We start from the raw sequence: 114,411 nt of genomic DNA on the forward strand, positions 1-114,411 counted from the left end.
CGTACGCCTTGAACTCGCCGAAGTACTTCGTGATCGCTGCGGTCAGCGACGTCTTGCCATGGTCAACGTGGCCAATCGTGCCAATGTTAACGTGCGGCTTGTTGCGCTCAAATTTGCTCTTTGCCATTTCCGGCTCTCCGTTTTCTATCCCCTACCGGGGAAAACTTTTAACTTCTGTCAGCGTCTGGGTATTCCGGTCACTTCTGACCGGAATACTTCGCCTGGATTTCCTGCGCGACGTTCGACGGAACCGGCGCGTAGTGATCGAAGGTCATCGTGTACTGCGCGCGGCCCTGAGACATGGAGCGCAGGTTGTCGACGTACTTGAACATGTTCGCCAGCGGGACGTTTGCGTTGATCACAACGGCAACGCCACGCGATTCCTGGCCCTGGATCTGGCCACGGCGGGAGTTCAGGTCGCCGATAACGTCGCCGACGTAGTCTTCCGGCGTCACGACTTCGACCTTCATCATCGGCTCGAGAAGCTGTGCACCAGCCTTCTTGGCCGCTTCACGGAAGCAAGCACGCGATGCGATTTCGAAGGCGAGAACCGACGAGTCGACGTCGTGGAATGCACCGTCGATGAGCGTCGCCTTGACGCCGAGCATCGGGAAGCCAGCGAGCGGACCCGAAGACAGAACGCTTTCGATACCCTTCTGAACGCCCGGGATGTATTCCTTCGGAACAGCACCGCCGACGATCTTGGATTCGAAGACGAAATCTTCGCCATCCGGGTTCGGTTCGAACACGAGCTTGACGCGCGCGAACTGACCGGTACCACCGGACTGCTTCTTGTGCGTGTAGTCTTCTTCGTGCTGACGCGTGATGGTTTCGCGGTAGGCAACCTGCGGAGCACCGACGTTGGCTTCAACCTTGAACTCGCGACGCATACGGTCGACGATGATGTCGAGGTGAAGTTCGCCCATGCCAGCGATGATCGTCTGGCCGGATTCCTGGTCGGTCTTGACGCGGAACGACGGGTCTTCAGCTGCCAGGCGGTTGAGCGCGAGGCCCATCTTTTCCTGGTCGCCCTTGGACTTCGGCTCGATCGCGATCTGGATGACCGGCTCGGGGAATTCCATGCGCTCGAGGATAACCGGCTTCAGCGGGTCGCAGAGCGTGTCACCCGTGGTGGTTTCCTTGAGACCGGCCAGAGCAACGATGTCGCCTGCAAAGGCTTCTTCGATGTCTTCACGGCTGTTCGAGTGCATCTGCAGCATGCGGCCGACGCGCTCGCGCTTTTCCTTGACCGTATTCATCACAGACGAGCCCTTTTCGAGCTTGCCCGAGTAGATGCGTGCGAAGGTCAGCGAACCGACGAAGGGGTCGTTCATGATCTTGAACGCGAGCATCGAAAGCGGCTCGGCGTCGTCAGCATGACGTTCGATTTCAGCTTCGGTCTTGGCGTCGATGCCCTTGATCGCCGGAATGTCGAGCGGCGACGGCAGGTAGTCGACAACCGCGTCGAGAAGCGGCTGAACGCCCTTGTTCTTGAACGCGGTACCGCAGAACATCGGGTGGAACTTCACGTCGATGGTGCCGCGGCGAACGAGTTCGCGGATCTTGTCGTTCGAGGGCATGTTGCCTTCGAGGTAGGCTTCCATCGCGGCTTCGTCGATCTCGACAACGGTCTCGATCAGCTTTTCGCGATATTCTTCAGCCTTGTCCTTCATGTCGTCCGGGATCTCGACGACGTCCCACTGGGCGCCGAGCGATTCGTCGCGCCAGACGAGAGCGTTCATCTCGACCAGGTCGATAACACCCTTGAACTCGGTTTCAGCGCCGATCGGCAGCTGCATGACGACGGCAATCGCGCCCAGACGGGTCTTGATCATCTCGACCGAGCGGTAGAAGTCCGCGCCGGTCTTGTCCATCTTGTTGCAGAAGATCATGCGCGGAACGTTGTACTTTTCCGCCTGACGCCAGACGGTTTCCGTCTGCGGCTCAACACCGGCGTTGGCATCGAGAAGCGCGATAGCGCCGTCGAGAACGCGCAGCGAACGCTCGACTTCGATGGTGAAGTCAACGTGGCCGGGGGTGTCGATGATGTTGAAGCGGCGAGCCTTGCCGTCACGACCCTTCCAGAAGGTGGTCGTCGCAGCAGACGTGATCGTGATGCCGCGTTCCTGCTCCTGCTCCATCCAGTCCATGGTAGCGGCGCCGTCATGGACTTCGCCGATCTTGTGGGACTTGCCGGTGTAGTAAAGGATGCGCTCGGTCGTCGTGGTCTTGCCGGCGTCGATGTGCGCCATGATACCGAAGTTACGGTAATCTTCGATTTTGTATTCGCGTGCCATAGTGGACTGCCTCTTGAGACGTTCGCGCCAGAATTACCAGCGATAGTGCGAGAACGCACGGTTGGCATCAGCCATCTTGTGCGTGTCTTCGCGCTTCTTCACGGCGCTACCACGGTTGTTCGCTGCGTCCATGAGTTCGCCGCAGAGGCGATCAACCATGGTCGTTTCGTTGCGCTTGCGTGCAGCCGTGATCAGCCAACGGATGGCGAGAGCCTGACGGCGCTCCGGACGAACGTCGACCGGAACCTGGTAGGTTGCACCACCAACGCGACGCGAACGCACTTCAACGTGCGGCGCGATATTGTCGAGCGCGGAATGGAATACAGCGATCGGCTCCTGCTTCAGCTTGGCCTGAACCGCATCGAACGCACCGTAAACGATGCTTTCAGCGACCGACTTCTTGCCGTGCAGCATGATCGCGTTCATGAACTTCGTGACAACCAGATCACCGAACTTCGGATCCGGGTTGATCTCACGCTTTTCTGCTCTATGACGTCTGGACATACTTCTCGTCTCTTCAAACTATTTAGCGCTCTACCACGCGGAGGACCTCGCGCAGCGCCGGGATTTTCAAAACCGAATTACTTCGGACGCTTCGCACCGTACTTCGAACGGCGCTGCTTGCGGTTCTTGACGCCCTGGGTATCGAGAACACCACGGATGATGTGATAACGAACGCCCGGAAGGTCCTTAACGCGGCCGCCACGGATCATCACGACCGAGTGTTCCTGAAGGTTGTGGCCTTCACCCGGAATGTAGCCGATGACTTCGAAGCCGTTCGTCAGGCGAATCTTGGCAACCTTACGCAGAGCCGAGTTCGGCTTCTTCGGGGTCGTCGTGTAAACGCGGGTGCAAACGCCACGCTTCTGCGGGTTTTCCTGCAGAGCAGGAACCTTGTTGCGCTTTACCTGTGCCTGACGAGGCTTACGGATCAGCTGGTTTACGGTAGGCATATACCCATCCCTTGCAAAATCTTGTCACATTACCCTTGCGGGCGGATCGTTGCCGTCGCCGGCAGTTTCGAACGCCTCATGAAATGCGCAAAACAAGGGCCGATCCGCCTTTTCCGCAGATGGCCCCAAATAAAGCAGAGGACGCACTATCGTGTGCGTCGTGCGTGCAGCATTGTAGTCGTCAGCGTGCGTTTCGAACCTTGTTTGAGGCGAACTTCAGAACGCGACGTTCCGAACCAGCCAGCCTCACATGGGCTCCGATGCGGCGGGGTGTACTGATTTCAAGGCGAACAGTCAAGGGCAATTAAGAAATATTCCCGGGCGCGTTCGCCCGGCATGCCTGAAAAACAAGGCTTTTGCACATGGTTTGGCGCTTGGCGCCCGCCTCATCTGCCCCTCTATGCCCGGAGTGTCTGACGGGATTAAGGAATCGGCAACCACTTTGTGGGGGTTTTCCACCACGATCGACTCGCTCTCCACGGCAAGCGTCCGCGCGGCACTGCATTTCCATCGCGCTGATTCAAAAAGGACGCTAAGGTCGCGCCAAGCCCATTCGAAAGGAAACAAAATGGCCGTCACCCCAGACAACGACAATGCCCCGGACGAGCCGATGGTGTTCATCATCATCGGCAAGGCCTACGAGACCGACGGCGACGAGGACGGCGTGGACATTCACGTGATGCTGAAGGCGCCCGACGACGACACCGCGGTGCGCGAAGCGCTCAACGCGCTCGCCGAAGAAGGTTTTCTGGAGGCCGACCTGGACCAGATCGGCACATTGACCGACGTCCCGAGCGAAGAGCCGCACGCCTCCGCCTATCAGGGCGCACTCGAAGGCGAAGTCGCGATTATCCGCTTCAGCTGACCCGGCAGAGGGGAAATCCGCCGCCTGCTACGAGACATCACACATGAAGAAGCCGCCGGGATTGCTCCCGGCGGCTTCTTTTTTGGGATCAAGAGGGCGAGACCGCCCTCCCCGATTACTCGGCTGCCGCGTTCTCCTTGGCGAGATCGGCGAGCATCGGCGTTGCGACATCCGCACCCGTGCCACGACGACGCTCTTCCAGGATCATTTCGTCGCGCGCGGTTGCGATGCGACGGATCTGGGTCATCGTGCCACCGGTACCGGCCGGGATCAGACGGCCGACGATGACGTTTTCCTTCAGACCCTGCAGGCCGTCGGTCTTGCCGGCGATTGCGGCTTCCGTCAGGACCTTCGTGGTCTCCTGGAACGACGCTGCCGAGATGAACGATGGCGTCTGCAGCGAGGCCTTGGTGATGCCGAGCAGGACCGGATCGCCGTAAGCCGGCTTCTTGCCCTGTTCGATCAGGCCGTCGTTGACGTCTTCGAGCTCGATGCGGTCGACGTTGTCGCCGACGATGTAGGTCGAGTCACCGGCGTCGGTGATTTCAACCTTCTGCAGCATCTGACGGACGATCACCTCGATGTGCTTGTCGTTGATGACAACGCCCTGCAGTCGGTAGACTTCCTGGATTTCGTTGACCAGGTAGGAAGCAAGTGCTTCCACGCCCTTGATCGCCAGGATGTCGTGCGGCGCCGGGTTACCGTCGAGGATGTAGTCGCCCTTTTCGATGTAGTCGCCATCCTGAAGATGGAAGGGCTTGCCCTTCGGGATCAGGTATTCGACCGGCTCGACACCGTCTTCAGCAGGCTCGATCAGAACGCGACGCTTGTTCTTGTAGTCGCGGCCGAAGCGGATCGTACCATCGATCTCAGCGATGATGGCATGGTCCTTCGGACGACGTGCTTCGAACAGTTCGGCAACGCGCGGCAGACCACCGGTGATGTCCTTGGTCTTGGCGCTTTCGAGCGGCGAACGTGCAAGCACGTCACCCTGCGAAACCTTCGTGCCCGGCTCGACCGACAGAATGGCGTCGACCGAAAGCATGAAGCGGGCGTCGCCACCACGCGACAGCTTCATGACTGCGCCGTTCTTGTCCTTGATGACGATCGCCGGCTTCAGGTCGGTACCGCGCGGCGTCGAACGCCAATCGATAACCTGACGCTTGGTGATGCCCGTGGACTCGTCGGTCGCTTCCAGAACCGAGATGCCGTCGACGACGTCTTCGAAGTGAACGGTACCTTCCACTTCCGTCATCATCGGACGGGTGTAGGGGTCCCACTCGGCGAGACGCTGACCGCGCTTCACCTTGTCGCCATCGTCGACGAGGATCTTCGAGCCGTAGGCGACGCGCTGCGAAGAGCGCTCGACGCCACGTTCATCCAGGATCTGGACGGCCATGTTACGACCCATGGCGACGAGAACGCCGTCAGAGTTGCGCAGCATGTTGCGGTTCTTGATCTGAACAGTACCTTCGTAAGACGCTTCCAGGAACGACTGGTCGACCACGGTCGCCGTACCACCCAAGTGGAAGGTACGCATGGTGAGCTGGGTGCCCGGTTCACCGATCGACTGTGCGGCGATAACGCCAACCGCTTCGCCCATGTTGACCGGCGTACCACGTGCCAGGTCGCGGCCGTAGCAGACGCCGCAAACGCCCGTCTGGATTTCGCAGGTCAGCGCAGAGCGGATACGGATCGACTGAATACCAGCCTTTTCGATCTCGATGACATCAGGTTCAAGGATCATCCGGCCGGCATCGACGATGCGAGCGCCCGTGACCGGGTGATCGATGTCGTCCAGAGCCGTACGGCCGAGAATACGAGCGCCAAGCGAAGCCACGACCTGACCGGCATCGACGATCGCCGTCATGGTGAGGCCCTTGTCGGTGCCGCAATCGACGGAGTTGACGATGCAATCCTGCGCCACGTCGACGAGACGACGGGTCAGGTAACCGGAGTTCGCGGTCTTCAAGGCGGTGTCTGCCAGACCCTTACGGGCACCGTGGGTCGAGTTGAAGTACTCGTTAACGGTCAGGCCTTCCTTGAAGTTCGAGATGATCGGCGTCTCGATGATTTCACCCGACGGCTTGGCCATGAGGCCGCGCATGCCGCCCAGCTGGCGCATCTGGTTCGGAGAACCACGAGCACCCGAGTGCGACATCATGTAGATCGAGTTCATCGGCTTCTGGCGACCATTGTCGTCGAACTCGACCGCCTTGATGCGGGCCATCATTTCTTCGGCGACTTTTTCGGTCGCCTTGCCCCAGGCGTCGACAACCTTGTTGTACTTTTCGCCCTGGGTGATGAGGCCGTCGTTGTACTGCTGCTCGTATTCCTTCACGAGCGCTTCAGTGTCGCCGACGATCTTCACCTTGGTGTCCGGAATGACCATGTCGTCCTTGCCGAACGAAATGCCGGCGCGGCAAGCATGGGCGAAGCCGAGCTGCATGATGCGGTCGCAGAAGATGACCGTGTCCTTCTGGCCGCAATGGCGGTAGACCGTGTCGATCATCTTGGAGATGTTCTTCTTGGTCATTTCCTGGTTGCAGGTGTCGAACGGCACGTTGACGTTGCGCGGCAGCAGCTCGCCGATGATCATGCGGCCAGGCGTGGTTTCATAGATCTTCGAAACCGGGTTGCCCTCGGCGTCGACGGTCTTGAAGCGGCCACGGATCTTGGCGTGCAGCGTCACGGCCTTGGTTTCGAGCGCGTGGTGCAGCTCGCCCATGTCCGAGAACGCCATGCCTTCGCCCGGCTCGTTCTGGTTCAGGATCGACAAATAGTAGAGACCGAGAACCATGTCCTGCGACGGAACGATGATCGGTGCGCCGTTTGCCGGGTGCAGGATGTTGTTCGTCGACATCATCAGCACGCGGGCTTCGAGCTGAGCTTCGAGCGACAGCGGCACGTGAACGGCCATCTGGTCACCGTCGAAGTCGGCGTTGAAGGCCGTGCAGACGAGCGGGTGCAGCTGGATCGCCTTGCCTTCGACCAGGGTCGGTTCGAAGGCCTGGATGCCCAGGCGGTGCAGCGTCGGCGCACGGTTCAGGAGAACCGGGTGCTCGCGGATGACCTCGTCGAGGATATCCCAGACTTCCGGCTTTTCCTTTTCGACGAGCTTCTTGGCCTGCTTGACGGTGGACGAGAAGCCCTTGGCGTCAAGACGCGCATAGATGAACGGCTTGAACAGCTCGAGCGCCATCTTCTTCGGCAGGCCGCACTGGTGCAGCTTCAGTTCCGGACCCGTCACGATGACCGAACGGCCGGAATAGTCGACGCGCTTGCCGAGCAGGTTCTGACGGAAGCGGCCCTGCTTGCCCTTTAGCATGTCGGACAGCGACTTCAGCGGACGCTTGTTGGCGCCGGTGATGACGCGGCCACGACGGCCGTTGTCGAACAGCGCATCGACAGATTCCTGCAGCATGCGCTTTTCGTTACGGATGATGATGCCCGGAGCACGCAGTTCGATCAGGCGCTTCAGACGGTTGTTGCGGTTGATGACGCGGCGATAGAGATCGTTCAGATCCGACGTCGCGAAACGGCCGCCGTCGAGCGGCACGAGCGGACGCAGATCCGGCGGGATCACCGGAACGACCTTCATGATCATCCATTCCGGGCGGTTGCCGGAATCCATGAAGTTCTCGACGATCTTCAGCCGCTTCATCAGCTTCTTCTGCTTCAGATCCGAGGTCGTCTCAGCAAGCTCGGCGCGCAGGTCGCCGGCGATCTTTTCCAGGTTCATCGAAGCGAGCATTTCATAGATCGCTTCGGCGCCGATCATGGCGGTGAACTGGTCTTCGCCGAATTCGTCGACGGCGAGCATGTAGTCTTCTTCGCTGAGGAGCTGGTTTTCCTTCAGCGACGTCAGACCCGGCTCGGTGACGATGTAGTTTTCGAAGTAGAGAACGCGCTCGACATCCTTCAGCGTCATGTCGAGCAGCGTCGAAATGCGGCTCGGCAGCGACTTCAGGAACCAGATGTGGGCAACGGGAGCGGCGAGCTCGATGTGGCCCATGCGCTCACGGCGAACGCGCGACAACGTCACTTCGACGCCGCACTTTTCGCAGATGATGCCCTTGTACTTCATGCGCTTGTACTTGCCGCACAGGCACTCGTAGTCCTTGATCGGTCCAAAGATGCGCGCGCAGAACAGACCGTCGCGTTCCGGCTTGAACGTGCGGTAGTTGATCGTCTCCGGCTTCTTGATCTCACCGTAAGACCAGGAAAGAATCTTCTCCGGCGAGGCGATCGAAATCCGGATGGAATCGAAGGTCTGTGCAGGCACCTGCGGATTGAAAAGATTCATGACCTCTTGGTTCATGCCTGTCTCCTTTACGGGCTTTACGCCCTGAGCTTGGCGAGGGTGCCGACAAATCCCGGGCGCCGGCCCCTGCCCCATAAACAGCTAAAACCGCATTGGCTGCGGCTTCGTTCCTGCCGGAGACGTCAGCGTCTTCCGGCGGAAACGGTGCGCGCCGCATGAGCGGCACGCACCTTGGGTCTCTTTACTCGGCTGCGTCGGGCAGTTGCGCCGCGCCAGCCTCGTCGACCTTCGAGTTTTCGAGCTCGACCGAAAGGCCCAGCGAGCGCATTTCCTTGACGAGAACGTTGAAGCTCTCCGGAATGCCCGCTTCGAAGGTATCGTCGCCACGGACGATCGCTTCGTAGACCTTGGTACGACCGGCAACGTCGTCCGACTTGACCGTCAGCATTTCCTGCAGGGTGTAGGCGGCGCCGTACGCTTCGAGCGCCCAGACCTCCATTTCCCCGAAGCGCTGACCGCCGAACTGCGCCTTACCACCGAGCGGCTGCTGGGTGACGAGCGAGTACGGACCGATCGAACGGGCGTGGATCTTGTCGTCGACCAGGTGGTTGAGCTTCAGCATGTAGATGTAGCCCACGGTCACCTGGCGGTCGAACTGATCGCCGGTACGGCCGTCATAGAGCGTCGACTGACCGGTCACCTTCAGACCTGCCTGCTCCAGCATCTCGTTGACGTCGGCTTCGACAGCACCGTCGAAGACCGGCGTTGCGATCGAAACGCCGCGACGGGTCTGCTCGGCCAGGCGCACGATCGACTCGTCGTCGTACTGCTTGATCGGCTCACCCTTCGGGCCCGACCCGATGACGCTGTCGATGGTGTCGCGCAGCGGCTGGATATCGGCACCTGCCTTGTAGGCGTCGAGCATCGCGCCGATCTTCTGACCCATGCCGGCGCAAGCCCAGCCAAGGTGGGTTTCGAGGATCTGGCCGACGTTCATGCGCGAAGGCACGCCGAGCGGGTTCAGAACGACGTCGACATGCGTGCCGTCTTCCAGGAACGGCATGTCTTCGATCGGCACGATACGCGACACGACACCCTTGTTGCCGTGACGGCCGGCCATCTTGTCGCCCGGCTGGATCTTGCGCTTCACAGCGACGAAGACCTTCACCATCTTCATGACGCCCGGAGGCATTTCGTCGCCGCGCTGGACCTTCTCGACCTTGTCCATGAAACGCTGTTCAAGGCGCGACTTGGATTCGTCGTACTGGGCGCGCAGAGCTTCGATCTCGCCCTGAGCCTTTTCGTCTTCGACGGCGAACATCCACCACTGCGAGCGGGGGTATTCGCTGACGACGAGGTTCGAAAGCTCGGTGCCCTTCTTGAAGCCCTTCGGGCCGGCAACGGCCGTGTGACCACGCAGCATGTCGACGAGGCGAGCATAGACGTTACGGTCCAGGATCGCCTGTTCGTCGTCGCGGTCCTTGGCGAGGCGTTCGATTTCCTCGCGCTCGATCGCCATCGCGCGCTCGTCCTTCTCAACGCCGTGGCGGTTGAAGACGCGAACTTCGACGACGGTACCGAAGGTGCCGGGGGGCATGCGCATCGAGGTGTCGCGAACGTCGGAGGCCTTTTCACCGAAGATGGCGCGCAGAAGCTTTTCTTCCGGCGTCATCGGGCTTTCGCCCTTCGGCGTGATCTTGCCGACGAGGATGTCACCCGGCTGAACCTCAGCACCGATATAAACGATACCGGCTTCGTCGAGGTTGCGCAGCGCTTCTTCCGAAACGTTCGGAATGTCGCGGGTGATTTCTTCCGGACCCAGCTTGGTGTCACGCGCCATCACTTCGAATTCTTCGATGTGGATGGAGGTGAACACGTCGTCGCGCACGATCCGCTCGGAGAGCAGGATCGAGTCTTCGTAGTTGTAGCCGTTCCACGGCATGAACGCGACGAGCGCGTTGCGGCCGAGAGCCAGGTCACCGAGATCGGTCGACGGACCGTCAGCGATGATGTCGCCCTTGTTCAGGATGTCACCGACGGTGACCAGCGGGCGCTGGTTGACGCAGGTGTTCTGGTTCGAACGCTGGAACTTCTGCAGACGATAGATATCGACGCCCGACTTCGACGGATCGAGGTCTTCGGTGGCGCGGATAACGATACGGGTCGCGTCAACCTGGTCGACGACACCGCCACGACGGGCGGCAATTGCTGCGCCGGAGTCGCGGGCAACGACCGGCTCCATGCCGGTACCGACGAACGGTGCTTCGGCACGCAGCAGCGGCACGGCCTGACGCTGCATGTTCGAGCCCATCAGTGCGCGGTTGGCGTCGTCGTTCTCAAGGAACGGGATGAGCGCCGCTGCGACCGAAACGAGCTGCTTCGGCGAAACGTCCATCAGGTTGATGTTGTCGCGCGGCGCCAGCATAACTTCGCCGGCGTGACGGCAAACAACGAACTCTTCAGCGAACGAGCCGTCGTTCTCGAGAATCGAGTTCGCCTGGGCGACGTGGTACTTCGCCTCTTCCATTGCGGAGAGATAGACGACGTCGTTCGTCACCTTGCCGTCGACGATCTTGCGGTACGGGCTTTCGATGAAGCCGTACTTGTTGACGCGGGCAAAGGTTGCAAGCGAGTTGATCAGACCGATGTTCGGGCCTTCCGGCGTTTCGATCGGGCAAATACGGCCGTAGTGGGTCGGATGAACGTCGCGGACTTCAAAGCCGGCGCGCTCGCGGGTCAGACCACCCGGGCCAAGAGCCGAAAGACGGCGCTTGTGGGTGATTTCCGAAAGCGGGTTCACCTGGTCCATGAACTGCGACAGCTGCGAGGAGCCGAAGAACTCGCGAACGGCGGCAGCAGCCGGCTTCGCGTTGATCAGGTCCTGCGGCATGACCGTGTCGATTTCGATCGAGGACATACGTTCCTTGATCGCGCGCTCCATACGGAGCAGACCGAGACGGTACTGGTTCTCCATGAGCTCGCCGACCGAACGAACACGGCGGTTGCCGAGGTTGTCGATGTCGTCGATCTCGCCCTTGCCGTCACGCAGCTCGACGAGCATCTTGACCACGGCCAGGATGTCTTCCTTGCGCAGGATGCGCACGGTGTCGGCGACTTCGAGGTCGAGACGCATGTTCATCTTGACGCGGCCGACGGCCGAAAGGTCGTAACGCTCGGCATCGAAGAACAGCGTGTTGAACATGGCTTCCGCGGAATCCATGGTCGGCGGTTCACCCGGACGCATGACGCGGTAGATGTCGAACAGAGCGTCCTGACGGTTCTCGTTCTTGTCGACGGTCAGCGTGTTGCGGATGTAGGCGCCGACATTAATGTGGTCGATGTCGAGAACCGGGATCTCGTCGAAACCGGCCGAGAGGATGACCGGAAGGGTCTTCTCGTCGATCTCGTCGCCGGCTTCGAGGTAGATTTCACCGGTGCTGAAGTTGACGACGTCTTCGGCAAGGTAGTTGCCGTAGAGATCATCATTGGTCGCCTTGAGCGCCTTCAGGCCCTTTTCCTGCAGCTGGCGAAGCAGACGCGGGGTCAGCTTCTTGCCGGATTCGACAACGACTTCGCCGGTGTCGGCGTCGATCATGTCGGCGAGCGTCTTCTGGCCCTTCAGCGCATCCGGCTGGAAAGGCACGCGCCAACCTTCGCCGTCGCGCTGGTAGAGCGACTTCGTGTAGAAGGTGTCGAGGATTTCCTCGCCGTCCATGCCGAGCGCCATCAGCAGCGACGTCACCGGAATCTTGCGGCGGCGGTCGATACGGGCGTGAACGATGTCCTTGGCGTCGAACTCGATATCGAGCCAGGAACCGCGGTAAGGAATGACGCGGGCTGCAAAGAGCAGCTTGCCCGACGAGTGGCTCTTGCCCTTGTCGTGGTCGAAGAACACGCCCGGCGAACGGTGCATCTGCGAAACGATGACGCGCTCGGTGCCGTTGACGATGAACGTACCGTTGTCGGTCATGAGCGGCATGTCGCCCATGTAGACGTTCTGTTCCTTGATGTCCTTGATCGACTTCGCGCCGGTATCCTCGTCGATATCGAACACGATGAGGCGCAGCGTCACCTTGAGCGGCGCTGCGTAGGTCAGATCGCGCTGACGGCATTCCTCGACGTCGAACTTCGGCGGCTCGAATTCGTACGAAACGAATTCAAGCATCGATGCGCCCGAGAAATCCTTGATCGGGAAAACCGACTTGAAAACAGCTTGGAGCCCCTCATCAGGGCGACCGCCCTTGGGCTCTTCAACCATCAGAAACTGGTCGTAGGATGCCTTTTGAACCTCGATGAGGTTCGGCATTTCTGCGACTTCTGGAATTTTACCAAAAAACTTGCGTACGCGCCTGCGACCGTTAAACGAAAGGGTCTGAGCCATCGTCGCTCCTTGTCAATCTTGCATCCGGGCCTGCAACGGACGGGAACCGATGGCCAGTCGACCCCGTCAATCAATGAGTAGTTCAATCTCGTCCAACCAACGAAAAACGCTCAGCGCGGATTGCTGTGCTGCCTTCCGTTCGAGACCATCCTCTTGAAGAACCCATTACCCAAAAGCCGTTTTTCGACAGGCTTTTGGGTAATATGTTCTAAAAACGGTCAAAGAGAGGCGGCCTGAAAAGGCCACCTCCCCTTGCATGTAGCCGAATTACTTGACGTCAACCTTGGCGCCAGCGTCTTCGAGCTTCTTCTTGAGGTCAGCAGCTTCAGCCTTGGAAACTGCTTCCTTAACCGGCTTCGGAGCGCCTTCGACCAGGTCCTTGGCTTCCTTGAGGCCGAGGCCGGTGATGCCGCGAACTTCCTTGATGACGTTGATCTTGTTGGCGCCAGCGTCAACGAGGATAACGTCAAACTCGGTCTTTTCTTCTTCAGCAGCAGCCGGAGCAGCAGCGCCGCCAGCAGCAGCGACAGCTACCGGAGCAGCAGCCGAAACGCCCCACTTCTCTTCGAGCAGCTTGGAAAGCTCAGCAGCTTCCAGAACGGTCAGCGAGGAGAGGTCTTCAACGATCTTTGCGAGATCAGCCATTTTACTTTTCCTTTTGTTCGGTTCGAACTGGTTTTAAATACAACAGCGAAAATCCGCCTTAGGCGGCTTCGTCCTTCTTGGCATAGGCCGAGAACACGCGAGCAAGCTGGCTTGCCGGTGCCTGTACAACCGTTGCGACGCGGGTTGCCGGGGCATTGAGAAGGCCCAGCAGCTTTGCGCGCAGCTCGTCGAGCGAAGGCAGGGTCGCGAGCGACTTGACTGCTTCGGCGTTGAGCGTGGTCGTGCCCATGGCGCCACCGAGAACAACGAGCTTGTCGTTGGTCTTGGCGAAATCCATGACAACCTTAGGAGCCGTGATCGGGTCTTCGCTGTATGCAATCAGCGTCTGACCCTTGAAGAGATTCGTCATCCCTTCCGACTCGGTGCCCTGAAGAGCGATCTTGGCCAGGCGGTTTTTCGCGACTTTGACGGTGCCGCCAGCAGCGCGCATCTTCGAACGGAAGTCGTTCATCTGCGCAACTGTGACACCAGCATAGTGGGCCACGACAACCGAACCGGAAGCCTTGAAGACTTCGTTCAGCTCCGTGACGAATTCGCGTTTTTCCGCTCTTTCCACTGTCTGTCTCCAGTAGACAGGGTTGCAATAATGCAGCCCCATCGGGTTTGCCTTTGTCACCCGAGATCTGCTCGATCCCTGATAACGCTTAAGGATCCTGTCCCTTGGCGTTCCCGGAAGAGCCGGGTCTGACACAAGGCAAGCGAGGTTCGAACCGAATTTCGACGCCTCCGGCGCCATAGTGAAATTCAGATCTTACCCGTCTCATGCAGGCCGAAGTGATTAAGGTATAACCACCCGCAATCTCGGACAGGAGTTCCGGACTTGACGTCCGGATTCCCGGCCCCGAAAGGCCGGGAATTCTGTCTCGGGCCGAAGCCCGAAATTCATTAGGCGACGCTGAGCGTGGCGGGGTCGATCTTGAGACCCGGGCCCATGGTCGACGAAATCGCGACGCGCTTGACGTAGTTGCCCTTGGCGCCGGTCGGCTTCGCCTTGACGACGGCGTCAGCGAAAGCACGGATGTTTTCTTCCAGTGCCTTGGCGTCGAAGGACGCCTTGCCGATGCCAGCATGAACGATACCGGCCTTCTCGACGCGGAATTCAACGGCGCCGCCCTTGGAAGCCTTGACGGCACCAGCGACATCCATCGTAACCGTTCCGACCTTCGGGTTCGGCATCATGCCACGCGGGCCGAGAACCTTACCGAGGCGGCCGACGAGCGGCATCATGTCCGGGGTCGCGATGCAACGATCGAAATCGATCTTGCCGCCCTGGACGATTTCGACGAGCTCTTCTGCGCCAACGACGTCAGCACCAGCAGCCTTGGCTTCATCAGCCTTGGCGCCACGTGCGAAAACGGCGACGCGAACCGAGCGGCCGGTGCCGTTTGGCAGGTTGACAACGCCGCGGACCATCTGGTCAGCGTGGCGCGGGTCAACGCCGAGGTTCATCGCAACTTCGATGGTTTCGTCGAACTTGGCAGTTGCGCGTTCCTTGACCATCGAGACGGCTTCGGTGAGGCCGTAGATCTTCGTCGGGTCAACGCCCTCGCGGGACTTCTGTACTCGCTTTGCAATCTTCGCCATGGTCTTAGCCTACCACTTCCAGGCCCATAGCGCGGGCGGAGCCCTCGATCATGGCCATTGCGCCTTCGATATCGGCAGCATTGAGATCCTTCATCTTGGCTTCGGCGATCGACTTGATCTGAGCCTTGGTGAGCTTGCCGGCCGAACCGCCCTTACCGGGGGTCTTCGAACCGGACTGGATCTTCGCTTCCTTCTTCAGGAAGTAGCTGACCGGCGGCTGCTTCATAACGAAGGTGAAGGACTTGTCCTGGTAATAGGTGATGACGACCGGGATCGGCATACCCTTTTCCATTTCCTGCGTGGCGGCATTGAACGCCTTGCAGAATTCCATGATGTTAATGCCACGCTGACCAAGCGCAGGACCGATCGGCGGGGACGGATTGGCCGACCCAGCCTTCACCTGCAGCTTGAGCTGGCCTGCAACTTTCTTAGCCATTTCTCTCTGCCTTTCTGAAATCCCCTTGCGACGGATCGCACCGAGGATCAATTGCGCCGGTTTCCCGACTTGTGCCGATCACGGGGATCGGCGGCTGCGGTTGCGTGGTACGGAACATCCGACCCGGCTAAGGCCGGCATCCTTCCACGCGCATGCGGATTTCTCCGCCAGAATGGGCCGAAACCCACCCTACCTTTTTAGGCCTTATCAGACCTTCTCGACCTGACCGTATTCCAGCTCGACCGGGGTCGCGCGACCAAAGATCGAAACTTCGACCTTGAGGCGCGAACGCTCTTCGTCGACATCCTGAACGACACCGTTGAACGAAGCGAACGGACCATCCGAAACGCGAACCTGTTCACCGATCTCGAACGAGACCGAAGGCTTCGGACGCTCGACACCATCCTGGACCTGACCGAGGATGCGCTCGGCTTCATGGTCCGGAATCGGAACGGGCTTGCTGTCGGTACCGAGGAAGCCGGTTACCTTCGGCGTGTTCTTGATGAGGTGGAATGCCTCGTCCGTCAGATTGGCGCGAACCAGAACGTAGCCCGGGAAGAACTTGCGCTCGGCATCGACCTTGCGGCCACGACGCACTTCGACAACCTTCTCGGTCGGCACCAGAATCTTCTCGAACAGATGCTCGAGACCCTTCTGCTTGGCCTTTTCCTCGATCGATTCAGCGACCTTCTTTTCGAAGTTCGAATAGGCGTGAACAATGTACCAGCGCGCAGCCATACTAGCCTCCACCCAATCAAGCGCCAACGTTGAGGATGAGGCCGATCGCCCAACCCATCAACTGGTCCGCAGCAAAGAAGAAGGCAGCGGCAAAAAAGACCATGACAAAGACCATCAGCGTCGAGATCATCGTCTCGCGCCGAGAGGGCCAGGTCACTTTCGACGTCTCAGAGCGAACCTGCTGCAGAAACGTTACCGGATTCGTTTTGGATGCCATGTAATGCTCACGCCATTACGGCGCGTAAAGCCGATGATTCAGCCCCACGCACCGCGTGTCTGTTTGGACCCTACATAAAGACCGATTCTGAAAACCACAAGAGCCAATCAGTCTTTTCTGTGAATTTCGTCGATCGGCTAACCGATCCTTAAACTTACTCTGCCGAACCTTCAGCGCTTATGCAAGCCTGGAGAGAATGGCAGGGGCAGAGGGGCTCGAACCCCCGACCTGCGGTTTTGGAGACCGCCGCTCTACCAACTGAGCTATACCCCTATTCGGCTGCGTGCCCGTTCAACAACGTGTCGCCGCCTCAAGTCAGCGGCTTCATATTCAGTTTGCCGGAGGATGACAAGCGCCTTTCACCGAAGAAGCAAAAAAATCCTCATTCAACTGCATCTATCCCCTGCCCTGCCGGTCGGAGCGCCCAACAGTGAAAAGGCAAGTCACTGCCGCGCCACTCAGAAATGGTCGTGGCACGGCCGGCATTCGCTATGCTGCCGGCAGCGCCCTCATCGGAATCGATTCGCATGTCGCGCATCACGCTGGTCGAACATGATCCCCTCTGGCCCTCGCTCTTTGACGAGCAGGCGCGTTTCATCACCGCCCTGCTCTCGCCTTTCGTCCGCGAGATCCATCACATCGGCAGTACGGCGATACCGGGACTGGCTGCGAAGCCGAAAATCGATATCGATGCGGTGATCACGGACCCAGGGGCACTGCCGGAGCTCAGCGCGCGCCTCAGCAAGGCCAGCTACGCCTATCACGGCGATCCGCACGCAAACGGCTTGCGGACGTTTACGGCGGCAACACTCCCCTATGGTACGCGGCTCTATCTCTGCGGAGACGACAACGCCGCTCATGCGGAGCGCATGCTCTTTCGCGATGCGCTCCGGAAGAACCAAGATCTCGCCCGCCGCTACGAGACGCTGAAAAGGCAGCTCGCGAGCAAGGCTGGGGGCGATTGGGATATCTACACCAACGGCAAGCGTGCCTTCATCGAAGCGGTACTGGCGACTTGCTCGACGAAAAAGGCCCCGCCGTCGCCGGCGGGGCCTTCCTACTGAGATTTAATCAGCAGATTACTCAACGATCGAGGCAACGATGCCGGCGCCGTGTGCAAATCGCGCTTGCGCGCCATTTGCACCTTTTTTACTGCAGTCGGCAGCTTACGGCATCGCCTTTCGATCGTTACTCGACGATCGAGGCAACGATGCCGGCGCCGACGGTACGGCCGCCTTCGCGGATCGCGAAGCGCAGCTTTTCTTCCATCGCGATCGGAACGATCAGCTCAACGGCAACCGTGACGTTGTCGCCCGGCATAACCATTTCCGTGCCTTCCGGCAGCGTGACGATGCCCGTCACGTCCGTCGTGCGGAAGTAGAACTGCGGACGGTAGTTGGTGAAGAACGGCGTATGACGGCCGCCTTCTTCCTTCGTCAGGATGTAGGCTTCGGCCATGAACTTCTTGTGCGGCTTGACCGAACCCGGCTTGCACAGGATCTGGCCACGCTCAACGCCGTCACGGTTAACACCACGGATCAGCGCGCCGATGTTGTCGCCGGCCTGGCCCTGGTCGAGCAGCTTGCGGAACATTTCAACGCCCGTAACCGTCGTCTTCGACGTGTCGCGGATGCCGACGATTTCGACTTCTTCGCCAACCTTGACGATGCCGCGCTCAACGCGACCGGTCACAACCGTACCGCGGCCCGAGATCGAGAACACGTCTTCGATCGGCATCAGGAACGGCTGGTCGATCGGACGCTCAGGCGTCGGGATGTAGGCGTCAACGGCAGCCATCAGCTCGCGGATCGCATCTTCGCCGATCTTCTTGTCCGAATCTTCCAGAGCAGCAAGAGCCGAGCCCTTGATGATCGGAATGTCGTCGCCCGGGAATTCGTAGGACGACAGAAGTTCGCGAACTTCCAGTTCGACGAGCTCGAGAAGCTCGGCGTCGTCAACCTGGTCGACCTTGTTGAGGAACACGACGATTGCCGGAACGCCAACCTGACGAGCAAGCAGGATGTGCTCGCGGGTCTGCGGCATCGGGCCGTCAGCAGCCGAGCAAACCAGGATCGCGCCGTCCATCTGCGCTGCACCGGTGATCATGTTCTTGACGTAGTCGGCGTGGCCGGGGCAGTCAACGTGAGCGTAGTGACGGTTCGGCGTCTCATACTCAACGTGGGCCGTCGAAATCGTGATACCACGGGCCTTTTCTTCCGGAGCGGCGTCGATCTGGTCGTACGCCTTGAACTCGCCGAAGTACTTCGTGATCGCTGCGGTCAGCGACGTCTTGCCATGGTCAACGTGGCCAATCGTGCCAATGTTAACGTGCGGCTTGTTGCGCTCAAATTTGCTCTTTGCCATGGGTACGTTTCCTGTGGTCAAGTATGAATAATGATCAGCCGGCAGGGCCGGTTTGTGGAGCCGTTTAAGGGTTTCAGGGGATTTGCGCAAGACTTAATTGCGCGCGCCCGGACCGGCCGCCGACGGCCTCTTCCTGCAGATATATAAGAAGCGCGCAACGCCGGTACAAGATTGGGCATCATCACGCCGCGAATCGCTGCAGCCTCAGAACATTCAAGCGCTTAGCGGCGAATGTTTATTTGCTACATTAATCTGAAAGAAAGGAGGACACCGCTATTGGAGCGGGTAGCGGGAATCGAACCCGCGTATTCAGCTTGGAAGGCTGCTGCTCTACCATTGAGCTATACCCGCGGGCCTTCGATCCAGAAGCAGAATGGTGGAGGGAGTTGGATTTGAACCAACGTAGGCTGAGCCAACGGATTTACAGTCCGTCCCCTTTAACCACTCGGGCATCCCTCCATTATTCTGTCGGGATCTTTCGACCAAGCATTTGAGATCGTGAGACAACCAGCGACTTGTCGGTGCCGCTCTCGATCTGTGGCCGGGTATATGACTGCCTCGTTTCGTCCTGTCAACACGGCTCGGTGCAAAAAATCCGATTTTCTCCACAGCCGCAAAATTACCCCCAGCGCGGAAAACCATTTCGCCGGACAGGCAAGCCCTCTATAAGACGCCAATGAGCAAAGATCGCACCGGCGACAAGAGCGCCAAGGACACCCATTACGCAAACCTGAGGCGCGCGCACCGCGACGCCAAGCGCGAGCGTGGCGAAATTCCAACCCCGAAAGAGGACAGGCGCCGAAAGGCCCCAGCCGATTGGAAAGCGCCGCAGCTCGCCCCTGAGCAAGTGCTGCTTTACGGCCTGCACACGGTTCGCGCCGCGCTGGACAATCCGGCGCGTCAGATCATTGGCCTCAGTGTGACCCAGAACGCCGCCGCAAGGCTGGAACTCGGGGAGCTTTCGGCCCTGCCCTTCCCAGTCGAAACGGTGACGCCACAGGATCTCGACAAGATTCTCGGTCCCGACGCGATCCACCAGGGCGTGATGCTCGAAACGCGCCCGCTGCCGCATCGCCGGCTGGAGGCGCTGCGCGACTGCCCGCTGATCCTCGTGCTCGACCAGGTAACCGATCCGCACAATGTCGGCGCCGTCATGCGCTCGGCCGTGGCTTTCGATGCCGGCGCGCTGATCACCACCATGCGCCACAGCCCGACCGAATCGGGCGTGCTCGCCAAATCGGCCTCCGGCGCGCTGGAAATGATCCCCTATATCCAGATCACCAACCTTGGTGATGCCATCGAGGAGTTGCATCGACTGGGCTTCCAGACGATTGGCCTTGATTCGGAAGGACCGCAGCCGCTGGAAGGAACGTTCAGCGGCGAGAAGATCGCGCTCGTACTCGGCTCCGAGGGCAAGGGGCTCCGGCAGAAGACCCGCTCGATCGTCAACGACCTTGCCCGGCTCGACATGCCTGGCGCGATCAAGTCGCTGAACGTCTCGAACGCAGCGGCGATCGCCATGTATGCGGCCCGCCAGTATCTGAAGCGCTGACATCGCCGGACGCTCCTGGCCGCCTCAGCGTTACGGCGCCGGCGGCCACGTCATCCGCAACGGCTCCAAAGCCGAGGCCTTAACGCGAACTGGCGCCTGTGGATATCTTCGCACCGGTAGGATTGCGGAGCCTGATGCCGTGCGGCTTCGAAAGATCGGGAAAGAGGACGGCAAGCCGCGCCGACCCGTCACAAACCGACGGATTGCTGCGCAATGCGACCGGGCGTGCTCATGCCGGCCGTCGGGCAGCCTTCACGCAATTTCTTCCACGTGGTCACATTGAGGTTCATCTCGCATCGCGCGAGATAGGCGTTGCCATCGACGCGCAGGCAAGCGACCTGCCCAAGCTCATATTTGGAACCGTCTCGGTTTCGACAGGTGCAGCCATGATCCGGCGGCGCAGCCAGCGTGGCTTCGGCAGCGAACAAGAAGGCCACCGCAGCGGCCATGCCCCAAAGGATCGTCCGCCTGTCCATCATGAGGCCATTATAAAGCAGATATCGATATTCGAAAACGGACAATGCCGGCTGCTTGCGCAACCGGCACCGTCCGCACGCGGGGCATACGCCCCTCCCACCGGATCACCTCGGTGATCCGCTGAACTTGATTTTTAGCTCGCCAGGCGAAGCACGTTGCCTTCGGAGATGGTCTTTTCAGCCTCGGCGATCGCAAACTGCTTGGAGTCGGCGCTGAGGTTCAGGCCTTCGGCGCGAACGAACTCGACATCGGTAATGCCAAGGAAGCCGAAGACCGTCTTCAGGTAGGATTCCTGGTGATCCATGACGGTCGCCGGGCCGGCGGAGTAATGGCCGCCACGGGTGGAGGCGACGATGACCTTCTTGCCCTTGGCGAGGCCCTCCGGACCGTTCTCGGTGTAGCGGAAAGTCTTGCCGGAGACGGCGATGCGGTCGATCCAGACCTTCAGCTGGCTCGGAATGCCGAAGTTGTACATCGGCGCGCCGATGATGACGGTGTCGGCGGCCAGGAATTCTTCCAGCATGTCACGGCCGAGCTTGACGTCCGCAGCAAGGCCGGCGTCGACGCCTTCGAGGTCGGCCGGGGCCATGATCTGAGCGCCGGTCAGATGCGGCAGCGAGCTGCCAGCGAGATCGCGGTAGGTCACCTGGGCATCCGGGCGGTCAGCCTTGACCTGGGCGGCAAGGGCGGCCGTCAGACGGCGGGAAACCGAGTGGTCGCCAAGAATACCGGAGTCGATATGAAGAACGTTCATGGGAACACCTTTGTGTTTACGTTGCGGTGATCCACATATGAGGGGAAAACAATGACCCGATAAGCCAGCGGATATTTGACATACTGTTTCCAGACGGAAACAATCATATGCATCATCCGCACTTCGGAGACAGGACAATGCAGGATCTGAACGACCTCGGGCTTTTTGCCGCCGTCGTGCGAAACAACGGCTTCAGTGCCGCGGCACGGGACCTCAATATACCCAAATCCAAGCTCAGCAAACATGTGGCCCGCCTGGAGGAGCAGCTCGGCGTGCGGCTGCTTGAGCGCTCGACCCGCAAGCTGCGTGTCACTGACATCGGCCGGGTGTTCTACGAGCATTGCCAGAGCCTTCTCGACGGGGTGGCTGCCGCCGAAGCGGAGATCGCCGCCGTGCGCGCCGAACCCTCGGGCACGGTCCGGCTCGCCTGCCCGCTCGGTTTCACCCCCATGCTTGCCGATATCCTGCCAGCGTTTCACCGCCGCTACCCCGGCGTCCGGTTGCTGATTACAGCCACCAACCGTCGCATCGACCTGATCGAAGAGCGGGTCGACGTGGCGCTGCGCGCCCGCGGTCAGCTCGATACGGACAACCAGCTGATCATCCGCAAGTTCGGCGAGGTGCGCGAGCGGCTTGCCGCCAGCCCCACCTTCCTTGCCCGCTCGGGCGAGATCACCATCGAGAACCTCAGCCAGCAGGCGACGCTCTCGATGAACGAACAGCACCCGACCGACGTCTGGCGGTTGGTTTCGATCGACGGCAACACGACGGAAATCACCCACCGCCCGATCATCGGCTGCAGCGACTTCCTGATTCTCGAACGCGCCGCGATCGAAGGTATGGGGGTCGCACTCTTGCCCGACCATATCTGCGAGCGCGCCTTCCGCGCCGGCGTGCTTGCGCCGGTGCTGCCGGAATGGACGTCGAACGACGTCGTCGTTCACCTCGTCTTCCCATCCCGCCAGGGCATGTTGCCGGCGACAAGAGCCTTGATCGATTATCTGGCCGAGAACCTGCTCAACGCCCTGCAGAAGTGCCGCGAGGTTCCGGTGCGCATGGGGCCGTCCTTCGACATCTGATGCCGCAGCAGTGCGGCTTTCCGATCAGCACCGACAGATCATCAGCACATTGCCGTCGGGATCGAGGATCGTGAACCATTGCTCGGACTGCACCGGCGTCACGATCTCGACGCCGAGGGCCTGTGCATGGCTGGTTGCGGCCGCCACATCTTCCGTGTCGAAGTGAAAAAGCGGCGCGTCCCGTCGCTTGCCCGGCATGAAGATCTGGGCATCGAGAACGAGCCGCGCGCCGCCACTCCTTGGAAACACGGCGAGATGGCCATGCGTGGTCTCCGGCGGCTCGACCTGAAGCAGGCGCGCATACCACGCCTTCGCCAGCTCGATATCCGAAACCGGAACGAAGACCGCTCCAATACCCAAGCCGATCGCCGGCATATTCTCCTCCGTAATCCATGAGCCGAAACTGAACTGTCACGGAGATTCGCTCGAAGTCGGTGCCGCAGTCATCGACTGCACTGCTCGCCGTTTTCAAGCTCGGCAAAGGATCTGGCGCCGGCGTCATATCGGTAGGCGATCACCTGCGCCGTGCAGGCGTCCTCATATCGGGCGCAAGCTTGCATCGAAACGCAAAGATGGCCTTGAACACCCCAGACCCTTGCTGGCGGCCTGTCGTAGATGCCTTCGTAGATCGTCTGCGTCCGCTTAGCGCCGTCACGCCACTCAACCACGATCTCCGAACGAAAGTGGTCATAGCCGATGTTGCTGTATCCCACGGAATACCGGACCGACCCCAAGCCGGAAACTTGCGTCGCGCCCGAACTCATCTCCGCCCAATCGGATCCCTCCTGCGCGTTGGCGGGGCTCCAAACCATAAAGCCGCACAGCAGAACGCACGCCCATCCGATCGGCGCCAGCACTGCGGGTTTGGCGAAGCTGGCCTTGGCCGCTGCTGAAAGAACGTGTTCGATGATCAGGACCTTTCCACGAGAAGCAGCCGAAGAATGCTCATATGCCGCTTATCAAAAACGGGAGGTACAATCGGCGGTGGCCGAAACCACTGATTCCCTATAGTTCAGGAGTATGAGAACTCTTGGAAGACTGATCGTCTCCGCCGTCCTGGCATTCCTTGTCAGCCTGATCGTCGCCGGACTGTTCCTGCCGGTCTACGACATATTCGAGGGCGGGCCGTACAACTGCCTGGAGGATGGCATAGCGGCATGCGCCGCCGGCATACCACTGAGCGCGCTGGTCTATGGACCGCTGTTTTCGATTGTCGGCGTTGTGATCGGAACGCCGGTATTCATGGCCGTCTTTGCGATGCGTGACTGACGGCTCGCTTTGCATCGACGGTGTACCGCGGCAACGCCCCGAACAATCAAAATCCGGCACGGTAGCGGCCAAAAACTCGGAAGAACCAATGGGGAAGAAATGAAGTGGTGCCCCCAGAGAGACTCGAACTCCCGACCTACTGATTACAAATCAGCCGCTCTACCAACTGAGCTATAAGGGCACTTGCTTTGGTGGGAGTTACCATAATCTCATGTGGTGTAAAGCAAAATTGCGAATTCTCCCAATTTTTCAGATGCGTTCGGTTCCGGGCCATGCCAGAAACGATGGAGAAAGATTGCCGCTGGCGGCGCATAACATATCGAGCGGACTAGAATTTCATGGCCCGAACGTTCAATTCCTTCGCCTTTCTCGCCTCGCCCGCGGAAGAGGCGCAAAAGGCTGCGGCTGATCTCAAGGCGATCTATGGTGACCATGATCCGTCGAAAGCAGATGTGATCGTCGCGCTTGGCGGCGACGGCTTCATGCTGCAGACGCTGCACCAGACAATGAACAGCGGCAAGCTGGTCTATGGCATGAACCGTGGCTCTGTCGGGTTCCTGATGAACCGCTACAGCACCGAGAACCTGACGGACCGGATCTGCCAGGCGGTCGAGAACGCTTTTCATCCGCTGGAGATGCAGACGACCGACGTCTATGGCGAGAGCTTCACGGCACTTGCAATCAACGAGGTCTACCTCTTCCGCCAGTCCTACCAGGCAGCAAAGCTTCGCGTTCTGATCGATGGCAAGACACGGTTGGAGGAGTTGACCTGCGACGGGCTGCTGGTCGCCACCCCTGCCGGCTCCACCGCCTACAATCTCTCCGCCCACGGACCGATCCTGCCGCTCGAGGCCCCGCTTCTGGCGATGACCCCGGTCAGCGCCTTTCGCCCGCGCCGCTGGCGCGGTGCGCTCCTGCCGAACCATGTCACGGTCGAGATCGAAATCCTCGAGGCCGACAAGCGGCCGGTGAACGCCGTGGCGGACCATCAGGAAGTAAAGTCGGTGGTCAGGGTGAAGATCGCCGAATCGGAAAACATGACGGCGCGTATCCTTTCGGATCCCGATCATTCCTGGTCGGACCGCATCCTGGCCGAGCAATTTTCGAACTGAGCGCACGTTCTCCGCGCGACCTATGGTATCATCCTGCCGGCCAGGTCTCCGCCGGCCCGCAGCAAACGGCAGCCGAGCCGCCGCCTTAAGGACGACGACCCAATGCACAGATCCGCCCTCCTCGCGCTGTTCCTGATTTTTAGCAGCGCCGGCGCCAAGGCTCAGGATGCCAACATCGTTCCGCCTGAGGCAACCTTCGTGACCAGCACCGGCTACTGGGAGGAAAGTGGAGAGCCGCTGTCGTCACTCGACCCGAACGCCGCCGCCGAGAAGCCGGGCGACTCCCGGCGCGGCTACTACAAGCTGATCGCGCTTCGCCAAGCGGACGGAACCGCCCAGGTCCATTTGCAGCAAGTGGAAGCGACCTCGGCCGGCCCCGTGGTGATTTCGTCGGCGGAACTCGAAGAATTCTCCGCGCTCAAGGCCTATGTCACCGACATCCGTCCGGAGACATCGACCGGCGTCACCGCACAGCCCGGCATGTTTGCGACCGTCTATCTGAAGACCGACCCGTCGGTGCGAGAACCTGAGAGCTGGACCGTGCTCATCGATGATCTCGGCGACATCAAGATCGAGCGCGCTTCCAACTGAGCAAAAGAAAGGGCCGGATGTGAACATCCGGCCCTCTTCAATTTCAGTTCGGCAGACCGCTGTCAGCCTTAGTTCAAATCATCCACGACGGCATCCGCGCCACCGGCAACGCGGTGTGCAAGGGCTGCTTCCATGAACTCGTTGAGTTCACCATCGAGAACGTCGCCCGGTGCCGTGCTTTCGACGCCGGTGCGCAGATCCTTGACTAGCTGGTAAGGCTGCAGGACGTAGGAGCGGATCTGGTGGCCCCAGCCGATGTCCGTCTTCGACGCGGCTTCGGCGTTCGCGGCATCTTCCCGCTTCTTCAGTTCCGCTTCGTAGAGACGGGCGCGCAGCATGTCCCAGGCTTTCGCCCGGTTCTTGTGCTGCGAACGCTCCTGCTGGCACTGCACGACGATGCCCGACGGGATGTGCGTGATGCGCACGGCCGAGTCGGTGGTGTTGACGTGCTGGCCGCCGGCGCCCGACGAACGGTAGGTGTCGATGCGGCAGTCGCTCTCGTTGATGTCGATCTGGATCGAATCGTCGACGACCGGGTAGACCCAGATCGAGGAGAACGAGGTGTGACGGCGGGCATTGCTGTCATAGGGCGAAATACGAACGAGGCGGTGTACGCCCGATTCGGTCTTCAGCCAGCCATAGGCATTGTGGCCCTTGACGAGCAACGTCGCGGACTTGATGCCAGCTTCTTCGCCGTCCTGGATTTCCATCAGCTCGACCTTGTATCCCTGGCGCTCGGACCAGCGGGTATACATGCGCAGAAGCATGTTGGCCCAGTCCTGGCTCTCGGTGCCGCCGGCACCCGAATGCACTTCGAGATAGGTGTCGTTCTGGTCGGCCTCGCCCGAGAGCATGGCCTCGACCTGCTTCTTGGCCGCTTCCGCCTGGAGAACGCGCAGTGCCTGTTCGGCATCGGCGATGATCGCCGCGTCGCCCTCTTCCTCACCGAGCTCGATGAGTTCGATGTTGTCGTTGAGCTGCTGCTCGAAACGACGAAGGCCATTGATGCCGTCGTCGAGTTGCTGACGCTCGCGCATCAGCTTCTGCGCTTCCGCAGCATCGTTCCACAGGGTCGGATCTTCCGCCTTGTTGTTCAACCAGTCCAGTCGTCTTACCGCCTGATCCCAGTCAAAGATGCCTCCTCAGCAGGCTTATGGCCTGCTTGATTTCGTCGACAATATTCTCGATTTCGCTGCGCATGATCCTGCTTCTTGTGAACAGATAGGAAAGTGAGCGTCAAATAGCGATGCCCGCCGCTGATGTAAAGGCGGCGGGCATCGCGTGACGGGTATAAGGACTAGAACAGGCCGTTGGAACCGGAGGTCACTGCCTGGTTCGCCTGTGGCGAATTCTTGAGGATCTCTTCCGGCGGCACGTACTGGTCGAGACCGCCGATGACCGAGAAGGTGTCGGCCGGACCGGTGCCGGGCTTGAAGGCCTCGATGATCGTGTCCGGCTCGCCCTCTTGGGCGGCCATGCCGGTCTTGCGGTTGACGGCGACCATGCTCATGCCTTCGGGCACGACGAACTTGCTCGGGCGCGTGCCCTTCACCGCTTCGGTCATGAAGTCGTTGAAGATCGGCACGGCGAGGCTGCCACCGGTCGCGCCGCGGCCAAGCGGGGCCGGGTTGTCGAAGCCGAGATAGAGGCCGGCGACCATATCGGGGGTATAGCCGACGAACCAGGCATCCTTTTCGTCGTTGGTGGTACCGGTCTTGCCGGCAACCGGACGATCGAGCTTGATCTTGCCGGCAGCCGTGCCACGCAGCACCACCCCCTCCATCATCGACGTGATCTGGTAGGAGGTCATCGGGTCGAGCACCTGCTCGCGGTTGTCGGTCAGAACAGGCTCTTCCTGGTTCTGCCAATCGCCGGCGTTGCAGTTGTCGCAGGTGCGGTCCTCGTGACGGAAAATCGTCTTGCCGTAGCGGTCCTGGATGCGGTCGATCAACGACGGCTTGATCTGCTTGCCGCCATTGGCGAGAACCGAATAGGCCGAAACCATGCGCAGGACGGTGGTTTCACCCGAACCCAGCGACATAGCGAGCAGTGGCGGCATCTTGTCGTAGATGCCGAAGCGCTCGGCGTATTCGGCAACGAGGTTCATGCCCATGTCGTTGGCGAGGCGAACGGTCATCAGGTTACGCGACTTCTCGATGCCGAGGCGCAGCGTGGACGGGCCGGCAGAGCCGCCGCCGTAGTTTTCCGGACGCCAGACCTGGCCGCCGGCGACGATCTCGATCGGCGCGTCGAGGATAACCGACGCCGGGGTATAACCGTTGTCGAGTGCGGCTGCGTAGACGAAGGGCTTGAACGACGAGCCCGGCTGGCGCATCGCCTGGGTCGCGCGGTTGAATTCCGACTGGCCATAGGAGAAGCCGCCGACCATCGCCAGCACGCGGCCGGTCTGCGGGTCCATGGCGACAAGGCCACCCTGCACCTTCGGCGGCTGGCGCAGACGGTATTCGCCCTTTTCGGCGAGGGGCTCGACATAGATCACGTCGCCGGCGCCGAAGACGCCTTCAGGCGATTTCGCCGATTTGCGGTCGCCGTTGGCCGAACGATAGGCCCACTGCATGTTCTTGGCGGAGATGTGTCCCGTGACACGCTCGGCGACGATCTTGCCCGAAGCTTCCTTCTCCGGCTGGATGCCGATCTCGGCTCCCTGGCCATCAACGGAAAGCACGACGGCGAGCTTCCATTCGGGCACGTCGCTGAAGGCGACGACCGCACCGAGCGGCTCGCCCCAGTCGCCGCCGATCTCGATCGACTTGACTGGGCCGTGGAAGCCGCGACGCTCGTCATAGGTCAACAGGCCGGTCTGAAGGGCCTTGCGTGCCGCGGTCTGGAGACGCGGGTCAAGCGACGTGCGGACCGAAAGGCCGCCTTCATAAAGCGCGTTGTCGCCGTACTTCTGGATGATCTGACGACGGACTTCTTCGGCGAAGAAGTCGGATGCAAAGAGATGGGCGCCGCCGCGGCGCGGATTGACGCCGAGCGGCTGCTTCTTGGCCTCTTCGCCATCAGCCTTGGTGACGTAGCCGTTTTCGACCATGCGGTCGATCACCCAGTCGCGACGCTCGAGCGCTGCTGCGGTCTTGCGGAACGGATGGTAATTGGCCGGGCCTTTCGGAAGCGCTGCAAGATAGGCAGTCTCGGCAATGGTCAGTTCGGTCACCGACTTATCGAAATAGGTCAGCGCGGCGCCGGCGATGCCGTAAGAGTTCAGACCGAAGAAGATCTCGTTGAGATAGAGCTCGAGAATGCGGTCCTTGCTGTAGGCCTGCTCGATACGGAAGGAGAGGATCGCTTCCTTGACCTTGCGGTCGATCGTCTGGTCGGATGAAAGCAGGAAGTTCTTGGCCACCTGCTGTGTGATCGTCGAGGCGCCGACCGGGCGGCGGCCGGAACCGAAGTTCTGCAGGTTTACCGCGATGGCGCGCGCGAGACCGGTGATGTCAACGCCCGGATGCTGATAGAAGTTCTTGTCTTCCGCCGAGATGAAGGCTGCCTTGACGCGATCCGGGATGGCCTGGATCGGCAGATAGAGGCGCCGTTCGCGGGCATATTCCGCCATCAGCGCGCCGTTGCCGGCGTGGAAGCGCGTGGTCACCGGTGGCGAATATTTCGCCAGCACCTCGTAGTCCGGCAGGTCCTTGGTGACGACACCAAGATAGAGCGCCACGGCTCCGGCCACACCCAGCAGCAGAAACGCGCCAATCCCGAAAAAATATCCAATCAGCCTGATCATCAGTCAGATACCGGTACCTTAATTATCGTCCAATTGCCGAACCGCCCGACTGACAGTCCATGCTCTGTCCTGCCGGCTTTATGGCAGCGGCCCGACCAAACTCTTTCACGCGAAATCGTCTGGCGTCGCAGCGTCCCGCCAACCCGGCTCCTCATATGGCGGGGAACTCCGGGCTTCAACTCGTTTCTCAACAAATCCGGGCGCAATTCCGGTTAGGTCCCGGATTGTGCGTAAAATAGGGCTGTTATGCGATAATCCCGTGCGCATCCCGTTGAAAAGCATAGCGCTGTTACCGGGGCGACACAAATCACTTCGTTCCCGGACCTGCCGTCAAACGTCAGCCGCCGCTGGCGACGGCCTGCTCGCGGTAGCGCTGCACGGCGACTGCAAGACGCTCGGAAACCTTCTTGCGCCATTCCGGGTCGAGCAGCAGCTTTTCGTCCTCCTTGTTCGACAGGAAGCCCAGTTCAAGCAGGATCGAGGGCACGTCCGGCGCCTGCAGCACGCGGAAGCCGGCGAAACGGTGCGGATTGTTGATGAGATTGATCTGGCCCTCAAAGGACGAAACGACGGCGCGTGCCATGTTGACGGAGAAGGCCTGCGTTTCGCGGCGTGTCAGATCGATCAGGATGTCGGCCACTTCCGCCGGCTCGCTCTGAAGCGGCACACCGGCGATTTCGTCGGACAAGTTTTCGCGGGCGGCTAGGCTTGCAGCCAGATGGTCGGAGGCCTTGTCGGAGATGGTATAGACCGTCGCGCCGCGGATGTCCTTCTGGCGCAGGGCGTCCGCATGAAGAGAAATGAAGAGATGGGCGCCCTTGTTGCGGGCGATCTGCACGCGCTGGGGAAGCGAGAGGAAGACGTCCTTGTCGCGGGTGAGAAAAGCCTCGATCCCGGCGCCCTTGTTCAGGGCCTCGACGAGATCCTTCGCGAAGGCGAGCGTAACGTGCTTTTCTTCCGTCTTCGTTTCGCCGGCGAGCGCGCCGGTATCGATGCCGCCGTGGCCCGCATCGATCGCGATGATGAACGGCCCGCCTTCCCTCGTGGGGGCGACGGCAACCGGTCTGTCGGTCTTGGTGGCGGCAACCGATCCGGTCCACTGCTGCTCACCGAGAAGCGCATCGAAGCGCGCCTGGTCGACGCGCTCGGCATCGAGCACGAGGCGGTAACCCTTGCCCCCCTCTTCCGCGACAACTTCCGCATGGGTGACCGCGACCGGGCCTTTTGCCGAAAGAACGATGCGGGAACTGCCCGCCCCCATGCCGCCGTAGCGGATCGCATCGAACAGGCCGCGTGGTTCAAGGCTGTCCGCCTTCAGGCCGAAGGCCGTTTCCGGCAGGTCGACCACGACACGAACGGGATCGGCGACATAGTGCAGGGAGAATTCCGGCTTGCGATCAAACTCGACGACGACGCGCGTGCGCGCATCGTCACCTGCGATCCGTGCCGCAAAGGCGAGCAAAGGACCCGGCTCGGCGGCCCCTGCCGCCGGCACGTTCCAAAGAAGACCGCCGGCTAGCAGCGATGCTCCGAGCAGAAGCCTGCCCGCGCGCGACATCAAAGACAACAGCGAACCACGCATACAAACCGCCAAAGGCCTCACCTCGGGCTCTCCACCACTTTCTCAGAAAACCAAACAGCAGCCGACGCACGGCTGCTGTACGCACAGGTTGATCAATGAACCCTTATGGTTAACCAATGCTTGACAATGATCATCTTCCCCGGCCAGCGGGGACAATCGATTTACCGTTTATCGACCTACTCCACGTGGACAAGCGAATCGATCATTATTGTGGCGGCACGGGCTTTTCCCTTGCCAATGTGACATAGAAAACATAAAAGCGTCACAAGGAGAAAGTGTTGACGGGATAGAACAGTCGACCGGGCAGCCGGAGCTTCTCCAAAGCTTGGCGCCAGGGTGCGGTCGAACCGGATTGACCGGTTAACTTATCGCATTGCGGTCGCAAGATGTTCATCCGCCGTCGCTGCATTTCCTCCCCGTACACTGGATCGCAAATTTCCGGCGGTGGCCGGAGTTCTTGATGGTGATTTTTCACCGACGCCCGCAAGCGGGCGCATTCATCGGGTCTTCATGAGACCTTAGACATTGGCATTCTTGTTTGGTCATTGATGTTGACTCAGCAGTATCGGTCAGAAGTAGCGCGGCCCCGGGACACACATGTTCCGGCTGTCGTCTGGCTGCTGCACCATCGCCTGCGCCAAACAGGAACTTTCATATCCGGCGCACCTTCCGACGTGTTTGGCAGTCTTCCTAAGGAAGCAGGTCTGTCTCCCGTTCCGCTGGCGCGCCGAGGAGCACAGCTTAGATGGCAGAGAAAATGCTTATCGATGCGTCTCATTCAGAAGAGACGCGCGTCGTTGTCGTTCGCGGGAACCGCATAGAAGAGTTCGACTTCGAGTCGGAACACAAGAAGCAGATCCGCGGCAATATCTACTTGGCGAAGGTCACCCGGGTGGAGCCCTCGCTCCAGGCCGCCTTCGTCGATTACGGCGGCAACCGCCACGGGTTCCTGGCTTTCGCCGAAATCCACCCCGACTACTACCAGATCCCGCTCGCCGACCGTCAGGCGCTCTTGAAGGCCGAAGCCGAAGAAGCGCGGCGCGACGACGACATCGAGCATGTCGAGACCGCCCCTGCCCCGGCAAGCGAACTCTCCGTTCCCGTGGATCTCGAAATCGTCACGGAAGCTGACGCTGAAGCCGAGCCGGTCGCAGCCGTCGCTGACGCCGCACCGGTCGTCGAAGAGGAAGCCCCGGCCGAAAAGCCGAAGGCGAAGCCGAAGCGCACCCGCAAGACCAAGGCCAAGGCTGCGGAAGAAGCCGCTGCCGCGTCGGCCGATGGCGACGAGAGCAATGGCGGCGAGATGGCTGCCATGGTCGATACCGACGCCATTTCTGAGGATGTCGACAGCCGCCGTCGCCATGACGACGACGATGATGACGACGACAGCCACGACGGCGAAAAGGAAATCATCGAATCCGTCGGCGCCGAAGACGCCATGGAAGAGGTTCCGGACCGCCAGGTTCGCAAGCCGCGCAAGCAGTACCGCATCCAGGAAGTCATCAAGCGCCGCCAGATCCTGCTCGTTCAGGTCGCCAAGGAAGAGCGCGGCAACAAGGGCGCGGCACTGACGACCTATCTGTCGCTTGCCGGCCGTTACTCGGTGCTGATGCCGAACACCGCACGCGGCGGCGGCATCTCGCGCAAGATCACCAACCTGCAGGACCGCAAGCGCCTGAAGGAAATCGCCCGCGGCCTCGAAGTGCCGCAGGGCATGGGCGTGATCCTGCGCACCGCCGGTGCCAACCGCACCAAGGTCGAGATCAAGCGCGACTTCGAATATCTGATGCGCCTGTGGGAAAACGTCCGCACGCTGACGCTGAACTCCACGGCCCCCTGCCTCGTCTATGAGGAAGGCAGCCTGATCAAGCGCTCGATCCGCGATCTCTACAACAAGGACATCAGCGAGATCATCGTTTCCGGCGAGGAAGGCTACAAGGAAGCCAAGGGCTTCATGAAGATGCTGATGCCGAGCCACGCCAAAGTGGTTCAGCCTTACCGCGACGTGCATCCGATCTTCTCGCGCTCCGGCATCGAAGCGCAGCTCGACCGCATGCTGCAGCCGCAGGTAACGCTGAAGTCCGGCGGCTACATCATCATCAACCAGACCGAAGCGCTGGTTTCGATCGACGTCAACTCCGGCCGTTCGACGCGCGAGCACTCGATCGAAGACACCGCACTCCAGACCAACCTGGAAGCTGCCGAAGAAGTGGCTCGCCAGTTGCGTCTGCGCGACCTTGCCGGCCTCGTCGTCATCGACTTCATCGACATGGAAGAAAAGCGGAACAACCGCTCGGTCGAGAAGCGTCTGAAGGATTGCCTGAAGAACGATCGCGCCCGCATCCAGGTCGGCCGCATCTCGCATTTCGGCCTGCTCGAAATGTCGCGCCAGCGCATTCGTGCCTCGGTGCTCGAATCGACGATGCAGACCTGCCCGCACTGCAACGGCACGGGTCATGTTCGCTCGCAATCCTCCGTCGCCCTGCACGTGCTGCGCGGCATCGAGGAACATCTGCTCAAGAACACGACGCACGACATCACCGTACGCACCATCCCGGATATCGCGCTCTACCTGCTCAACCAGAAGCGCGGCACGATCATGGACTACGAAGCCCGCTTCGGCGTTTCGATCATCATCGAGGCTGACGCCCATGTCGGCGCCCAGCACTTCGCGATCGATCGCGGCGAGCCGGTCGAAAACCCGGTCAAGATCGAGCAGCTGCTGCACTTCGAGCCGGAAGAGGAAGAAGACGACGTCGTGATCGAAGAGGATCTCGACGAGGAAGAAGCAGAAGAAGTCGTCGGCGAACAGCGCCAGGAACAGCCGAAGGCTGCTGCCCAGTCCGACGATCAGAATGGACGCAAGCGCAAGCGCCGTCGCCGCCGTCGCGGCAAGGGTGGCCAGCAGGCCGAAGGCAGCGCCCTCCAGGTTTCCGAATCGGCAGGCGATGCTGACGACGGTTCCGATGAGGATGAAGGCGATGACGAGGGTGTCGATGCGGACGCCGCGACCGCCGATGGCGATCAGAAGCGCAAGCGCCGCCGCCGGGGCAAGCGTGGCGGCCGCCGCAACCGTCCGGAAGGCGAAGGTGAAGGCCAGCTCGATGCCGATGCCGATGCGGAAGCCGGCGACAATGGCGCAGACGAAGCCGAAGCCGTAGAGGCACCGGCCGCTGCAGCCGAGGTCGAAGTGGCTGTCGCTGTCGAGGAAACGGCTGTGGTTGCCGAAGAAGTCGAGGTGGCGGACGCAAAGCCTGCCAAGCCGAAGCGCACCCGCAAGAAAGCCGTCAAGGCTGAAGAACCGGCAGTCAGCGTCGACGAAGTTGCCCAGGCAGCGATCGAAGACCAGCCCGCCGTTGCCGACCCGGCCGTCGAAGAGGTGGAAGAGGCTGCGGCCGACCTTGCCGAGACCAAACCGGTGCGCGCCAACCGCGACCTTTCGAAGATCGCCTCCGAACCGGTGGTGACGTCGAGCGCGACGAAGCCCGAAGAGGAAGAGCCGGCCAAGCCGAAAAAGGGTGGCTGGTGGCAGCGCCGCGGCTTCTTCTAAGCCGCGCTGCAAGTACCAAACTCTGAAAATACGAAAGGCCCGGAGCGATCCGGGCCTTTTCCTTTAGACGGACGACAGAAGGGGCTTTGCCCCTGCCCGTTCGCTCAGGCGGTCACGCCAGCCAGCGTCCGATCCTGTCAACCGCCTCGACCATGTCGGCCTCGGCACCAGCATAGGAGAAGCGCATCGTGCGGTGCCCTTCCAGCGGATCGAAGTCGAATCCAGGGGTCGCCGCGACATTGATCTCGGCGAGCATCCGCTTGGCAAAGGCCATGCTGTCATTGGTAAAGCGCGTGACATCCACGTAGGCGTAGAAGGCGCCGTCCATCGGCGAGGCGATGGAGAAGCCGATCTCCGGCAACCGCTTCATCAGCATATCCCGGTTGGCGGCATAGGCGGTCTTGTAGCGGTCGAGTTCCTCATGGGCGTCGAGTGCTGCTTCTGCCGCAATCTGCGAGAGCTCGGGCGGCGAGATGTAGAGGCTCTGGGCGATACGCTCGAAACCGCGCACCTTGTCGGCCGGCAGCACCATCCAGCCAATCCGCCAGCCGGTCATGCAATAGTATTTCGAGAAGGAGTTGATGACGATCACCTCGTCGGTCACCTCCAGCGCGCTGGCCTCTTCGCCGGCAAAGGTCAGCCCGTGATAGATCTCGTCGGAGATGAAGGCAATCGATTCGGCTCGGCAATAGTCAGCCAGCGCCTTGAGGCCCGCCCTGCCCGTCACGGTGCCGGTGGGGTTGGCCGGGCTCGCCAAAAGCACGCCTTTCAAAGGACGGCCTAATTTCGCAGCGGCACGTGAAAGACTTTCAGGCGTCAGCGTGAAGCCGGTCTCGACATTGGCCTCGACCTCGACGACCGTCAGGCCGAGGGCTGCGAGGATGTTGCGGTAGGCTGGATAGCCCGGCCGCGCAATGGCAACACAGTCGCCGGGATCGAAGAGAGCCAGGAAGGCGAGATTGAAGCCGGCGGATGAGCCGGTGGTGACCGCCACCCGCTGCGGATCGAGCGCGATGCCGTGGCGTTTTTCATAGTGCCGGGCGATTGCTGTGCGCAGCGACAACGTGCCGAGCGCGTCGGTATAGCCGAGCCTGCCATGCTCAAGCGCCTTGCGCGCAGCGTCGAGAGCTGCCTTGGGCGCCGGGTGGGCAGGCTGCCCGACCGCCATCGAGATCACCGGGTGGCCGGCGTCGCGGCGACGGGTCGCCTCCGCCAGTACGTCCATCGCATGGAAAGGTTCGACGGCACTGCGTTTTGACAAATCTACCAACGGAAAATCCTCGATATGCGGCTGTTCTCCAGCCCTTTGCCCGATGAAAATGACCTTCACAAGTCCGCGAGTGCCGTATTTCCGCCGATTTTGCCGTTTCGTTTCCGCAGCACCCACCCTATGCTGCCGGCATATTGCGGATACGAGGAATCCTGTTGTCACTCAGAACAGCCGGTTGACCCGGCGACACGCGATGGACGACACACAGGATACGCAAGGACAACGAGGTAGAAATGAACTTCAGCACCAAGATGATTGCCGCCGGGACGCTCGCAGCGTTCGTGGCCGGGGTCAGCCTGCCCCAAAACGCGTTCGCGCTCGACGCGAAGCAGAAGGAAGAGATCGGCGCCTTCATCAAGGAATACCTGATCGCCAATCCGGAGATCATGCTCGAGGTCCAGGAGGCGCTGACGACGAAGCAGCGCGCCAAGCAGCAGGAAGCGGCGGAAGGCGCGATCACCGAGAACAAGAAGGCGATCTTCAATTCCGACTATGACATGGTGCTCGGCAACCCCAAGGGCGACGTCACCGTCGTCGAGTTCTACGACTACAATTGCGGCTACTGCAAACGCGCGCTTTCCGACATGGACGACATCCTCGCCAAGGACAAGAACGTGCGCTTTGTGCTGAAGGAACTGCCGATCCTCGGCCCGGATTCGCTGGCCGCCCACAAGGTGAGCGCCGCCTTCCGCCTGGTCGCTCCGGAAAAATACGGCGACTTCCACCGGGCGCTGCTCGGCGGCGAGGACCGCGCCACGGAGGAGACGGCGCTTGCGGTTGCCGCCAAGCTCGGCGTTTCCGAAAAGGACCTGCGCGCCAAGATGGAAAAGGAGCCGCATGACGCGGCCGTGCGCGAGGCCTACAGCCTTGCCAACGACCTCGGCATCACCGGAACGCCTTCCTACGTCATCGGCAACGAAGCGGTCTTCGGAGCCGTCGGCGCCGAGGAGATCGAAGGCAAGGTCGCCAATATGCGCGAATGCGGCAAGACCGCCTGCTGACAAACCTTCCCATGACTGTGGACAAATCCCGCGGGGGCCCAAAGGGCTTTTCCTCGCGGGACCATCAGTCTATAGGTAACCCTCCATGACCGGACCGGAATCCCTTATGCCATCGACCATTTTCGTGCTGAACGGCCCCAACCTGAATGCGCTGGGCAAGCGCGAACCGGGTATTTATGGTGGGCAGACGCTGGCCGACATCGAGGCCATGTGCAAGGCGGAAGGCAAGGCGCTCGGCTTCGACGTCGATTTCCGCCAGTCGAACCATGAGGGAACGCTGGTCGATTGGCTGCACGAGGCCGGCAACGTCGCCGCAGGCGTTGCAATCAACCCGGCTGCCTATGGCCACACGTCGATCGCACTTCATGATGCCATCCGCGCCATCGGCATTCCGGTCGTCGAACTGCACCTCTCGAACATCCATGCGCGTGAGGAGTTCCGCCACAAGTCGATGATCGCACCCGCCGTCAAGGGCGTCATCTGCGGCTTCGGCGCACAGAGTTACATTCTTGCGCTGCATGCGCTAAAGAACCTGACAAATCCGTCGAAATAAAAAGAACACAAGAGGCTCATATTCCATGGCTGACAAGAAACCAGGTATCGACCAGGCGCTGATCCGCGATCTCGCCAATATTCTCAAGGACACCGATCTGACCGAGATCGAAGTCGAGCAGGACGACCTGCGCATTCGCGTTTCGCGCAACGGCACGCCGGTTGCGATGCCGATGGCCATGCCGCAGATGCCGGCTTACCAGATGCCCGCCGCAGCGGCCGCCCCGGCAAACGCCGTTGCCGCTCCCGCCGCCGAGAGCGCCCGCGCATCGAAGAATGCCGTGACCGCGCCGATGGTCGGCACTGCCTACCTGTCCCCCGCACCGGGAGCCCGCCCCTTCGTTGAGGTCGGTGCCACGGTCAAGGAAGGCCAGACGATCCTCATCATCGAAGCGATGAAGACGATGAACCAGATCCCGGCTCCGCGCTCGGGCAAGGTCACCGAAATCTTCGTCCAGGACGCAGCCCCCGTCGAATATGGCGAACCGCTGATCGTAATCGAATAAGGCGGCGCGGCGATGATCTCGAAAATTCTCATTGCCAATCGCGGCGAAATCGCCCTTCGCGTGCTTCGTGCCTGCAAGGAACTCGGCATCGCCACGGTCGCCGTTCATTCCACGGCCGACGCCGACGCCATGCATGTGCGCCTCGCCGACGAGAGCGTCTGCATCGGCCCGCCGCCCTCGCGCGATAGCTATCTGAACATTCACCAGATCGTCGCCGCCTGCGAAATCACCGGTGCCGACGCCGTGCATCCGGGCTACGGCTTCCTGTCGGAAAACGCCAAGTTCGCCGAAATCCTCGAAGCGCACGACATCACCTTCATCGGCCCGACGGCGGAACACATCCGCATCATGGGTGACAAGATCACCGCCAAGCAGACGGCGCAAGAACTTGGCATCCCGGTCGTTCCGGGTTCCGACGGCGAAGTGAAGCCGGAGAACGCGCTCGAAGTCGCCCGCAAGATCGGTTTCCCGGTCCTGATCAAGGCGACCGCCGGTGGCGGCGGCCGCGGCATGAAGGTCGCCCGCAGCGAGGCGGACCTCGAAGAAGCCGTTGCGACGGCCCGCACCGAAGCGCTTGCCGCTTTCGGCAACGACGCCGTCTACATGGAGAAGTACCTCTCCAAGCCGCGCCACATCGAAATCCAGATCGTCGGCGACGGCGCCGGCAATGCGGTGCATCTCGGCGAACGCGATTGCTCGCTGCAGCGCCGTCACCAGAAGGTCTGGGAAGAGGCGAATTCGCCGGCCCTCAACGTCGACCAGCGCATGAAGATCGGCCAGATCTGCGCCGACGCCATGAAGAAGCTGAAGTATCGCGGCGCCGGCACGGTCGAGTTCCTCTACGAGAACGGCGAGTTCTATTTCATCGAAATGAACACCCGTCTTCAGGTCGAGCATCCGATCACCGAAGCGATCACCGGCATTGACCTCGTGCACGAGCAGATCCGCGTCGCCTCCGGCGGCGGTCTCTCGGTCCAGCAGGAAGACATCGTGTTTTCCGGCCACGCGATCGAGTGCCGCATCAATGCCGAAGACCCGCGCACCTTCGTCCCCTCCCCGGGCACGATCACGCATTTCCATGCGCCGGGCGGCCTTGGCGTGCGCGTCGACTCGGGCGCCTATCAGGGCTACCGGATCCCGCCTTACTACGACAGCCTGATCGGCAAGCTGATCGTGCATGGCCGTACCCGCGTCGAATGCATGATGCGCCTGCGCCGCGTGCTTGACGAATTTGTCATCGACGGCATCAAGACGACGCTTCCGCTGTTCCAGGACCTGATCAATAATCAGGACATTGCCAACGGCGACTACGACATCCACTGGCTGGAGAAGCATCTGGCCGCCACGTCCGAGTAAGGACCAGACATTGAAAGGGACGCGCAGCAAGCAGCCCGATATTACGCCGGACATGCTGCTGCGCGCCTATTCGATCGGCCTCTTCCCGATGGCCGATTCGGCCGATGATCCGGAGCTCTTCTGGGTCGAGCCGGAAATTCGCGGAGTGATCCCGCTCGCAGGCTTCCACACCTCTCGCAGCCTCGCCAAGACCATCCGCCGAAAGCCTTTCGACATCCGCTTCAACACCGCCTTCGAAGCGGTGATGGACGGCTGTGCTGCCCCTGCTCCCGACCGGCCGACAACCTGGATCAACAATAAGATCCGCACGCTCTACGCGACACTGCACTCGATGGGCTATGCCCACAGCGTCGAGGCCTGGGAAGGCGACCAACTAGTCGGGGGGCTTTACGGGGTTTCGCTCGGTTCGGCCTTCTTCGGCGAAAGCATGTTTTCCAGACGCACCGACGCCTCGAAGATCTGCCTCGTGCATCTGGTCGAGCGACTGAAGGCGCGCGGCTTCGAACTGCTCGATACACAGTTCACCACCGAACACCTGAAGTCGTTCGGCGCCGTCGACGTGCCGAAGGCGGAATACGAAGTATTGCTCGCGAACGCGATGTCGTCGCCCGACCTCGCCTTCTAACCAAGCCAAATTCTAAAGAATGGGGATATGCCCCGCCGCTCAGCGCTTCTGCGCGGTATCCGGCGGCGGCAGGTCCGAGGTCGCCTTGCAGGACTGCAGCCAGACGTCATAGACCGGATGCTCGACGGCGTTCAGACCGGGGCTGTCGGCAAACATCCAGCCGGTAAAGATACGGCGGATCTTGCGGTCGAGCGTGATTTCCTCGACCTCGACGAAGGTGGTGATCTTCTGCGCTTCCGTATCGTCACGGCTATAGCAGACGCGCGGCGTGACCTGGAGGGCGCCGAACTGCACGGTCTCGCCGATATAGACGTCGAAGGTGGTGATGCGGCCGGTGATCTTGTCGATGCCGGAGAAGACGGCGACGGCGTTGGAAAGGCGGGCTGCGTCAACGGCTTCCGCAGATGCGACCAGCGGCAAGGCGGCAAGCAGGGACAAGCCCAAACGCCGTGCTCCTTGGCCGATTGCCTTGCGCAGATCAGAACCTGCCATCGTCGCCTGTCTCCCGCGTATCCTGTTCGTCATGGATTTCAGGCGCTAACCATCAATTGTGGCCTCGCCATGATCGAGGAACCCATTCCGCGGTCCGTCGTCGTCACTGAGAACAGATTATTCAGGAGCCGGGCGTCCAGGCGTCGTAGTCGCCGGTTACGCGCGGGCGCTTGCCGGTGGCAGCGATCGAGCCCTGTGGGCGGTAGGCGTTGGCCGTTCCGGTCGGATTGGCGCGGTGCGCCTTCTGCCATTCCCGCGGCGTGTACTTTTCATCGGCCGGCGAAACGTCGGTCCGGTGGTGCATCCAGCCGTGCCAGCCGGCCGGAATGGCGGAAGCTTCGGCGTAGCCGTTGTAGATCACCCAGCGGCGGGTGCGACCTTCGGAGTCCTTGCCGCCCTGGTAGTAGACATTGCCGAGTTCGTCTTGACCGACCCGTTGACCGTGGCGCCAGGTGTGAAAGCGCGTTCCGATCGTCTGTTCGTTCCACCAGGTGAAAATCTGCAGCAGGAGCTTCATGGATGCCGTCCTTGACCGGCCGTTGGGAAGGCGGCCAGATACCAAAACAATGTTCCCGCTTATGCCCCGCCGCTCAGGGCTTGTCCAGTGATTCCGAGGTAAAGGCGGTCATTTCAACGGTAGTTGAAAGCCGAAATGGCTGCGCGCAAAGCCCAGGCGCTCATAGAAGCGATGTGCATCGGTGCGCACGGCGTTGGACGTGAGCCTCACCTTCCTGGCCCCCTTCTCCCGCGCCTCGGCAATTGCATGGCGCATCATCCGTTCGCCGATCCCACGGCCGCGCATGTCGGCGCGCGTCTGGACGGCTTCGACGATCAGGCTGGAGCTTCCCCGCCCGGACAGCGACGTGTGCAGCGCGGTTTGAAAGGTGCCGACGACCTGCCCTTCGAGAACCGCGACGAACAGCGTCTGCAGCGTCGAGGCTTCAATCCGGTCGTAGGCAGCGGCGTAGTCTGCGAAGGCCTCAGCGTCGGTCGTGTCGTCGTGACCGCCCAGCGGATCATTGGCGAAGAGCGCGACGATCGCTTCGAGATCCTTGCGCTCAGCCTTGCGGATCATGAGTTCGGTCGCGTCCATGGTTCTCCGCTCACATCGTTCATCGGCTGCGGATCAAGCACTCGGAGGTAACGGCGCGATGACAGCGCCGCTTCTCTCAGGCCTATCCACAGGCATGCGAAACGTCAGGCAACCGGGCGGATCGCCTAGCCGAGAAGCGGCTTTTCCAGAACGATGGCCGGCAGGCCGGACGGGTCGTCGCCCGCAGTCTCACCCACTTCGGCAAAGCCATGCGCCCGATAGAAGGTGAGCGCGTGCAGGTTCTGCGGCTCGACCTCGACGCGCATGCGCTCGGCGTCCGGGAAGCAGGTTTCGAGTTCGGCGACGATATCGCGGCCGACGTCCTGGCGCTGGAACTTCGGAAGGACATAGAGCTGGTGCAGCACCACCGTCTTGGCCTGCGTGTCGGACATCGCCGCATAGCCCATGCCACCAAGCTGCCTTCCGTCGTCGGCAACGAGGAACTCGGCGTTCTTGCGCGCGAGCCGGGCTTTGAGCGCCGGCAGCGAATGCCAGCGCTCGTTCAGTTCCTTGACCTTCTCGACACCGTAGAAAGTGTCATAGGTCGCGTGCCACGTTTCGATCAGCAGAGCGCGAACCTTCTCCAGGTCGCGCTCGCTTGCCGTGCGCACGAAGAACATCGTTATTCCTCGATGCCGAGCTTGGCCTTGACCAGCGCCTGTACGGCCTGCGGATTGGCCTTGCCGCCGGTCGCCTTCATCACCTGGCCGACGAACCAGCCGGCAAGCGAGGGCTTGGCCTGCACCTTGGCGACCTGATCCGGGTTGGCGGCGATGATCTCGTCGACGGCCTTTTCGATGGCGCCGGTGTCGGTCACCTGCTTCATGCCGCGGGTCTCGACGATCTCGGCCGGGTCGCCGCCCTCATTCCAGATGATCTCGAAGAGGTCCTTGGCGATCTTGCCGGAGATGGTCTCCGCCTTGATGAGGTCGATGATGCCGCCGAGCTGGGCCGGCGAAACCGGAGTCTCTTCAATGGCTTTGCCGGCTTTGTTCAAGGCGCCGAGCAGGTCGTTGATGACCCAGTTGGCGGCAATCTTGCCATCGCGGCCTTCCGCCACCGCCTCGAAATAGTCGGCGATCGACTTTTCGGAAACGAGCACCGAAGCGTCATAGACCGAGAGGCCGAGGTCGCGCACGAAGCGCTCCTTCTTGTCGTCGGGCAGCTCCGGCAGGTCGGCCTTCAGCGCCTCGACGAATGCGTCGTCGAATTCGAGCGGCAGCAGGTCCGGATCCGGGAAATAGCGGTAGTCGTGCGCGTCTTCCTTGGAGCGCATCGAGCGGGTCTCGCCCTTGTTCGGGTCGAACAGGCGGGTTTCCTGGTCGATGCTGCCACCGTCCTCGAGAATTCCGATCTGGCGGCGTGCCTCGTATTCGATTGCCTGGCCGATGAAGCGGATCGAGTTGACGTTCTTGATTTCGCAGCGCGTGCCGAAGCCCTCGCCCGGACGACGGACGGACACGTTGACGTCGGCGCGCATCGAGCCTTCGTCCATGTTGCCGTCGCAGGTACCAAGGTAGCGCACGATCGAGCGCAGCTTCGTCATGTAGGCCTTGGCCTCATCCGACGAGCGCATGTCCGGCTTGGAGACGATCTCCATCAGCGCGACGCCCGAGCGGTTGAGATCGACATAGGACATCGACGGATGCTGGTCGTGCATCGACTTGCCGGCGTCCTGCTCAAGATGCAGGCGCTCGATGCCGATCTCGACATCTTCGAACTGGCCCTGGCGGTCCGGACCGACCGAAATGATGATCTTGCCTTCGCCGACGATCGGATCCTTGAACTGGGAGATCTGATAGCCCTGCGGCAGGTCCGGATAGAAATAGTTCTTGCGGTCGAAGATCGAGCGATTGTTGATCGCGGCCTTGAGACCGAGACCGGTGCGCACCGCCTGCTTCACGCATTCCTCGTTGATAACAGGCAGCATGCCGGGCATGGCGGCATCGACCAGCGAGACGTTCGCATTCGGCGCATTGCCGAACTCCGTCGATGCGCCCGAGAACAGCTTCGAATTGGAAAGCACCTGGGCATGGACTTCCATACCGATGATGACTTCCCAGTCGCCGGTGGCGCCAGGGATGAAGCGTTTCGGATCGGGGGTGCGGACGTCGACAATGCTCATATCATGCTCTTCTTTGAAGCCTGAATTCTTGGTTTCTCGGTAGAACAATTGGTCCGCCGGTGCAAGTTGTTCGGCTGGATCAGACACGCCATCTGCAATCTCATGCAAACAGCTGGCGTCTCTTAACCACCGTTTAGCGCCTATCGGCAAGACTTCGGCCATGTCCATCGCCTTTGCCCTGCTCGCGTTCGCAATTCTCGTCAACTTGGCTGCCTTCGGGCTGTTCTGGTATGACAAGCAAGCGGCGCGGTCCGGCAAACGGCGGATCAGCGAGCGGACGCTGCTGACGGTCGCCCTGTTCGGCGGCAGCCCGGGTGCAATGACGGCGCGCCATATCTTCCGACATAAGACGCGTAAGGAACCCTTTCGCACGCGCCTCGCTTTGATCATCGTCTTGCAAGTGGCGCTGGCGGCCATTGGCACCCTGGCGTTGCAATGACACCTTGACGCGCGAACGACGGCCTTTTAGGAAAGCACCGTTCTATTGGAGTTTTTATGTTCCGTTCTTCGCCTGAGTCCCGGTAAAGCCCGTCCGCGTAATCCCCTTTGATTGCGCGCACGGGCCGGAAACGTCACCCCGCATCTTCAGTATTTTGCGGAACGTTTTCCTGCGTTCATACGAACGCGATTCCGGAATATTCAGACAATGGACATCTCGCGCGCAGAACAGCGCATTCTTCATCATTTGGCCCAGGGCGGCCGCATCGAAATCACCCGCGACGACAAGGCGATCACCGAAATCCGGTGCTTCACCCGTGACGGCTGGGTCTATCCCGGCTTCGACCTCGAACTTTTCCGCAAATTGAAGCGGAAGAAGGCGATCTCATCGTCCGGCGGAAAACCCTACCGCATCACGGAACGCGGGCTGCAGCTCGTGCGCTCCGAACTTAACAACCGCTAGCGGCGAATACGAACGATACCGGGCATGCCAGCATGCCCGGTATCGTCAGATGCGCACTTTACTTAACGGAAAGCGACTTACGTGGCGTGAGCGCTCGACGGGGCCGCGCATTGCACGCGGTCGCGGCCCGCAGCCTTCGCCTGGTAGAGCGCGCGGTCGGCCGCAAGCAGCAAGCCGTCGAGGCCGGTGTCGCGGGTCATGACTTCGGCAGCGCCGATGCTGATGGTGACGGCGATGCTTCCGCCCTGCTCCAGATCGATATGAAGCGCCCGCACGGCCTCAAGCAGCCGCTCGGCAACTTTGAGCGCATCGGTCGGGGATTGCCGAACCAGCACAACGGCGAACTCTTCGCCGCCAAGCCGGCCGACGAGATCGTCACCGCGCAGTGCCGCGCGAACGACGCCGGCAACCGAAATCAGCACCTGATCGCCGACGGCATGACCATAGGTGTCATTGATCGCCTTGAAGCAGTCAATGTCGAGCATCATCACCACCGTTCCGCCTTTTCGGGCGACCGGCGCTGCGATCAGCGCGGCCGCGCGCGCCATGAAGGTCGCGCGCGCCAGACATTGGGTCAGAAAATCATAATCGACCGCATGGGACAGGCGCCCAATCAGCGCCCGTCGTGCGGCATCGACGCTGGCGACCGCCAGCGGGCAGAGCGCAAGCAGGGTCGTTCCCAGCCGGGTCGAGGTGAGCGTTTCCTCGGCAACGCCGCTGACGCCGAGGTGCAGCGCGCCGGAGGCAACGGCAATCTGCGTCAACACGCAAACGATCGCCGTCAGGATCGTCACCGGAAACAGACCATAACTGAGCGCGCACCATAAGAGCGCCGGCACCGGGAAGGCGAAAGCGCCCGGCCCGCCGACGAAGAGCGCCGCAGCGCAGGACAGAACCAGGAAGACGAACGGCCAGGCAGTCGCTGAAGCCGGGGCCACCGACGACGCCACGCGCGCGCCACGGGACCGCAAACTGTCTTCCGGAAGCGGCGCAGCCAGGAACACCGGAAGCAGCACGACATAATTGACCAGCTCGGTGGTGAGCCAGGCGACGAATGCTTCAGTGGCCGGCGTGCCGAACGACAGCTGAACCGCAACCGCTCCAACGAGCGAGGCGCCCATCGCCGCCAGGGAGGATGCCGCGAACATATAAAGCACCGAGCGCGCCCGGCGCAGATGCCGGTGCTCAGGCGAAAAGCGGCGATAGAGCAGGAAACCGATGACGACGCCGACCATGTTCGCCGTATTCAGCGCCGCGGCTTCATAGAGATCCGCACCGGTCACCAGGTCCGCAAGTACGTAGGCCAGTGCCGCCGTCAACCATCCAGACGGGCTGGCAAGCGACGGTCTTCTGATCAGCAGGCCGAGCAGGATCGCATTTGCCGGCCAGATCGAGGCCAGCATGCCGACAGGGCGGCTCAAGATGCCGAGCACGCAGGCGGTGAAGACGATCACGCCCAGGCCGGCAAGCCAAAACGAATGGTGGAAAGGTTTCAGAACCAACGGTCGCGGAACCGTTTTATCCAGCATCTGCAACAAGCGTCCCCCTTGCGGTGCCCCACCACCACGTCATACCCCATAATATTTCATGGACCTAATGAATGCGGTGTGAATAGGCCAGCCCGCTTTGCGCGCGGCTGCCATGCATAGGGCGGCGGGGTGTCAGGGACCCGGGGGCTGCTCCAGGGATTTGCTCAGGCCGATGAAGGCAACGTCGCTGTCGAGTTGTGGCGCATAGGCGGTCGACAGCCAACTCACGCCATAACCGTGATTGCGGAAGAAGCGCACGGCGCGGTCATTTCGCGCGTGTGTCTTGGTGGTGACGGCGTCGAATCCATCCGCAGCAATGCGATGTTCGATCTCGCCGAGCAACAGCGCGCCGAAGCCCCTGCCCTGGAGCTGCGGCTCGATCCACAGATCGGAGATCGCATTGTCGAAGTTCTCTCGCGCGCACCATCCGCCGATGGCGCCTTCGCCTTCGACGAGCAAAACGGAAAGCCAGTGATCGGACAGAAAACGGAGAAATGCGGCCTCGGCAACGCGCCGCATCTTTTCGCCATCGGCAAGGCCTGCGATTGCCGATTGCCAGGCCCCAAGGCCGATTTCGGCCAGCCTTTCAACGTCGCCGGCGCGGGCATGGCGGATGACGGGCACGGCGCAGGTCTCCTTCCGCGACAAGAGTGGCGATCAATGCAGCAGAAGCAGGCGGCAGAAGTGGAAAGGGCGGCACCGTGGGTGCCGCCCTTCAAGAGATTACCACCACTTGGTGGGGGTGAAGCGGCCGGCCGCCTGTTCGATCACATGCGCCGTCTTGAACAGCGTCTCTTCCTCGAACGGCTTGCCGATCAGCTGCAGGCCAAGCGGCAGGCCCTTGTGGTCGAGGCCACCGGGAACGGCGATGCCCGGGAGGCCGGCCATGTTGACCGTCACCGTGAAGATGTCGTTGAGGTACATCTTCACCGGATCGGATGCGAGATCCTCGTCGGCAATACCGAAGGCGGACGACGGCGTTGCCGGCGTCAGAATGGCGTCGACGCCGGCGTGGAACGCCAGTTCGAAGTCGCGCTTGATCAGCGTGCGCACCTTCTGCGCCTGCAGATAGTAGGCGTCGTAGTAGCCGGCCGAAAGCACGTAGGTGCCGATCATGATACGGCGCTTGACTTCGTGGCCGAAGCCGGCGGCACGCGTCTTTTCATACATGTCGACGATGTCCTTGCCGTCGACGCGCAGGCCGTAGCGAACGCCGTCGTAGCGGGCAAGATTCGAGGAGGCTTCGGCCGGAGCGACGATGTAGTAGGCCGGCAACGCGTATTTCGTATGCGGCAGAGTGATGTCGACGATCTCGGCACCGGCTTCCTTCAGCCAGGCAATGCCCTGCTGCCACAGCGCTTCGATCTCTTCCGGCATGCCGTCGACGCGGTATTCGCGCGGAATGCCGATCTTCATGCCCTTGATCGACTGGCCGATCGCGGCTTCGTAATCCGGCACCGGCAGATCAACCGAGGTCGTGTCCTTCACGTCGACGCTTGCCATCGACTTCAGGAGGATTGCGGCGTCGCGCACGTCACGGGCGATCGGGCCGGCCTGGTCGAGCGACGAGGCGAAGGCGACAGTGCCCCAGCGCGAGCAACGGCCATAGGTCGGCTTGATGCCGACGGTGCCGGTGAAGGCGGCAGGCTGGCGGATCGAGCCACCCGTATCGGTAGCGGTCGCACCCGCGCAGAGATGCGCGGCGACGGCCGCTGCAGAGCCGCCCGAGGAGCCGCCAGGTACGAGATCGAGGTTCGAGCCCTTGGCGCGCCACGGGTTCTTGACCGCGCCGTAGTAGGAGGTCTCGTTCGACGAGCCCATGGCGAACTCGTCCATGTTCAGCTTGCCGAGCATGACGGCGCCGTCGTTCCAGAGGTTCTGAGTAACGGTCGATTCGTAGCGCGGCGCAAATCCGTCGAGGATGTGGCTGCATGCCTGGGTGTGCACGCCTTCGGTGGCGAAGAGGTCCTTGATGCCGAGCGGGATGCCTTCAAGCGCACCGGCCTTGCCGGCGGCGATACGCGCATCCGAGGCCTTGGCCATCTCGCGCGCCTTTTCGGGCGTGACGGCGATGTAGGCGTTGATCGCCTCATTGGCGGCATCGATCGCGCCGAGATAGGCGTCGGTCAGTTCGACGGCGGTGATGTCCTTGGCGGCGAGCTTGGCGCGGGCTTCGGCAATCGTCAGGCTGGTAAGGTCGGTCATGGTAAAATCTGGCTTTCGCAATCAGAAACGTCGGGGCGGCTGGCGAGAGATTACTCGACCACCTTCGGAACGAGGAAGAAATTGCGATCGGAATTCGGCGCATTGGCAACGATGTCGTCGGCCTTGTTGCCGTCCGTCACGGTGTCCGTCCGCTTCTTCATATCCATCGGCGTGACCGAGGTCATCGGCTCGACGCCTTCGACATTCACTTCGGAGAGCTGCTCAACGAAACCGAGGATGCCATTGAGCTCGCCCATCATCCGTTCGGCTTCTTCTTCGCTAACGGCGATACGGGCAAGGCGCGCGACGCGCTTCACGGTGGCAAGGTCTACGGACATGATCGTCTCCGGTAACTGGAACTTCCCCCGCTATAATGGCGCAGGGCGAGCCACGCAACGGGGGAATTGCCGGAGGACCGGGCCTCTCGTCAAAAGGCCCGGCGCAACATCACACGGCGACGACGCCGCCGACCTGTGGCGTCGCCACCTTCGTCGATGCACTTTCCATGCCGGCAACGAAGGTTTCCGGCGTCTGGTCGATGATCGGGAACGAGCCGTAATGGCAGGGGATCGCCGTCGAGAACGAGAAGAAGCGCTGGCAGGCGAGTGCCGCAACCGCCCCGCCCATGGTGAAACGATCACCGATCGGCACGATGCCGATCTCCGGCTGATGCAGCTCGTTGATCAGCGCCATGTCGGAAAAGATGTCCGTGTCGCCCATGTGATAGAGCGTCGGCTCGTCCTCGAAATGCAGCACCAGGCCGTTGGCATTGCCGAGCGAGTGCGAGACGCCGTCCTCGGTCAGCTGCGCCGACGAATGCAGCGCGTTGACAAAAGTCGTCGAGAAACTGCCGAGTTGGATCGTGCCGCCGGTGTTGCCCATTTCCAGCGCCTTGACGCCATGCCGGCCGAGCCAGGCGGCCAGGTCGGCATTGGCAACAACCGTTGCGCCCGTCTCCTTGGCGATCGCAATGGTGTCGCCGACATGGTCGCCGTGACCATGGGTCAGGAGAATGTGGGTGAGCCCGGCGGTCGCGTCCCGGCGCTCCTCATCGCGGAAGGCAGGATTGCCGGTAAAGAAGGGGTCGATCAGGATTTTGGACTTTGCCGTTTCGATGTGAAAGGCGGCATGGCCGAGCCATTTGATCTTCATGACGATCTCCCTGATGATTTGTCTGTCGCAACAGCATATGGATCAGACAACTCTCCGCGCAAAGATCGAATCGACAATCCCATGGCAATTCTCACCATCGAAGAACTCGCAGCCCAGCTACAGCCGAACCAGGCGATCGCGGGTCTCGACCTCGGCACGAAAACGATCGGCCTCTCGGTCTCCGATCTGGGCCGTCGCTTTGCGACCCCGCGCGAGGTGATCCGCCGGGTCAAGTTCGGCGTGGACGCGGAGGCGCTGCTCTCGGCAGGGAACAAAGAAAAGATCGCGGCCTTCGTCATCGGCCTGCCGGTCAACATGGACGGCACCGAAGGACCGCGCTGTCAGGCGACCCGCGCCTTCGTGCGCAACATGGAACAGAAGACGCCCCTGCCCTTCATCTTCTGGGATGAAAGGCTGTCGACGGTCGCGGCCGAGCGGGTGCTGATCGAGATGGATGTGTCGCGACGCAAGCGGGCCGAACGCATCGATTCGGCTGCCGCATCCTTCATTCTTCAGGGTGCGCTCGACAGGCTGGCGTCGCTGGCAAGAGACGGCCTCTCGGACTGAGGGGCCGTGGCGCCGAAGCGGCGGTGATACCAGGCCGCGATCTGGCGGCGCTTGCGAAAGCCGATGATGGCAAAAACGATGAGGCTGTCGACGACGATCGCGCGCGCGACGAGCGGCGGGATCGATTCCGGTGGAATGCCGAGGACGTTGCCGTAGATCTGGAACACCAGATCATGGGTTTGGCGCGTCAGCATGAAAAAGCCGAAGCTCATGTCGTAGTACGAGAGACTGTACCAGCCCGTCAGCAGAAGGACCGGTCCGCCCCAAAGGATCAGAAACCACTTCATGCGGCTCCCCTTTCCGAGATCTGCCGAAAGACGACGGGATAAATTGCGCGGTCTGCCAGGACGACGGCCACGAGAACCATCGCGGGAACTGCGATATCTAGCGCCAGTCCGGCAAAAAACATCATCATGATGATCATAAGACCAGTTCTCACCGAACCGCTCCATTCCGGAATCCATTAAAATGCCGGATCAATCTCCGCCCTTACGGGGGCCTGCGCAACGTAAACCATTTGTTAAGGTTAATTTTCACAGGGACGCGCCCGCAATCGGGCCTGGATAAGCCCTTCCCCGCATTTCCCGTGCGGCAAGACATTCCGGTTTGCGGAAATTTGCGGTAGCGATAGGGCTCTCGCACGCAGGCCCTCCCCATGACTATCGTCTTCGAAAGCATCCTCCCCGTCTTCCTGCTGGTTCTGCTCGGCGCCTGGCTCAAGCGCTCGACGCTTGTCGACCAGAACCTTTGGCTGGGGCTGGAACAGTTCGGCTACTTCATCCTGTTCCCTGCCCTCCTGTTCTCGACCCTGGCTGAGGCCAATTTCACCGGATTGCAGGCGGACGCAACGGCCATCGCCACGATCGGCAGCGTCAGCCTGATGTCGCTTTTCGTGCTCCTGCTTTGGCCTATGCTTAGAAACCGCAAGGTTTCCGCGGCGTCCTTCACCTCGACGTTCCAGACGGCGACACGGTGGAACGGCTTCATGGCGCTTGCGATCGCCCACAAACTCTACGGGCAACTCGGCCTGACACTGACCGCGCTCTTGATGACGCTCCTGATCATCCCGACCAATCTCTACAATATTGCCGTGCTTGTCTGGTTCACGGGCGGCAGCCGTGACTTTCGCCGCTTCTTCATGCGAATCGCCACCAATCCGATCATCGTGTCTTCGGTGCTCGGAATTTTCGTCAACCTGATCGGACTGAAGATCTACAGCCCGCTGATGGCCACCATCGAGATGCTGGCGAGCGCGTCGCTCAGTCTCGGGCTGGTGATGGTCGGCGCCGGGTTACGGGCATCGGACGCGCTCAAACCAAGCGCCGTCGCGCTGCTTGCCGTCTTCCTCAAGCTGATCGTCATGCCGGTCTTCATGGTGAGCGCCAGCTACCTACTCGGCATTCGTGGCGACGCGCTTCTCGTTGTTGCCCTTGGCGCGGCGGTACCGACGGCGATGAACGGCTATTTGCTCGCCAAACAGATGGGTGGCGACGCCGAGCTCTATGCGGCCGTTGCCACCGTTCAGACCGTGGTTTCGTTCTTCACGATACCGCTCGTCCTTCTTCTCACCGCCTCCGTCGCGAGCAACTGACGACGTCACGGGGGGGCTGAAGGCTTACGCCGCAGGGGGATAGAGAAGGTCGAGGATGTAGGCGGAATCGAAGCGCGAATCGAGCATGCCGTAGGTCGAGCGCCAGCCAGCGGCCAGGCGTGATTCCAGGAACGCATCGGCAATGCGACCGGCACCGAGACGGTAGAGCTCGGCGGCAGCGGCAGCGAGCGCCAGCTGTTCGACCAGCATGCGGGCGGCACCTTCATCGCGTTCGCACAGCAACATGGCCGCGCGCAGCACGTCGATGGTCTTGCGGCCGGACGGGCCGAGATCGCGCGCCAGCACGACGAAGAGCTGCTCGAACAGGTCCTTGCCCTTGGCGAGAACCCGCAGCACATCCAGCGCCATGACGTTGCCGGAGCCTTCCCAGATGGCGTTCACTGGCGCTTCGCGGTAGTGGCGCGCCAGTGCACGCTCTTCCACATAGCCGTTGCCACCCAGGCACTCCATCGCCTCATAGATCAGTGCCGGCGCGATCTTGCAGGCCCAGTATTTCGCAACCGGCGTCATGATCCGCGCATAGGCCGCGTCTTCCGCGCTACTGCGGGCCCTGTCGAAGGCTTCGGCCAGGCGGAACGAAAGCGCACTTGCAGCGGCGACGTCGAGCGCCATGTCGGCAAGCACCCGCGTCATCATCGGCTGGCTGACGAGCGGCTTGCCGAAAACCTTACGGCCGCGCGTATGATGCACGGCTTCGGCAAGCGAAGCGCGCATCATGCCGGCGGAGGCGAGCGCACAGTCGAGCCGCGTCAGCGTTACCATGTCGAGGATCGTGCGGAGGCCGGCATCCGGCGCGCCGAGGATGAAGCCGAACGTGTCGGAGAACTCGACCTCGGAAGATGCATTGGAGCGGTTGCCGAGCTTGTCCTTCAGCCGCTGGAACCGCAGGCCGTTGGCGCTGCCGTCCTCAAGCAGACGCGGCACCAGGAAGCAGGCAAGGCCTTCGCGGGTCTGCGCCAGCATGACGAAAGCGTCGCTCATAGGCGCCGACATAAACCACTTGTGGCCATTCAGCCGATAGATCCCCTCGCCCACCCGTTCGGCGGTCGAGGTGTTGGCGCGCACGTCGGTGCCACCCTGCTTCTCGGTCATGCCCATGCCGACCGTGACGGCAGACTTCTGCATCCACGGACGGTTGGTGGAATCGTATTTGCGCGACAGGATTTTCGGCGCCCACTCCTTCTGCACCGCCGGCGAGGCGGTGATCGCGGCCAGCGACGCGCTGGTCATCGTCAGCGGGCAAAGATGGCCGCATTCGAGCTGCGCCGTCAGATAGAAGCGGATCGCACGGACTTTATGCGACTGGTTGCGCTCGTCCGGCAGATTTTCCCAGGCGGACGCGTGCAGGCCCGAGGACATCGAGCGGCGCATCAGCGCATGCCAGGCCGGGTGGAACTCGACGACATCGAGACGCTCGCCGCGCGGCCCGTGGGTCTTCAGCTTCGGCGGACCTTCGTTCGCCATGCGCGCCAGTTCCTGCGCCTCCGGCGAGGTGACGTAGCGGCCGAGCACATCGAACTCGTCGCGCAACGTCTTGCTCATGCCCGAGGTGATGTCGACCACGAGCGGATCGGAACGATAGGCGTTGACGCCGGACCAGGGCTTGGGCTGGTTCAGCTCGGCGAGTTTCTGTTCAGTCCGGTTCATCTGATTCATGGGCCGGTTCTAGCGCAAGTTTCTCGACCACGGAACGGGGCGCAGAAAAGATAGGATCGCCGTTGCAAGTTTTCTGCGGACGGGCACGCCCAAGCCTTGCCGTGCCGGGGACCAGGTCTTATAGAGCGACCACATTTCCAGAGTGCAAGGGCGGCCCATGATCACTTTCCCGCATCGCCACCTGCTCGGCATCAAGGGGCTTACGGAGCAGGATATCACCTATCTGCTCGATCGCGCCGATGAAGCCGTCCAAATCTCCCGTCAAAGAGAAAAGAAGACGTCGACGCTTCGGGGTCTGACGCAGATCAACCTCTTCTTCGAGGCCTCGACCCGAACGCAGTCTTCCTTCGAGCTTGCCGGCAAACGCCTTGGCGCCGACGTGATGAACATGTCGGTCGGCAACTCCTCGGTAAAGAAGGGAGAAACGCTGATCGACACGGCGATGACGCTGAACGCCATGCACCCCGATGTGCTGGTCGTGCGCCATTCGTCGGCGGGTGCTGCCGCCCTTCTCGCGCAGAAAGTCTCCTGCTCCGTCGTCAACGCCGGCGACGGCCAGCACGAGCACCCGACGCAGGCGCTGCTCGACGCGCTGACGATCCGCCGCGCCAAGGGCAAGCTCTCGCGCATCATCGTCGCCATCTGCGGCGACGTGCTGCACTCGCGTGTGGCGCGCTCCAACATTCTGCTCCTCAACCAGATGGGCGCACGCGTCCGCGTCGTCGCACCGGCAACGCTGCTTCCTTCCGGCATCGCCGACATGGGCGTCGAGGTCTACCATTCGATGGCCGAGGGCCTGAAGGATGCGGATGTCGTCATGATGCTGCGCCTGCAGCGCGAGCGCATGGCCGGGTCCTTCGTGCCGTCCGTGCGCGAATACTTCCACTACTACGGGCTCGATGCGGAAAAGCTGAAGGCGGCCAAGGAGGATGCACTTGTCATGCATCCGGGGCCGATGAACCGCGGCGTCGAGATCGCCTCGGAAATCGCCGACGGGCCGCAGAGCGTGATCGAACAGCAGGTTGAGATGGGCGTTGCCGTGCGCATGGCAGTGATGGAAACGCTGCTTCTCTCGCAGAACCAGGGGCCGCGCACATGACCAGACCACTCGTTCTGAAGAACCTTCGCATCGTCGATCCCTCGCGCAATCTCGATGAAGTCGGCACCATCATCGTCGGCGACGACGGGCATATCCTTGCCGCCGGTGCCGATGCCCAGAACCAGGGCGCGCCGGATGGAGCCTTCGTCAAGGACTGCGCCGGGCTCACCGCTGTCCCGGGCCTCGTCGATGCCCGCGTCTTCGTCGGCGAACCGGGCAGCGAGCACCGCGAGACCTTCGAGTCCGCGTCGCGGGCGGCCGCTGCCGGCGGGGTCACCACCTTCATCGCCATGCCGGAGACCGATCCCGTCATCGACGACATCGCACTCGTCGAATATGTGAAGAAGACGGCGCGCGACAAGGCGCTCGTCAACGTGCACCCGGCCGCAGCGCTGACCAAGGGCCTCGCCGGCGAAGAAATGACCGAGTTCGGTCTGCTTCGCGAAGCGGGTGCCGTCTGCTTCACCAATGGCCGCCGCTCGATCCACGACACGCTGGTCCTGCGCCGCGCCATGACCTATGCCCGCGAATTCGGCGCCGTCATCGCCCTTGAAACGCGCGACAAATATCTCGGCGCCAACGGCGTCATGCACGAAGGCCTGCTTGCCAGCTGGCTCGGCCTTTCCGGCATCCCGCGCGAAGCGGAGATCATTCCGCTCGAGCGCGACCTGCGCATCGCCGGGCTGACGCGTGCGGCCTATCACGCCGCCCAGATCTCGGTTCCCGAATCGGCAGCCGCAATCCGCACCGCACGCGAGCGTGGCGCCAATGTCACCTGCGGCGTATCGATCAACAATCTGGCGCTGAACGAGAACGACATCGGCGAGTACCGGACCTTCTTCAAGCTTTCGCCGCCGTTGCGCAGCGAAGACGATCGGGTCGGCATGGCCGAGGCGCTCGCCGACGGCACGATCGATATCATCGTTTCCTCGCACGACCCGCAGGACGTCGATACCAAGCGGTTGCCCTTTGCCGATGCCGCCGATGGCGCGATCGGCCTGGAAACGCTGGCCGCGGCCGCGCTTCGCCTGCATCATAGCGGCCAGGTGCCGCTGATGCGCCTGATCGACGCGATGTCGACGCGTCCGGCGGCGATCTTCGGTCTCGATGCCGGTACGCTGAAACCCGGCGCCAAGGCGGACATCACCGTCCTCGATCTCGACGAGCCCTGGGTGCTTTACGAAGAGGCGATCGTTTCTCGCTCCAAGAACACGCCGTTTGAAAATGCGCGCTTTACCGGGCGGGTCGTGCAAACCTATGTTGCCGGCAAGCTGGTGCATTCGGCCTAAGCCGAAAGCGATCGCGCGGGAGGGGAACCGGTGGAACTATTGTCCTGGCAGCTTGGGCTGCCCTCTACGCTTCTAAGTCTTGCCTTCGGCTATCTGCTCGGCGCGATCCCGTTCGGATTGATCCTGACCCGCATGGCCGGGCTCGGCGACGTGCGCAAGATCGGCTCCGGCAATATCGGCGCGACCAATGTGCTGCGAACCGGCAACAAGAAGCTTGCTGCCGCGACGCTGTTGCTCGATGCCCTGAAAGGCTCGGCCGCAGCCTTCATCGCATCCTACTGGGGCATCGAGGCCGGAATTGCCGCAGGCTTTGCCGCCTTCATCGGCCATCTCTACCCGGTCTGGCTTGGCTTCAAGGGCGGCAAGGGCGTCGCGACCTATATCGGCGTGCTGCTCGGCCTTGCTCCTCTGATGGTGCTCGCCTTTGCGGTCATCTGGCTCGGCATGGCGAAAATCAGCCGCTACTCCTCATTGTCCGCACTGGTTGCAACGGCTATCATCCCGGTTCTACTTTACGCGGTAGGCAACGAGAAGGTCGCCCTCCTCTTTGCCGCCATGACGGTCATCACCTGGGTAAAGCACCGCGCCAACATACAGCGGCTGCTTGCCGGCACGGAAAGCAAGATCGGAGACAAGGGATAATGTCTGAGGCCAGCGCAGGACGAACCGGAGTGGCGCTGACCGAACGACAGAAAATATCCTGGCTCCGGCTGATCCGTAGCGACAATGTCGGCCCCATCGCCTTCCGCGACCTGATCAACCATTTCGGCACTGCCGAAAACGCACTCGATGCCCTGCCGGAACTGTCGCGGCGCGGCGGCACCAAACATAGCTATCGCGTGGCATCCATCGCCGAAGCCGAACGGGAACTGGAGGCGGCACGACGCCACGGCGCCGTCTTCGTCGGCATTGGCGAAACGGCCTATCCCTCGGCGCTGCGGCAGATCGACGGCGCTCCTCCTCTCCTTGCGATGAAAGGCGATCTCGGCGCGGCTGCCCGCCCGTCGCTTGGCATCGTCGGTTCACGCAACGCTTCGGTCAGCGGCGCGAAGTTCGCGGCGATGATCGCGCGCGACGCCGGTCGCGCCGGTTATGTCGTGACCTCGGGCCTTGCGCGCGGCATCGACACGGCCGCCCATCGCGCCAGCCTCGATACCGGTACCATCGCAGCCCTTGCCGGCGGGCTCGACCGTCCCTATCCGCCCGAGAACGTCGGCCTGCTCGAAGAAATCACGGCTGGTCGGGGCCTCGCGATCAGCGAAATGCCTTTCGGCTGGGAGCCACGGGCGCGCGACTTTCCGCGCCGCAACCGGCTGATCGCCGGCATCAGCCTCGGCGTTGCGATCGTCGAGGCCGCGCACCGCTCCGGCTCGCTCATCACCGCGCGCTACGCCGCCGATTTCGGCCGGCTCGTTTTTGCGGTTCCCGGCTCGCCGCTCGATCCGCGCTGCCATGGCACCAACGATCTCCTGAAACAGGGCGCGATCGTCACGACCGGCCCGGATGACGTGATCGAGGCGCTGGCGCCACTCAGCCAGCTGGAGCTGCCGCTGCCGGGCGTGCGGGAACCGGATGGTCAGGCGCGGGCTGGTGTTCCGGCGAGCGCGAGCGACGGCGACCGCGCCGCGGTCAGCACCGCGCTCGGCCCGACGCCGGTCGAGATTGACGATATCGTCCGCCACACCGGGCTTTCGCCGGCGCAGGTCTATCTGCTGTTGCTGGAGCTTGATCTTGCCGGCCGCCTCCATCGCCATCCCGGCGGTTTGGTGTCCGTGGCAGCAACGGAATGAGGACTGGCCTGACGGCGCACCAACCTTTTCTGAGGGCGGAAACGACCCAATCCTGCATGAGTTGCATAGTCTGCTCTCATCGTTATTTTGGGCGAACCCCCTTGACCCCGTTCGAATCCCTGTCCATTTCGGGGCGTCGATATCAGGCGAAGTACGGCGCAAACGGCGCTGACGCCGAACCAGGACCGGTTGTCTCAGAAAATGACGATGAATGTTGTAGTGGTGGAATCGCCTTCCAAGGCAAAGACGATCAACAAGTACCTGGGCCCCGGCTACAAGGTACTGGCTTCGTTTGGTCACGTGCGCGACCTGCCGGCGAAGGACGGTTCGGTCCGTCCCGACGAAGACTTCGAGATGTCCTGGGAAGTCGACAGTGCCTCGGCGAAACGCATGAAGGACATCGCCGACGCGGTCAAATCCGCTGACGGCCTCATTCTCGCAACCGACCCGGATCGCGAAGGTGAAGCGATTTCCTGGCACGTACTTGACCTTCTGAAGAAGAAGAAGGTGCTCGGCGACAAGCCGGTCAAGCGCGTAGCCTTCAACGCCATCACGAAAAAGGCCGTTCTCGAAGCGATCGCTCATCCGCGCGACATCGACACCTCGCTGGTCGACGCTTACCTGGCGCGCCGCGCACTCGACTATCTCGTCGGTTTCAACCTCTCGCCGGTGCTCTGGCGCAAGCTGCCGGGTGCCCGCTCGGCTGGCCGCGTGCAGTCGGTGACGCTGCGCCTCGTCTGCGATCGTGAAAACGAGATCGAGCGCTTCATCTCCGAGGAGTACTGGAATATCTCGGCGCTCTTGAAGACGCCGCGCGGGGACGAGTTCGAGGCGCGTCTCGTTTCGGCCGATGGCAAGCGTCTTGCGCCGAAGGCTGTCGGCAACGGCGAAGAAGCAAATCGTCTCAAGACCCTGCTCGATGGCGCCGCCTATGTGGTCGATAGCATCGAAGCAAAGCCGGTCAAGCGCAACCCGTCGCCGCCTTTCACCACCTCAACACTGCAGCAGGCCGCCTCCTCCAAGCTCGGCTTCTCCGCTTCGCGCACCATGCAGGTCGCGCAGAAGCTCTATGAAGGCGTCGACATCGGCGGCGAGACGGTCGGTTTGATCACCTATATGCGTACCGACGGCGTGCAGATGGCGCCGGAAGCGATCGAAGCCTCGCGCCTTGCGATCGCCAGCCAGTTCGGCGACCGCTATCTACCGGAAAAGCCGCGCTTCTATTCGACCAAGGCGAAGAACGCCCAGGAAGCGCACGAAGCCATCCGCCCGACCGATTTCAACCGCACGCCGGATGAGGTCCGCCGCTTCCTCGATGGCGACATGCTCAGGCTCTACGACCTCGTCTGGAAGCGCGGCATCGCCAGCCAGATGGCATCCGCCGAGATCGAGCGCACAACGGCTGAAATCACCGCCGACAACGGCGGCCAGAAGGCCGGCCTGCGCGCCACGGGTTCCGTCATCCGCTTCGACGGCTTCATCGCCGCCTATACGGATGCCAAGGAAGACGGCGAGCAGACGGACGACAGCGAAGACGACGGCCGCCTGCCGGAGATCAATGCTCGCGAGAACCTCGCCAAGCAGAAGATCAACGCCTCGCAGCACTTCACCGAGCCGCCGCCGCGCTATTCCGAAGCAAGCCTGATCAAGAAGATGGAAGAGCTCGGCATCGGCCGGCCGTCCACCTATGCCGCGACGGTCACCACCCTGCTCGACCGCGACTACATCACCAACGACAAGCGCAAGCTCATCCCCCAGGCCAAGGGGCGGCTGGTGACGGCGTTCCTCGAAAGCTTCTTCACCCGTTACGTCGGCTACGACTTCACGGCGTCGCTCGAAGAAAAGCTCGACCAGGTCTCCGCCGGCGAGGTCAATTGGAAGGACGTTCTGCGCGACTTCTGGAAGGACTTCTTCGCCCAGATCGAGGAAACCAAGGAACTGCGCGTCACCAACGTGCTCGACGCGCTGAACGAAGAGCTCGCGCCTCTGGTTTTCCCGAAGCGCGAAGACGGTGGCGACCCGCGCATCTGCCAGGTCTGCGGCACCGGCAAGCTGTCTCTGAAGCTCGGCAAGTACGGCGCCTTCGTTGGCTGCTCGAACTATCCGGAGTGCAACTTCACCCGCCAACTCTCCTCCGAGAGCAACGGCGAGGAGGCCGCCGTTTCGAACGAACCGCAGGCGCTCGGCAAGGATCCGCATACCGGCGAGGAAATCACGCTCCGGAGCGGCCGCTTCGGCCCCTACGTCCAGCGTGGCGACGGCAAGGAAGCCAAGCGCTCAAGCCTGCCGAAGGGTTGGACGCCGTCGACGATCGACCACGAGAAGGCGGTCGCCCTGCTGTCGCTGCCGCGCGATATCGGTGCCCATCCGGAAAGCGGCAAGATGATCTCGACCGGGCTTGGCCGCTACGGACCGTTCGTGCTGCATGACGGCACCTATGCCAATCTCGAATCGATCGAAGACGTCTTCTCGATCGGCCTCAACCGCGCGGTCTCGGTTCTCGCCGACAAGCAGTCGAAGGCCGGTGCCGGCCGTGGCCGCACCGCCGCCGCATCGCTCAAGGAACTCGGCGACCATCCCGATGGTGGCCCGATCACCGTGCGCGACGGCCGCTACGGCCCCTATGTCAACTGGGGCAAGGTCAACGCCACCCTGCCGAAGGGCAAGGATCCGCAGTCGGTGACGGTCGAGGAGGCACTTGTGCTGATCTCGGAGCGTGCCGCCAAGGGCGGAACGACCAAGGGCAAGGCAACCAAGGCCAAGACGACCAAGGCAGCGGCGAAGTCCGAGGACGGCGCCAAGGCGACCAAGGCTAAGGCCAAGGCGCCCGCCAAGAGCAAAACAAAGACGGCCGCCAAGGCCAAGAAGGACTGACCTTGACCAGAATACCGCGCGACCCGACCGAACAGTCCGGCAAGAGAAGCCAGGGCAAGAAGCCAGCTCGCGCGGCAAAGGGCGGATCGGCCCAGCCAAGCGAACCAATCATCCACGGCGCGGTCCCGCCGCGTGACGTGCTGATGCGCTTCATCGCCGAAAACCCGGACCGCGCCTCCAAGCGCGAGATCGCCAAGGCCTTCGGGCTGAAGGGCGAGACCCGCGTCGAACTGAAAGCCCTGCTGAAGTCGCTGGAAATCGACGGCATGGTCGAAAAAAAGCGCAAGTCGCTGGTGCGTCCGGGCGCCCTGCCCCCGGTGACCGTGCTCGACATCACCATCCGCGATGTCGACGGCGAGTTGATCGGCCGCCCGGCCGAATGGCTCGACGACGACGGCGTCGCGCCGGCGGTGCTGATCAAGCAGTCGGCCGTCGCCAAGGGTAAGGGCAAGGCTCCGGTCGGCGGTCTCGGCGACCGGGTGCTCGCCAAGATCTTCCCGGCCAAGGAGCGTGGCGGTCCTGCCTATACGGCGCGCATCATCAAGGTTCTGGACAAGCGCAAGGATGCCGTGCTCGGTGTCTTCCGTTCGACGCCCGGCGGCGGCGGACGGCTGATGCCGATCGAAAAGCGCGGCGAGGAAATCCTGGTTGATCCGGAGTTCACCGGCAATGCTCAGGACGGTGACCTGGTCGAGGTGCAGCTTTCGCGGCTCGGCCGCTACGGCCTTCCGCGCGCGCAGGTGCAGACCGTCATCGGTTCGGTCGCCTCGGAAAAGGCGATCTCGATGATCGCCATCCACGCCCATGGCATCCCCCACGTCTTCCCGGAGCGGGTGATCGAGGAGGCCAACGCCGCCGGTCCGGCCACCATGGCGCACCGCGAGGACTGGCGCTCGCTGCCGCTGATCACCATCGATCCGGCCGACGCCAAGGACCATGACGACGCCGTTTATGCGGAGCCGGATCCGTCCGAAGACAATCCCGGCGGCGTCATCGTCACGGTGGCAATTGCCGACGTCTCGTACTACGTGCGCCCGAAGTCCGCTCTGGACCTGGAAGCGCTGAAGCGCGGCAACTCGGTCTACTTCCCCGATCGGGTCGTGCCGATGCTGCCGGAACGCATCTCCAACGATCTCTGCTCGCTCAAGGAAGGCGTCGACCGCCCGGCGCTTGCCGTGCGCATGCGCTTCTCCAAGGAGGGCCGCAAGGCCGGCCATACCTTCCATCGCATCATGATGAAGAGTGCGGCAAAACTCTCCTACCAGCAGGCGCAGGCAGCGATCGACGGCAATCCGGACGACAAGACCGGGCCGATCCTCGAGACGATCCTGAAGCCACTCTGGGAAGGCTATCGCATCCTCACGCGCGGCCGCGACCGGCGCCAGCCGCTCGAGCTCAACATGCCCGAGCGCAAGATCATCCTGAAACCCGACGGTACGGTCGACCGTGTCTTCGTTCCCGAACGCCTCGACGCGCACAGGCTGATCGAGGAAATGATGATCCAGGCGAACGTCGCCGCCGCCGAGACGCTGGAGCAGAAGCGCCAGGCGCTCATCTACCGCGTGCACGACCAGCCGTCGCTTGCCAAGCAGGAAAGCCTGCGCGAATTCCTCGCGACGCTCGACATCTCGCTCGTCAAGGGCGGAAACATGCGCTCGAACCACTTCAACGGCATTCTCGCCAAGGCCGAAGGCAAGCCCTTCGAAACCATGGTCAACGAGATGGTGCTGCGCTCGCAGAGCCAGGCGATCTACAGCCCGGAGAACATCGGGCACTTCGGCCTCAACCTTTTGAAGTACGCGCACTTCACCTCGCCGATCCGCCGTTATGCCGACCTCATCGTGCACCGGGCGCTGGTTGCCTCGCTCGGTCTGGGCGAAGGCGGGCTGACGCCGCAGGAAGAGGCGGTGCTCGACGATATCGCCGCCGAGATCTCGACCTTCGAGCGCCGTGCCATGGCGGCCGAGCGCGACACGGTCGATCGGCTGATCGCGCACCATCTCAACGGTCGCGTCGGCGAAGAATTCGATGGCCGCGTCTCCGGTGTCACCAAGGCGGGACTCTTTGTCACCCTGCCCGCCTATGGCGCCGACGGCTTCGTTCCGATATCAACACTCGGACGCGACTACTTCATCTATGACGAGGCGCATCAGGCGCTTTCCGGCGAGAAGACCGGGCTCGGCTATCGCCTCGGCGATCCCGTACGCGTCAAGCTCGTCGAGGCCGTGCCGCTTGCCGGTGCGCTTCGCTTCGAGATGCAGAGCGAAGGACGCAAGATGCCGACGGCAACGCGCTCCTTCCACAAGTCCGGTCGCAGGGATCGCACCGGCGCCCGGAAGAAGCCGGGAACACGGCCGCCGCGCGGCCGGCGATAGGGTCCCGATAGGACAGAGGAATGCACATGAAAGCAGCATCAGGCGAAACACTTCATCTGGGCGGGTCCAAAAGCGACGAGCGCTCCGTTGGTCTTTCGATGAAGCGCGGCTTTCTTGGCCGCTGTCCGGCATGTGGCAGCGGCAAGCTGTTTCGCAGCTACCTCAAGTCGGTTGAGACGTGCGCGGCCTGCGGCGAGCGCATGGACCACCACCGCGCCGACGACTTCCCGCCCTATATCGTCGTGACCATCGTCGGCCACCTCGTGCTTGCCGGCTACATGGCGACCGACCTCATTTTGCCGCTCAACAGCTGGCAGCATCTCGCCATATGGGCGCCGATCACCGTCATCAGTTCGCTGGCGCTGTTGCAGCCTGTAAAGGGCGCCGTCATCGGCCTGCAATGGGCGCTGAAGATGCATGGCTTCGGCGGACACGAGGATGCCCCTGAGGACGTACTGCCGCCGAGGGACGAACGGGCATGACGTCGGCGCGGAAGACGGGCAGCGAGCCCAAGCCTCCGCGTCCCGCGACCCTGCGGCCCCGGGATGCCGCTTCGATCATGCTGCTCGATCGCGTTGGCGGCCGCGTGCACGTGCTGATGGGGCGGCGCCATAGTGCCCACGCCTTCATGCCGGATCTCTACGTGTTCCCCGGCGGACGCCGCGATACTGGCGATCACCGAATTGGCTTCGGTTCCGATCTCCATCCCTCCGTCCTGCGAACACTGAAGGTAGCCGGCGCGCGCGGGCTGTCGGATGCCCGGGCGCGCGCGCTCGCGCTTGCGGCCCTGCGTGAACTCTACGAGGAAGCCGGCATCGCCATAGGCGCGCCGCTTTCGTCCGCCGAAGCTCCCGTTCCCTTTCTTCCCGATCTTGCAAAGTTGCGCTATATGGCTCGGGCCATCACCCCTCCAGGCAACGCGAGGCGGTTCGATACGCGCTTCTTCGCCGTGTTCGCCGACGAGGCCGAAATCGATCCCACGCGGTTCCTGGACAGTCGGGAGCTTCAGGATTTGCAGTGGATCGATGTGAACGCTACGCCGTCGCTACGGATACCTGACATCACCGCGGTCATCCTCGCGGACCTCCGGAACGGACTGGACGCCGATCCTTCGCTGCCCTGCGAACGACCGGTTCCGCTCTACACCTCGCGCCATGGGCGCTTCGTGCGCACATTGCTCTAAGGATCCGCGTCAGATGTCACAGCCATCGCCCGGTACGGCTGCACCGGTTGAGGAAATTCACTGGCGGTCGCTGATCGCGGCCGTCGCCGCCATCAGCGCGGTCGGCATCGCCATCGGCCTCGGCCTGCCGCTGCTTTCCATCATCATGGAGAAGCGCGGGATTTCCTCGACCCTCATCGGCCTTAACTCCGCCATGGCGGGCCTGGCATCGATGGTGGCTGCCCCGTTCACAACGAAGTTCGCTCACCGACATGGCGTAGCGCCGACGATGCTCTGGGCCGTGCTGATCGCGGCCACCAGCGCGCTCGGCTTTTACTACATCACCAATTTCTGGCTCTGGTTCCCGCTCCGGATCGTCTTCCACGGAGCGATCACAGTCCTCTTCATTCTCTCCGAGTTCTGGATCAACGCGACGGCGCCGCCGCGCAAGCGCGGCTTCGTGCTCGGGATCTACGGCACATTCCTGTCGCTTGGGTTCCTGACCGGACCGCTTCTCTTTTCGATCCTCGGCAGCGAAGGCCTCCTGCCCTTCCTCGTCGGCGCCGGCGTCATCCTGTTGGCGTCCGTGCCGATCTTTCTTGCGCGCGACGAAAGCCCTGTCATCGACGAGAAGCCGGAGCGGCATTTCCTGCGCTATATCTTCCTCGTACCCACGGCAACGGCCGCCGTCTTCATCTTCGGCGCGGTCGAATCAGGCGGCCTTTCGCTGTTCCTCATCTTTGGAACACGGTCCGGTTTCAGCGAATCGCAGGCAGCGCTGCTGCTGACGGTCATGGGCGTCGGCAACTTCATCTTCCAGATACCGGTCGGCATGCTTTCCGACAGGGTGAAAGACCGCCGCACACTGCTCTCGGCGATGACGCTGATCGGTCTCATCGGCGCGCTGTTCCTGCCGCTCTTGGTGGAGAGCTGGTTCCTGATGGCAATCGTGCTGTTGTTCTGGGGCGGCTGCGTCTCCGGCCTCTACACGGTCGGCCTTAGCCACCTGGGCTCACGGCTTCAGGGCGCGGATCTCGCGGCCGCCAACGCGGCCTTCGTGTTTTCCTATGCCGTCGGTACCGTCGCTGGGCCGCAGGCGATCGGCGCGGCGATGGACGCCACCGGCAACAACGGCTTTGCCTGGGCGATCGCCGGCTTTTTCGGTCTCTATGTCGCGCTTTCGGTGGTCAGGATCGTTTTGAAACCAAAACGGTCTTGACTTTTCGGCCGCGATTTGTAGTTTCGCGCCAACCTTGCCCGTGGCCCGCAACCGGTTGTCCACGGCTTTCATTGTTACAAAGGCAGGACGACCATGGCAAAAGCCACCACCATCAAGATCAAGCTGCTTTCGACAGCCGACACGGGTTTCTTCTACGTCACGACCAAGAACAGCCGTACGATGACGGAAAAGATGACGAAGACCAAGTACGACCCGGTCGTCAAGAAGCACGTCGAATTCAAGGAAACCAAGATCAAGTAAGATCGCAGGTTTTCGGGAATTGAAGGGCGCCGACCGCAAGGTCTGGCGCCTTTTCCTTTTTTGGGCCAGCGCCTTGGGCATCTCGCAAAAATTTGCCGAGCGCAACGCGTTCACGCCGGCGCCAGCAAACGGCTCGCCCTCCCCTGCTCTTGCCCCAGAATCAAAACGCCGCCCCGAAGGCGGGACGGCGTGTCGGAAAGGGGGTCGGCTGGCCTCTGACTGCGGCACGAGGATTCCGCGGACGCCAAAAGCCAACCGACCGACCCCACGACCCAGGAGATGCGGCGGACCTGAGCATCATGGGGTAACGAATATCGCAGAAGGCTGAGGCCCCCTCTTTCATGAGCATCACCTGAAAATAAAAAAAAATCAACGAATTCTTAATGCGCGGAGCGGTGCCGCTCGGCGCATGGTTAATTCTGTATCAGAACTGGACAGGCACACTGCATGATCCCTGCTGCTAGCCAAACTCCCCGGTAGCAAGAGGTGGCGCGAGAATACAACTTTGAATGCAGGCCGCAAGAGGAAGCCCAAGAAATTCCTTGAAGGGCGCCGAGGCCTGAGACGCGTTAGCCGCGGCTCAGGCGGCGGCTGCCACCACCCGGTTACGGCCTTCATGCTTGGCCTGATAAAGCGCCGTGTCGGCGCGCTTCAGCAGCGCTTCGGCTGTGTCGTTGCCGGGTCTGAGCGTCGCAATCCCCATGGATGCGGTGACCTTCAAGGGGCCATCCGCCTGCGGGATCGCAAATGGCAGGCTTTCGATGATCGTGCGCAGACGCTCGGCGACACCGGCTGCCATTTCGGCGGAGGTATCCGGCATGACCACGATGAACTCTTCGCCGCCGAACCGGCAGGCAAGGTCGGCTCCACGCACCGTCGTGCGGATGCGATTGGCGAATTCCCGCAGCACTTCGTCGCCGACATCGTGACCATAGGTATCGTTGACCTGCTTGAAGCGGTCGATGTCAGTCATGCAGATGGAAAGCGGCCGGCCGCGCGCGGCGGCACGATCCATCAGCAGCTTCAGGTGCGTGTCGAAATAGCGCCGGTTGTGCAGCCCGGTGAGGCCGTCGGTGACGGCAAGCTCGATGGTCTGCTGCACGCTAGACCGCAGCCTGTCATTGCAGTGCTTGCGCCGGATCTGGGTCATCGAGCGGGCGATCAGTTCGTTGGGGTCGACCGGCCGCATCAGGTAATCCGTCACGCCGAGATCGAGCGCGCGCACGACCAGTTCGTCGCTGCCCTGCTCGGCGATCAGCAGGATCGGGATAAAACGGGTGCGCTCCAGCGAGCGCAACTGCGAGCAGAGCCGCAGCGGATCGTAGTCGTCGAAATTCGCATTGACGATGACGAGGTCGAAATTGTTCTCCGCCGCCTCGAACAGTGCGGCTTGCGGATCGGAGAGGACCGAGACCTCGGCGATCGGCTTCAGCGCGCGCTGCAGCCGCTCCTGCGACGAGCCGCGGCCATCGACGAGCAGGACGTTGCCGGGCTCGTCAGGCCGGTCCGCCCGGCCAACATCTTCAAGCCCGATCGTCTGCGCCGTCTGGGCCCGCAGGCGCAGCTCATCGCTGACGTTCTTCAGCCGCACCAGGCTCTTCACCCGCGACATCAGCTGCAGATCGTTGACGGGCTTCGTCAGGAAATCGTCGGCGCCAGCCTTCAGGCCACGCACGCGGTCCGAAGGCTGGTCGAGCGCGGTGACCATGACAACCGGGATATGTGCCGTCTTCGGGTTCGCCTTCAGCCGCTCGCAGACTTCGAAACCATCGAGACCGGGCATCATGATATCGAGCAGCACCAGGTCGATGGGCGTCTTTTCGCAGAGCGCCAGGGCGGCATAACCGTCACTGGCCGTCAGCACGTCGAAGTACTCGGCAAGTAACCGGGCTTCGAGCAGCTTCACATTGGCCGGAACGTCATCGACAACAAGAATACGCGCAGTCATATCAATTTTCCCGCCGCTCAGGCATCGCCCAGGTAGGTTTTGATCGTCTCAATGAACTTTGGTACCGAGATCGGCTTGGAGACATAGGCTTCGCACCCGCCCTGGCGGATCCGCTCCTCGTCGCCCTTCATGGCAAAGGCGGTCACGGCGATGACCGGGATGACGTGTAGTTCGTCGTCTTCCTTCAGCCACTTCGTCACTTCCAGGCCGGAAACCTCCGGCAGCTGAATGTCCATGAGAATGAGATCGGGCCGATGCTTGCGCGCAAGCTCGAGCGCTTCCATGCCGTTGCGAGTCTGGATCGTCGCATAGCCAGAGGCCTCGATCAGGTCGCGGAAGAGCTTCATGTTCAGCTCGTTGTCCTCAACAATCATCACCTGTTTGGGCATGTCGATCCCTTGCTGTCCATCGTCACCTTGCAAGTCTCCTCAGGACAATTAACGTGCGGAGCCGACGACTCGACCCATTTCCTCAACGTCAGAGATAGGCCTATTTGGTTGAAAAATAGGTAACTCCGCACGTAAAAACCATACGGGGACAAACCATTGAAGAGCGCCGACGAAATTGCAGTAGACATTCTCGCCTGGCTTGCCGGCGAGCCAGAACTCCTGTCCCGCTTCCTGGCGCTGACCGGCACGGACCCGACGGCGCTGCGCAACGCCATCGCCGAACCCGGCTTCATGGGCGGGCTCGTCGCCTTTCTGATGGACCATGAGCCGACCCTGATGGCATTCTGTACAGCGACCGGTACGGCGCCCGAAGACGTTGTGCGCGCCCATATGGTCCTTTCCGGCCACGCAGGCTTCGAGGATTGAGGGTGGCAAACGCGCCGACAGTTCACAGCATCACGCTTGGCAACCGCCCACTGATCGTCAGTGACATCGACGATGTCGTGCTCGAATTCATCAATCCGTTCAAAGCGTTCCTCAAGAGCTGCGGCCATGTGCTGCTGCCCCGGTCGTTCCGCCTGACCGGCAACATCATCACGCATGCCGACGAGCAGCCGGTGGCGGAGCCGGAGGTCAAAATCCTGCTCGACGCCTTCTACGGCTCGCAGGATCGTTGGCAGGCGCCCGCCGCCAGGGCCGTAGAGACCCTGTCCGCATTGTCGGAGGAAGCCGACATCGTCTTTCTGACCGCGATGCCGCCGCAGCACGCCACGGTCCGCCGCGCGCTTCTCGATCAGCTTGGCCTTCCCTATCCGCTGCTTGCGTCCGAAGAGCCCAAGGGGCCGATCGTCCAAAAACTTCACGGCGGCCGAACCGTCCCGCTGGTCTTCATCGACGACATGCTTCGCAATTTGCGATCGGTGAAGGACCACGCGCCGTCCTGCCTGCCGATCAACCTCATGGCCGACTCGGATTTCAAGGCGCTCGCGCCGAAGATCGACGCAGACATTCGTGCCGTCGCCGATTGGCCGGAGGCAGCCGCGGCCATTCGCGCGCATTTCCGCGGCTAGCCCGGACCGGCTGCCCGTCGGCGCAAACTCAGCCCCGCCGGCGCTGCGCGAGACGCGCCTGGCGATCCTTTTCAACGGCGACAATTGCATTGTGATTTCCAATCGCGCCTCCTTGAGACTCGCTAGAGTAGAGCCTAAGGTCGCAATGTTCAATATTTGTTCCCGATATGCCCGACAGCGCTGCTCACTTTCCAGGCTTCTGCCGCGACTGCCTCAAGGAACAGGCGGCGTCGGTGCGGCGCTGCCTAGCCTGCGGCAGCCCGCGCATTCTGCGGCATGCTGAGCTCTATGACCTGACGCTGGCGCACATCGATTGTGACGCCTTCTATGCCTCGATCGAGAAGCGCGACAACCCGGAGCTCGCCGACAAGCCGGTGATCATCGGTGGCGGCAAGCGCGGCGTGGTATCCACCGCCTGCTACGTCGCCCGCATTCACGGCGTGCGCTCGGCGATGCCGATGTTCAAGGCGCTGGAAGCCTGCCCGCAGGCGATCGTCATCAAGCCCAATATGGAGAAATACGCGCGTGTCGGCCGCGAGGTGCGCACGCTGATGCAGGAACTGACACCGCTGGTGCAGCCGCTGTCGATCGACGAGGCCTTCCTCGAACTCAGCGGCACGGAGCGGCTGCATCACGATCCGCCGGCGCGCACGCTTGCGCGTCTTGCCCGCCGGATCGAGTTGGAGATCGGCATCACCGTCTCGGTCGGCCTCTCCTATTGCAAGTTCCTCGCCAAGGTGGCGTCCGACCTGCAAAAGCCGCGCGGCTTTTCCGTCATCGGCCAGGCCGAAGCGCTGGACTTCCTGCGGGAAAAGCCGGTGACCCTGATCTGGGGCGTCGGCAAGGCCTTTGCCGCGACGCTGGAGCGTGACGGCGTGCGCACGATCGGGCAATTGCAGACCATGGAGGAAGGCGACCTCATGCGCCGCTACGGCACCATGGGGCAGCGGCTCTTCCGCCTGTCCCGCGGGCTCGACGAGAGAGCGGTGGAAATCGACGGCGAAGCCAAGAGCGTATCCGCAGAGACGACGTTCAACGACGATATCGCGCGCTATGACGACCTTGTCGCGCATCTGCGGCGCCTCAGCGAGCAGGTGGCTCACCGGCTGCGAAAGTCCGAGCTCGCCGGCCAGACGGTCGTTCTCAAGCTCAAAACCGCCGACTTCAAGATCCGCACCCGCAACCGGCGCCTGGACAGCCCTACCCGCCTTGCCGACCGCATCTTCCGCATCGGCCTGCAGCTTCTCGAAAAAGAGGCGGACGGAACGAAGTATCGGCTGATCGGCATCGGCGTCAGCGATCTCTCCGCCCCGGATCTCGCCGATCCGCCGGATCTCGTCGATCCCGCGGCCACCAGACGCGCTGCGGCCGAGGACGCGATGAACAGGCTGCGCGACAAGTTCGGCAAGGCGAGCGTCGAAACCGGCTACACGTTCGGCACCAGAAAACGCGATCCGTAAAACCGCAGGCGCGCTTGCTCGAGCAGACACGCCTCGCAGAGCGATCACGCAACCTTGATCGACCCCACACACATCAGGATGAATTCCTTAAAGATTGGCGACTAGGCTTGTTCGCCAAGTCACGTGTTGGGTTGAGTGTATGGTATCGCGTTTCGCTCTCACCGCCAGCGTCGTCGCACTGCTCTTGTCGCCGGCCACCGGTTTTGCAGGCAGTCGCGGGCCGCTGCAGATCATCGTCTCGAAGGACCAGCAATCGCTCGTCGTCTATGACGGCGACGCTGTCATTGCGACGTCGCCGGTCTCGACCGGCAAGGCGGGTCACACCACGCCATCGGGCATCTTTTCGATCCTCGAAAAGCGGCGCCATCACAAGTCGAACATCTATTCGAACGCGCCGATGCCCTTCATGCAGCGGCTCACCTGGTCGGGCATTGCGCTGCACGGCTCCAATCACGTGCCGGACTATCCGGCCTCTCATGGCTGCGTGCGGTTGCCGAGCCAATTTGCCGCCTCGCTCTACAAGATGACCGAGCGCGGCGTGCACGTGCTGATCTCCGACCGGCAGATAACGCCCCTGGAGGTTAAGAGCGCCCTGCTCTTCCGACCGGCTCCGATCGACCTCCAGCCACCACTTTCCGACGTCCCACTGAGACCCGCGATCAGCCAGGCCGGCGACACGCCGGTGGAAGTGGCAATGCGGGAGCCGCCCGGCGGCGCCAATTCGGCGCGATCCACCGAGGAGCCAATCCGGATCCTGATCACCCGCAGCGACGCACGCGACACCATGCGCGAGGTTCAGTCGTCCCTCGATTTCCTCGGCTACGCACCCGGTGCGATCGACGGTCATGCCGGGCCAGCGACGATTGCGGCCCTGCGCGCCTTCCAGGCAAGCGAGGGCCTCGACGGCGACGGCAAGCTGACGCCTGAACTGACCGACAGGCTTCTGCGCAAGGCCGGCCGTACGCCGCCGCAGAACGGCAAGATCCTCGTGCGGCAAGGCTTCAAGCCGCTCTTTGAGGCCGGGCTTACGATCGACAAGCCGGAAGAGGCACTCGGAACACATTTCCTCCAGTTCCGCCACAATGAGGAGCAAGGTGCCGAAGGCAAATGGTTCGGCGTCTCGCTTGAGAACCACCTGCCCGCCTCGACGAAGAAGCGCCTCGGCATCTCCATGGAGGCCGATCCCTTCGCATATAATGGAATCCAGCGCACGCTCGCGCGCATGACGATTTCCGACGATGTGCGCAAGCGCGTGGAAGCGTTGCTCGCCGAAGGCTCATCGCTGTCGATCGCCGATATGGAAAGCGGACTGGAGACCGGTCAGGGCACCGACTTCATCACCATCACCCGGACACGTCCCGGCCGCTGATCCGCAGACACCGGCAGACAAGCACGCGACCAGCGTCCCGTCGCCGGTCGCGAGGCTCCAAGCCTGGTCAGTCCCCGCTCCCTTGAGATCCAGCAGAGACCCGTCTCGGATTACACCAGTTCGACGTCGATGACGCCCGGCGCCGAGCGCAGTGCTGCAGCGATCTCCGGTGAAATCCGGAACTTCTCGCTCAGCTCCACCTCGATCTCGCGCTGGCCATTGTCCTTGATGACGACGAAGGAGACGAGACCATCGCCCCTGGTGTTGAGGTGCGAAGCGATCGATTTCAACGGGCCGGAATCGCGCACATAGACGCGCAGCGCCTTCTGAAGTTGCAGCGATTCTTCTTCAAGCGAACGCAGCGTCTGGATGCGCAGGCCGATGCCTTCCGGCCGCTCTTCGGCAGCCACCGTCATGACCAGCGATTTGCCGGGCTCGAGCAGGTCTCGATACTGGTGCAGCATCTCGGAGAACAGAACCGCTTCGAACTGGCCGGAGGAATCCGAGAAGGCAATGATGCCCATCTTGTTGCCCGTGCGTGTCTTGCGCTCCTGCTTTGAGGTCACGGTTCCGGCGAGCCTTCCGGCCGTCGCCCCCTTCTTCACCGAGCCTGCGAAATCGCCGAAGGTTTGTACGCGCATCTTGGCGAGCAGCGCATTGTAGGTGTCGAGCGGATGGGCTGAGAGATAGAAGCCAAGCACCTGGAACTCACGGTGCAGCTTTTCCGAGGCGAGCCACGGGGTGTAGGTCGGAAGCGAAATGCGCTCCGGCCCGGTGGCGGCACCAGCGCCGAACATATCGCTCTGCCCGCTCGTCTTGTTTTCCTGGGCACGCTGAGCAAATCCGAGAATGCGATCGAGCCCGCCGACCAGTTCCGCCCGGTCATAGCCGAAGCAATCGAAGGCGCCGGCGGCAATCAGGCTTTCAAAGACCCGGCGGTTGAGAAGCTTGGGGTCGATCCGCAGGCAGAAGTCTTCGAGGCTTGCAAAGGCCTTGTCGCCGCGAACCTCGACGATGTGCTCGACGGCCGATTCGCCGACGCCCTTGATCGCTGCAAGCGAGTAGTAGATGCGGCTCTCGCCCGTCTGGAAATGCCGGAACGAGGTCTGCACCGACGGCGCGATCACCTCGATGCCCAGGCGCTTGGCATCCTGGCGGAAGTCGTTGACCTTTTCGGTGTTCGACATGTCGAGCGTCATCGACGCCGCCAGGAACTCCACCGGATAGTGCGCCTTCATATAGGCGGTCTGATAGGACACGATCGCGTAGGCTGCCGCATGCGACTTGTTGAAGCCGTAGTTGGCGAACTTGGCGAGCAGGTCGAAGATCAGGTCGGCCTGCGGCTTCGACACCTCGTTCTTGACGGCGCCGTCGACGAAACGGGCGCGCTGCTTGTCCATCTCCTCCTTGATCTTCTTACCCATGGCGCGGCGCAGAAGGTCGGCCTCGCCGAGCGAGTAGCCAGAGAGCACCTGGGCGATCTGCATCACCTGCTCCTGGTAAACGATAACGCCCTGGGTTTCCTTGAGCAGGTGGTCGATCTTCGGGTGGATCGACTCGACCTCCTCCTCACCATGCTTGCGGGCGTTATAGACCGGGATGTTCTCCATCGGGCCCGGGCGATAAAGCGCCACCAGCGCGATGATGTCCTCGATGCAGTCGGGGCGCATACCGATCAGCGCCTTGCGCATGCCGGCACTTTCCACCTGGAACACACCGACCGTTTCGCCGCGCGACAGCATCTCGTAGGTCTTCGGATCGTCGAGCGGGATGCTCGCCAGATCGACCTCGATGCCGCGCTGCTTCACGAAATCGACGGCGACCTTCAGGACGGTCAGCGTCTTCAGGCCGAGGAAGTCGAACTTGACGAGACCGGCCTGCTCGACCCACTTCATGTTGAACTGGGTGACCGGCATGTCGGAACGCGGATCGCGATACATCGGCACCAGCTGCGACAGCGGCCGGTCGCCGATCACGATGCCGGCGGCGTGGGTCGAGGCGTGGCGGTAGAGGCCCTCGATCTTCTGGGCGATATCGAGCAGGCGGGCGACCACCGGCTCCTTCTCGGCCTCTTCCTGCAGGCGCGGCTCTTCCTCGATCGCCTTGGAAAGCGGCGTCGGGTTGGCCGGGTTGTTGGGCACCAGCTTGCAGATCTTGTCGACCTGCCCATAGGGCATTTCCAGCACGCGGCCGACGTCGCGCAAGGCGGCACGCGCCTGCAGCGAACCGAAGGTGATGATCTGCGCCACCTGCTCGCGGCCATATTTGCGCTGCACGTAGCGGATCACCTCTTCGCGCCGGTCCTGGCAGAAGTCGATGTCGAAGTCGGGCATCGAGACGCGCTCGGGATTGAGGAAGCGTTCGAACAGCAGCGAGAAGCGCATCGGATCGACGTCGGTAATCGTCAGCGCATAGGCGACGAGCGAGCCGGCGCCCGAGCCGCGGCCCGGCCCGACAGGGATGTCGTGCTGCTTGGCCCATTTTATGAAGTCGGCAACGATCAGGAAGTAGCCGGGGAACTTCATGCGCTCGATGACGCTGAGTTCGAAGGCCAGGCGCTCGCGGTATTCCTCTTGGGTGTAGCCGGGCGCCATGCCGAGCCTCGCGAGGCGATCTTCGAGGCCCTCCTCCGCCTGGCGACGCAACTCGTCCGACTCGGCGCGCTCGGCCTCCTCCGGATCCGCCGTCGCGCCGGTAAAGCGCGGCAGGATCGGCCCACGGGTCTTCAGCATGAAGGAGCAGCGCCGGGCGATCTCGAGCGTGTTTTCCAGCGCCTCGGGCAGGTCAGCAAACAGCGCCGCCATTTCCTTGCGGCTCTTGAGATAATGGTCCGGCGTCAGGCGGAAGCGGCTGTCGTCCGAAACCATGGCATTGTGCGCGACCGCCATCAGGGCGTCATGCGCCTCGTAGTCGGAAGGCGACGGGAAGAAGGCCTCGTTGGTGGCGACAAGCGGAATGTCGAACTTGTAGGCAAGCTCGATCATCCGGCTTTCGTGCCGCCGGTCGTAGCCACCATGCCGCTGCAGCTCGATATAGAGCCGATCGCCGAAGAGGTCATGCAGGGCTTCGAGGCGCGCTTCGGCGAGCGCCGTCGAGCTCGTCTTCATGGCGACATCCACCGGACCGCCGGATGCGCCGGTCAGCGCAATCAGGCCTTCGGTGCCGCACTCGGCAAGCCAGGAGCGGGTGATGCGCGTCGCCTGGCTGCCCTCGCCGCTGAGATAGGCGCGGCTGACGAGATCGACGAGGCGCGTATAGCCGTCATCGGTCGCCGCGATGAGCACGATCGACGGCAGCTTGGCAAGCTGGTGCCCATGGCCGCGTCGATCCCCCTCGGTCTCGTCTTCCATGTCAATTGACAGCTGGCAGCCGGTGATCGGCTGCAGCCCGTCACCGGCTGCCTTCTGCGAGAATTCCAGCGCTGCGAAAAGATTGTTGGTGTCGGCGATCCCGATCGCCGGCTGGTTATCGGCGACCGCCTTGCCGATGACCTTCTTCAGCGGCAGGGCGCCTTCGAGCAAGGAGAAGGCAGAGTGGACGCGCAGATGCACGAATTGCGGATCCGTGCCGAGCGCCTCACTCGATGCTGCCTTGCTGTCGTCTGCCATTGTCGCACCCTGATTCCTGTCCACTCGGAAGGATATCCCGTTTATCACCCGCCATGTCCAGATTCCCCTGGCATGTCGTCCCCCTTATTCAATGGGGATGAGGCGCTTTGCGGAGGTGCTTGAGAGAAAATATCGACGCCCGCCTTCAGAGGCCGAGCGCGATGAAAGAGATGCTTGCGATGAACAGGCTCATCGACGCGAAGGCGGCGAGGTCACGAACAAAATCAGTCATAACATGGCTCCTTTTCCGTTATGTTTTTACTTTGTTCCATTTTTGTTCACGCGTCAAGCAATACACAGGCGTTCTGTTCACGATGGTTAATACGGCGCGTGAATGCAGGTTAACCGGCGGGCAAGCCGCTTGAGGAAAGTGCCGCGCCCGCATATCAAGGGGAACAACCACGCGGAGCGCTCCGACATGCTTGCACGCCTGATTCTCCCCTCGCTGCTACTGCTACTTCCTGCCGTTGCCTCGGCGGCCGACGCAATCGACCCCGCCCGTATCGTCTCTGCGGCGACCGGCGACTGGGACAAGGACGGTTCTTCCGATCTCGCGCTGATCGTGCGACCGGCCGAAGGCAGCGACGAGGACAACGGCGTCCTTCTCTACCTCACCGGCGACAACGGCGCGCTGGCATTGAAATCGGCCATTCCGAACAAGGTCTGGGGTCAGTTCGAACTCGTCGGCCAAGCGCCCTCGATCGAAGCGCTGCCGAGCGGCTCGCTGCTCATCACCAGTCACAACGATGCCATCGGGCGTGACCGCTGGGAACAGAAGCTGACGGTCGCCTATCGCAACTTCGACTTCGTCGTGGCGGGCTACACCTACTCGTCCTACGATACGCTCGATCCCGATAACACCGCGCAATGCGACCTCAATGTGCTGACTGGCAAGGGCAAATCCAACGACAAGCCAGTCGAAACCAAGGGCGAGCTCGTCCTCCTCAAGGACTGGACCGACGATCGCGGGCAGAAGGCTTGCGGCCTGCAATAATTGGCTGAATGTTCCCTATTCGTTCTTTACAACCTCGACGGATCGCTGCATCCTCTTGCGCGAACGTATGAGGAACAATCATGGCCGCGCTCGAACCACTCAAAGAATTCATCGTCGAAGCGAAATCAAACACCTATGTCGGCGGCGGCGGGCGGCGCTCGTCGTCACGCCCGGGTTCCCGCGATATCGGCTATGAACGGGATCGCTGGCGCTACGTCGACAGCTATTTCGGCGGGACCGATTTCGCAGGCCAGGAGACCGTTTGGCAGGATGATCGGCCGCAGTGGGCAATGAACTACTTCGGCCGGATCATCCGTCCTGACCTCATCAACGGCGAAAAGGCAGGCGTCGTCATCAAGGCGGCACTTCAGGCGATGTACCGCGACAAGCGGCATTTCCTCGGCGGCACGGAGTTCCGGCATGCCCATGGCTACTATATCGACAACAGCCGCGGCGATACCGCTCATTTTTCCGGGCACGAGGTCATCTTCGTCGATGGCGAGGAAGCCTATGAGCTCGACTATCGCGGCGGCCTGATCAGGCCATAGGGCAAGACCCTACAGCATGTGGCGCGGGAGCGAGCAACGGTCTGCGACGCGGAAAGATCGCGGCGCGCTTTCGGCGCGCTGTGCGGTGGAAGCGCTTGTGACGGTGGTGCTCGCTCGTCGCAAGCGCGCGGTCATTCAAGAGATACCGTTGTCGGTCGTGGGGTCGGGTCAATCGTAACGCAAAGCCTGCACCGGATCGAGGCGCGAGGCGCGCCAGGCCGGAAAGATCGTGGCGAGGAAGGAAAGGGTCAGCGCCATGACGATGACAAGCGCGGTCTCATGGGCGTTCATGTCGGCCGGAAGCTGGTTCAAGAAATAGAGTTCCGGGCTGAATATCGTCGTCCCGGAGATCCAGGAAAAGAACTGCCGTATGGATTCGATGTTGAGGCAGACGACGACGCCGAGCGCCACGCCCGCGACCGTTCCGGCGACACCGATTGCAGCACCCGTCATGAAGAAAATGCGCATCACCGCGCCTGAGGTTGCGCCCATTGTTCTCAGGATCGCGATATCGCTGCCCTTGTCCTTCACCAGCATGATCAGGCCGGAGATGATGTTGAGCGCCGCGACCAGAACGATCAACGACAGGATCATGAACATCACGTTGCTCTGGACCTCGAGCGTCGAGAGGAAGGTCCTGTTGCGGTCGCGCCAGTCGGTGATGAAGATCTGCCGGCCGGCCGCATCCTCGATCGGCTGGCGCAGCTCGTCGATGGCTTCAGGACGCTCGACGAAGATCTCGATCGACTGGACCAGTCCTTCGGCGTTGAAGAACAGCTGCGCTTCCTCAAGCGGCATGAAGAGGATCGTCGCGTCATACTCCGACATGCCGATCTCGTAGATCGCCGAGACGGTGTAGGCCTTGACGCGCGGGTTCATGCCGAGCGGCGTAACGTCGCCATTGGGCGAGGTCAGCGTGATCGTGCCGCCGACCTGAATGCCGAGCTGCTCGGCCATGCGCGAACCGATCGCGACACCTGTGCCGGCGGCAAAGCCGGCGAGATCGCCGGACTGGATATGGTCGGAAACCGACTTCATCTTGCTCAAGTCGTCGGCGCGGATACCGCGTACCAGAGCACCCGTCGAACTGTCTCCGACGCCCTTAGCCAGAACCTGCCCCTCGAGCATCGGGATCGCCATTGTGACACCCTTGACGCCCGAAAACTTCGTCGCCAGTTCCGGATAGTTGTTCAGCGGGCCATCGATCGGCTGAACGATCATATGGCCGTTGATGCCGAGAATGCGGGCGATGAGCTCCGTGCGAAAGCCGTTCATCACGGCCATCACGATGATCAGCGTTGCAACGCCGAGCATGATGCCGATGAAGGAGAGGCCGGCGATGACGGAGATGAAAGCTTCCTTGCGCCTGGAGCGCAGGTAACGCCACGCCACCATGCGCTCGAAGGCGGAGAAGGGTCGGCTGGAGGACTTTTCAGGCTGCGTTGCGGCCTGCACCTGATCTTGCACCACGGCGGTCATCCTGCCTTCCCTTGCCTCATCACTTCGCCGCGATCAGCTTGTCGATCGCAGCCTCGACGGTCAGCGTCTCGTGGTCCTCTATTTCGACCTCGCCATTGGCAATCGAACGCGAACCAACGATCACGTGAACCGGCACAGCGCCCGCTCGCAAGAGGTATCGCCGACTAGATTGCGCGGCGATGACGTCGAGACCCGCCATGTGCAGCGGGATCAGGGACGGTTTCATCTCTTCCGCCTGCACCATAGCGGTGCCGGGCGACTGCTGGCAGCGGACTGGCTGAGGAACAGCCACGTGGGAAAGCGCACGTGGCATTTCAACGGAACAGTGGTTTCCCGCAAGTGACTGGCGAGCGGCAGGCCCCGGAAGGCGGCGTGCACGCCGCCAGACCATCAGGCCATCTCCACGACCTTGCCGTCCTCGATCGTCACGCGGCGATCCATCAGCCCGGCGAGCTCATGATTGTGCGTGGCGATCAAGGCCGCGAGCCCTGACTGGCGGGCGAGCGCTTCCAGCGCTTCGAAGACATAACCGGCGGTTTCTGGGTCGAGATTGCCCGTCGGCTCATCGGCAAGCAGCACGAGCGGCGCGTTGGCGACGGCACGCGCGATTGCGACGCGCTGTTGTTCGCCGCCCGAAAGCTCCGCCGGACGATGTTCGGCACGGTGGCCGATGCGCATATAATCGAGCAGAGCCTTGGCCCGTTCCGCGGCTTCCTTCTTTGGCAATCCCCCGATCAGCTGCGGCATCATGATGTTTTCAAGTGCCGTGAACTCAGGGAGCAAATGGTGGAACTGGTAGACGAAACCGATCTCGTTGCGACGGATCGCCGTGCGCCGGTCGTCGTTAAGCCCGCCGCAGGACACCCCGTTGACCAACACCTCGCCGGCATCAGGGCGTTCCAACAGGCCCGCGACATGCAGCAGCGTCGACTTGCCGGTTCCCGAAGGTGCGACCAGCGCGACGGTCTCGCCGCTTCTCAGGGTGAAATCCGCGCCCTTGAGGATGGACAGAAAGGTCTCACCTTCCCCGTAGTGCCGTTCGACGCCGGAGAGTTGCAGTGCCACACGCGCATTCATTCAAGTGTCGTCCTTGTCATTCGTAACGCAGGGCCTGCACCGGATCGAGGCGCGAGGCGCGCCAGGCCGGAAAGATCGTGGCGAGGAAGGAAAGGGTCAGCGCCATGACGATGACAAGCGCGGTCTCATGGGCGTTCATGTCGGCCGGCAACTGGCTGAGGAAATAAAGCTCAGGGCTGAAGAGCGTCGTTCCCGAAATCCAGGAAAAGAACTGCCGTATGGATTCGATGTTGAGGCAGACGACGACGCCGAGCGCCACGCCCGCGACCGTTCCGGCAACACCGATTGCAGCACCCGTCATGAAGAAGATGCGCATCACCGAGCCCGAGGTCGCGCCCATTGTTCTCAGGATCGCGATATCGCTGCCCTTGTCCTTCACCAGCATGATCAGGCCGGAGATGATGTTGAGCGCCGCGACCAGCACGATCAGCGTCAGGATCATGAACATCACGTTGCGTTCCACCTGGAGCGCGGAGAAGAAGGTCTTGTTGCGGTCGCGCCAGTCGGTGATGAAGATCTGCCGGCCGGCCGCATCCTCGATCGGCTGGCGCAGTTCCTCGACGACGTCAGGATGTTCGACGAAGATCTCGATCGACTGGACCAGTCCCTCGGCGTTGAAGAACAGCTGCGCTTCCTCGAGCGGCATGAAGAGGATCGTCGCGTCATATTCCGACATGCCGATCTCGTAGATCGCCGAGACGGTGTAGGCCTTGACGCGCGGGTTCATGCCAAGTGGCGTCACGTCGCCATTGGGCGAGGTCAGCGTGATCGTGCCGCCAACCTGAATGCCGAGCTGCTCGGCCATGCGCGATCCGATCGCCACACCTGTGCCGGAGGCAAAGCCGACGAGATCGCCGGACTGGATATGGTCGGAAACCGACTTCATCTTGCTCAGGTCGTCGGCGCGGATACCGCGCACCAGGGCGCCGGTCGAGCTGTCGCCCACACCTTGCGCCAGAACCTGCCCCTCGACCATCGGGATCGCCATGGTGACGCCCTTGACGCCCGAGAACTTCGTCGCGAGGTCAGCGTAGTTGTCGAGCGGACCGTCGATCGGCTGGACGATCATGTGGCCGTTGATGCCGAGAATGCGGGAGATGAGCTCGGTGCGAAAGCCGTTCATGACGGCCATGACGATGATCAGCGTTGCAACGCCGAGCATGATGCCGATGAAGGAGAAGCCGGCGATGACGGAGATGAAAGCTTCCTTGCGCCTGGAGCGCAGGTAACGCCACGCCACCATGCGCTCGAAGGCGGAGAAGGGTCGGCTGGAGGACTTTTCAGGCTGCGTTGCGGCCTGCACCCGATCTTGCACCACGGCGGTCATCCTGCCTTCCCTTGCCTCATCACTTCGTTGCGATCAGCTTGTTGATCGCAGCCTCGACGGTCAGCGTCTCGCGCTCGCCGGTCTTGCGATCCTTGAGCTCGATTTCACCATTGGCAATCGAGCGCGGTCCGACGATCACCTGAACCGGCACGCCGATCAGATCGGCCGTTGCGAACTTGGCACCAGCGCGGTCGTCGCGGTCGTCGAGAAGCACGTCGAATCCGGCATTCCCGAGTTTCGAGTAGAGCGTCTCGCAGGCACCGTCGCAAGCGGCGTCGCCAGCTTTCATGTTGATGATCACGGCATCGAACGGCGCGATCGACTTCGGCCAGATGATGCCGTTGTCGTCATGCGAAGCTTCGATGATCGCCGGCACCAGGCGGGTCGGGCCGATGCCGTAGGAGCCCATGTGCACAGCGTGCTCCTTGCCGTCGGGGCCGAGCACCTTGGCGCCCATGGCTTCGGAGTACTTGGTGCCGAAATAGAAGATGTGACCGACTTCGATGCCGCGGGCCGACAGACGGTCGCCTTCGGCCACAGCGTTGAAGGCCGCCTCGTCGTGCATTTCCGACGTGGCCGCATAACGCGAGGTCCACTTGTCGAAGATCGTCTTCAGGCCGGCGACGTCATCGAAATTCGTGTCTTCGCCCGGAATGTCGAAGCCGAGGAAGTCCTTATGGCAGAACACTTCGGATTCGCCGGTGTCGGCGAGAATGATGAATTCGTGGCTGAGGTTGCCGCCGATCGGGCCGGTATCGGCACGCATCGGAATGGCGCGAAGGCCCATGCGCGCGAAGGTGCGCAGGTAAGCGGCGAACATGCGGTTATAGGCGTGCTCGGCCCCTTCCCGATCGAGATCGAAGGAATAGGCATCCTTCATCAGGAATTCGCGCGAGCGCATGGTGCCGAAGCGCGGACGGATCTCGTCACGGAACTTCAGCTGGATATGATAGAGGTTGAGCGGCAGATCGCGGTAGGACTTCACGTAGGAACGGAAGACGTCCGTGATCATTTCCTCGTTCGTCGGACCGTAAAGCATCGGCCGGTCCTGGCGGTCCTTGATGCGCAGCATCTCCTTGCCATAGGCGTCGTAGCGCCCGCTCTCCTGCCACAGCTCGGCAGACTGGAGGGTCGGCATCAGAAGCTCGATCGCGCCGGAGCGGTTCTGCTCTTCGCGGATGACCGCATTGACCTTGTCGAGAACCCGCTTGCCGAGTGGCAGCCAGGTATAGATGCCCGAGGATTGCTGCCGGACCATGCCCGTGCGGAGCATGAGACGGTGGGAAACGATTTCCGCTTCCTTAGGATTTTCCTTGAGGATGGGCATGAAAAAGCGGGACAGGCGCATGACGGGTTCCAGAACTTGATGAACGTCGCACTATCGGCGGATTCGGGCGAAATGACGTTGAGCGAGATGCCGGCTTCACCTTTTGATTGATAAAGGCGACCGCTGCTTCTCGGGTCGGACTCTCCATTTTCCATCACCGGCGCAGCCGGCAGGAACCTTTACGAGCCTTGCGTTCATAGCTGCTTCGCAGGCGGAAGAAAACCCTGCTCTCCGTTGTCACGGGCAGAGAAAGCATCCACGGATTTTCAGGGGGAATGCGACGCCGATCCTGCGTCAAAAGAGCACGCTAGTAACAAGATTACGACAGTAATTGTCAACGGGAATATTTTACCCGACTGTAGCAAAAATGCAAAAAAACAGGATGACAGAGCCCAATGTTTGGGCTAGTTTCGGCTCACAAAACAGGCATGAAGATTAAATTCTTGCCGACTTTCGCGGTCAAGTCTTGGGAGGATAAGATCTTAGGCGCGCTTCGTCGCTGCCGCCGGAAACGGATTAAAGATCACGCGAAACTTGAAAAACAAGGCTTTTAGCCTTGTTTTTTTTTGCTTTTCAGCAAGCGGCATCCCCGCGAAGCACCTTGCAAAATTGAACTATGTCAATTTCACGGCGGTCAATCCTATAATTGCCCGGGTCTTCTCCGCAGGCATGCGCGACGGCGCCGTCAAGGCATGGATGCGCTCAACAGATCGCAGAGAATTTGTCGCAACGAGAACGATCGCCCTCGGGTGGCGGCGGCGATGAACTTATCAATAGAATTTTGGGTAGAAACGCGGAATGGAATCGATGCCGTAGCCCAGCCTGACGGACAGGATATACCAGGCGAGTTGAATGACGGCCGCAATTATGGTCGTCAGAAGCACGACCCGCTTGGCGTTGAACTTCGCCGGCGCGCTCTCGACACTCCCCGGAACGACGCTGTTTTCTTCCGCTTGGGTGCGCACGCCTAAGGGCAGCACGGCAAAGAGCGTAACCCACCAGATGATGAAGTAGATGGCAAAGGTCGAAAAAAGCGGCATTTCAAGCTCCCGGTGAAGGCGATCGGCAAGACGGTGGGCAGCCCCGTATTCGCCGCGACTTCCGCGACATTCCGTCCGCCTTATAGCGCCGCCGGCCCGATCGCACAAACCGTCATCGCGCGATCAACTGTCACACCTCTTCGAGCTCGATCAGCGTACCCTGAAAATCCTTGGGATGCAGGAAGAGCACCGGCTTGCCGTGCGCGCCGATCTTCGGCTCGCCATCCCCCAGCACCCGCGCTCCGGCGGCGCGCAACGCGTCGCGCGCCGACAGGATGTTCTCCACCTCGTAGCAGATGTGATGCATCCCACCCGAAGGGCTCTTCGCCAGGAAGGTCGCTATCGGCGAGCCCTCGCCGAGCGGCTCGAGCAGTTCGACCTTGGTGTTGGCAAGCGTAACGAACACGACAGTGACGCCGTGTTCTGGCAAAGCCTGCGGCTCGGTGACGGAGGCGCCGAGCGTCGAGCGATAGCTTTCGGCGGCCGCGTGAAGATCCGGCACGGCGATGGCGATGTGGTTCACTCTTCCAAGCATGGCGATCTCCCGCTTTGACGTCCGGCTTCGCTTACAAGGTTGCGCGCGACGAGCCAATCAGACTTTGGTGACAAACACCGTGACGATCGGCTTCTTGCCCCAGATCTGGTTGGCGGTGCTGCGCACGGCGCGGCGGACCGCCTCCTGCAGCATCGCCAGATCCTTGCGCTTGGCCCGCGGGATGCTCTCGACGGCGCCGAGAATGGCGTCATAGAGCGTGTCCTCCATGTCCTCACCCTCGTCGTCGAACTCCGGCAAGCCGATCGCGACGATATCCGGGTCGCCCAGGAAATCGTAGCGGCTGTCGAGAACGACGTTGACGGCGACATGGCCGGCGAAGGAGAGCTTCCGGCGTTCGCCGATGCCCATCTCCTCGAAGTCGCCGATGAGGCTGCCATCCTTGTAGATGCGGCCGTGGGGCGCTTCGTCAATCACTTCGGCGGGACCTGGCGCAAGACGCAGCATTTCGCCGTTCCGAAGACGCGGAACGCTGGCGATGCCGGACTGGCGACCCAGCTCGCCGTGCGCCGTCAGATGCGCCGCCTCGCCATGAACAGGCACAAGGATCTGCGGCCGCAGCCACTGGTACATCTGCTGCAGCTCGGTGCGACGCGGGTGGCCGGACACGTGCACCAACGCTTCGCTGTCGGTGATGATGTGGATGCCCTGTTCGACGAGGCCGTTCTTGATGTCGTTAATCGCCTTTTCGTTGCCCGGGATCGTGCGTGAGGAAAACACGACCGTGTCGCCTGCCGAGAAGGCGACATTGCGCATCTCGTCGCGGGCGATCTTGGCAAGGGCTGCCCGCGGCTCGCCCTGGCTGCCGGTGAGGATCACAACGACCTTATCACGCGGCACGTAGCCGAACTCGTCTTCGGCGAGGAAGGGCTTGATGCCTTCCATCAGCCCAAGGTCCGTAGCGACGGCGACGACCCGCTTCATCGAACTGCCGAGCAGGAGCACATCCCTGCCCGCCTCTTCGGCCGCTTCAGCGATCGAGCGGATGCGCCCGACATTCGAGGAGAACGTCGTGATCGCCACCCGACCCTCGGCACTGGCAATGATCTTCGTCAGGCTTTCGGAAACCTCCTGCTCTGATGGCGAAACACCGTCGCGCATCGCGTTGGTGGAATCGCAGACGAGCGCAAGCACTCCTTCATCGCCGATCTGGCGGAACCGCGCCTCGTCGGTCAGCGGCCCAAGCGACGGATGCAGATCGATCTTCCAGTCACCGGTATGAACCACGGTGCCCGCCGGCGTGCGGATGATCAGCGACATCGGCTCAGGGATCGAATGGTTGACGCCGACGGCCTCGATCTCGAAGGGGCCGACATTGATACGGTCGCCCTGCTTGAAGATGGTGACAGGGATTTCGCCCCGGCTCTTCTCGAAATCGCGCTTGGCTTCCAGCATGCCCGCCGTGAACGGCGAGGCGTAGACCGGAACGTTCAGCCCCGGCCACAGGTCGTTCAGGCCGCCATAGTGGTCTTCGTGGGCATGCGTGATGATGATGCCCTTGAGATTGCGACGTTCCTCGGCAAGGAAGCCGATATCGGGGAGAACGAGGTCGACGCCCGGAAGATCGGGCCCCGGAAACGTCACACCGCAATCGACCATGATCCACTGGCGGCTTCCCGGCCGCCCGTAGCCATAAAGGCCGAGGTTCATGCCGATTTCGCCGACGCCGCCGAGCGGCAAGAACACCAATTCTTCTTCTTGCGCCATGTCGTGTTGCGCCCCTGTTCCAAATTTATCCGAAAAATACGTCGCCGGCGGCAATCGCCTGCGTCATGCCGTTGCCGGTGTCGAGCACCAGCCGTCCGGCCTCATCAATACCGGCAAAGCGCCCTGAAAGCGACCGGTCCGGCAGGTTCACGGTTATCGTTTCGCCGATGCCGCGGGCTGCTGCCCGCCATTGTTCGATCGTCGTGGCGATACCGGCGCCCCGATCCCAAACCTGCAGGGTCTCCGCCATCGTCAGGAACAGGCGCGCAAACAGTTCGTCGGGCGAAACCGACGCTCCTTCGTTGGCCAGCGACGTCACGGGATAGAGCCCTTCATCCGGCTGGACCGCGATGTTGATGCCGCAACCGATGACCAGCGCCCGGCGCCCGTCCGGCAGGCTTTCGCCTTCAAGCAGGATACCGCAGGTCTTCTTGCCGTCGATCAGGATGTCGTTCGGCCACTTGATCTCCACCGGCGCCGAACCCGGCGGCATTACCTGGCGGATTGCCCTGTGAACGGCGACGGCGACAGCAAGCGGTAGCGAATGCAGTTGCTCGACCGGAGCCGGCTCAATGAGGAGAAGCGAAGCGTAGAGATTGCCCGGTTCGGAGAACCATGCCCGGCCGCGACGCCCGCGCCCGCCGGTCTGCCTGATGGCCGTGACCCAGAGATTGCCCAGGTCACCCTGGCGCGCACGCGCCAGGCATTCGCTGTTGGTCGACCCGACTGCATCGAGAGCGACGTGCCGGAAGTCGTCGAGCGAGATCCGGCCGCCGCTTTCAAAGGCGATCAAAAGAAGGTCCGCGCCGCGACTTCAGCGGCGTTTCCGAGCGGGCCGCCGATCAGGACGTATCCGAGAACGAACAGGCCCGAGAGACCGAAGACCAGCCGCAGTTCGCCGGCGGTGCGGGCGAACTCGCCCTTGGCATCGTCGAACCACATCACCTTGATGACGCGCAGGTAGTAGTAGGCGCCGACAACCGATGCGAGAACGCCGATGATGGCGAGCGCATAGAGCTGGGCTTCGATGGCCGCCATGAAGACGAAGTACTTCCCGAAGAAGCCTGCCATCGGCGGGATGCCGGCGAGCGAGAACATCAGGACGGTCAGCACGGTCGCCATGAAGGGGTTGGTCTGCGACAGACCGGCGAGATCGTCGACGTTCTCAACGTTTTCGCCTTCCTTGCGGCGCATCGCCAGGATGCAGGCGAAGGTGCCGAGCGTCATGACCATGTAGATGAGCATGTAGAGCAGCACGCCGCGAACACCAGCCATTGAGCCGGCGGCAAGGCCGACCAGCGCGTAGCCCATGTGGCCGATCGAGGAATAGGCCATCAGGCGCTTGATGTTCTTCTGGCCGATCGCCGCGAAGGCACCGAGCAGCATCGATGCGATCGAGATGAAGACGATGATCTGCTGCCAGTCTGCTACGACAGGCTCGAAGGCGTTGATGACGATGCGAACGAGGATGGCCATGGCGGCGACCTTCGGCGCGGCCGCGAAGAAGGCGGTGACTGGCGTCGGCGCCCCTTCGTAAACGTCAGGTGTCCACATGTGGAACGGCACGGCCGAGATCTTGAAGGCAAGGCCGGCGAGCACGAAGACCAGACCGAAGATCAGGCCAAGCGAGCGGCCTTCAGCCGTCAGCGCAGCCGCGATCTGGGTAAAGCCTGTGTGGCCGGTGAAGCCGTAGATCAGCGACATGCCGTAGAGCAGCATGCCCGAAGAAAGCGCACCAAGGACAAAGTACTTCAGGCCGGCTTCCGTCGAGCGCACGCTATCGCGGTTGATGGCGGCGACGACATAAAGGGCCAGCGACTGCAGTTCCAACGACAGGTAGAGCGACATCAGGTCGTTGGCCGAGATCATCAGGAGCATGCCAAGCGTTGCCAGCACCAGGAGCACCGGAAACTCGAAACGGTCGATCTGGGCAGAGCGCGCATGGCCGACCGTCATCACCAGGGCGGTGATGGAGCCGATCAGGGCAAGAACCTTCATGAACTTGGCGAAGGGATCCGACAGGAAGGCGCCGCCATAGGCTTCGCCTTCACCAGTCTTCAGAACGAGCCAGAGGCCGGCGATGATCAGAACGGCAACCGCAAGACCGGTGACCGTCGACGCCGACTTCTCGCCGGAAAACACGCCAATCATCAGCAATGCCATCGCGCCGACCGCGAGGATCAGCTCGGGGATCGAGAGTTGCAGGCTTGCAAGGAGGGTTTCAGCAGTCATGTCCAATCACGTCCTGTGGTCATTGCACCGAAAGCGCAACGTTTTGCGCTGCCTGCAGGGCTGCGGAGTAGTTGTTGACGAGCAGATCCACGGAGGCCGCGGTCGCATCGAAGATCGGTGCCGGGTAGACGCCGAAGAAGATCGTCAGGATCACCAGCGGATAAAGGATCGCCTTTTCGCGCGGCGACAGGTCGAGCAACGCCTTCAGGCTTTCCTTTTCCAAGGCACCGAACACGACCCGGCGATAGAGCCAGAGCGCGTAAGCCGCCGACAGGATCACGCCGGAGGTGGCAAAGAGCGCAACCCACGTGTTGGCACGGAAGGCGCCAACCAGGGTCAGCACTTCACCCACGAAGCTGGATGTGCCCGGCAGGCCGACGTTCGCCATGGTGAACACCATGAAGGCGACGGCATATTTCGGCATGTTGTTGACGAGACCGCCATAGGCGGAGATTTCGCGGGTGTGCAGACGATCGTAGACAACGCCGACGCAAAGGAAGAGCGCGCCCGAGACGATGCCGTGCGACAGCATCTGGAAGATCGCACCCTGAACGCCCTGAACGTTGGCAGCAAAGATACCCATTGTCACGTAGCCCATGTGTGCCACCGACGAATAGGCGATCAGCTTCTTGATGTCGGTCTGCATCAGCGCCACCAGCGAGGTGTAGATGATGGCGACGACCGAGAGCGTGAAGACGAACGGCTGGAAGTAGTCGGATGCCAACGGGAACATCGGCAGCGAGAAGCGCAAGAAGCCGTAACCACCGAGCTTCAGGAGCACGCCGGCCAGGATGACCGAGCCTGCAGTCGGCGCCTGAACGTGCGCGTCGGGAAGCCAGGTGTGGACCGGCCACATCGGCATCTTCACCGCAAAGGATGCGAAGAAGGCGAGCCAAAGCCAGGTCTGCATCTGGCGCGGGAAGTTATAGGCGAGCAACTGCGTGATGTCGGTCGTACCGGCCTGCCAGTACATCGCCATGATCGCAAGCAGCATCAGCACCGAGCCGAGCAGCGTATAGAGGAAGAACTTGTAGCTGGCGTAAACGCGGTCCTTGCCGCCCCAGACGCCGATGATGAGGAACATCGGGATCAGGCCGGCTTCGAAGAACACGTAGAACAGCACGATATCGAGCGACACGAAGACGCCGATCATGAACGTTTCCAGGACCAGGAACGCGATCATGTATTCCTTGAGCCGTTTCTCGATCGACAGCCAGCTTGCGAGCACGCAGAACGGCATGAGGAAGGCCGAGAGCACGACGAACAGCATCGAGATGCCATCGATACCCAGATGGTAGGAAATGCCGGTGCCGAGCCACTCATGCTTCTCGATCATCTGGAAGCCGGGGTTCGAGGCATCGAACTGGTACCAGATGTAGACCGACACCGCGAAGGTGAAGATCGTCGTCAGCAGCGAAACGTTCAGGATATTCCGGCGGCCGTAGGCGCTGTCTTCCCTGACAAGCAAGAGAAGCAGAACGCCGACGAGCGGCATGAAGGTGACCGCGGAAAGTACGGGCCAATCGGTCATCAGAAGGAACTCCTGAACATCATCCAAGTAACAAGCGCGGCAATGCCGATGAGCATCGCAAACGCGTAGTGATAGAGGTAACCAGTCTGCAGGCGGACAACGCGGTCAGTGACGTTGAGCACGCGAGCGGCAATGCCGTTCGGGCCGTAGCCATCGATCACGCGACCGTCGCCTTCCTTCCACAGGAAGGTGCCGAGCCACTTGGCCGAGCGCACGAACAGGAAGTCGTAGAGCTCGTCGAAGTACCACTTGTTCAAGAGGAACTGGTAGAGGCCGCGATGCTGTTCTGCCAGATACTTCGGCAGTTCCGGCCGGCGGATATACATGTACCAGGCGGTGAAGAGGCCAAGCGCCATGGCGCAGAACGGGCTCCACTTAACCCACTTCGGAACATCGTGGTAGGTCTCGAGGATTTCGTTCTCAGCCGATGTGAACAGCGCGCCCTTCCAGAACTCGGCATAGTGATGGCCGAAGAAGTAGTCGTGGAAGAGGAAGCCGGCGACGAGCGCACCAACACCAAGAATGTAGAGCGGCACCAGCATGACCTGCGGCGATTCGTGGACGTGATGCATGACATCCGAGGAAGCGCGCGGCTTGCCGTGGAACGTCATGAAGGCCAGACGCCAGGAGTAGAAGCTGGTGAAGAGCGCAGCGACGACCAGCAACGCGAAGGCAAAGCCGGAAACCGAGCTATGCGCGGCATAGGCGGATTCGATGATCGCGTCCTTCGAGAAGAAGCCCGCGGTACCGATGATCGTACCGGGGATGCCGACGCCGGTCAGTGCGATCGTGCCGATGAACATCATCCAGTAGGTAACCGGAATGTGCTTCCTGAGACCACCCATGTAACGCATGTCCTGCTCGCCATCGACGGCGTGGATGACCGAACCGGCACCCAAGAACAGGAGAGCCTTGAAGAAGGCGTGCGTGAACAGGTGGAAGATGGCCGCGCCATAGGCGCCGACGCCGAGCGCCACGAACATGTAGCCGAGCTGCGAGCAGGTCGAATAGGCGATGACGCGCTTGATGTCGTTCTGGACGAGGCCGACGGTCGCCGCGAAGAAGGCGGTGATCGCACCGATGATGGTGACGACGGTCAGCGCATCCGGCGACAGTTCGAACAGCGGCGACATGCGTGCAACGAGGAAGACGCCGGCGGTAACCATGGTTGCCGCATGGATAAGAGCCGAAACCGGGGTCGGGCCTTCCATGGCGTCCGGAAGCCAAGTGTGCAGCAGGAACTGCGCCGACTTGCCCATGGCACCCATGAAGAGCAACAGGCACGCGGCAGTAACGGCGTCAGCCTTGTCGAGATGCATGCCGAACAGGGTGACGACCGCCTCCCCTGCTGCTGCACCTTCAGCCGGCAGATAGGTCTTGGCGGCAGCGAAGATCGTCTCGAAGCTGATCGAACCGAACAGCACGAAGACGAGGAAGATGCCGAGCGAGAAGCCGAAGTCGCCGACGCGGTTGACGATGAAGGCCTTCATCGCCGCAGCATTGGCCGACGGCTTCTTGTACCAGAAACCGATGAGCAGGTAGGACGCCAGACCCACGCCTTCCCAGCCGAAGAACATCTGCAGCAGGTTGTCCGACGTGATGAGCATGAGCATCGCGAAGGTGAAGAGCGACAGATAGGCAAAGAAGCGCGGACGATGCGGATCGTGGTGCATGTAGCCGATCGAATAGACATGCACGAGCGTCGACACCGTGTTGACGACTACGAACATGACGGACGTCAGCGTATCGACGCGGAACGCCCATTCGACATCGAAGCTGCCGGACTGGATCCAGCGCAGCACCGAAACCTTGATCATTTCCTGGTGCCCCATGGCCACGTCGAAGAAGACGTACCAGGAGAGCGCAGCAGCGATGATCATCAGACCGCTGGTGACAAACTCCGATGCCTTGGCGCCGATCGAATTACCGAAGAGGCCGGCGATCAGAAAGCCGATCAAAGGCAGGAAGACGATAGCCTTGATGATGGTATCCATAGCCCAATCAGCCCTTCATCATGTTGACGTCTTCAACAGCGATCGAGCCGCGGTTGCGGTAGAAGACGACGAGAATTGCAAGTCCGATGGCCGCTTCCGCAGCCGCGACGGTCAGGATGAACAGGGCAAAGACCTGGCCAGTGATATCGTTCAGGAACGCCGAGAAGGCGACCATGTTGATATTGACCGCGAGAAGAATGAGTTCGACCGACATCAGGATGACGATGACGTTCTTCCGGTTCAGGAAGATGCCGAAGACGCCCAGCGTGAACAGGATGGCGCTGACGGTGAGATAGTGGGAAATTCCGATTTCCATTTTTTTGTTCCTCGATCTCGCGTCCGACTTAGATGCCCTGGCCGGGCTTGACCGAGACCACTTCGACGGCGGTCTCGGGCGTGCGGGCAACCTGCTGCGGGATGTTCTGGCGCTTGACGTTGTCGCGGTGGCGCAGGGTCAGCACGATCGCGCCGATCATGGCGACGAGCAGGACCAGGCCAGCGATCTGGAAGAAGTAGACGTAGTGGGTATAGAGCACGTCGCCGAGCGCTGCCGTGTTCGTGCGGTCGGCGACCGCCGGGATCGGCATCGAAATCGACTTGGCGATCTCCGGCGAGAACGTCGCACCGCCAACCACGATGATGAGCTCGGCTGCAAGGATCAGACCGATCAGAGCGCCGACCGGCGCGTATTCGAGCACACCGGCCCGCAGTTCCGCGAAGTCGATGTCGAGCATCATGACCACGAACAGGAACAGCACCGCGACCGCGCCGACATAAACGACCAGCAGGATCATCGCGAGGAATTCGGCGCCGGTCAGCAGGAACAGACCTGCCGAGTTAAAGAAGGTCAGGATCAGGAACAAAACCGAATAAACCGGGTTCCTGGCCGCAATGACCATGAATGCCGACGCCACCGCGATGAAGGCAAAGAGATAGAAAAAAAGAACCTGCAGACCCATGATCGGTGCCTTCTTCGTCTTGCACGGTGTGAGGCGCTTCTGGCCCCACTCCACAGGCAAAGCCGGACACGCGTCCGGCCGTTGCCCAAACCTATGTCACATGCACCGCCCTCCCCGGGGCGGCACTACGCTCTGGCCTCAGCGATAAGGCGAGTCCATTGCGATGTTGCGTGCGATTTCCCGTTCCCAACGGTCGCCGTTGGCGAGGAGCTTGTCCTTGTCGTAGTACAGCTCTTCGCGCGTCTCGGTGGCGAACTCGAAGTTGGGGCCCTCGACGATGGCATCGACCGGACAGGCTTCCTGGCAGAAACCGCAATAGATGCACTTCACCATGTCGATGTCGTAGCGAACCGTACGGCGGGTGCCGTCGTTGCGGCGCGGGCCGGCTTCGATGGTGATGGCCTGTGCAGGACAGATCGCCTCGCACAGCTTGCAGGCGATGCAGCGTTCTTCACCGTTCGGATAACGGCGCAGCGCATGCTCGCCGCGGAAGCGCGGGCTGACCGGCCCCTTTTCGAAGGGGTAGTTCAACGTCGCCTTCGGCTTGAAGAAATAACGCATCGACAGAAAGAACGCGCCGACGAATTCCTTCAGGAACAGCGAGCTGACGGCTTGCGAAAGACCGGCCATCATTTACCTCCAGAGTTGCCGGCCTGGGAGCGGCCGGCGGTATGCTGCCAAACGTGAGCCATCGTCATGCGGCTCCCGTCAGCTTGAGAACGAACGCAGTGATCACGACCATTGCGAGAGAGATCGGCAGGAAGACCTTCCAGCCAAGACGCATCAGCTGGTCGTAGCGGTACCGCGGCACGAAAGCCTTCACCATCGCGAACATGAAGAACACGAAGGATGCCTTCAGCACGAACCAGATGATGCCGGGAACCCAGTTGAGGAACCAGACGTCGACCGGAGGAAGCCAGCCGCCGAGGAACAGGATCGTCGTCAGCGCGCACATCAGGCAAATGGCGGCGTATTCGCCGAGCATGAACATCATGTAAGGCGTGGAGCCGTACTCGACCATGAAGCCGGCGACGAGTTCGGATTCCGCTTCCGGAAGATCGAAGGGCGGGCGGTTCGTTTCGGCCAGCGCCGAAATGAAGAACACGATGAACATCGGGAACAGCGCCAGCCAATGCCAGTCGAGGAACGACGCCGGCAGGCCGAGGTTCGTACCAATTCCGCTCGACTGCGCGTTGACGATGTCCGTCAGGTTCAGCGAGCCGACGCAGAGCAGAACGGTGACGATGACGAAGCCGATCGAGACTTCGTAGGAAACCATCTGTGCCGCGGAGCGAAGCGCGCCGAGGAAGGGATATTTGGAGTTCGACGCCCAACCGCCCATGATGATGCCATAAACTTCAAGCGAAGATATGGCGAACACGAAGAGGATACCGACGTTGATGTTCGCGATCACCCAGCCGGCGTTGAGCGGGATCACCGCCCAGGCGGCAAGCGCCAGCGTCACGGAGACGAGCGGGGCGAGCAGGAAGATCGCCTTGTTGGCGCCGGCGGGAATCACCGGCTCCTTGAAGACGAACTTCAAAAGGTCGGCAAAGGACTGGAAAAGTCCCCACGGGCCTACCACATTCGGACCACGGCGGAGCTGAACTGCAGCCCAGATCTTACGGTCAGCGAGCAGGATGTAGGCGATGAAAAGCAGCAGCGCGACCAGGAGCAGCAGCGACTGGGCGACCATGATGATCGCGGGCCAGACATAGGTCGAAACGAAAGCGTCCATGATACTCTATTCCCTCGCGCTCATTCCGCCGCAGCTTTGAAATTGTTGCGTGCCAAAGCCGAGCATTCGGCCATGACGGCGGATGCGCGCGCTATCGGGTTCGTCAAATAGAAGTCTTTGACCGGAGACGCAAACACGGATTTGCCCATCTCACCGGCTTTTTGACCAAGTGCGGCAATTTCGTCGCCGTTGCCGGTCGCGATCGCGTCGATATCGGCGAAATGCGGGTGGGCCGCATAGAGCTTCGAGCGCAATTCGCCAAGCGAATCAAAGGGCAGCTTCTTGCCGAGCACGTCGGAAAGCGCGCGGATGATCGCCCAATCCTCGCGGGCATCGCCCGGTGCGAAGCCGGCGCGGTTGCCGACCTGAACGCGGCCTTCGGTGTTGACCCAGGTACCGGACTTTTCGGTGTAGGTCGCGCCCGGCAGGATGACGTCGGCTGCATGTGCGCCGTTGTCGCCGTGCGAGCCGATATAGACCGTGAAGCCGGACTTGCGTTCCGCAAGATCGATCTCGTCGGCGCCGAGCAGGAAGAGAACGTCGGAGGCGGTGACCATCTCGGCCGCCGTCTTGCCGTTCGCGCCCGGAACGAAGCCGAGGTCGAGACCACCGACGCGGGAGGCGGCCGTGTGAAGAACGGCAAAGCCGTTCCACTCAGCGGTGACCGCACCGACGGCGCCAGCGAGCTTGGCGGCAGCGGAAAGAACGGCAGCGCCGCCCTCCCCTGCAACAGCACCCTGGCCGATGAGGATCATCGGGCGCTGCGCCTTCTTCAAGGTCGCCGCAAACTTGCCCTTGCCGGAGACGAGCTCGGCCAGCGTTTCGGTGCCGGCGCCGAGATATTCGTATTCATAGCGCAGCTCGCCCGGCTCGCCGATCACGGCAATCGGGAAGTTGCCCATGCGGTAACGCTTGCGGATGCGGGCGTTGAGAACAGACGCCTCGAAGCGAGGATTGGAGCCGATGATCAGCAGCGCGTCAGCGCTTTCGATGCCAGCGATCGTCGGGTTGAAGAGGTAGCTGGCGCGGCCGAGCGACGGGTCGAGTGCGGCACCATCCTGGCGGCAGTCAACGCTTTCGGAGCCGAGCGCTGCAATCAGGCTCTTCAGCGCGTACATTTCTTCGACCGAAGCGAGGTCGCCGGCAATGGCGCCGATCTTGTCGCCAGAGGTCTGGGCAACGGCAGCCTTGACCGCCTGGAAGGCTTCGCCCCAGGTCGCCGGCTGCAGACGACCGTCCTTCTTGACGTAAGGACGATCGAGACGCTGCGTCTTCAGGCCATCCCAGATGAAGCGGCTCTTGTCGGAGATCCACTCTTCATTGATGTCCTCGTTGACGCGCGGCATGATGCGCATGACTTCGCGGCCGCGGGTGTCGACGCGGATCGCCGAGCCGAGCGCGTCCATCACGTCGATGGATTCGGTCTTGTTCAGCTCCCACGGACGGGCGGTGAAGGCAAACGGCTTCGAGGTCAGCGCGCCGACCGGGCAGAGGTCAACGACGTTGCCCTGCAGCTCGGAGGTCATCGCCTGCTCGAGATAGGTGGTGATTTCGGCGTCTTCGCCGCGGCCGATCAGGCCAAGCTCGGCAATGCCGGCAACTTCTGTCGTGAAGCGAACGCAGCGCGTGCAGTGAATGCAGCGGTTCATCACGGTCTTGACGAGCGGGCCGATGTACTTGTCTTCGACGGCGCGCTTGTTTTCCTGGTAGCGCGAGCTGTCGATACCGAAGGCCATGGCCTGGTCCTGCAGGTCGCATTCGCCGCCCTGGTCACAGATCGGGCAGTCGAGCGGATGGTTGATCAGCAGGAATTCCATCACGCCTTCGCGCGCCTTCTTGACCATCGGCGTGGTCGTGAAGACTTCCGGCGCTTCGCCGTTCGGGCCCGGACGGAGGTCGCGCACGCCCATGGCGCAGGAGGCGGCGGGCTTGGGCGGCCCTCCCTTCACCTCGATCAGACACATGCGGCAGTTGCCGGCGACCGAAAGCCGCTCGTGGAAACAGAAGCGCGGAACTTCAGCCCCGGCCTCTTCGCACGCCTGAAGCAGCGTGAAATGATCCGGTACCTCGATCTCTTTTCCGTCGACTTTCAGCTTTGCCATCTTCGTACTCAATCCTGTCTTCCGTCCGTCGGCCCATCGGCGACGGACAATTCCAACACAGCCTTGCTGCTTGCGGGCGATGGCCGTCTCCGGTCCCCGCCCCTATTGTCTCACGCGCCTTTCAGCGCCTTGGCCTGTCCAACCCAATCGTCCCGCTTGATCCGCCCGCCGAAGCCAAGCTCGTCGTCGAAGCGGGCGACATCCGCCTCGCTCCAGCCGGCGATGTCGGCAAAGCCGCTGATGCCCTTGGCGTTCAGCACCTGCTCGAGCTTCGGGCCGATGCCGGAGATCCGCTTGAGGTCGTCGGCGGCTTTCGCCTTGGCACGCGCGGTGCGCGCCCTGACCACCTTTTCAGCGGCAACCTTCTCGACCGCCGGCTTTGCCGCTGCGCGCTTGGCAGGCGCGGAGGGCCTGGCGACCGGTTCCGGCTTTGCTTCGGCCTGCGTCGTCTTTGCGACGACGGCAGGCGCCGCGTCAGAGGCTGCGGGCTCTACACGCTTCTGCGCTGCCTCGACGGCCCCTTGCATCGCGCCGATCATGGCGCCTGCAATCTGGGTCGTGATACCTAAGCCGATCGCGGTCGCTGCCGCAACTGCGGCTGCCGGATGGACCATCAGCGGATGCAGCGGCACCTTTGAAAGGCCCTTCATCCATTCGCCCATGCCGAACGGATCGGCCGGATCGCCGCCAAGCGGACGCGCGAACGGAATGCCTGCTTCGGCCTGTCCCTTCATCTGTCCCTCCCCGCGTGCGCCGGCCATCGTGCCTTACTCCGCCGCTTCCAGAACCGCGCCATGCGACGAGGCATTGCGGGTGTATTCGTCGATGCGCGCTTCCATCTCCGGACGGAAATGCTTGATCAGGCCCTGGATCGGCCAGGCGGCTGCGTCGCCGAGCGCGCAGATCGTATGGCCTTCCACCTGCTTGGTGACGTCGAACAGCATGTCGATCTCGCGCTTCTGGGCGCGCCCCTGAACCATGCGTTCCATGACGCGCATCATCCAGCCGGTACCTTCGCGGCACGGCGTGCACTGGCCGCAGCTCTCATGCTTGTAGAAGGCGGAGAGGCGCCAGATCGCCTTGATGATGTCGGTCGACCGGTCCATCACGATGACGGCGGCGGTTCCGAGGCTGGAACCAACCTCGCGCAGGCCGTCGAAATCCATGATCGCGTCCTTCATCTGCGCGCCAGGCACGCAAGGAACGGACGAACCACCGGGGATGACGGCGAGCAGGTTGTCCCAGCCGCCGCGAATGCCGCCACAGTGCTTTTCGATCAGCTCATGGAACGGGATCGACATCGCGTCTTCGACCGTGCAAGGACGGTTGACGTGGCCGGAGACCGAATAGAGCTTGGTGCCGTGATTGTTCGGACGGCCGAAGCTCGTGTACCAGCCGGCGCCGCGACGCAGGATCGTCGGGGTAACCGCGATCGACTCGACATTGTTGACGGTCGTCGGGCAGCCGTAGAGGCCCATGTTGGCCGGGAACGGCGGCTTCAGGCGCGGCTGGCCCTTCTTGCCTTCGAGGCTTTCGAGCAGCGCGGTTTCTTCGCCACAGATATAGGCGCCGGCACCATGGTGCACGTAGATGTCGATGTCGTAGCCGAGCTTGTTGTTCTTGCCGAGCAGGCCGTAGGCGTAGCACTCGTCGATCGCGGCCTGCAGCGCCTCGCGCTCGCGGACGAATTCGCCGCGCACGTAGATGTAGGCGACATGGGCACCCATGGCGAAGCTGGCGACGACACAGCCTTCGATCAGCGTGTGCGGATCGTGACGCATGATGTCACGGTCCTTGCAGGTGCCGGGCTCGGACTCGTCGGCGTTGACGACGAGGTAGTGCGGACGGCCGTCGCTTTCCTTCGGCATGAAGGACCACTTGAGGCCCGTCGGGAAGCCGGCGCCGCCACGGCCGCGAAGGCCGGAGGCCTTCACTTCGTTGACGATCCAGTCACGGCCCTTTTCGAGCAGCTGCTTGGTGCCGTCCCAGTGGCCGCGCGCCATGGCGCCCTTCAGGGACTTGTCCTTGAGGCCGTAAATGTTGGTAAAGATGCGGTCTTCATCTCTGAGCATAATTCACCTCTTTACCGCGGCTTCTTGCCGAAGACCTTGATGTATTCGGCTTCGCCGCCCTTGGCGAGCGCCTTGGCCTGCTTGACCCAGTCGTCGCGTTCGATGCGGCCCTTGAAATTCAGGTATCCGTCAACCCACTCGCGCTCCGCCTTCTTCCACGAAGCAACTTGCGCGTAGGTGTAGATGCCCAGTTCGTTGAGCGTACCTTCTATCTTCGGACCGACGCCCGAGATCAGCTTGAGGTCGTCGACAGCTGCCGGCTTATCGATACCGGCCGGACGGTTCTTGTCCTCCAGCGACGGCTTGCCGGAAACGGCGGCGGCCTTCACCGGGGTCGACTTGTCAACGGTGTCGCCTTCAACCTTGGCGTTGGCAGCGGCTTCCGCCTTTGCCGTTGCCGGCGTCTTCAGCGAAGCATTGGTCTCGCTCGCTGCGGTCTTGACACGGCCGGCGTTCGACGGCGGAACCGAGACGGCCGGCGCATCGCTTGCCTTCTTGGCAGCGCCGGGCGCAGCCTTGGCCGAAGCAGAGCCTGCCGCCATCAGCGTGGTCGGGCCACCCTCGGGTGCGGAATAGATGCGATCGATCTGCGGACCGGGGGTAACTTCAGCACCCTTGCCTGCCTCAAACCGGTCGATGATCTGCTCGAGTTGCTCGGGCGTCAGGTCTTCGAAGGTGTCCTTGAAGATCATGACCATCGGTGCGTTGACGCAGGCGCCCTGACATTCGACTTCTTCCCAGGAGAGCGTGCCGCTCTCGTTCAGGGTGAAGGGATCATGGGCAATCTTGCTCTTGCAGACCTTGATCAGGTCTTCGGCGCCACGCAGCATGCAGGGCGTCGTGCCGCAAACCTGAACGTGGGCGCGCGTGCCGACCGGCTTCAACTGGAACTGGGTGTAGAAGGTCGCAACTTCGAGCGCGCGGATATACGGCATGCCGAGCATGTCCGCGATCGACTCGATGGCGGCCTTCGTGACCCAACCGTCCTGGTCCTGGGCGCGCATCAACAACGGGATGACGGCAGACTGCTCACGACCCTTGGGGTATTTGTTGATCGTTTCCTTCGCCCAGGCGGCGTTCTCCTTGCTGAAGGCAAAGCTCGCTGGCTGGACGGTGTCTTCGGCTAGTCGACGAACGGACATTCTAGTGGACACCTTATCAGTTAATCGAACCGCACCGCGATTTCGTCACCGAGACGAATTCGCAGGCATAGGCTGACTGGTCTTTCTGCAAAAATACGATGTAGCGCGTGCCATTGGCGACCGCGGCCTTGATCTCGTAGCCCTTGGCAACGAGATCGGCCATCGAGCCCCCGCGCATGCCGCCCGACGTCGCGCCGCTATCGACCTGCTCCTGTGCGGAAGCGGTCGATGCGAGTGCGAGAAGAGCGAGCGTGGCCAGGGGCGCGAGACGCATCAGCGGTCCACCTCACCGAACACGATATCGAGGGAGCCCAGCACGGCCGAAACGTCGGCAAGCTGGTGTCCCCGACAGAGGAAATCCATCGCCTGGAGATGCGCATAACCCGGAGCGCGGATCTTGCAGCGATAGGGCTTGTTGGTGCCGTCGGAGACGAGATAGACGCCGAATTCACCCTTCGGCGCTTCGACGGCGGCGTAAACGTCGCCGGCGGGCACGTGGTAGCCTTCGGTGTAGAGCTTGAAGTGGTGGATGAGCGCTTCCATCGAACGCTTCATCTCGCCGCGCTTCGGCGGAACGATCTTGCCGTCGAGCGACGAAACCGGGCCGACCTTGGCGTCGCCGAGCAGGCGATCGACGCACTGGCGCATGATGCGCGCCGACTGGCGCATTTCGATCATGCGGATCAGGTAGCGGTCGAAGCAATCGCCGTTCTTGCCGATCGGGATATCGAACTCCATGTCCGAATAGCATTCGTAGGGCTGCGAACGGCGCAGGTCCCAGGCAGCGCCCGAGCCACGCACCATCACGCCCGAGAAGCCCCAGGCCCAGGCATCGTCGAGCTTGACGACGCCGATGTCGACGTTGCGCTGCTTGAAGATGCGGTTTCCGGTCAAGAGTTCGTCGATATCGTCGACGGTCTTCAGGAACGGATCGATCCACTTGCCGACGTCTTCGACGAGTTCGTGCGGCAGGTCCTGGTGGACGCCGCCCGGACGGAAATAGGCCGAGTGCATGCGCGCGCCGCAGGCACGCTCATAAAACACCATCAGCTTTTCGCGCTCTTCGAAGCCCCAGAGCGGCGGCGTCAGCGCACCGACGTCCATCGCCTGCGTGGTGACGTTCAGAAGATGCGACAGGATACGGCCGATTTCCGAATAGAGAACGCGGATGAGCTGGCCGCGGATCGGAACTTCCGTGCCCGTCAGCTTCTCAACAGCCAGAGCGAAAGCGTGCTCCTGGTTCATCGGCGCCACGTAATCGAGGCGGTCGAAATAGGGCACGGCCTGCAGATAGGTCTTGGTCTCGATCAGCTTCTCAGTGCCGCGATGCAGCAGGCCGATATGCGGATCGACGCGCTCGACGATTTCGCCATCAAGCTCGAGCACCAGACGAAGAACGCCGTGGGCCGCCGGATGCTGCGGGCCAAAGTTGATGTTGAAATTGCGGACGTTATGTTCGGTCATACCGATTGCTCCAGGCCGGACGGCAGCCGTTCACCGGCTACCGCGGACCATTTAGTCTCACCGTGCTTTCGCCTTCTCGTCGCCGGGCAGCACGTAGTCCGTGCCTTCCCAGGGAGAGAGGAAGTCGAAGTTGCGGAATTCCTGCTTCAGTTCGACGGGTTCGTAGACGACGCGCTTTGCTTCGTCGTCGTAACGCACTTCGACAAAACCGGTGACCGGGAAGTCCTTGCGCAGCGGATGTCCTTCGAAACCGTAGTCCGTCAGGATGCGACGCAGGTCAGGGTGGCCGGTAAACAGGATGCCGTACATGTCGTAGGCTTCGCGCTCGAACCAGTCGGCACCGGGATAGACCGGCGTGGCCGACGGAACCGGCTCGTTTTCGCCGGTTGCGACCTTGATGCGCACGCGCAGGTTCTGGCGCGGCGACAAGAGATGATAGACAACGTCGAAACGGTCCGGCCGCTGCGGCCAGTCGACGCCGCAGACATCGACGAAATTGACGAAGGCGCACTGCACATCGTCACGAAGAAACGTCAGCAGCGCGATCAGGTTCGCCGATGTCGTCGTCAGCGTCAGCTCGCCGTAGGCCAGCGATGCGCCGGAGATCAGCGCGCCGCGCGTTTCACGCAGGTAGGACGCAAGCTCATTCAGGGCTTCACTCATATCAAAGACCCCCTGCCCTTAGCGCTCGATCGTGCCGGTCCGGCGGATCTTCTTCTGCAGCAGGAGCACGCCGTAAAGCAGCGCTTCTGCCGTGGGAGGACAGCCTGGCACATAGATGTCGACGGGAACGACGCGGTCGCAGCCGCGAACAACGGAATAGGAATAGTGGTAGTAGCCGCCGCCGTTGGCGCACGAGCCCATCGAGATGACGTAACGCGGCTCCGGCATCTGGTCATAGACCTTGCGGAGCGCAGGCGCCATCTTGTTGGTCAGCGTGCCGGCGACGATCATGACGTCGGACTGGCGCGGCGAGGCGCGCGGCGCAAAGCCGAAACGCTCTGCGTCGTAACGCGGCATCGACATCTGCATCATCTCAACCGCGCAGCAGGCGAGACCGAAGGTCATCCACATCAGCGAACCGGTACGGGCCCAGTTGATGAGCTCGTCAGTCGAGGTGACCAGAAAACCCTTGTCGGCGAGCTCATTGTTGATCTCGCCGAAGAATGCGTCATTGCTGCCAATCGGCTTGCCGGTGGAGGGATCGATGATCCCTTTCGGCTTGGGCGCAACGAGCGTGGTGCCGGAGGTCAGTTCCATTCCAGCGCTCCCTTCTTCCATTCATAGATAAAGCCGATCGTCAGCACACCGAGGAAGACCATCATCGACCAGAACCCGAACCAGCCGAGTTCGTGGAACGATACCGCCCAGGGGAAGAGGAAGGCGACTTCAAGGTCGAAGATGATGAAGAGGATCGACACGAGGTAGAAGCGGATGTCGAACTTCATGCGGGCGTCGTCGAACGCATTGAAGCCGCACTCGTAGGCCGACAGCTTTTCCGAATCAGGAGCCTTGAAGGCGACGGCGAAGGGCGCAATCAGAAGCGCCACACCGATCACCAATGCGATTCCAATGAAAATCGCGATCGGAACGTAGGAACCGAGAAGTTCAGTCATTGTTATCCGTCCCTGCCTGCGGGAGGGCGCATGGGAGAGCGCCAGAACAACAAATCTCGCAGGCCGAAAAATATGTTGCAACGCCGGAGTGGTTAGCGCAGCCCGCGTCGTCGCGCAAGCCTTGAGGGGCCATTTAAACCGCTTCGCACCACAGGATCAGACGGGTGATACCGACAAAGCGCCGATTTGCGGGCCGAGGCGAACTTTACGGTAAAACAAAGCGAGACGAGACAGATTGCCGCAGCGCACAATCCGGCCCTAAAGCCGACGCGATTTGCAAGAAAGGAGGAGAGAAGAAATGGCGCGAGTGACGGGGCTCGAACCCGCGACCTCCGGCGTGACAGGCCGGCACTCTAACCGACTGAGCTACACCCGCGCATGATGACCGCGAACGATCATTAGTATCACCATCAGCCCTCGATGAGAACCTAAGGCAATTCCAGATCAAGAGTGGCGCGAGTGACGGGGCTCGAACCCGCGACCTCCGGCGTGACAGGCCGGCACTCTAACCGACTGAGCTACACCCGCATCATCTTGACTTGGTTGAGGCGTTTCCGCCCCGCATCGAGCAGCAGCGCCGTTCGATGAGCGGCTAACTAAGCGGTTCGGATTGGGGTGTCAAGCGTGTTTGAAGACAAATCCGTGACGGAATGAAAATTGATCCACAGGGCAATAAAACGATCGAAATCAGAATGGACCAATGGCGCCTGCCGCCACCGGCCCATCGCCCCTCCCCGATCATGCTCTGGTCCATGCGCATACAGGGAGGTTGATTCCGGATCTTCTTCCCTCCCTCCCCCGCGCATCGTTGCCGGGGCGCCATACGCGTATTTTGTCCACAAGCACGAAGCCCGCAGTTTCAGGGGATCGCGCAATCGCCAACAAAAAAAATCAAAAAAACGATACAAATGCTCTTGCGGTTTTTTTCGGTTACGCCTAGATCACGGCCACCGACGCGGCGGACTGATCCGGTCCAAACGCGGAAGGGCGATTAGCTCAGTTGGTAGAGCGCCTCGTTTACACCGAGGATGTCGGGAGTTCGAGTCTCTCATCGCCCACCATTTTCTCCCGAAGAAAAATATCATCGAACCCGCCCCATTTGTCGCTCACGTTATCGCGCGCCGTTTGCGATCTGCCTTTCGTTCTGAGTTGCCTTCGCTTTAGAGCTCGGCCGTCAGCGGCCGGGAATCAGGGATTCGACGGCCCCGATCGCGATACCCGCCACCGTCACCCTCGCCTGAAGCAGCAAGACCGCCAAATCGCAATGTGTCGGTGGCGCAGCGGCGCTAGCCGCCGCGATACTGCTCGTCGCTTACATGCTCCAGCCAATCCACAGCCTTCCCGTCGAGCGCCTCCTGAATCGCAAGGTGGACCATCGCCGTATCGGGCGCTGCACCGTGCCAGTGCTTTTCGCCCGGCGGGAACCAGACGACATCGCCCATGCGAATCTCCTGCACCGGGCCACCCCAGCTTTGCACGAGGCCACGGCCGGCGGTGACAACCAGCGTCTGGCCGAGCGGATGCGTATGCCAGGCCGTGCGCGCGCCGGGCTCGAAGGTGACGCTGACGGCGCGGACGCGCGCCGGTGCAGCGGCCTCGATTACCGGGTCCTGGCGCACCGTGCCGGTGAAGTATTCCGCCGGAGCGCGCATCGAAGGTCTCGATCCACCGGGTATGATGTCCATCTCTCGTTCCTCCGATTTTCGTATGCGCGCTCGTCGTCAGCAGAAATGCGCTACGGCCAACAGGCCCGACCTCATCCGCGAGCCTATCATAACCTGTGAATTGTCACAGTCGGACAGGCCTCACGGGCGATCTCGCAAAGATGTTCGTGGTGCGTCAGATAGATCACCTGGCCGACACGCGCCATTTCGGCCATTTGCTCGAAGGCGCGGCCTGCGCGCCCGTCGTCAAAGGTCTCCATGATGTCGTCGGCGATGAAGGGCAGCGATTCGCGGGCGGCGGCGATTTCGTGATAGCCGGCGATCCTGAGTGCCAGATAGAGCTGAAAGCGCGTGCCCTTGGAAAGGTCCTTTGCAAGCTTCGATCCGCCGGCCGCAGCATTGGCGATCAGGAACTCCTGGCCCCGGTCGGACTGCGCCGACAGGCCGGAATATTCTCCGCCGCTGATCCGGCTGAAAGTCTCCGACGCGCGCCGCATCATGGCGCTGCGGTGCCGCTCGCGGAAAAGACGAAGCGCGGTCTCGGCGGCAATGACGCCGGCGCGAAGCCGCAGATAGGCAAGTGCCTTGTTTTCGATGTCGAGCAGCAGCGTCCGCCGCTTTTGCTCGAGTTCTGCGACCGTGTCGCCGCCTTCGACAGCTGCGAGCGCCTTTTCCCTTTCCCGCATTTGCGTATGCAGTTCACTCACGTCGCGGTCGCATTCTTCGAGTGCCGCATCCAGCCGCGCCAGTTCCAGCCGAACCGCCGTATCGTCAAGTTCCGCGAGCAAAGCTTCCGCCTGCCCGCTCTCGGCGACCTCAAGGCGAGAGGCAAGTTCTGCTTCCGATTCGGCAATGCGTTCACGCAGGCGCTGCTGTTCCCGGCTAGCCTCGAATAGCTGCGCGGCCTCGTCGAGCGTTTCGCAATCGAAGAATTCAAGCACCTGCCGCCTACGCGCCAGATGGAGTTCCCGCTCCGCACCCGCGACACGCCGCTCTTCCTCCAGACGGGCGAGTTCGGCGAGGAAGGTTGCGCGGCGATCCGAAAGCCGCTGCGCCTCGGCGGCGCGCGTCTTCAACGTCATGTAGGTCGTCAGCGTGTCGTCAGCGACCGCCCCGCCGGCAAGCTCGGCAATGACACGGTCGAACTCAACCTGGTCCTTGCGCATGCCGGCGATGCGATACTCGAGATCGACCTTGCGCTGCGTCAGCTTGTCTAGCTCCTGCAGGATCGCCAGCATCGGGCCGGCCTGCTCCGGCGTCAGCGGTTCGCTTCGCGCGGCCAGCCAGCTTTTGGCAAGAACCTCCGTCCATTGCTCGTGCCAGGCGGCGATCGCGTCTTCGGCCATATCCAGCGCCGACTGCCGGCTTTCCAGAAGCGTTCGCGCCCGCTTTGCCGCCTCACGGGCCGCACTGCGGGCGCCATCCAGCGCGCGCGCCTGCGACACCGCTTGCTCGGCGGCAAGGAGAAGCTTGTCGAGCCGCTCCGGCAGGCGTCCACCTAAGTCTATGGCCGCAAGCTCCTCGCGCAGGCCGGCAATAGCTTCGGCCTCCTCCGCATGGGCGCGATCGAAATCTTGGCGCGCGGTGCGCAAGTGCACACGCAGCTCCAGCGCCGCAAGCCGTGTGATCAGCCAGGCCTCCAGCTGCGTCAGGCTCACCGCGCCAGGTAAGCCGCAGGCCAACACACCTTTTGCCAACACCTGTGCCTGCGCCGCCGCGTCGGCCAGAGATTGCTTCTCCTGGTGACGCAGCGCCTCGATGCGGGCGCGCCGCTCGGCGATCGACAGCGACAGGCCGCGCATGTCGGCAAGCCGCGCGGTGTCCGCAAGGCGTCGCGCGGAAACCTCGTCGTCTTCGCTCATCACCTGCTCGAAGGCAGCGGCCGTTTCCAGAGCAAGCTCAACCTTGTGCTGGCGCCACGCTTCATCGCGGCGCTGGCGCAGCGCTACGGCCGAGAGATCGTCCATCGTACCGCCGACGGCGGAAAGTCCGGCCAGTCGCGCCTCATCCCCCGCCAGCAGCTCCTCATCGGCGGCGATGCGGTCGACAACACGCAGGTGCCGTTCCTCCTGGCTGGTAGCCGCCTTGCGCCAGGTCTCCAGCGTTGCCGGCGACGGAACGTCGAGCGCGAGCAGGTCATCGGCCGTTCCGGCAAAGGGCCTCAGTTGTACGAGCCTATCGGCGAGTTCAGCATCCAGCCGGTCGATCGCCTGTTGGGCCGCCTGCTTGCGCAGGACGCAATCACTGCGCCGCAACAGCGACAGCTTTTCGGCAAGCCCGGAGATATCAGCCGCCCCCTGCTCTTCGAGCTTTAGCAGGCCGCCTTCAGCATCCCGATCCGATTCGACCGCGCTCTGCAGCTCCAGACGAGCCGAGGCAACACGCTCCACAAGCGCCGAGTGCCGGCGCGCCAGATCCTGAAGCTGTGCGCCGGTCCCGGCCGGCAACAAAAGCGACGCGGGATCGCGGTCGGCCGGTTCGCCGAGCCGCAGCAGGCAACCAAGAATTTCTGCCCCGGTCCGCGCCAGATCCTCCAGTCGAGACGGCATGTCGCGCGCGGCGGTGACATAGCGCGCATCAAGCGCGGTTTCCTGAAGTGCGGTCAGGCGCTCGATCAGGCAGAGGCCTTCCTTGTCGAGCGGCATTTCCTCGAGCGCATTGCGGCGATGCTGCATCTCGCTGTCGCTCTGCCGCAGCCTGATCTCGATCTCCGCTTCCTGGCGCCGAAGCGCCGGCAGCTCGCTCGCCCACTCCGCCGGCGGGACCGGCAGCGGCGGAGCGCTCGCCAGCTCCACACGGAGGGCACGCAACCGCCCGAAATGGGGCAGCGCTTCAATCTCGGCTTTCAGACGGGTCCGCGCCAGCCGCAGTTCGGCACGGCGCGTGATCCCTTCGTCGTGGCGTTCGCGCGCCTGCGTCAACGTCTTGCGCAGCGCCGCATATTCGCGCGCATTGATATCGAGCGTATTGCGTTCGACCCTCAGGGCCTCAAGCTCGCCTTTCAGCTCCGCCAGTTGATGCTTGCGTGCCTGTGGCCGATAGAAGCCGTCGGCCTGCCCGCGCAGAGCTGCAAGGATCGCCGTGCTGTCCGGCAATCCCGAGCTTGCCGAAAACAGCAGCGACCCGAGTTCGCCCTCGCTTTTCAGGATCGCCTCGCCGCCCTTCTCGATGCTCTCGTCGTCCAGCGAGAACATCATCTGGTAGGTGTCGCGATCGATCGCGCCGAGCGCTCCGGAAAACAGGTTGTCGGGCAAGGGCTGCTCGTCGAGGCCGACCAGCGAGTTCGTCTTTCGCTTGATCCGGAAGACACGATCGCTGCGGCCAGCCGCTTCGATCGTGCCGCCCACGCGCATCGTCTGGTATGGGTGCAGGAAGCCATAGGGGCTCGAATGCTCGATGCCGAAGAGCAGGTCGAGGAAGCCGGAGAACAGGGTCGACTTTCCAGCCTCGTTCGGGCCGTAGACGATGTGGAGATCGGGCGTGCCGAGCACGCTGTCGCCGAAGTCGAGGCGGCGATCGGTGAACTTGCCGTAGCGGACGAGATCGAGCACGCTGAGCCGCATCAGTGGCCACCCTCGCCGGCGCCGCCGCCATGAAGATGGGCGAGCACCTCGGCGGTTCCCGACACGCCGGCTTCGAACGCCAGCCGCGCGACCGCCTCTTCGTCCGGCGCCAGAGATTGGCGAAGCTCGGGTGGAAGCTGTTGCAGAACATCTTCCACGGCTGCCAGCACGTCCTGGCGGAACCCGTGCGCCGGCAGGACGTCCGTTTCGACGAGTGCGGCCAACTCTTCGACGGGATCGAGCATGGTGCCCGGTTTTTCGATCCGGGCGTTGCCGCAGGTGAGTTCGACCTTCTCGATCCAGCATCCGGCGATCCCGGCGGCGATGTTGTCGATTTCCGCCCGTAGCAGGTCGGCGTCGCGGCGAAGGCGCCAGGCCAAGGGCGTCGCGCCGGCGAGTCCCAGGCGCAGGATGACGTTCTCTGCCGCTGATTCACTACAGATGCGCGACAGCGCCTGCCTGACGGCATCGAGCATATCGCGCCATTCCGTGATGCCCGTCAGATCGGCACGAAGGCGTTCGAAGCTGGCAATGCCAATCACCCGCTCGGCAACACTGAGGCGGCCCTCGTCGTCGACCGTGACGAGCGACACGCTCTTCACGCCGACCTCGTTGATGTCGCGGCCCTGCGGCATGCCCGGCATGACGATGAAGGGCTCTGCCGCGTGGACCTGCCGCTGATGGATATGGCCGAGCGCCCAGTAATCGAAGCCATGGGCAACGAGATCGGCGACGCTGCAGGGGGCATAGAGATCGTGACCGGCGGCGCCGGCGAGGCTCGTGTGCAGCATGCCGATGTTCACCGCGCCGGGCACCGGCGGCTGGAAGGCCGGAAGCAGGCTTTCGGGCGCATGCGGGCTGGCGAAGCTTACCCCGTGCACATAGACGTCACGACCACTTGCCAGCGTCTTGGCGACCACCGCCTTCGCCCTGCCCTTGAAGACGTGGGCCGATGGCGGCAGGGTCAGCTCATTGGTGACCTGTGACTGGGCGTCGTGATTGCCGCGGATGATGAAGACGCGGATACTGTGTTCGTCGAGCCTGCGCAGTTCCCGGCCGAGAAAAAGAGCCGTGTTCATCGACGTCTGGCTGCCGTCATAGAGGTCGCCGGCAATCAGCAAGGCATCGGCCTCTTCGGCGATGCAAAGATCGACGATCTTGACCAGAGCCTGCCGTGACGCCCCGCGCACGATCTCGGCGAGATCGGCGTTTCTAAGGGCGAGGCTGCGGAGGGGCGAATCGAGATGCAGGTCTGCGGTATGGACGAAACGGAAGGGCATGGCCGACCATGGCCGCCCCGCCACCGCCCGTCAATCAGCCGTCATGCGTCATCCACTTGCGAGATGCGCAGCCTGCCGGAAAGCATATTTCGAACATCTGAAGTAAAGGCAGCGCTAATACAGACGCGGCCGGCGGCAATAGTTAACATCGTCCACTCCAGACATCGCGGCGCTACCTGCAAATATCAGATTATACTCACTTTAATCGATTAGGGCTTTTGTAACATCTTGTTCGATAGGTTTGCCCCGGCTGCGTTTCACGCGCGGCCAGGCACCGGAATGATTCCTGCTTCGGCTATCCGCTCCGTCATGACGATCAAGAGCCGGAATGACTTAATTCAAGTACAGTTTTACGGACGGCCGTCCTTCCGGGGGTACCATGTCACGGCTCAAGATTTCCCACACGCTTATTGCCCTTTTCCTCGTGGTTGCCGTTATCGTCTCGGCACTTGCCGTTTCATCTCTCGGCGGCATCAAGATGATGAACGAGCGCAACAACGAGATCGCCACCACCTGGCTGCCGCGCGTCTCGCTTTCCCGCGCGCTCGAAACGCAGCTTTCCGATACCCGCATGGCGTTTGCGCGCCATCTGATTTCCCTGACCCCGTTTGAAAAGAAGGCGGCGGAGAAGGTCATCGGCGAGACCGTCGCAGGCTTCAACAAGCTCGCCGACGAATATTCAAGCCTGATGGTCACCGATGCCGACAAGGCAGGGCTCGACAATGTCCGGACCGCCTATCAGGCCTATCTCTCGGTCGCCGAAGGCATGGTCAAGCTCTCCAACAACCTCGAGAACATGAAGGCGCAGAGCGTCTTCAAGGTCGAGATGCGCGAGACCGAAGGCAAGGTCGACGAAGCGATCAAGGAAATGCGCGCGCTGAACCTCGCCGGTGCAGATGCCGCCGTTGCCGCAAGCTCGGCGACGCATGACCAGATCCGCATGATCGAGATCGGCGTCATCGCCCTTGCCGCCGTCATCGTGCTCGGCGCCATCCTCTATGCCGTGCGCGGCATTGCCCGCCCAATCCAGATCATCACCCGATCGATGGCACACCTTGCCGAAGGCGACACCGACAGCAGCATCCCCTATGGCGCCCGCAAGGACGAAATCGGCGAGATGGCCCGTGCAGTAGAGGTCTTCCGCCAGGCTGCGATCGCCAATCAGCATCTCGAAGCCGACGCCCAGACACAGCGCGCCAAGGCGGAAGCCGAGCGCCTTCGTGTGACGGAAGAAGCGGAAGCTGCAGCCCAGCGCCGCCTCCAGGAAGCAACAGCCGGTCTTGCCACCGGCCTGCGCCGCCTTGCCTCGGGCGATCTCGCCTTCCAGCTCAACGAACCTTTCTCGCCCGATTTCGAGCAGCTGCGTCACGACCTGAACCAGGCTGTCGCCCAGCTCGCCGACACGCTTGCCGCCGTCTCGTCAGCCTCGGGCAGCATCGACAGCGGTGCCCGCGAAGTCAGCCAGAGCGCCGACGACCTGTCGCGACGGACGGAGCAGCAGGCGGCCTCGCTGGAAGAGACCGCAGCCGCGCTCGACCAGATCACCGTCAATGTCGGCAATTCGTCGAAGCGTACCCACGAGGCCCGCACCGTTGCCGGCCAGGCCAACGAAAGCGCCCGCAAGTCCGGCGCGATCGTCTCGGGTGCGGTCGACGCCATGGGCCGCATCGAGCATTCGTCGAGCCAGATTTCCAACATCATCGGCGTGATCGACGAGATCGCTTTCCAGACCAACCTGCTGGCTCTCAATGCCGGCGTCGAAGCCGCCCGCGCCGGTGATGCCGGCAAGGGCTTCGCCGTCGTCGCCCAGGAAGTGCGCGAGCTTGCCCAGCGCTCGGCCAACGCGGCCAAGGAAATCAAGGATCTGATCCGCAACTCCGCCGTCGAAGTCGAAAGCGGTGTCCGGCTCGTTCGCGAAACCGGCGAAGCTTTGCGCACGATCGAAGGCTTCATCGTCACGATCAACCAGCACATGGACGCGATCGCCGTCTCGGCACAGGAACAGTCCGCCGGGCTTTCCGAAGTCAACACGGCCGTCAACCAGATGGACCAGGTCACGCAGCAGAACGCGGCAATGGTCGAGGAAGCCAATGCGGCAAGCGCCCAACTTGCCCAGGAAGCCGGCCGTCTGCGCGAGCTGATCGCACGCTTCACGCTGGGCGAGGCCGGTGGTCACGGTTACGCCCAATCGTCCAACGCATCGCGTTGGGCCGCCTGATCGCGACCCGAGGTGACGCGCACGTCGTGTGACACGCAAACGGTCGCCGATCGCGAGAATTTCTTGCCGAACAAAATGAAACGGCCGCCAGAAATGGCGGCCGTTTCTTTGTCGGCGATGGAGTTACCGTGAAACGCCGGAGGTTTGTGTCGACAAAGGCGGCAATTATAACTATCACTAATGTTACTGCCATTTCACATGGCACCTCATGAAATTCCAGCGACGATCATGAAGAAGACATTTGAAGTTTCCGATAGACTGTTCGAGCTTTACCACCGGGTTCACCGGCTGGTGAACGAATCGATGACCGAGGAAGGCGTGTCGCTGGCGCGCAGCAAGTTCCTCTTCTTCCTCAGCAAGCTCGGCCCCTGTCGCTCGACCGACATCGCCTGTGCGCTGAACTTTGCGCCGCGCACGGTCACCGAAGCGATCGACGGCCTAGAGCGTGACCGCCTGGTCATGCGCAAGCCCGATCCCGAGGACCGGCGCGCCAAGATTGTCTCGATCACCGAAACCGGCCGCATCGTTCTGGAAGCTGCCGAACATCCCCGCAAACAGCTGCTCGAGGAGATCTTCTCGGCCCTCGACGATGAAGAACTCGACGCGCTCTACGATATCGTCGGCAAGCTGGTCGACCGGACGGACGAGATCCGCAAGCGCAAGGATGAGGCCGAAGAGGCTGCGCAGGTCGCGATCGCCCGCTAGGAGCGTTCTCGCTCGTCGCAAATCACAAGTGCCGAAACAGAAAGAGGCCGGGACGTCATGTCCCGGCCTCTCCCGTTTTCTCCGGGCGGTAACGCTTACATCGCGTTGATGGCGCCAATGGAGAAGAACAGGGTTTCGCCAGAGGAGTCGTCGACGCCGTCATTGTCGGTGACGACATAGCCGTTTCCGGCGGCATCGACGGTGAAGCCTTCGACCTTGTCGACGACGTAGCCATTCAGCGCCTTCAGTTCCGGAATGAGGTCACGAACCTCTTCCTTCTTGACGACGGGCAGTTCACCGCCAAGGGCAGCTGGCTTCAGTTCCGAGAGCGCAACGCGATAGATCTTCTTGAGCTTGGCAGCCTGACCGATCAGGTTGTCGCGCTCGATGACATAGGCATAGTCGCCGTGGACGGAAATTTCCGACAGACCAACCCAGCCGTCACCGGCCTTTTCGAGTGGGTAGCGCACGGCGCCCCATTCTTCGCTCTTCGGGTTGTAGGAGACGAGCTTGACGAAGCCCTTCTCGTCATCCTTCCATTCGCGCTGAACCGCCATCCACAGCGTCTGCTCGTCGCCTTCGCCGACAACGGTGATGCCTTCGAAGCCGAAGCGGGTTTCGCCGGCGCGCAGCGCTTCCGGCAGGGCGATTTCCTTCTTGATCTCACCCTTCTTGTTCACGTGGAAGATCGCGTGGCTGTAGAGCTTGTCGGAGTTGCCTTCCGACGCGAGCCAGAAGCCCCCTTCCCCGTCATTGGCGATGCCTTCGATGTCGAGCTTCTGAGCCGGTGCGCCGTCACGGGTGATGGCGAGCGCTTCGGTGATCAACGCCGGCTTCTGGGTCGCGTCGATCGTGAAGATCGTCGGCTGCGACGAGTAGACCGAATCATTGACGGCGCGCAGGAAGCCGGGCTTGTCGGCGACGGCAACGAGACCGGAGAGCGCACCGAACCCGATCGGCAGGCCGTCCTTCTCGGCGGAGCGGATCTGCGGATAGGCTGCTTCGCCCTCGGCACGCTCATAGATCATGACGTGCGAGCGTGCGCCGCCATCCTCGACGAGATCGACTTCGTTTGCGGTCGCAAACAGATTGCGCGACGGGATCGCGACGGCGCCTTCCGGCGAAATGCCCGACGGCAGGAGCTGCAGCAGCTCAGGCTCTGCGCCGGTGTCCTTGTAGACGCCGACGACAGATGCGCGCTCGGCCAGCACGAAGAACAGATTGTCCTCGCCGAACTTCGCCGCTTCCAGCCCCTCGGGCTCGACGCCCTTGGCGGAAGAGCGCTTCTCTGGATAGTGGCCGATGGCGGCAATCGCGTGCTCGAAACTCGCGCCCGATTCGAACAGCACCTTGCCGGTGGTGTCGAAGATCGTGAAGCCGCGCGAACCGCCTTCATAGTCGCCTTCGTTGGCAACGACGATGCGGTTGTCGTCGAGCCACTTCACCGCATCGGGCTCGCGCTTGCGGCCCGGCTGCTCGTCCTTGAAGGCAATCGCGCCGTTACGCTTGGTGTCGATGTTCTTGAGGTCGACCGTGCCAGCGGAGAAGTGCGTCTTCACGGTCCCCGTCTTGCCGTCGATAATGACGATGTGATTGTTTTCCTGCAGGGTCAGCGCGATCTCGTCCTTGCCGTTGAAGGAAACGAACTCCGGCTCCGGGTCTTCCCCGGCGATCTCGGCAAGACCGGTCAGCGTCACGCGCTTCAGCGAACCGCAATCGGCAACACCATCCTTCAGCGACAGGATGACGAGGTCGCCGGCCGGCATCTGCGGGATCTTGCCATCGTTCAGCTCTTCGTCGCGCTCGTTTTCGATGGCGATGGCAGCAAGCGTGCGGTCCTTGTTGACGGCGATCGAATCCGGCTGGCCGCCGAGATCGCAGGTCGCATCGACTTTCTTCGACGCCAGATCGACAATCGCCAGAAGCCCCGACGGCTTGACGAAGCTCTCGCGCGTGTTGACCGCGACGAGTGCCTTTGCACCGGCGATGGTGACGGAGGTCGGCTCGCCGTCAAAGGAAACCGTGCCGGCTGCCTTGGGCGCCTTGGCATCGGTGATGTCGATCAGGCCGACGCGCTTGCCGGGGCTGTCGGAATAGACGAGCAGATTGCCGTCTTCGCTGGCCGTGATGATTTCGGCGGATGTCGGCGTCTTGCGCGCATCGCCTTCCGGCAGGTTATCGGCAACAGCAAAGGATGCAATGCGGTTGAAGACGGGCTCGGCCGCCGCAGGAAATGCTGCGGAGGCAAGAAGAACGGCCGCGAGCGCGGTCACGCGCGAAGTGATGGTCATGAAATCCCCCATGTGCGAACACTGAAAACATGGGGGTTCTGCGCGATGCCGATGACAGCCGAATGACAACGCTCGGGTTTTACACCGTTCCGGTCGCCGGAGCGGCGCGCTCGCGCCGCATCTCGTTGCGCATGATGAACAGCGAAGCGCCAAGGATCAGCACGGCGCCGACCCAAAGATACCCTGTCGGCGCGTAACCGAAGACCAGCCAGCCGGCAAAGACGTTGAGCGGCAGCTTCAGGTCGTCGAAAGGCTGCACATAGGCGGCGTCGGCCACCGTATAGGCAAGCGTCAGCAGATATTGGGCGACGACGGTCAGGATCCCGGCAAGCAGCAGGAAGCCGAGCGCTGCGCCATCGGGCACGGTGAAACCGGCCGAAAGCGCGATGGCGCCGTTGATCGGCGACAGAAGCACAAGCAGCCAGACAGTGATCGTTTCGGGGCGCTCAAGACTGGTGAGGCTCTTGGTGATGAGCGACGAAGCCCCCCACAAAAGCGCCGACAGGATCGGCAGAAGGGCGGCCCAGCTGAAACTGTCCGACCAGGGTTCGAGAATGATCATCGCCCCGGCGAAGCCAACCGCGGTTGCTGCCCAGCGCGCCGCGCCGACACGTTCGCCGAGAAACAGGCGGGCGCCGAGGATGATGAAGAACGGCGAGGTCATGACCAGCGCGATCGCCTGCCAGATCGGCACGTGCGCAAGCCCCGAGACCCAGGCCCCGACCCCGAAGGCGGCCAGCACCACGCGCAC

Annotated in this window: 103 protein-coding genes and 7 tRNA genes (1 of these 110 only partly in view); 37 read left to right on the plus strand and 73 right to left on the minus strand. The window is 62.0% G+C overall.

The genetic code is table 11. The features are described from left to right. From IB267_RS08160 to rpsL, 4 genes are all read right to left on the minus strand, one after another. On the minus strand, window positions 1–127 hold a 127-nt coding region (locus IB267_RS08160; RefSeq protein ID WP_244520023.1), incomplete at its 3' end, for a GTP-binding protein. 70 nt (window positions 128–197) lie between these two features. Next, the gene (fusA, locus tag IB267_RS08165; protein WP_192447224.1) at window positions 198–2,297 is read right to left on the minus strand and encodes an elongation factor G; all 2,100 of its coding nucleotides are present in this window, start codon (window positions 2,295–2,297) and stop codon (window positions 198–200) included. Window positions 2,298–2,330: 33 nt separating this feature from the next. Then, a complete protein-coding gene (gene rpsG / locus IB267_RS08170) occupies window positions 2,331–2,801 on the minus strand; it encodes a 30S ribosomal protein S7 (protein ID WP_104668469.1) in 471 nt (156 codons plus the stop codon). A 77-nt stretch (window positions 2,802–2,878) separates the two neighbouring features. Continuing rightward, complete coding sequence (gene rpsL, locus IB267_RS08175) at window positions 2,879–3,250, minus strand: 30S ribosomal protein S12 (RefSeq protein ID WP_003507760.1); 372 nt, start codon at window positions 3,248–3,250, stop codon at window positions 2,879–2,881. 568 nt (window positions 3,251–3,818) lie between these two features. Here rpsL and IB267_RS08180 point away from each other — a divergent pair. After that, entirely contained in the window at window positions 3,819–4,115 is a 297-nt protein-coding gene (locus IB267_RS08180; protein WP_034795498.1) for a hypothetical protein, read from the plus strand. Window positions 4,116–4,230: 115 nt separating this feature from the next. On the opposite strand, the gene rpoC is transcribed toward IB267_RS08180, so the two are convergent. The 9 genes from rpoC to IB267_RS08225 form a co-directional block, all read right to left on the minus strand. Beyond that, complete coding sequence (gene rpoC, locus IB267_RS08185) at window positions 4,231–8,436, minus strand: DNA-directed RNA polymerase subunit beta' (RefSeq protein ID WP_192447225.1); 4,206 nt, start codon at window positions 8,434–8,436, stop codon at window positions 4,231–4,233. A 184-nt stretch (window positions 8,437–8,620) separates the two neighbouring features. Next, window positions 8,621–12,760, minus strand: a complete 4,140-nt coding sequence (gene rpoB / locus IB267_RS08190; protein WP_192447226.1) for a DNA-directed RNA polymerase subunit beta — start codon at window positions 12,758–12,760, stop codon at window positions 8,621–8,623. 267 nt (window positions 12,761–13,027) lie between these two features. Continuing rightward, entirely contained in the window at window positions 13,028–13,405 is a 378-nt protein-coding gene (gene rplL / locus IB267_RS08195) for a 50S ribosomal protein L7/L12 (RefSeq protein ID WP_034795489.1), read from the minus strand. 58 nt (window positions 13,406–13,463) lie between these two features. Continuing rightward, window positions 13,464–13,982, minus strand: a complete 519-nt coding sequence (gene rplJ, locus IB267_RS08200) for a 50S ribosomal protein L10 (RefSeq protein WP_034795485.1) — start codon at window positions 13,980–13,982, stop codon at window positions 13,464–13,466. Window positions 13,983–14,311: 329 nt separating this feature from the next. Continuing rightward, a complete protein-coding gene (rplA, locus tag IB267_RS08205) occupies window positions 14,312–15,010 on the minus strand; it encodes a 50S ribosomal protein L1 (RefSeq protein WP_043626296.1) in 699 nt (232 codons plus the stop codon). A gap of 4 nt (window positions 15,011–15,014) precedes the next feature. Further along, window positions 15,015–15,446, minus strand: coding sequence for a 50S ribosomal protein L11 (rplK, locus tag IB267_RS08210; RefSeq protein ID WP_043626293.1), 432 nt, complete (start codon window positions 15,444–15,446; stop codon window positions 15,015–15,017). Window positions 15,447–15,653: 207 nt separating this feature from the next. After that, entirely contained in the window at window positions 15,654–16,184 is a 531-nt protein-coding gene (gene nusG, locus IB267_RS08215; protein ID WP_034795476.1) for a transcription termination/antitermination protein NusG, read from the minus strand. 16 nt (window positions 16,185–16,200) lie between these two features. Then, window positions 16,201–16,401 (minus strand): preprotein translocase subunit SecE, encoded by a 201-nt coding sequence (gene secE, locus IB267_RS08220; protein WP_034795473.1) that lies wholly within the window; start codon window positions 16,399–16,401, stop codon window positions 16,201–16,203. Between the two features lie 197 nt (window positions 16,402–16,598). After that, window positions 16,599–16,674, minus strand: a tRNA-Trp gene (locus IB267_RS08225). A 254-nt stretch (window positions 16,675–16,928) separates the two neighbouring features. On the opposite strand from IB267_RS08225, the gene IB267_RS08230 reads away from it, so the two are divergent. After that, window positions 16,929–17,465, plus strand: coding sequence for a GrpB family protein (locus IB267_RS08230; protein ID WP_192447227.1), 537 nt, complete (start codon window positions 16,929–16,931; stop codon window positions 17,463–17,465). A 124-nt stretch (window positions 17,466–17,589) separates the two neighbouring features. Here the strand turns inward: IB267_RS08230 and tuf are convergent, their stop codons facing one another. From tuf to IB267_RS08245, 3 genes are all read right to left on the minus strand, one after another. After that, a complete protein-coding gene (gene tuf, locus IB267_RS08235) occupies window positions 17,590–18,765 on the minus strand; it encodes an elongation factor Tu (protein WP_034795467.1) in 1,176 nt (391 codons plus the stop codon). 277 nt (window positions 18,766–19,042) lie between these two features. Continuing rightward, window positions 19,043–19,116: transfer RNA gene (locus IB267_RS08240), tRNA-Gly, on the minus strand. Between the two features lie 23 nt (window positions 19,117–19,139). Beyond that, window positions 19,140–19,224, minus strand: a tRNA-Tyr gene (locus IB267_RS08245). A gap of 217 nt (window positions 19,225–19,441) precedes the next feature. On the opposite strand from IB267_RS08245, the gene IB267_RS08250 reads away from it, so the two are divergent. After that, window positions 19,442–20,317 carry an RNA methyltransferase gene (locus IB267_RS08250; RefSeq protein WP_043614183.1) on the plus strand — a complete coding sequence of 292 codons (876 nt, stop codon included), beginning with the start codon at window positions 19,442–19,444 and terminating at the stop codon, window positions 20,315–20,317. A gap of 188 nt (window positions 20,318–20,505) precedes the next feature. Here IB267_RS08250 and IB267_RS08255 read toward each other — a convergent pair whose 3' ends face one another. Further along, window positions 20,506–20,796 (minus strand): hypothetical protein, encoded by a 291-nt coding sequence (locus tag IB267_RS08255; RefSeq protein ID WP_192448273.1) that lies wholly within the window; start codon window positions 20,794–20,796, stop codon window positions 20,506–20,508. 131 nt (window positions 20,797–20,927) lie between these two features. Beyond that, a complete protein-coding gene (locus IB267_RS08260) occupies window positions 20,928–21,548 on the minus strand; it encodes an FMN-dependent NADH-azoreductase (RefSeq protein ID WP_192447228.1) in 621 nt (206 codons plus the stop codon). Between the two features lie 137 nt (window positions 21,549–21,685). Here IB267_RS08260 and IB267_RS08265 point away from each other — a divergent pair, with 137 nt between their 5' ends. Then, a complete protein-coding gene (locus tag IB267_RS08265) occupies window positions 21,686–22,627 on the plus strand; it encodes a LysR family transcriptional regulator (protein WP_192447229.1) in 942 nt (313 codons plus the stop codon). Window positions 22,628–22,651: 24 nt separating this feature from the next. Here the strand turns inward: IB267_RS08265 and IB267_RS08270 are convergent, their stop codons facing one another. Both IB267_RS08270 and IB267_RS08275 read right to left on the minus strand, forming a co-directional pair. Next, complete coding sequence (locus tag IB267_RS08270; RefSeq protein ID WP_192447230.1) at window positions 22,652–23,002, minus strand: VOC family protein; 351 nt, start codon at window positions 23,000–23,002, stop codon at window positions 22,652–22,654. 68 nt (window positions 23,003–23,070) lie between these two features. Beyond that, entirely contained in the window at window positions 23,071–23,484 is a 414-nt protein-coding gene (locus tag IB267_RS08275) for a hypothetical protein (RefSeq protein ID WP_210335806.1), read from the minus strand. A 163-nt stretch (window positions 23,485–23,647) separates the two neighbouring features. Between IB267_RS08275 and IB267_RS08280 the strand changes: the two genes are divergently transcribed. Further along, entirely contained in the window at window positions 23,648–23,896 is a 249-nt protein-coding gene (locus tag IB267_RS08280; RefSeq protein WP_192447231.1) for a hypothetical protein, read from the plus strand. A 105-nt stretch (window positions 23,897–24,001) separates the two neighbouring features. Here IB267_RS08280 and IB267_RS08285 read toward each other — a convergent pair. After that, window positions 24,002–24,077, minus strand: a tRNA-Thr gene (locus tag IB267_RS08285). Between the two features lie 157 nt (window positions 24,078–24,234). On the opposite strand from IB267_RS08285, the gene IB267_RS08290 reads away from it, so the two are divergent. Together IB267_RS08290 and IB267_RS08295 are read left to right on the plus strand one after the other, a co-directional pair. Continuing rightward, window positions 24,235–25,008 (plus strand): NAD kinase, encoded by a 774-nt coding sequence (locus tag IB267_RS08290; RefSeq protein WP_192447232.1) that lies wholly within the window; start codon window positions 24,235–24,237, stop codon window positions 25,006–25,008. A gap of 102 nt (window positions 25,009–25,110) precedes the next feature. Then, window positions 25,111–25,599, plus strand: coding sequence for a hypothetical protein (locus IB267_RS08295; RefSeq protein ID WP_192447233.1), 489 nt, complete (start codon window positions 25,111–25,113; stop codon window positions 25,597–25,599). 68 nt (window positions 25,600–25,667) lie between these two features. Here the strand turns inward: IB267_RS08295 and prfB are convergent. The 3 genes from prfB to IB267_RS08310 all read right to left on the minus strand — a co-directional run bounded on the left by prfB (window position 25,668) and on the right by IB267_RS08310 (window position 30,932). Beyond that, window positions 25,668–26,799 (minus strand): peptide chain release factor 2 gene (gene prfB / locus IB267_RS08300; protein WP_192447234.1). Its coding sequence is split into 2 segments (ribosomal slippage): window positions 25,668–26,729 and window positions 26,731–26,799, totalling 1,131 coding nucleotides; the frame shifts between segments, so codons are not numbered across the junction. A gap of 97 nt (window positions 26,800–26,896) precedes the next feature. Next, window positions 26,897–29,350: a penicillin-binding protein 1A gene (locus tag IB267_RS08305; RefSeq protein WP_192447235.1), complete on the minus strand. Its 2,454-nt coding sequence runs from the start codon at window positions 29,348–29,350 to the stop codon at window positions 26,897–26,899. Window positions 29,351–29,687: 337 nt separating this feature from the next. Beyond that, window positions 29,688–30,932 (minus strand): N-acetylmuramoyl-L-alanine amidase, encoded by a 1,245-nt coding sequence (locus IB267_RS08310; protein ID WP_246810609.1) that lies wholly within the window; start codon window positions 30,930–30,932, stop codon window positions 29,688–29,690. A 745-nt stretch (window positions 30,933–31,677) separates the two neighbouring features. Between IB267_RS08310 and IB267_RS08315 the strand changes: the two genes are divergently transcribed. Continuing rightward, on the plus strand, window positions 31,678–34,482 hold the full coding sequence (locus tag IB267_RS08315; RefSeq protein ID WP_192447236.1) for a ribonuclease E/G: 2,805 nt from the start codon (window positions 31,678–31,680) through the stop codon (window positions 34,480–34,482). 112 nt (window positions 34,483–34,594) lie between these two features. Here the strand turns inward: IB267_RS08315 and IB267_RS08320 are convergent, their stop codons facing one another. Beyond that, a complete protein-coding gene (locus IB267_RS08320) occupies window positions 34,595–35,752 on the minus strand; it encodes a pyridoxal phosphate-dependent aminotransferase (protein WP_192447237.1) in 1,158 nt (385 codons plus the stop codon). Between the two features lie 233 nt (window positions 35,753–35,985). Here IB267_RS08320 and IB267_RS08325 point away from each other — a divergent pair, with 233 nt between their 5' ends. From IB267_RS08325 to aat, 5 genes are all read left to right on the plus strand, one after another. Continuing rightward, the gene (locus IB267_RS08325) at window positions 35,986–36,753 is read left to right on the plus strand and encodes a DsbA family protein (protein WP_192447238.1); all 768 of its coding nucleotides are present in this window, start codon (window positions 35,986–35,988) and stop codon (window positions 36,751–36,753) included. 106 nt (window positions 36,754–36,859) lie between these two features. Further along, window positions 36,860–37,306: a type II 3-dehydroquinate dehydratase gene (gene aroQ, locus IB267_RS08330; RefSeq protein ID WP_043614153.1), complete on the plus strand. Its 447-nt coding sequence runs from the start codon at window positions 36,860–36,862 to the stop codon at window positions 37,304–37,306. A gap of 25 nt (window positions 37,307–37,331) precedes the next feature. Beyond that, window positions 37,332–37,811: an acetyl-CoA carboxylase biotin carboxyl carrier protein gene (gene accB / locus IB267_RS08335; RefSeq protein WP_043614150.1), complete on the plus strand. Its 480-nt coding sequence runs from the start codon at window positions 37,332–37,334 to the stop codon at window positions 37,809–37,811. 12 nt (window positions 37,812–37,823) lie between these two features. Further along, window positions 37,824–39,167 (plus strand): acetyl-CoA carboxylase biotin carboxylase subunit, encoded by a 1,344-nt coding sequence (accC, locus tag IB267_RS08340; RefSeq protein ID WP_192447239.1) that lies wholly within the window; start codon window positions 37,824–37,826, stop codon window positions 39,165–39,167. Window positions 39,168–39,177: 10 nt separating this feature from the next. Continuing rightward, entirely contained in the window at window positions 39,178–39,792 is a 615-nt protein-coding gene (aat, locus tag IB267_RS08345) for a leucyl/phenylalanyl-tRNA--protein transferase (protein ID WP_043614144.1), read from the plus strand. A 39-nt stretch (window positions 39,793–39,831) separates the two neighbouring features. Here the strand turns inward: aat and IB267_RS08350 are convergent, their stop codons facing one another. The 5 genes from IB267_RS08350 to gatB form a co-directional block, all read right to left on the minus strand. Then, the gene (locus tag IB267_RS08350; protein ID WP_043614142.1) at window positions 39,832–40,284 is read right to left on the minus strand and encodes a DUF2155 domain-containing protein; all 453 of its coding nucleotides are present in this window, start codon (window positions 40,282–40,284) and stop codon (window positions 39,832–39,834) included. 121 nt (window positions 40,285–40,405) lie between these two features. Next, the gene (locus IB267_RS08355; RefSeq protein ID WP_043614139.1) at window positions 40,406–40,801 is read right to left on the minus strand and encodes an NADH:ubiquinone oxidoreductase subunit NDUFA12; all 396 of its coding nucleotides are present in this window, start codon (window positions 40,799–40,801) and stop codon (window positions 40,406–40,408) included. A 108-nt stretch (window positions 40,802–40,909) separates the two neighbouring features. Continuing rightward, on the minus strand, window positions 40,910–41,377 hold the full coding sequence (locus tag IB267_RS08360) for a GNAT family N-acetyltransferase (RefSeq protein ID WP_192447240.1): 468 nt from the start codon (window positions 41,375–41,377) through the stop codon (window positions 40,910–40,912). A gap of 125 nt (window positions 41,378–41,502) precedes the next feature. Continuing rightward, window positions 41,503–41,997, minus strand: coding sequence for a GNAT family N-acetyltransferase (locus tag IB267_RS08365; RefSeq protein WP_192447241.1), 495 nt, complete (start codon window positions 41,995–41,997; stop codon window positions 41,503–41,505). A gap of 2 nt (window positions 41,998–41,999) precedes the next feature. Then, window positions 42,000–43,502, minus strand: a complete 1,503-nt coding sequence (gene gatB / locus IB267_RS08370; protein WP_192447242.1) for an Asp-tRNA(Asn)/Glu-tRNA(Gln) amidotransferase subunit GatB — start codon at window positions 43,500–43,502, stop codon at window positions 42,000–42,002. 160 nt (window positions 43,503–43,662) lie between these two features. Here gatB and IB267_RS08375 point away from each other — a divergent pair, with 160 nt between their 5' ends. Both IB267_RS08375 and IB267_RS08380 read left to right on the plus strand, forming a co-directional pair. Further along, window positions 43,663–43,941, plus strand: coding sequence for a DUF1294 domain-containing protein (locus IB267_RS08375; protein ID WP_192447243.1), 279 nt, complete (start codon window positions 43,663–43,665; stop codon window positions 43,939–43,941). Window positions 43,942–44,148: 207 nt separating this feature from the next. Then, window positions 44,149–44,403 carry a YjhX family toxin gene (locus IB267_RS08380; RefSeq protein ID WP_034795416.1) on the plus strand — a complete coding sequence of 85 codons (255 nt, stop codon included), beginning with the start codon at window positions 44,149–44,151 and terminating at the stop codon, window positions 44,401–44,403. A 77-nt stretch (window positions 44,404–44,480) separates the two neighbouring features. On the opposite strand, the gene IB267_RS08385 is transcribed toward IB267_RS08380, so the two are convergent. The 5 genes from IB267_RS08385 to IB267_RS08405 form a co-directional block, all read right to left on the minus strand. Then, window positions 44,481–45,932 carry a diguanylate cyclase gene (locus IB267_RS08385; RefSeq protein ID WP_192447244.1) on the minus strand — a complete coding sequence of 484 codons (1,452 nt, stop codon included), beginning with the start codon at window positions 45,930–45,932 and terminating at the stop codon, window positions 44,481–44,483. A gap of 132 nt (window positions 45,933–46,064) precedes the next feature. Beyond that, window positions 46,065–46,556, minus strand: a complete 492-nt coding sequence (locus IB267_RS08390) for a GNAT family N-acetyltransferase (protein ID WP_192447245.1) — start codon at window positions 46,554–46,556, stop codon at window positions 46,065–46,067. A 99-nt stretch (window positions 46,557–46,655) separates the two neighbouring features. Next, on the minus strand, window positions 46,656–48,137 hold the full coding sequence (gene gatA / locus IB267_RS08395; RefSeq protein WP_192447246.1) for an Asp-tRNA(Asn)/Glu-tRNA(Gln) amidotransferase subunit GatA: 1,482 nt from the start codon (window positions 48,135–48,137) through the stop codon (window positions 46,656–46,658). A 50-nt stretch (window positions 48,138–48,187) separates the two neighbouring features. Continuing rightward, a complete protein-coding gene (gene gatC, locus IB267_RS08400; RefSeq protein ID WP_043614118.1) occupies window positions 48,188–48,475 on the minus strand; it encodes an Asp-tRNA(Asn)/Glu-tRNA(Gln) amidotransferase subunit GatC in 288 nt (95 codons plus the stop codon). A gap of 109 nt (window positions 48,476–48,584) precedes the next feature. Continuing rightward, window positions 48,585–49,289, minus strand: coding sequence for a metal-dependent hydrolase (locus IB267_RS08405; RefSeq protein ID WP_043614116.1), 705 nt, complete (start codon window positions 49,287–49,289; stop codon window positions 48,585–48,587). Between the two features lie 81 nt (window positions 49,290–49,370). Here IB267_RS08405 and ruvX point away from each other — a divergent pair, with 81 nt between their 5' ends. Beyond that, a complete protein-coding gene (ruvX, locus tag IB267_RS08410; RefSeq protein ID WP_043614114.1) occupies window positions 49,371–49,856 on the plus strand; it encodes a Holliday junction resolvase RuvX in 486 nt (161 codons plus the stop codon). Here ruvX and IB267_RS08415 read toward each other — a convergent pair. Beyond that, complete coding sequence (locus IB267_RS08415) at window positions 49,802–50,143, minus strand: DUF6105 family protein (protein WP_192447247.1); 342 nt, start codon at window positions 50,141–50,143, stop codon at window positions 49,802–49,804. The two genes, ruvX and IB267_RS08415, sit on opposite strands and share 55 nt — an antisense overlap. Then, entirely contained in the window at window positions 50,140–50,280 is a 141-nt protein-coding gene (locus tag IB267_RS08420) for a hypothetical protein (RefSeq protein ID WP_089045732.1), read from the minus strand. Before IB267_RS08420 ends, IB267_RS08415 begins: the two co-directional genes overlap by 4 nt. 231 nt (window positions 50,281–50,511) lie before the next feature. Between IB267_RS08420 and IB267_RS08425 the strand changes: the two genes are divergently transcribed. Continuing rightward, entirely contained in the window at window positions 50,512–51,447 is a 936-nt protein-coding gene (locus IB267_RS08425; RefSeq protein WP_192447248.1) for an AEC family transporter, read from the plus strand. Between the two features lie 24 nt (window positions 51,448–51,471). Here IB267_RS08425 and IB267_RS08430 read toward each other — a convergent pair whose 3' ends face one another. After that, on the minus strand, window positions 51,472–53,124 hold the full coding sequence (locus IB267_RS08430; protein WP_192447249.1) for an acyl-CoA dehydrogenase family protein: 1,653 nt from the start codon (window positions 53,122–53,124) through the stop codon (window positions 51,472–51,474). A 157-nt stretch (window positions 53,125–53,281) separates the two neighbouring features. Between IB267_RS08430 and IB267_RS08435 the strand changes: the two genes are divergently transcribed. The 10 genes from IB267_RS08435 to rpmG all read left to right on the plus strand — a co-directional run bounded on the left by IB267_RS08435 (window position 53,282) and on the right by rpmG (window position 65,193). After that, window positions 53,282–54,223, plus strand: coding sequence for an aspartate carbamoyltransferase catalytic subunit (locus IB267_RS08435; protein WP_043614107.1), 942 nt, complete (start codon window positions 53,282–53,284; stop codon window positions 54,221–54,223). After that, window positions 54,220–55,512, plus strand: coding sequence for a dihydroorotase (locus tag IB267_RS08440; RefSeq protein ID WP_043614106.1), 1,293 nt, complete (start codon window positions 54,220–54,222; stop codon window positions 55,510–55,512). Before IB267_RS08435 ends, IB267_RS08440 begins: the two co-directional genes overlap by 4 nt. Before the next feature lie 30 nt (window positions 55,513–55,542). Further along, window positions 55,543–56,154 carry a glycerol-3-phosphate 1-O-acyltransferase PlsY gene (gene plsY, locus IB267_RS08445; RefSeq protein ID WP_192447250.1) on the plus strand — a complete coding sequence of 204 codons (612 nt, stop codon included), beginning with the start codon at window positions 55,543–55,545 and terminating at the stop codon, window positions 56,152–56,154. After that, window positions 56,154–57,302 carry a DNA-processing protein DprA gene (dprA, locus tag IB267_RS08450; RefSeq protein WP_192447251.1) on the plus strand — a complete coding sequence of 383 codons (1,149 nt, stop codon included), beginning with the start codon at window positions 56,154–56,156 and terminating at the stop codon, window positions 57,300–57,302. Before plsY ends, dprA begins: the two co-directional genes overlap by 1 nt. A gap of 207 nt (window positions 57,303–57,509) precedes the next feature. Then, entirely contained in the window at window positions 57,510–60,176 is a 2,667-nt protein-coding gene (topA, locus tag IB267_RS08455; RefSeq protein WP_192447252.1) for a type I DNA topoisomerase, read from the plus strand. Window positions 60,177–60,178: 2 nt separating this feature from the next. Beyond that, the gene (gene rnr, locus IB267_RS08460) at window positions 60,179–62,551 is read left to right on the plus strand and encodes a ribonuclease R (protein ID WP_192447253.1); all 2,373 of its coding nucleotides are present in this window, start codon (window positions 60,179–60,181) and stop codon (window positions 62,549–62,551) included. 26 nt (window positions 62,552–62,577) lie between these two features. Beyond that, window positions 62,578–63,033, plus strand: coding sequence for a DUF983 domain-containing protein (locus tag IB267_RS08465; RefSeq protein WP_034795645.1), 456 nt, complete (start codon window positions 62,578–62,580; stop codon window positions 63,031–63,033). Then, complete coding sequence (locus IB267_RS08470) at window positions 63,030–63,734, plus strand: NUDIX domain-containing protein (RefSeq protein WP_192447254.1); 705 nt, start codon at window positions 63,030–63,032, stop codon at window positions 63,732–63,734. The genes IB267_RS08465 and IB267_RS08470 overlap by 4 nt, the downstream gene beginning before the upstream one ends. Window positions 63,735–63,747: 13 nt before the next feature. After that, the gene (locus IB267_RS08475; protein WP_192447255.1) at window positions 63,748–64,932 is read left to right on the plus strand and encodes an MFS transporter; all 1,185 of its coding nucleotides are present in this window, start codon (window positions 63,748–63,750) and stop codon (window positions 64,930–64,932) included. Window positions 64,933–65,025: 93 nt separating this feature from the next. Beyond that, window positions 65,026–65,193: a 50S ribosomal protein L33 gene (gene rpmG, locus IB267_RS08480; RefSeq protein WP_034795357.1), complete on the plus strand. Its 168-nt coding sequence runs from the start codon at window positions 65,026–65,028 to the stop codon at window positions 65,191–65,193. A gap of 580 nt (window positions 65,194–65,773) precedes the next feature. Here the strand turns inward: rpmG and IB267_RS08485 are convergent. Together IB267_RS08485 and IB267_RS08490 are read right to left on the minus strand one after the other, a co-directional pair. Then, entirely contained in the window at window positions 65,774–67,141 is a 1,368-nt protein-coding gene (locus IB267_RS08485; RefSeq protein ID WP_192447256.1) for a PleD family two-component system response regulator, read from the minus strand. A gap of 17 nt (window positions 67,142–67,158) precedes the next feature. Beyond that, on the minus strand, window positions 67,159–67,530 hold the full coding sequence (locus tag IB267_RS08490) for a response regulator (protein ID WP_003537642.1): 372 nt from the start codon (window positions 67,528–67,530) through the stop codon (window positions 67,159–67,161). A gap of 156 nt (window positions 67,531–67,686) precedes the next feature. Here IB267_RS08490 and IB267_RS08495 point away from each other — a divergent pair, with 156 nt between their 5' ends. The 4 genes from IB267_RS08495 (at window position 67,687) to IB267_RS08510 (ending at window position 71,429) form a co-directional block, all read left to right on the plus strand. Further along, on the plus strand, window positions 67,687–67,956 hold the full coding sequence (locus tag IB267_RS08495) for a DUF3572 domain-containing protein (protein WP_192447257.1): 270 nt from the start codon (window positions 67,687–67,689) through the stop codon (window positions 67,954–67,956). A 2-nt stretch (window positions 67,957–67,958) separates the two neighbouring features. Continuing rightward, complete coding sequence (locus IB267_RS08500) at window positions 67,959–68,600, plus strand: hypothetical protein (protein ID WP_192447258.1); 642 nt, start codon at window positions 67,959–67,961, stop codon at window positions 68,598–68,600. 167 nt (window positions 68,601–68,767) lie between these two features. Further along, entirely contained in the window at window positions 68,768–70,060 is a 1,293-nt protein-coding gene (locus IB267_RS08505; protein WP_192447259.1) for a DNA polymerase IV, read from the plus strand. 139 nt (window positions 70,061–70,199) lie between these two features. Further along, window positions 70,200–71,429, plus strand: a complete 1,230-nt coding sequence (locus IB267_RS08510) for a L,D-transpeptidase family protein (RefSeq protein WP_192447260.1) — start codon at window positions 70,200–70,202, stop codon at window positions 71,427–71,429. Window positions 71,430–71,539: 110 nt separating this feature from the next. Here IB267_RS08510 and dnaE read toward each other — a convergent pair whose 3' ends face one another. Beyond that, window positions 71,540–75,037, minus strand: a complete 3,498-nt coding sequence (gene dnaE, locus IB267_RS08515) for a DNA polymerase III subunit alpha (RefSeq protein WP_192447261.1) — start codon at window positions 75,035–75,037, stop codon at window positions 71,540–71,542. A gap of 418 nt (window positions 75,038–75,455) precedes the next feature. On the opposite strand from dnaE, the gene IB267_RS08520 reads away from it, so the two are divergent. Together IB267_RS08520 and IB267_RS08525 are read left to right on the plus strand one after the other, a co-directional pair. Beyond that, entirely contained in the window at window positions 75,456–76,031 is a 576-nt protein-coding gene (locus tag IB267_RS08520) for a hypothetical protein (protein WP_192447262.1), read from the plus strand. 80 nt (window positions 76,032–76,111) lie between these two features. Continuing rightward, a complete protein-coding gene (locus tag IB267_RS08525) occupies window positions 76,112–76,579 on the plus strand; it encodes a DUF5680 domain-containing protein (RefSeq protein WP_192447263.1) in 468 nt (155 codons plus the stop codon). 168 nt (window positions 76,580–76,747) lie between these two features. On the opposite strand, the gene IB267_RS08530 is transcribed toward IB267_RS08525, so the two are convergent. The 5 genes from IB267_RS08530 to proS form a co-directional block, all read right to left on the minus strand. Continuing rightward, window positions 76,748–78,058 carry a lipoprotein-releasing ABC transporter permease subunit gene (locus IB267_RS08530; protein ID WP_192447264.1) on the minus strand — a complete coding sequence of 437 codons (1,311 nt, stop codon included), beginning with the start codon at window positions 78,056–78,058 and terminating at the stop codon, window positions 76,748–76,750. Window positions 78,059–78,077: 19 nt separating this feature from the next. Further along, complete coding sequence (locus tag IB267_RS08535) at window positions 78,078–78,284, minus strand: hypothetical protein (RefSeq protein ID WP_192447265.1); 207 nt, start codon at window positions 78,282–78,284, stop codon at window positions 78,078–78,080. Window positions 78,285–78,448: 164 nt separating this feature from the next. Then, window positions 78,449–79,135, minus strand: a complete 687-nt coding sequence (locus IB267_RS08540) for an ABC transporter ATP-binding protein (protein ID WP_043627193.1) — start codon at window positions 79,133–79,135, stop codon at window positions 78,449–78,451. 16 nt (window positions 79,136–79,151) lie between these two features. Next, entirely contained in the window at window positions 79,152–80,462 is a 1,311-nt protein-coding gene (locus IB267_RS08545; RefSeq protein ID WP_192447266.1) for a lipoprotein-releasing ABC transporter permease subunit, read from the minus strand. A 19-nt stretch (window positions 80,463–80,481) separates the two neighbouring features. Next, complete coding sequence (proS, locus tag IB267_RS08550; protein ID WP_043626125.1) at window positions 80,482–81,810, minus strand: proline--tRNA ligase; 1,329 nt, start codon at window positions 81,808–81,810, stop codon at window positions 80,482–80,484. A 513-nt stretch (window positions 81,811–82,323) separates the two neighbouring features. On the opposite strand from proS, the gene IB267_RS33110 reads away from it, so the two are divergent. Continuing rightward, a complete protein-coding gene (locus IB267_RS33110; protein WP_210335887.1) occupies window positions 82,324–82,554 on the plus strand; it encodes a hypothetical protein in 231 nt (76 codons plus the stop codon). Between the two features lie 5 nt (window positions 82,555–82,559). On the opposite strand, the gene IB267_RS08555 is transcribed toward IB267_RS33110, so the two are convergent. The 22 genes from IB267_RS08555 to IB267_RS08660 all read right to left on the minus strand — a co-directional run bounded on the left by IB267_RS08555 (window position 82,560) and on the right by IB267_RS08660 (window position 102,467). Beyond that, window positions 82,560–82,829 carry a DUF1467 family protein gene (locus IB267_RS08555; protein ID WP_192447267.1) on the minus strand — a complete coding sequence of 90 codons (270 nt, stop codon included), beginning with the start codon at window positions 82,827–82,829 and terminating at the stop codon, window positions 82,560–82,562. 130 nt (window positions 82,830–82,959) lie between these two features. Further along, window positions 82,960–83,364 carry a methylmalonyl-CoA epimerase gene (gene mce / locus IB267_RS08560; protein ID WP_192447268.1) on the minus strand — a complete coding sequence of 135 codons (405 nt, stop codon included), beginning with the start codon at window positions 83,362–83,364 and terminating at the stop codon, window positions 82,960–82,962. 57 nt (window positions 83,365–83,421) lie between these two features. After that, window positions 83,422–85,089, minus strand: a complete 1,668-nt coding sequence (locus IB267_RS08565; protein WP_043626129.1) for a ribonuclease J — start codon at window positions 85,087–85,089, stop codon at window positions 83,422–83,424. A 25-nt stretch (window positions 85,090–85,114) separates the two neighbouring features. After that, on the minus strand, window positions 85,115–85,879 hold the full coding sequence (locus IB267_RS08570) for a biotin--[acetyl-CoA-carboxylase] ligase (RefSeq protein ID WP_192448276.1): 765 nt from the start codon (window positions 85,877–85,879) through the stop codon (window positions 85,115–85,117). Continuing rightward, window positions 85,879–87,321 carry an NADH-quinone oxidoreductase subunit NuoN gene (nuoN, locus tag IB267_RS08575; RefSeq protein WP_192447269.1) on the minus strand — a complete coding sequence of 481 codons (1,443 nt, stop codon included), beginning with the start codon at window positions 87,319–87,321 and terminating at the stop codon, window positions 85,879–85,881. The genes IB267_RS08570 and nuoN overlap by 1 nt, the downstream gene beginning before the upstream one ends. 19 nt (window positions 87,322–87,340) lie before the next feature. Next, window positions 87,341–88,852 (minus strand): NADH-quinone oxidoreductase subunit M, encoded by a 1,512-nt coding sequence (locus tag IB267_RS08580; protein ID WP_192447270.1) that lies wholly within the window; start codon window positions 88,850–88,852, stop codon window positions 87,341–87,343. Then, complete coding sequence (gene nuoL, locus IB267_RS08585) at window positions 88,852–90,846, minus strand: NADH-quinone oxidoreductase subunit L (protein ID WP_192447271.1); 1,995 nt, start codon at window positions 90,844–90,846, stop codon at window positions 88,852–88,854. The genes IB267_RS08580 and nuoL overlap by 1 nt, the downstream gene beginning before the upstream one ends. Window positions 90,847–90,853: 7 nt before the next feature. Further along, a complete protein-coding gene (gene nuoK / locus IB267_RS08590) occupies window positions 90,854–91,162 on the minus strand; it encodes an NADH-quinone oxidoreductase subunit NuoK (RefSeq protein ID WP_034803568.1) in 309 nt (102 codons plus the stop codon). A gap of 28 nt (window positions 91,163–91,190) precedes the next feature. Then, window positions 91,191–91,805: an NADH-quinone oxidoreductase subunit J gene (locus IB267_RS08595; RefSeq protein ID WP_043626138.1), complete on the minus strand. Its 615-nt coding sequence runs from the start codon at window positions 91,803–91,805 to the stop codon at window positions 91,191–91,193. Between the two features lie 138 nt (window positions 91,806–91,943). Next, window positions 91,944–92,435: an NADH-quinone oxidoreductase subunit NuoI gene (gene nuoI / locus IB267_RS08600; protein WP_025426590.1), complete on the minus strand. Its 492-nt coding sequence runs from the start codon at window positions 92,433–92,435 to the stop codon at window positions 91,944–91,946. Window positions 92,436–92,499: 64 nt separating this feature from the next. Then, complete coding sequence (gene nuoH, locus IB267_RS08605) at window positions 92,500–93,543, minus strand: NADH-quinone oxidoreductase subunit NuoH (RefSeq protein ID WP_034803570.1); 1,044 nt, start codon at window positions 93,541–93,543, stop codon at window positions 92,500–92,502. A gap of 20 nt (window positions 93,544–93,563) precedes the next feature. Then, on the minus strand, window positions 93,564–95,645 hold the full coding sequence (gene nuoG / locus IB267_RS08610; RefSeq protein WP_192447272.1) for an NADH-quinone oxidoreductase subunit NuoG: 2,082 nt from the start codon (window positions 95,643–95,645) through the stop codon (window positions 93,564–93,566). Window positions 95,646–95,755: 110 nt separating this feature from the next. Beyond that, a complete protein-coding gene (locus IB267_RS08615) occupies window positions 95,756–96,406 on the minus strand; it encodes an NADH:ubiquinone oxidoreductase (RefSeq protein ID WP_192447273.1) in 651 nt (216 codons plus the stop codon). A 6-nt stretch (window positions 96,407–96,412) separates the two neighbouring features. Beyond that, a complete protein-coding gene (gene nuoF, locus IB267_RS08620) occupies window positions 96,413–97,717 on the minus strand; it encodes an NADH-quinone oxidoreductase subunit NuoF (RefSeq protein ID WP_192447274.1) in 1,305 nt (434 codons plus the stop codon). A gap of 11 nt (window positions 97,718–97,728) precedes the next feature. After that, complete coding sequence (locus IB267_RS08625; protein ID WP_192447275.1) at window positions 97,729–98,859, minus strand: NADH-quinone oxidoreductase subunit E; 1,131 nt, start codon at window positions 98,857–98,859, stop codon at window positions 97,729–97,731. Window positions 98,860–98,875: 16 nt separating this feature from the next. After that, entirely contained in the window at window positions 98,876–99,133 is a 258-nt protein-coding gene (locus IB267_RS08630; RefSeq protein WP_043626153.1) for a hypothetical protein, read from the minus strand. Beyond that, window positions 99,133–100,323, minus strand: a complete 1,191-nt coding sequence (locus tag IB267_RS08635) for an NADH-quinone oxidoreductase subunit D (RefSeq protein WP_192447276.1) — start codon at window positions 100,321–100,323, stop codon at window positions 99,133–99,135. The genes IB267_RS08630 and IB267_RS08635 overlap by 1 nt, the downstream gene beginning before the upstream one ends. Window positions 100,324–100,380: 57 nt before the next feature. Next, window positions 100,381–100,986: an NADH-quinone oxidoreductase subunit C gene (locus IB267_RS08640; protein WP_192447277.1), complete on the minus strand. Its 606-nt coding sequence runs from the start codon at window positions 100,984–100,986 to the stop codon at window positions 100,381–100,383. A gap of 18 nt (window positions 100,987–101,004) precedes the next feature. Continuing rightward, on the minus strand, window positions 101,005–101,583 hold the full coding sequence (locus IB267_RS08645; RefSeq protein WP_034803591.1) for an NADH-quinone oxidoreductase subunit B family protein: 579 nt from the start codon (window positions 101,581–101,583) through the stop codon (window positions 101,005–101,007). Next, window positions 101,574–101,939 carry an NADH-quinone oxidoreductase subunit A gene (locus tag IB267_RS08650; RefSeq protein ID WP_034803593.1) on the minus strand — a complete coding sequence of 122 codons (366 nt, stop codon included), beginning with the start codon at window positions 101,937–101,939 and terminating at the stop codon, window positions 101,574–101,576. The genes IB267_RS08645 and IB267_RS08650 overlap by 10 nt, the downstream gene beginning before the upstream one ends. A gap of 299 nt (window positions 101,940–102,238) precedes the next feature. Next, window positions 102,239–102,315, minus strand: a tRNA-Asp gene (locus IB267_RS08655). Between the two features lie 75 nt (window positions 102,316–102,390). Next, a tRNA-Asp gene (locus IB267_RS08660) sits at window positions 102,391–102,467 on the minus strand. 457 nt (window positions 102,468–102,924) lie between these two features. Here IB267_RS08660 and IB267_RS08665 point away from each other — a divergent pair. After that, window positions 102,925–103,000: transfer RNA gene (locus tag IB267_RS08665), tRNA-Val, on the plus strand. 225 nt (window positions 103,001–103,225) lie between these two features. Here IB267_RS08665 and IB267_RS08670 read toward each other — a convergent pair. From IB267_RS08670 to IB267_RS08680, 3 genes are all read right to left on the minus strand, one after another. Continuing rightward, the gene (locus tag IB267_RS08670) at window positions 103,226–103,624 is read right to left on the minus strand and encodes a cupin domain-containing protein (RefSeq protein WP_192447278.1); all 399 of its coding nucleotides are present in this window, start codon (window positions 103,622–103,624) and stop codon (window positions 103,226–103,228) included. Window positions 103,625–103,710: 86 nt separating this feature from the next. Beyond that, the gene (locus tag IB267_RS08675; RefSeq protein WP_192447279.1) at window positions 103,711–107,166 is read right to left on the minus strand and encodes an AAA family ATPase; all 3,456 of its coding nucleotides are present in this window, start codon (window positions 107,164–107,166) and stop codon (window positions 103,711–103,713) included. Further along, on the minus strand, window positions 107,166–108,446 hold the full coding sequence (locus IB267_RS08680) for a DNA repair exonuclease (RefSeq protein ID WP_192447280.1): 1,281 nt from the start codon (window positions 108,444–108,446) through the stop codon (window positions 107,166–107,168). The genes IB267_RS08675 and IB267_RS08680 overlap by 1 nt, the downstream gene beginning before the upstream one ends. A 379-nt stretch (window positions 108,447–108,825) precedes the next feature. On the opposite strand from IB267_RS08680, the gene IB267_RS08685 reads away from it, so the two are divergent. Then, a complete protein-coding gene (locus IB267_RS08685) occupies window positions 108,826–110,664 on the plus strand; it encodes a methyl-accepting chemotaxis protein (protein WP_192447281.1) in 1,839 nt (612 codons plus the stop codon). A gap of 228 nt (window positions 110,665–110,892) precedes the next feature. Next, window positions 110,893–111,369 carry a MarR family winged helix-turn-helix transcriptional regulator gene (locus IB267_RS08690; protein ID WP_043611481.1) on the plus strand — a complete coding sequence of 159 codons (477 nt, stop codon included), beginning with the start codon at window positions 110,893–110,895 and terminating at the stop codon, window positions 111,367–111,369. 95 nt (window positions 111,370–111,464) lie between these two features. Here IB267_RS08690 and IB267_RS08695 read toward each other — a convergent pair whose 3' ends face one another. Both IB267_RS08695 and IB267_RS08700 read right to left on the minus strand, forming a co-directional pair. Beyond that, window positions 111,465–113,672, minus strand: a complete 2,208-nt coding sequence (locus tag IB267_RS08695; RefSeq protein ID WP_192447282.1) for an esterase-like activity of phytase family protein — start codon at window positions 113,670–113,672, stop codon at window positions 111,465–111,467. 67 nt (window positions 113,673–113,739) lie between these two features. Next, a protein-coding gene (locus tag IB267_RS08700) for a DMT family transporter (RefSeq protein WP_192447283.1) crosses the window boundary here: on the minus strand, window positions 113,740–114,411 show its 3' portion. Its footprint extends 243 nt past the window's final position; only the last 672 of its 915 coding nucleotides appear in the window; its start codon lies off the right edge, out of view; it ends in the stop codon at window positions 113,740–113,742.

It is taken from the genome of Ensifer sp. ENS09 (genome assembly GCF_014852425.1).
GTDB lineage: Bacteria > Pseudomonadota > Alphaproteobacteria > Rhizobiales > Rhizobiaceae > Ensifer.

Bases quoted from the DNA above. Each gene is read 5' to 3' on its own strand.
- fusA (WP_192447224.1), bottom strand. From the start codon at position 2,297: ATGGCACGCGAATACAAAATCGAAGATTACCGTAACTTCGGTATCATG.
- rpsG (WP_104668469.1), bottom strand. From the start codon at position 2,801: ATGTCCAGACGTCATAGAGCAGAAAAGCGTGAGATCAACCCGGATCCG.
- rpsL (WP_003507760.1), bottom strand. From the start codon at position 3,250: ATGCCTACCGTAAACCAGCTGATCCGTAAGCCTCGTCAGGCACAGGTA.
- IB267_RS08180 (WP_034795498.1), top strand. From the start codon at position 3,819: ATGGCCGTCACCCCAGACAACGACAATGCCCCGGACGAGCCGATGGTG.
- rpoC (WP_192447225.1), bottom strand. From the start codon at position 8,436: ATGAACCAAGAGGTCATGAATCTTTTCAATCCGCAGGTGCCTGCACAG.
- rpoB (WP_192447226.1), bottom strand. From the start codon at position 12,760: ATGGCTCAGACCCTTTCGTTTAACGGTCGCAGGCGCGTACGCAAGTTT.
- rplL (WP_034795489.1), bottom strand. From the start codon at position 13,405: ATGGCTGATCTCGCAAAGATCGTTGAAGACCTCTCCTCGCTGACCGTT.
- rplA (WP_043626296.1), bottom strand. From the start codon at position 15,010: ATGGCGAAGATTGCAAAGCGAGTACAGAAGTCCCGCGAGGGCGTTGAC.
- rplK (WP_043626293.1), bottom strand. From the start codon at position 15,446: ATGGCTAAGAAAGTTGCAGGCCAGCTCAAGCTGCAGGTGAAGGCTGGG.
- nusG (WP_034795476.1), bottom strand. From the start codon at position 16,184: ATGGCTGCGCGCTGGTACATTGTTCACGCCTATTCGAACTTCGAAAAG.
- secE (WP_034795473.1), bottom strand. From the start codon at position 16,401: ATGGCATCCAAAACGAATCCGGTAACGTTTCTGCAGCAGGTTCGCTCT.
- IB267_RS08230 (WP_192447227.1), top strand. From the start codon at position 16,929: ATGTCGCGCATCACGCTGGTCGAACATGATCCCCTCTGGCCCTCGCTC.
- tuf (WP_034795467.1), bottom strand. From the start codon at position 18,765: ATGGCAAAGAGCAAATTTGAGCGCAACAAGCCGCACGTTAACATTGGC.
- IB267_RS08250 (WP_043614183.1), top strand. From the start codon at position 19,442: ATGAGCAAAGATCGCACCGGCGACAAGAGCGCCAAGGACACCCATTAC.
- IB267_RS08255 (WP_192448273.1), bottom strand. From the start codon at position 20,796: ATGATGGACAGGCGGACGATCCTTTGGGGCATGGCCGCTGCGGTGGCC.
- IB267_RS08260 (WP_192447228.1), bottom strand. From the start codon at position 21,548: ATGAACGTTCTTCATATCGACTCCGGTATTCTTGGCGACCACTCGGTT.
- IB267_RS08265 (WP_192447229.1), top strand. From the start codon at position 21,686: ATGCAGGATCTGAACGACCTCGGGCTTTTTGCCGCCGTCGTGCGAAAC.
- IB267_RS08270 (WP_192447230.1), bottom strand. From the start codon at position 23,002: ATGCCGGCGATCGGCTTGGGTATTGGAGCGGTCTTCGTTCCGGTTTCG.
- IB267_RS08280 (WP_192447231.1), top strand. From the start codon at position 23,648: ATGAGAACTCTTGGAAGACTGATCGTCTCCGCCGTCCTGGCATTCCTT.
- IB267_RS08290 (WP_192447232.1), top strand. From the start codon at position 24,235: ATGGCCCGAACGTTCAATTCCTTCGCCTTTCTCGCCTCGCCCGCGGAA.
- IB267_RS08295 (WP_192447233.1), top strand. From the start codon at position 25,111: ATGCACAGATCCGCCCTCCTCGCGCTGTTCCTGATTTTTAGCAGCGCC.
- IB267_RS08305 (WP_192447235.1), bottom strand. From the start codon at position 29,350: ATGATCAGGCTGATTGGATATTTTTTCGGGATTGGCGCGTTTCTGCTG.
- IB267_RS08310 (WP_246810609.1), bottom strand. From the start codon at position 30,932: ATGCGTGGTTCGCTGTTGTCTTTGATGTCGCGCGCGGGCAGGCTTCTG.
- IB267_RS08315 (WP_192447236.1), top strand. From the start codon at position 31,678: ATGGCAGAGAAAATGCTTATCGATGCGTCTCATTCAGAAGAGACGCGC.
- IB267_RS08325 (WP_192447238.1), top strand. From the start codon at position 35,986: ATGAACTTCAGCACCAAGATGATTGCCGCCGGGACGCTCGCAGCGTTC.
- aroQ (WP_043614153.1), top strand. From the start codon at position 36,860: ATGCCATCGACCATTTTCGTGCTGAACGGCCCCAACCTGAATGCGCTG.
- accB (WP_043614150.1), top strand. From the start codon at position 37,332: ATGGCTGACAAGAAACCAGGTATCGACCAGGCGCTGATCCGCGATCTC.
- accC (WP_192447239.1), top strand. From the start codon at position 37,824: ATGATCTCGAAAATTCTCATTGCCAATCGCGGCGAAATCGCCCTTCGC.
- IB267_RS08350 (WP_043614142.1), bottom strand. From the start codon at position 40,284: ATGGCAGGTTCTGATCTGCGCAAGGCAATCGGCCAAGGAGCACGGCGT.
- IB267_RS08355 (WP_043614139.1), bottom strand. From the start codon at position 40,801: ATGAAGCTCCTGCTGCAGATTTTCACCTGGTGGAACGAACAGACGATC.
- IB267_RS08360 (WP_192447240.1), bottom strand. From the start codon at position 41,377: ATGGACGCGACCGAACTCATGATCCGCAAGGCTGAGCGCAAGGATCTC.
- IB267_RS08365 (WP_192447241.1), bottom strand. From the start codon at position 41,997: ATGTTCTTCGTGCGCACGGCAAGCGAGCGCGACCTGGAGAAGGTTCGC.
- gatB (WP_192447242.1), bottom strand. From the start codon at position 43,502: ATGAGCATTGTCGACGTCCGCACCCCCGATCCGAAACGCTTCATCCCT.
- IB267_RS08375 (WP_192447243.1), top strand. From the start codon at position 43,663: ATGTCCATCGCCTTTGCCCTGCTCGCGTTCGCAATTCTCGTCAACTTG.
- IB267_RS08380 (WP_034795416.1), top strand. From the start codon at position 44,149: ATGGACATCTCGCGCGCAGAACAGCGCATTCTTCATCATTTGGCCCAG.
- IB267_RS08385 (WP_192447244.1), bottom strand. From the start codon at position 45,932: ATGCTGGATAAAACGGTTCCGCGACCGTTGGTTCTGAAACCTTTCCAC.
- gatA (WP_192447246.1), bottom strand. From the start codon at position 48,137: ATGACCGACCTTACCAGCCTGACGATTGCCGAAGCCCGCGCCAAGCTC.
- gatC (WP_043614118.1), bottom strand. From the start codon at position 48,475: ATGTCCGTAGACCTTGCCACCGTGAAGCGCGTCGCGCGCCTTGCCCGT.
- IB267_RS08405 (WP_043614116.1), bottom strand. From the start codon at position 49,289: ATGAAGATCAAATGGCTCGGCCATGCCGCCTTTCACATCGAAACGGCA.
- ruvX (WP_043614114.1), top strand. From the start codon at position 49,371: ATGGCAATTCTCACCATCGAAGAACTCGCAGCCCAGCTACAGCCGAAC.
- IB267_RS08415 (WP_192447247.1), bottom strand. From the start codon at position 50,143: ATGAAGTGGTTTCTGATCCTTTGGGGCGGACCGGTCCTTCTGCTGACG.
- IB267_RS08420 (WP_089045732.1), bottom strand. From the start codon at position 50,280: ATGATCATCATGATGATGTTTTTTGCCGGACTGGCGCTAGATATCGCA.
- IB267_RS08425 (WP_192447248.1), top strand. From the start codon at position 50,512: ATGACTATCGTCTTCGAAAGCATCCTCCCCGTCTTCCTGCTGGTTCTG.
- IB267_RS08430 (WP_192447249.1), bottom strand. From the start codon at position 53,124: ATGAATCAGATGAACCGGACTGAACAGAAACTCGCCGAGCTGAACCAG.
- IB267_RS08435 (WP_043614107.1), top strand. From the start codon at position 53,282: ATGATCACTTTCCCGCATCGCCACCTGCTCGGCATCAAGGGGCTTACG.
- IB267_RS08440 (WP_043614106.1), top strand. From the start codon at position 54,220: ATGACCAGACCACTCGTTCTGAAGAACCTTCGCATCGTCGATCCCTCG.
- dprA (WP_192447251.1), top strand. From the start codon at position 56,154: ATGTCTGAGGCCAGCGCAGGACGAACCGGAGTGGCGCTGACCGAACGA.
- topA (WP_192447252.1), top strand. From the start codon at position 57,510: ATGAATGTTGTAGTGGTGGAATCGCCTTCCAAGGCAAAGACGATCAAC.
- IB267_RS08465 (WP_034795645.1), top strand. From the start codon at position 62,578: ATGAAAGCAGCATCAGGCGAAACACTTCATCTGGGCGGGTCCAAAAGC.
- IB267_RS08470 (WP_192447254.1), top strand. From the start codon at position 63,030: ATGACGTCGGCGCGGAAGACGGGCAGCGAGCCCAAGCCTCCGCGTCCC.
- IB267_RS08475 (WP_192447255.1), top strand. From the start codon at position 63,748: ATGTCACAGCCATCGCCCGGTACGGCTGCACCGGTTGAGGAAATTCAC.
- rpmG (WP_034795357.1), top strand. From the start codon at position 65,026: ATGGCAAAAGCCACCACCATCAAGATCAAGCTGCTTTCGACAGCCGAC.
- IB267_RS08485 (WP_192447256.1), bottom strand. From the start codon at position 67,141: ATGACTGCGCGTATTCTTGTTGTCGATGACGTTCCGGCCAATGTGAAG.
- IB267_RS08490 (WP_003537642.1), bottom strand. From the start codon at position 67,530: ATGCCCAAACAGGTGATGATTGTTGAGGACAACGAGCTGAACATGAAG.
- IB267_RS08505 (WP_192447259.1), top strand. From the start codon at position 68,768: ATGCCCGACAGCGCTGCTCACTTTCCAGGCTTCTGCCGCGACTGCCTC.
- IB267_RS08510 (WP_192447260.1), top strand. From the start codon at position 70,200: ATGGTATCGCGTTTCGCTCTCACCGCCAGCGTCGTCGCACTGCTCTTG.
- dnaE (WP_192447261.1), bottom strand. From the start codon at position 75,037: ATGGCAGACGACAGCAAGGCAGCATCGAGTGAGGCGCTCGGCACGGAT.
- IB267_RS08520 (WP_192447262.1), top strand. From the start codon at position 75,456: ATGCTTGCACGCCTGATTCTCCCCTCGCTGCTACTGCTACTTCCTGCC.
- IB267_RS08525 (WP_192447263.1), top strand. From the start codon at position 76,112: ATGGCCGCGCTCGAACCACTCAAAGAATTCATCGTCGAAGCGAAATCA.
- IB267_RS08530 (WP_192447264.1), bottom strand. From the start codon at position 78,058: ATGACCGCCGTGGTGCAAGATCAGGTGCAGGCCGCAACGCAGCCTGAA.
- IB267_RS08535 (WP_192447265.1), bottom strand. From the start codon at position 78,284: ATGAAACCGTCCCTGATCCCGCTGCACATGGCGGGTCTCGACGTCATC.
- IB267_RS08540 (WP_043627193.1), bottom strand. From the start codon at position 79,135: ATGAATGCGCGTGTGGCACTGCAACTCTCCGGCGTCGAACGGCACTAC.
- IB267_RS08545 (WP_192447266.1), bottom strand. From the start codon at position 80,462: ATGACCGCCGTGGTGCAAGATCGGGTGCAGGCCGCAACGCAGCCTGAA.
- proS (WP_043626125.1), bottom strand. From the start codon at position 81,810: ATGCGCCTGTCCCGCTTTTTCATGCCCATCCTCAAGGAAAATCCTAAG.
- IB267_RS08555 (WP_192447267.1), bottom strand. From the start codon at position 82,829: ATGCCGCTTTTTTCGACCTTTGCCATCTACTTCATCATCTGGTGGGTT.
- mce (WP_192447268.1), bottom strand. From the start codon at position 83,364: ATGCTTGGAAGAGTGAACCACATCGCCATCGCCGTGCCGGATCTTCAC.
- IB267_RS08565 (WP_043626129.1), bottom strand. From the start codon at position 85,089: ATGGCGCAAGAAGAAGAATTGGTGTTCTTGCCGCTCGGCGGCGTCGGC.
- nuoN (WP_192447269.1), bottom strand. From the start codon at position 87,321: ATGACTGCTGAAACCCTCCTTGCAAGCCTGCAACTCTCGATCCCCGAG.
- IB267_RS08580 (WP_192447270.1), bottom strand. From the start codon at position 88,852: ATGACCGATTGGCCCGTACTTTCCGCGGTCACCTTCATGCCGCTCGTC.
- nuoL (WP_192447271.1), bottom strand. From the start codon at position 90,846: ATGGATACCATCATCAAGGCTATCGTCTTCCTGCCTTTGATCGGCTTT.
- nuoK (WP_034803568.1), bottom strand. From the start codon at position 91,162: ATGGAAATCGGAATTTCCCACTATCTCACCGTCAGCGCCATCCTGTTC.
- IB267_RS08595 (WP_043626138.1), bottom strand. From the start codon at position 91,805: ATGGGTCTGCAGGTTCTTTTTTTCTATCTCTTTGCCTTCATCGCGGTG.
- nuoI (WP_025426590.1), bottom strand. From the start codon at position 92,435: ATGGCCGGTCTTTCGCAAGCCGTCAGCTCGCTGTTCCTGAAGGAATTC.
- nuoH (WP_034803570.1), bottom strand. From the start codon at position 93,543: ATGGACGCTTTCGTTTCGACCTATGTCTGGCCCGCGATCATCATGGTC.
- nuoG (WP_192447272.1), bottom strand. From the start codon at position 95,645: ATGGCAAAGCTGAAAGTCGACGGAAAAGAGATCGAGGTACCGGATCAT.
- IB267_RS08615 (WP_192447273.1), bottom strand. From the start codon at position 96,406: ATGGCCGGCGCACGCGGGGAGGGACAGATGAAGGGACAGGCCGAAGCA.
- nuoF (WP_192447274.1), bottom strand. From the start codon at position 97,717: ATGCTCAGAGATGAAGACCGCATCTTTACCAACATTTACGGCCTCAAG.
- IB267_RS08625 (WP_192447275.1), bottom strand. From the start codon at position 98,859: ATGTCCGTTCGTCGACTAGCCGAAGACACCGTCCAGCCAGCGAGCTTT.
- IB267_RS08630 (WP_043626153.1), bottom strand. From the start codon at position 99,133: ATGCGTCTCGCGCCCCTGGCCACGCTCGCTCTTCTCGCACTCGCATCG.
- IB267_RS08635 (WP_192447276.1), bottom strand. From the start codon at position 100,323: ATGACCGAACATAACGTCCGCAATTTCAACATCAACTTTGGCCCGCAG.
- IB267_RS08640 (WP_192447277.1), bottom strand. From the start codon at position 100,986: ATGAGTGAAGCCCTGAATGAGCTTGCGTCCTACCTGCGTGAAACGCGC.
- IB267_RS08645 (WP_034803591.1), bottom strand. From the start codon at position 101,583: ATGGAACTGACCTCCGGCACCACGCTCGTTGCGCCCAAGCCGAAAGGG.
- IB267_RS08650 (WP_034803593.1), bottom strand. From the start codon at position 101,939: ATGACTGAACTTCTCGGTTCCTACGTTCCGATCGCGATTTTCATTGGA.
- IB267_RS08670 (WP_192447278.1), bottom strand. From the start codon at position 103,624: ATGGACATCATACCCGGTGGATCGAGACCTTCGATGCGCGCTCCGGCG.
- IB267_RS08675 (WP_192447279.1), bottom strand. From the start codon at position 107,166: ATGCGGCTCAGCGTGCTCGATCTCGTCCGCTACGGCAAGTTCACCGAT.
- IB267_RS08680 (WP_192447280.1), bottom strand. From the start codon at position 108,446: ATGCCCTTCCGTTTCGTCCATACCGCAGACCTGCATCTCGATTCGCCC.
- IB267_RS08685 (WP_192447281.1), top strand. From the start codon at position 108,826: ATGTCACGGCTCAAGATTTCCCACACGCTTATTGCCCTTTTCCTCGTG.
- IB267_RS08690 (WP_043611481.1), top strand. From the start codon at position 110,893: ATGAAGAAGACATTTGAAGTTTCCGATAGACTGTTCGAGCTTTACCAC.
- IB267_RS08695 (WP_192447282.1), bottom strand. From the start codon at position 113,672: ATGGGGGATTTCATGACCATCACTTCGCGCGTGACCGCGCTCGCGGCC.